We start from the raw sequence: 115,343 nt of genomic DNA, 5'->3' as shown, positions 1-115,343 counted from the left end.
AAGCCGGTCGGGATTGAAGCCTTCGATCGTGGCGACGCGAACATCGAGGTCTGGCCGCGATTGCGCCTGCGCCTCGATGTGCCGGTGCAGCATCTTGATGAAGGAATTGGTGCCGGCGGGCAGGGCGAAGTCGAGCCGTATCACAGCACCGGACAGCGCGTGGCGCGTGGTCGGGCTGTTCGAATTCTCAGCGATGTAGCCCAGCCGCTGCGCCGTTTCCAGCACGACCTCGCGGGTGCGCGCCCTGACCCCGGCGCGGTTGTTGAGCACACGATCGACCGTCGCGGCTGAAACGCCGGCTTCCCGGGCTATGTCTGTCAGGGTGGACCGCACAGTCGATCACCTCACTGCTTGCGCGCTATCGCGCATCAAAATCGCGCGTTCAACGGTTCGAATGCCGGACGACCGCTTCATGCCATCCGCGATTCTGATGGGAAATGATGTATCCGGCCTTAGCCGATGCGCAAGCCCGGCGCGCTACACCAAATCGTCGAGCCGGGCCGAAAAGGATCGGCGCGGCGCTCGGTCCCTCAAATTCAAGCACTAGGTGCCGTTGGCTGACCTCGCTGGACTGCATCCTTTCCCCTCAATTGCGATGTTATGATGTGTTTTGATTATTTATGATGTTGACAGCCCTCCCATACTGCCGTCAATATCCATCATGAGGGCCGTGGAGGAACAAGGCCCTCGAGGGAGGACTTCCAATGTCTGATATGATCCGCATGTCGCGGCGCCGTCTGCTGGCGTCCGGTGGAAAGGCGGCCGTGCTTGCTGCCGCCGCAGGTATCGCACCGAAATTCATCCGCCCCAGCCGCGCCTACGCGGCCGATGCGCTGGCGCCGGGCATGATCGGCGGCCCGACCGGCTTCGACGGCTCGGAGCGCTATCAATATGGGCCCGACACGCCGGAAGGCCGCGCCATCGAGGCGGCCAAGGCGATGAAGGGGGCCGGCAAGGCCCCGGCCAAGATCGTGCTTGGCCTGTCCGACGGCTCGATCGGCCAACTGACGCAGCAATTTCCCGCCGGCGCGCCCTCGATCAAGGATCTGTGGGAGAAGGAAACCGGCATTCCGATCGAGATCGTCGGCGTGCCGAACGGCCAGGAATTCACCAAGACGATGCAGGACATCTCCACCAAGGGTGGGGCCTATGACATCTACGCGGTGGAATGGAACCGTCTCGGCGACCTCGCCGAAACCGGCGGCATCCTGAAGCTCGACGACTTCGTCGCCCAGTACAAGCCGGAATGGGACGACCCCGAGCGCGGCTATGTCGACGGCGCCAAGGGCGTTTCGCTGCTCAACCAGTATCGCGGCTCGACCTATGGCGTGTCGCTGGACGGCGATTTCCAGACCTGGGTCTATCGCACCGATCTGTTCGGCGACGCGGCCGAGAAGAAAGCCTTCTCCGACAAGCATGGCTACGAGCTGGCGCCGCCGAAGACCTGGAAGCAGCATGACGAGATCGCCGCCTTCTTCCAGCGGCCGGACAAGGGCCTGTTCGGATCGACCGATCTGCGCAACCAGGGCTGGGGCTACACCAACTGGTATCAGCGTTATGTCTCAATGGCTTCGCCCAATCAGTTCCTGTTCGACGATACCGGCAAGCCGCTGATCAATTCCGAGCAAGGCATTGCTGCTACCAACGAGTACATCGCATCGCTTGTCCATCATTCGCCGGATGCGATCTCTTGGGGCTGGCCTGAGCAGTATGGCAATTTCGCCAAGGGCGGCGGCGCCATGACCTGCGCCTTCTCCAACCTGCCAAAATTCCTCGACAATGCCGGCAACAAGGATTCAGCTGTCACCGGCAAGATCGGCTCGATGCTGCCGCCAGGCCGCGAGATCGACGGCAAGCTGATCAGCCGCTCGGTGCTGTGGCTCAATCTGTCGGCCTCGGTCTCGTCGCAGGCCAAGAATCCCGAGGCCTGCTACCTGTTCCTGCAGTGGCTGGGATCGAGCCGCATCTATGCCTGGATGACCGCCAATCCGGGCGGCTATTTCGATCCGTTCCGGCTGTCGGATTTCTCCGACCCGCTGGTCCGCCAGACCTATCACGCCTACCACATGGATGTGGTGCGCGAGACGGTTGCCCGCACCGTCCCGACCATCAACTATCCCGGCGCCACCGCCTTCCACAACGCGCTGGACGAGAACCTCGTCGCCGCGCTGACCAAGGCCAAGACCGCCGAGCAGGCGATGGCCGACACCGAGGTCGAATGGAAGAAGATCGCCCGCCGCACCGGCGAGGAGAAGCTTCTCGAAGCCATCAAGACCAACAAGGAGGCCTGGCCCACCGTTCTCGATCCGGTCAGCTGATCCTCCTCCCCGGATCCAAATGGAGGCGAGAAGTTTGCGCTTCGCCTCCGCAAACGATGGTACCAGCAAAGCGGCAAGATGAAGCGTTCCGTTCCCTTCGAAATATTCCGCTATGCAGCGATCCTTGCCGCCATCGCGGTGACGCTGGTGCCGATCCTGTGGATGGTGTCGATGGCCTTCAAGCCGATCGCCGAATGGTCGGCGACCGGCGCCGAGCTGACCTGGTGGCCGAAGGATCCGACGCTCAGCAATTTCCGCTTCGTCTTCGGTGAATCGACCAACAACCTCATCGTCGCGCTCGATCGCACCGCCCTGAAGCCGATCCTGTCGTCGCTGCTGTCGGCCACCTTCGGAACGGCGATCGCCATGTCGGCGGGCACCGCGGCGGCCTACGGGCTGTCGCGCTTTGGCTCGGGCCAGAACCTGCCACTGGCGCTGATCCAGCTCCGCCTGTTTCCGCCAATGGCGGTGATGACCCCGGTGATGATCATGTGGGCCTTCCTCAACTTCACCGACAGCTGGTGGGGGCTGTCGCTGATCTACGGCATCGTCACGCTGCCCTTTGCGTTTTGGCTGATGAAGACCTTCTTCGACGACATGCCGCGCGAGATCGAGGAAGCGGCACTGGTCGAGGGCTGCTCGCGGCTGCGCGTCTTCACCCGCATCACGCTGCCGATGATGCGCGCGCCACTGGCCAGTGCAGCGCTGTTCGTCTTCATCCTCAACTGGTCGGACTATCTGATCGCGCTGCTTCTGACGACGCGCGAATGGGTGACGGTACCCGTCTACATGGCCTCGCTGTCCTCCTCGATGACCGGGCAGCTCTATGGCGCCAAGGCAGCTCTCGGCCTGATCGCGGCGGTGCCGCCTGTCATCATGGGTATCGCCATCCAGCGCCATCTGGTGCGCGGGCTGACCTTCGGGGCGCTCAAGCAATGACCGCCGCGACTGCCGCAATTCCGGAGGACGTGATGAAAACCGTCCAGGCAAAGCCGACCCTTCGGGACGAAGGGGTAAAGCTCGGTTTCCGGCTGACACTGCCGGCGCAGATCCTGGTGCTGTTCATCGCGGTGTTTCCGCTGTTGATGCAGCTCTATATCAGCCTGACCGACTGGTCGCCGCTGTCCGGCCTCGGCTGGTGGAGCGCCTGGTCGCTGTGGAACAACTTCGCCAACTACACCGACCTTGCCGCCGACGCGCGCTTCTGGAGCGCGCTCAAGAGAACGGCCATCGTCATGATCGTCTGCGTGCCGGCGGAATTCCTGCTCGGCTTAGCACTCGCCACGCTGTTTGCCGACGAGTTCCCGGGCAAGCGGATCTTCTATTCGATCCTGCTGATGCCGATGATGGTGGTGCCGGCGGTGGCCGGCTACATGTTCTTCATGCTGTTCCAGTCAGGCGGACCGGTCAACGACGTCCTGTCGGCGCTATCAGGCTTTCCCGTCACCATCGCCTGGCTGTCGGACCCGACGCTGGCGCTCATCGCCGTCATGCTCGCCGACATCTGGCAGTGGACGCCGCTGATGTTCCTCATCCTGCTTGCCGGCCTGGTTGGCGTGCCCGAGGACCAGATCAAGGCGGCGACGCTGCTTGGCGCCAATCCCTGGCAGCGCTTCGTCACCATCGTGCTGCCGAAGATGAAGACGATCATCATCATCGCACTGGCAATCAGGGTCATCGAGAACTTCAAGATCTTCGACACGCTCTACATCATGACGGGCGGCGGTCCCGGCGTCGCCACCGAGACCATTTCCGTCTACATCTACAAGCTCACCACCCAGGACCTGATCTGGGGCTATGTCGCGGCGATCGCGCTGGCCATCCTGATCGTGCTGTCCATCGCCGCGGTGTTTGCCATGAAGCGCATGGCCCGGGCACGCGAGGTGACGGCATGAGCGCCATCCACCTGCAGAACCTGGTCAAGAAGTTCGGCGACTTTACCGCCTTGAAGACGGTGGATCTTGCCATCGCCGACGGCGAGTTCATGGCGCTGCTTGGGCCGTCGGGCTGCGGCAAGTCGACGACGATGAACATGATCGCCGGCATGGAAGTGCCGACCAGCGGCAAGATCGTGTTCCGCGAGCGCGACATGGCCGGCGTGCCGATGGGGCGGCGCGGCGTCGGCTTCGTCTTCCAGAACTATGCGATCTTCACCCATATGAGCGTGCGGCAGAACCTCGCCTACGGCCCAAAAATGCGCGGCGCGCCGAGGGCAGAGATCGACCGCCGCGTGGGCGCGATCGCCGAGATGCTGCAACTGACGCCGCTGCTCGACCGCAAGGCCGACAGGCTGTCGGTCAACATATTGCAGCGCGTGGCGATCGGCCGTTCGGCGATCATGGAGCCGGCGATTTTCCTGCTGGACGAGCCGCTGTCCAATGTCGACGCCGCCTTCCGGGCTGTCATGCGGACCGAATTGAAACAGCTGCAGCGTCAGTTCCGGCAGACCATGGTCTATGTCACCCACGACCAGCTCGAAGCGATGACCATGGCTGATCGCATCGCGGTGATGGACCATGGCGTGCTGCAGCAGGTCGGCACGCCGCTCGAGGTCTACAACGATCCGGCCAATGTCTTTGTCGCCCGCTTCATCGGTGCGCCGGGCATGAACCTGCTCAAGGGCAGGCCGGCGGAAAGCGACCGTGGCCTGGTCATCGATCTCGGGCCGATCGGTGTCACGCCGCCGCTGCCGGACAATCTCGCCCCGGCGGTGAGGGCCGCGCGCGAAGATGTGCTCTACGGCTTTCGGCCTGAGCAGGTGATTCTCTCAGACCGCGGCCTGTCGATGCCGGTAACGTTCGTCGAGCGCATCGGCGCGCGCACCATCGTCCATTTCGGCCAGGGCGAGAGCACGGTGAAGGCGGTGTTCGACAATGACGTCGGGCTGGCGATCGGGCAGACAGCGGTTGTCGCGCCGGCCCAGGCGTCCGTGCGTGTGTTCGACGCCGCCACCGGCCTTGCCATGAAGGCGGGCTGAGACCATGGCCGATATCGTCTTCCGCAATGTGACGAAACGCTATGGCGACACGCTCGCCGTCGACGACGCCTCGTTCACTGTCAACGACAATGAGTTCTTCTGCTTCTTCGGCCCGCCGCTATCGGGCAAGTCGACGGTGCTGCGTCTGGTGCTCGGGCTGGAGACGCCGGACGCCGGCGAAATCCTGATCGGCGGCAGGCCGGTCAACACGGTGTCGCCGGCCGAACGCAATGTCGCCATGGTGTTCCAGAACCTGGCGCTGTTTCCGCATATGAGCGCGCGCGACAATGTCCGCTTTCCCCTGGTCGAACGCCGGGTCGCCGAGGCCGAAATCGAAAAGCGTGTCGCAGACGTCGCGGCCAAGCTGCATATCGGCCACATCCTGCATAAGCCGCCGGCGCAGCTTTCGGGCGGCGAGCGGCAGCGCGTGGCGATCGCTCGGGCGCTGGTGCGCGACCCCAATGCCTATCTGATGGACGATCCGATCTCGGCGCTCGACGCCAGGCTTCGCGAGGAGACTCGCGTCGAGCTGAAGCGCATCCAGCGCGAGCTCGGCAAGACGCTGATTTATGTCACGCACGACCAAGAAGAGGCGATGTCTGTCGCCGACCGCATCGCCATTCTGGAAAACGGCAGGATCAGGCAGACCGGCGCGCCGGCCGAGATCTATGATCGGCCGGCCAGCACCTATGTCGCGCGGCTGCTCGGTTCGCCGATGATGAACATCTTGAAGTCGGTGCGCGGCGCGGAAGGCATGGAGGCGGCCGAAGGCACGATCCGCATCGCGGACAAGGCCGCGCCGGCCGATGCCGTCGAGATTGGGCTCAGGCCGGAAGACATCAAGGTCCGGCCCTGGCAGGATGGGGAAATATCGGATGATGGAATGTCGGTTGGGCGCGCGGGCCGCCCGGCGCGAGTGTTCGAGGTCGAGCCGCTCGGCGGCTACACCGTGGTGACACTCGCCGCCGGGCAGGCGCGTCTGCGGGCACTGCTGCGCGGCCAGCCCGATATCAGGCCGGACGCGATGGTGGCGATATCCTGCGAGCCGGGCAGGGTGCATTATTTTGGGCAAAGCGGGGCAGCGCTGGCGCGATGACAGCGGTTCTAAGAAACGAGCTTCGGGAGGATCAGATGGCTGGCGAAGGAATAGCGGGCAAGGACTTCGAGCCGGACGTTAAAGTCCGCACCAGGGAATACAGGATCGGCTGCGTCGGCGCCGGCATGATCATGGCCGAATGTCACCTTGCGGCCTACCAGGAAGCTGGTTTTCCCGTGGTGTCAATCGCCTCCAGGACCAAGGCCAGCGCCGAGAAGGTCGCCAGGCGCTGGGAGATACCGACCGTCCACGACACGCCGGAACAATTGATCGAGGACAAAAATGTCGAGATCATCGACCTTGCGTTTCCGCCGGACCAGCAGCCGGCACTGATCCGCCATGCGCTGAAGCAGCAGCATATCAAGGCGATCCTGGCGCAAAAGCCGCTGGCGCTGTCGCTCAATGAAGCGGTCAAACTGCGTGACGAGGCGGCCAGGGCCGGCAAGATCCTCTCGGTCAACCAGAACATGCGCTACGACCAGTCGATGCGGGTGCTGAAGCAGATCATCGACAGCGGCGCGCTCGGCGATATCGTCTTCGCGCAGATCGACATGCATGCGATCCCGCACTGGCAGACATTTCTCGAGGACTATGACCGGCTGACGCTCGCCAACATGAGCGTCCATCATCTCGACGTGCTGCGTTTCCTGTTCGGCGATCCCGACGAGATCACCACGCTGACCCGCAAGGATCCGCGCACGCGTTTCGACCATTCCGACGGCATCACCGTCTCGACGATGCGATTTCCGTCCGGCGTGCTCGCCGTATCGCTGGAGGATGTCTGGTCCGGCCCGCGCCAGGACGGCTACAGGGACGACCAGCACATCAACTGGCGCGTCGACGGCACCAAGGGCGTCGCCAAGGGCACGATCGGCTGGCCGACGGGTTCGCCCTCAACGCTGACCTATGCCTCGACCGAGACCACCGGCGGCGAATGGGTGACACCCAGCTGGGAGACGATGTGGTTCCCGCATGCCTTCATCGGCGTGATGGAGCAACTCCAGCATGCGGTCAAGACGGGTGAGCCGCCGGCACTTTCCGTCGCCGACAACACCAAGACCATGGCGCTGATCGAAGCCGGCTATCGCTCGATCGACGAGCGCCGCACGGTCAAGCTGTCCGAAATCTCGATAAACCCAATCAACTGAATCGCTTACAGGGAGGATTTCATATCATGATGCAGGCAGGTATCTTCACGGGCTATTTCCCGTACGGCCTTAAGGAAACCGCGCAGAAGATCCGCGCGCTCGATCTCAACACGGTGCAGCTCGACCTGCATTTCAGGGATATCGACCTGTCGGTCGGGCAGATCACCAAGGAAAAGGCCAGGACAGTTCGCGACACGTTTCGCGACCATAACCTGCCGGTGTGCTGCGTGTCGGGCTACACCAACATCATTCATCCGGACATGGGCGAGCGCGAGAGGCGCGTCGGCTATCTCAAGGAGATCATCCGCAATGCGCGCGAATTCGGCACGCCTTACGTGATCTCGGAAACCGGCACCTACAACACCGAATCCGACTGGGTGCACCATCCCAAGAACAAGACCGAGGAAGGTTTTGAGGAATGCCGCAAGGTCATCGCCGACCTTGCCCAGACCGCCTACGACCACGGCGCGGTGTTCCTGCTCGAAACCTATGTCAACAATGTCGTCGGCTCGGTCGAGGAGACGGTGAAGATGTTCGCGCAGGTCGACCATCCCGGCCTCGGCCTGTTGATGGATCCGACCAACTATTTCGAGACCCATAACATCGACAGGATGGACCAGATCCTGAACCAGGTATTCGACACCCTGACCGACAAGATCAAAATAGCCCACGCCAAGGACGTCAAGCGCTCGGGCGGCGACAAGTCGGAGAAGCACGCCGATATCGGCGACGAGGACGCGCTGGAAAGCCACACTTTTCGCGGTGTCGGCGAGATCGAGCTGCCGGCGCCCGGCCTCGGTTCGCTGAACTACGACCTCTATCTCAAGCGTTTGGCCGAAAAGCACCCGAACATCCCGGTCATCATCGAGCACCTTTCGGAGGACGACGTGCCGCGCGCCAAGAAATTCCTCGACGAGAAATTCCGCGCCAACGGACTGTGACGGCCACAAAAAAGGGAGGAAGAGAATGTTGAGATTCGTATCGAAAATCGCGGCTGCGGCGACCGTGTTCGCCGGTGTTGCACTGGCTGCACCGGCGCTGGCGCAGGATGCTCAGAAGACGTTCTACCTGCTGTCGCATGGCGGCCCGTCGGACGCCTTCTGGATCGACTGGAATGCAGGCGCGACCAAGGCCTGCGACCAGCTCAAGGTGACCTGCAAGATCTCGTTCAGCGGCGGCGACATGGCGGCGCGGAAGGAGGCCTTCAACTCCGCACTTGCCGCCAAGCCGGACGGCATCGCCACCACCTCGGCGCAGCCCGGCCTATGGACCGAGAAGGTCAAGGCAGCCAAGGCGGCTGGCGTCCCGATCGTGTTCTTCAACACCGACGATCCAGCGACCGGTCGGCAGGCCTATGTCGGCTCCGACCTCAGGCAAGCCGGCGTCATCTGGGCGAAATATCTGGTCGACCACAAGATGGTGAAGCAAGGCGACAAGGTGTTCCTGCCGGTGGAAGTGCCGGGCGCCAGCTATCAGCAGCTCGAGACCGAAGGCATCGCCAGCGTCTTCGATCCGCTCGGCATCAAATACGACGTGGTCGATTGCGGCACCGATCCGGCCGGCATCATCGCCAAGATGACCGACTACATGGTCGCCAACAATCCGCCGGCGATCATCGCGCTCGGCGATTCCGTGGCGGCCAGCATCAAGCGGGTGTTCGACGGCGCCGGCGTGCCGGCCGGCACGATCCCGGTCGTAGGTTGGGGCAATTCCCGGGAGACCGCCGAAGCCGTCAAGGCCGGCTTCGTCAACGCGGCTGCCTGGCAGTTTCCGTCGGCGCAGGGCTTCATGCCGGTGGCGCTGCTCGGGCTTGCTGCCGCGGGCGAACCGATCGGCTACGATATCCACACTTTCAGCCTCTACGACGCATCGAGCGTCGAACCGATCCTGAAACTCTACGACAAGTGATTGAAACTGACGCCCGCTGCGCAGGCGGCGGGCGCCGTCCTGAGATATGGTCCAAGCAGTCATGACTATCGCCGCAGAACAGGAAATGCCGCGCTCCAAACGCAGGTCGAGCCTGATCCGCTCGCCGCAATTCTCTTCGCTCGTCATCCTGATTGTCCTGCTGGCGGTGTTCGCGATTGCCGATGCGAACTTCCTGTCGCCGCTCAACATCTCCAACATGATGGCGTTCCTGCCCGAACTCGGCATCATAGCGCTCGGCATGACGCTGCTTCTCACGGCGGGCGAGTTCGACCTTTCGGTCGGCGCCGTGTTCGGCCTAGCGCCGGTCGTCGTCATGCTGCTGGTGCAGAACGGCGGGTTTGATATCGGCATCGCGCTGCTTGCCGGCCTGCTGCTCTGCATAGCGATCGGTGCGGTCAACGGGCTGATCGTCACCAAGATCGGCATCTCCTCGTTCCTGGTGACGCTGTCGATGCTGCTCGTCGTGCGAGGTGCTGCGCACTACATCACGCAAGGCTTTCCGCTGAAATCTTGGGACCAGCCTGGCTTTTTCGTGATACTGCTGGCCGGCAGCTTCAATATCGGAACGTTCCGTTTCTATACCTCGCTGTGGTGGTTCATCGGCCTGTCGCTGCTGGCGATCTACGTGCTGCACTACGCCAAGCTCGGCAACTGGATCAGCGCCGTCGGTTCGAACCGCAACGCAGCGGTGGCGCGCGGCGTGCCGGCCGCTGCGGTCAAGGTCTGGCTGTTCATCCTGACCTCAGTGCTGGCGGGCCTGGCCGGCATGATCAGTGCGTTCCGCATCTCGGCCGCCTCGCCGGTAGCCGGTACCGGATACGAGCTCGAAGTGATCGCCATGGTGGTGGTCGGCGGCACGGCGCTGACCGGCGGGCGCGGCACCATCCTGGGCACCATCGTCGGCGCGCTGATGCTGCGCAGCATCCGCAACGGCATCGTGCTGATCGGCGTGCCCGGCCTCGCCTACAATATCTTCGTCGGCGTCATCATCCTTGCCATGCTCATCCTGCACGCTTTGCTGCAGAAGAACGCCGCCAGGAGCTGACCATGGAAGTGCTTCGGCTGCACAATCTGCAAAAATCCTTCGGCAGCGTCCGCGCGCTGAAGAGCGCCTCCTTCACCCTCAACGAGGGCGAAGTGGTGGCCTTGCTCGGCGACAATGGCGCCGGCAAATCGACGCTGATCAAGGCGATCTCCGGCGTCTTTCCCGTCGACCGCGGCGACATCTATGTGCGCGGCCAAAAAGTCTCGATCCGCTCGACGCGCGACGCCATGGATCTCGGCATCGAGACGATCCACCAGGATACCTCGCTGGCGCCGGACCTGAGCATCGCGCGCAATCTCTTTCTCGGTCGCGAGCCGGTCAATCTGAAATGGCTGGGCGTGTTCGCGCCGCTCGACCTCGCCAAATTGCGCGATGCCGCCGCGGCGCTTTTGAAGCGCGTCGGCATCTCGAAAAAACTCGACGCCGATGCGCCGGTCAGCACGCTATCGGGCGGTGAGCGCCAGTCGATCGCCATTTCGCGGGCCATGCAGTTTGCCGCCAAGGTCATCATCCTCGACGAGCCGACCAACAATCTCGGCGTCGAGGAAACGCACGGCGTGCTGCGCTTCGTCAAGGAGGTGCGCGACGCCGGCCATTCGGTGCTTTTGATCACCCACAACATCCACCACGTCTTCCAGGTCGCCGACCGTGTCATCGTCATGCGCCGCGGCGAGATCGTCGCCGAGCAGACAGTCGCCGATACCGACCTGCTGACGGTGGAGAGCATCATCACCGGCGCCGACATGTCGGCCCTGCTCAAGGAGACGAGAGCGAAGTGAAGGAACTGGCCGTCACATGGTAGAGCTTTACGGCAAGACGCTTTCGCGCCGGCAGGTCTCGGAGCGGTCCGGCATGCTGTCGCAATTCGCCGGCGTGCGGCTGATGACGCTCGGCGACGGCGTGGAGCGCGGCATCCGCATGCTCGAATTCCGCACCGGCTCCGGCCTGCGCTTCACCGCGCTGGTCGACCGGGCGCTCGACATCGCCGATTGCGATTTTAGGGGCCAGGCGATCGGCTGGCATTCGCCGAGCGGCTTTCGCCATCCCGGCCTGCACGAATATGAAGGCGAGGAGGGGCTGGCCTGGGCGCGGTCGTTTTCCGGCCTGCTGCTGACCTGCGGCCTTGACCACATATTGTTCATGAACGAGGTACCCGCCGACAGCTATAATTATCCGCCGAAGAAGACGGTGCGCCATTCGCTGCATGGCCGCGTCAGCACCATCCCGGCGCGATTGACCGGCTATGGCGAGACATGGGACGGCGACCGCTGCGTGCTGTGGGCCGAAGGCATCGTTCAGCAGTCGACGGTGTTCGGTGAGGATCTGCATCTGCTGCGGCGGATCGAGGCCGATGTCGGCGGCAACGAGATCCGGCTTTCGGACCGCGTCGTCAATCACGGTTTTAGCCGCACGCCGCATATGTACTTTTATCACATCAATGTCAGCCATCCGGTGCTCGACGAGGGCTCGCGCTACCTGGCGCCGATCCGCGACGTCGTCTGGGCGGGCCATGCCGGCGAGCGCTATGAAGCGCAGAAGGTCGGCTACCGCACGGCGCCGGCACCGCAACTGGGCTTCACGGAACAGGTCTGGCAGCACGAACTCGGCGCCGACGCCAACGGCGGCGTGCCGGTGGCGGTGGTCAACGACCGTCTCGGCCTCGGTCTCGAAGTCGTCACCCGCAAGCACCAGATGCCTTGCGCCTATGAGTGGCAGAATTTCCAGGCTGGGCATTATGCGCTCGGCATCGAGCCGTCGACGCATCATGTGCTGGGCAATCTGGCAGCGCGCGAGCGCGGCGAGATGATCTGGCTGGAGCACGGCGAAAGCCGCTCCTACAATGCGGTGTTCCGGGTTCTCGACGGCGCCGGCGAGATCGCCGCCGCCGAGAGCCGGATCGCAGCGATTGCCAGGCAGCCGCGGGAGGATTATCCGCGGCCATCGGGTCATTTTCCTGTTCTCGGAGGCAGGTCGTGACAATGGCGAAGGCGATGCGAAACACCAGTTGGAAGGCTGGCCTCGGCCGGAGTGGAGAGGGCTCGCGGCCGTTCGGAAATTGGAGGTCACAATGGCTGGCAAGGTGAAGCGCGATTACAGCCTGGTCGGCGAAAGCACGCGGATTGCGATCGAGACCGGGCTAGCCTCGGCGGAGTGGTACCATACCGATGTGCCGCGCAAGACGATGAAGGAACTGATGCAACGTTCCGACAGTCCGGCAATCCGCGACACGGCCATCTGGCTGGGCGCCATCCTGGTCTCCGCCGCCGGCGGCGTTTACTTTTGGGGCACCTGGTGGTGCGTGCCATTCTTCTTCGTCTATGGCGTGCTCTATGCCTCGGCCAGCGACTCGCGCTGGCACGAATGCGGCCACGGCACGGCTTTCCGCACGCGCTGGATGAATGATGTCGTCTACCAGATTGCCAGCTTCATGCTGATGCGCAACCCGGTGACCTGGCGCTGGAGCCATGCCAGGCATCACACCGACACCATCATCGTCGGACGCGATGCCGAGATCGCCGTGATGCGCCCGCCGGACCTGCTGCGCACCGCACTCGCCTTCACCGGTATCCTCGACTTTCGCTATTCGCTCCCAGCACTGGCACGCCAGGCGTTCGGCAAGCTGACGCCGGACGAGAAAAGCTACGTGCCCGAGATGGAACAGCACAACGCCGTCACTGCCGCGCGCTGGCATATCGCCATCTACATCGCCACAATCGCGCTCGCGGTTTTCATGCAGTCGTGGGTGCCGCTGGTGCTCATCGGCGTGCCGCGCCTCTACGGCACCTGGCACATGGTGCTGACCGGCCTGCTGCAGCACATCGGCCTGGCCGACAATGTCGTCGATCACCGGCTCAACAGCAGGACCGTGTATATGAACCCGATCAGCCGGTTCATCTACTGGAACATGAACTACCACGTCGAGCATCACATGTTTCCGATGGTGCCCTATCACGCGCTGCCCAGGCTGCACGAATTGATCAAGCACGATCTGCCGGAGCCGAACCCATCGATGTGGCATGCCTATCGCGAGGTTTGGCCGGTCCTGCTCAGGCAGCTCAAATACGAGGACTATTTCCTCAAGCGCGAACTGCCGCCGAGGGCACGGCCCTATCGTGGCGAGTTCCACGAAGTGAACATGTCGGCAGCAGCGGAATAGGCGCTACGCCGCACAGCAAAGCGAAATTTCGGGAGAAAACAGAGATGGCCGATTGGGTCGAGGCATGCGCTGTGGACGATGTCGACGAAGAGGATGTCATCCGCTTCGATCGTGGCGGGCGCAGCTTCGCAATCTACCGTTCGCCGGATGACGAATTCTTCGCCACCGACGGCTTTTGCACACATGAAAAGGCACATCTGGCCGATGGGCTTGTCATGGACGACATCATCGAATGCCCCAAGCACAATGGCCGCTTCAATTACAAGACCGGCCAGGCCAAGGGCGCGCCGGTCTGCGTCAATCTGCAGACCTATCCGGTGAAGGTCGAAGCTGGCAAGGTGATGATCAAGATCGCCTGACCGGCCTTCCATTCACGTAACATAGGGGACCAGAATCGATGAGCCGGAAAAGACCGACGGTGGCAGACCTGCGCGCCATGAAGGGCAAGCGGCAATTGACCATGCTGCGGGTGCTGACGATGGACGAGGCCGAGGCCGCCGAACGAGCCGGGGTCGACATTGTCTCGGTGCCGCCGGAACTGGTGCTCGATCCGCAATACCGCGATGCCGCACCCAGCCTGTTCACCATGCCGGGCGACAATTTCTACGAGATCGGCACAGCCGACGATTTCGTCCGCTGGGCGTTCCGGCTCTACAAGGCGAGCGCCGACGCGGTTTATTGCAGCGCCGGTTTTGCCACCGTCAAACGGCTGGCCGATGACAATATCCCGGTGATCGGCCATGTCGGCCTGATCCCGTCGCGCGCCACCTGGACCGGCGGCTTCAAGGCTGTCGGCAAGACCGCCGACAGCGCCATGCAGATTTTCGAGGCCGTCAAGCAATACGAAGCGGCCGGCGCGATCGGCGCCGAGATCGAAGTCGTGCCGGTCGAGGTAGCCAAGGCGATTTCGGAACGCACCTCGCTGATCATGCTGTCGATGGGCGCCGGCACCGGCTGCGACGCGCAATATCTGTTCGCCGACGACATCCTTGGCCAGAACCGTGGCCACATGCCGCGCCATTCCAAGGTCTATCGCAATTTCGCCGCCGAATATGACCGCCTGCAGGCGCAACGCATCGCCGCTTTTTCCGAATATGTCGCCGACGTCAACAGCCTGGCCTATCCCGAAGACAAGCATGTGGTGCATATGGACCCGGACCAGCTCGGCCAGTTCATGGAGAAGATCGACGCGGAATGAGACGCACCGGCCAGGACCTGCTGTGACCTTCTCCCCTTGTGGGAGAAGGTGGATCGGTGCGTAGCGCCGAGACGGATGAGGGGTGCTGGGAGAAACGCGGCGAGGAAAATATCGTGGAATTTGAAGTGCTTATGGCTTCGATGTAGCGATCCTCCCAGCGCCTCTCATCCGACCGACAGGTCGCGATACGACACGAAAGTTTGTTGGGCCATGTCTGGACGTCGCCGCCCAAATGCTGTTCAAACCGGTGCGTCATCGATTTGCCGGACAATCGCCTGGTTCCCAGTGGCGCGGGAAAAACTTTCGTACAGTTCTGCGCATGACCGCCATTCCCGAAAACAAAGCCTTGCCCGAAACCGCGACGGCGGCGCGGCAGGCGCGGCGCGTGGCATTGATCGTCGCCGTCGCCTTCTTCATGCAGCTTCTGGATTCGACGATCATCTCGACATCGCTGCCGCAGATGGGAGAATCCTTCGGCGTGCCGGCAGTGGCGATGAGCATCGGCATCACCGTCTACATGCTGACCATGGCGGTGTTCGTGCCGCTGTCCGGCTGGCTCGCCGACCGCTTCGGCGCGCGCAACATCTTCCTTGTGGCGATCGCCCTGTTCACGCTGGCCTCGATCGCCTGCGGCATCTCGCAGAACCTGACCCAGTTCGTCGCCGCGCGTGCCGTGCAGGGCCTGGGCAGTGCGCTGATGACACCGGTCGGCCGCATCCTGGTGCTGCGCAACGCCTCGAAGTCCGAGCTTCTCAACGCCACCGCGCTGATCACATGGCCGGCGCTATTTGCGCCGGTGATCGGGCCGGTGCTTGGCGGCTTCATCACCACCTATCTGTCCTGGCACTGGAATTTCTTCATCAACATTCCGCTCGGCGCGGTCGGCCTGGCGCTGGTCGCCCGCTTCATTCCCGGCGACCGCGCTTCCGAAACCAGGCCGCTCGACTGGCCGGGCTTCCTTGTGACCTCGGTCGGGCTCGCCTCGATGCTCTACGGCCTCGAGCGCATCGCCCATCCGCAAGACGGCGCATTGCCGACCGTGGCGCTGCTTGGCGCGGGCGTCCTGATCGGCTGGCTGGCCGTGCGGCACCTGGCGCGCGCCAAAAATCCGCTGCTCGACCTTGCTGCATTCAAAGTGCAGACTTTCGCCATATCGACACTGTCGGCCGGCACCATTTTCCGGGTCTCCATCAACGCCACGCCGTTCCTGCTGCCGCTGCTGTTCCAGGTCGGATTCGGCCTGAGACCCGTCGATGCCGGCATGCTGATACTGGCTTATTTCCTCGGCAATCTCGGCATGAAGACGGTGACGACGCCGACGCTGAAGCGCTTCGGTTTCCGTTCGGTGCTGGTCGTCAACGGCGTGATCGCATCGCTATCGATCATGGCCTGCGCCGCGATATCGCCGCAGACCCCGCAAGCGCTGGTGGTGGCGCTGATGCTGATTGCCGGACTGACCCGTTCGATGCAGTTCACCGCGCTCAACACGCTGGCCTTCGCCGATATCGCTTCGGCGCAGCGCAGCTCGGCGGCGACGCTGTCTAGCATGCTGCAGCAGGTGGCGATGCTGTTCGGCGTGGCGGTCGCCGCGGCGCTGCTCAACCTGTCGCAGATCGCCAGGGCCGGGGCGGTGCCCGACCTGGTCGACTTCCGCCTCGCCTTCCTGGCGATCGGCGCCATCGGGCTCGTGGCCTCGTTCCGCTTCCTGGCGCTGCCGCGGGCCGCCGGCGCCGAGGTTTCGGGCCATCGGGCGTGACCTTCTCCCCTTGCGGGAGAAGGTGGATCGGCGCGTAGCGCCGAGACGGATGAGGGGTGCTGGAAGAAACGCGGCGAGAAAAAAATTTAGGAATTTCAGGTGCTTACGTCTTGGAGGTAGAGATCCTTCCAGCACCCCTCATCGGACCGAGCTTCGCTCGGCCACCTTCTCCACAAGCAAGGGGAGAAGGAAAGGGCGCCGGCTACACCGGCCGATATACCTTCTCCGCTGTGTTCCAAAAAATGTCCGCCTCTGCCGCCGCACCATGCTTGGCCACCGCCTCCCGGTGCTTCTTGATCAGTTCGGCGTGGCTGGTCCACAGCTTTTCGATCGGAAAGTTGGAGCCGAACATCAGACGGTCGCTGCCAAGGATGTCGATTGCGTTGTCGACGATGTAGGCGATCAGCGCCGGGTCGTTGCGGTGGACGAAGGTGCCGAGGCCGGACAGCTTGGCGTAGAGGTTTGGCGCCGCTGAAAGCGTGCGCAGGCCGGCCTTCCAGGCTTGCGTGGTTTGCTCCGACATGTCTGTCAGCATGCCGGCATGGGTGAGGATGAAATTGGTCTCAGGATTTTCGCCGACAAGCGTCAGCCCGTCCTTCATCTGAGCCGGGAAAAGCTGCAGGTCGAAGGTCAGACCATAGTCCTTCAGCCGCGCCACATTGGCCCGCACCTTCGGGTCGACGACCTGGTCGGCGGAGGCGGCAAAGCGGAAGGCCGGCGTTTCGTGCCAGTGCAGTTGCATGCGCACGCCGCGCAGCAGGGGGTACCTGATCAGTCGGTCGATCTGATGGCGCACGTCGTCCACCGTCATGTCGGCATAGCCGACGATGGCGTGCGGCCAACCGGTTTCGTCAGCCGTCGTCTGCAGGAAGGCGACTTCTTTCTCGAAATCCTCCTTGGCCCAGTTGGTCTGGACATAGACCGCCTTCTCGATATCAGAACCTTGCTGGTCGGCGAGGAATTCCTCGATCGGGTAGTCGCGTCGGATCGGCTCGTAGGGACCGAAGATGCGCGGCACCATCGGCCCGCGCAGCCAGGGCTGGTCCTCCTGGCGCCAGATGTGGAAATGCGCGTCGATCGCCTTTTTCATCATGAAACCCTTTTCCAGATTGCTGCCGCCGCCGGAGCGGGGCGGGCGAGCGACAGGATGAAATCTCTGAGACCCGAGATCGATGAGCCGTCGACGACATCGTCGAGCACCGGCAGGATGGCGCGAAGTGCTGCCGTGGCCGGCTGAAAGCGCGGGTCGCCGGCCAGCGGCGTCGCCAGCGACAGCCGGAAGGCGCGTGCGCTCAGCCGGCGCATCGCCATTTCAAGCTCGGCATGGTCGCCGCGCTCCAGCGCATCCGACAGGATGACGACCGCCGCGCCGCGTGCAAATGAGGAAAAGCGCGGCACCGACAGGAAGGCGAGCAGCGTCGGTCCCATGCGGGTGCCGCCATCCCAGTCGTCGACCAATGCTGCCACGCGGGTGAGCGCCTGGTCGCGGTCGCGAATGCGCAGCGCCGTGGTGATGCGGGTCAGCCGCGTGCCGAAGGTGAAAATTTCAGCCCGGTCCGCGCCTTGCACCGCTGCATGCGCCAGCTTGAGATAGTCCGATGTGTAGAGCTTCATCGAGCCGGACACGTCGATCAGCAGCAAGAGCTTGCGCGGCACGGTCTGCCGGCGGCGCAGCAGCGGCGACGGTATATCGCCATCGGCACTGACGATTTCGCGCAGCGAGCGGCGCAGATCGAGCTTGCCGCGCGCGTGCGTGCGCACGGTGCGGAAGGAGCGGCGGGCGGGCAGGGCGCTAGCGAGCTTGCGGCGGAAAGCGGCAAGCCCGTCGCCGACGCGCTGGAAGTCGCGGGCGCTCAGCTGTTCTGCGCCGGACGACAGCGCGCCGCCTTCCTCCTGACGCGCCACCTCGTTGTCCTCGTCGCTGGCGCCGCCGTCATCCTTGATGCGGGTTTCCTCGTCAGCCTCGCCCTCGACGAGGGCAGCCGTGTTGCCGTAGAAATAGCTCCGGAAATGCGCCTCGAATTCGTCGCGGCGGTCGGGCGGCGGCGCCAGCGTGGCAAGCGCCGCCTCGTGGATGTCGGCCATCGAGCGGGGCCCAAGCAGCGTCACCGCCTGCATGAAGCCTGACACCTGCTCGGGCGCAACCGGAAAGCCGTAGCGGCGCAGCAGCCGGCCAAAGCCGAGCAAGGGTGCAGCCGCCCGGGGTAGGGCCGCGGGGCTCACGCCAATGCCTCCTCGACGATCCGGCCAAGCTCGGGGGCGATGTAGGACAGGTCCTCCTCATCCTTGATCAGCACGCCGATGGCGCGGCGGAACGCTTCCGGCCACGGGCTGCCGCCCTTTTCGAGGATCGTCGCGGCGTTGGCCCATTCGACCGCTTCGGCGATGCCCGGCGGCTTGGCCAGCGGGCGGGCGCGGATGTCGCGCACGGCAGCAGCCACGGCGCGCGCCGTGGCGTTGGCGACGTCGCCGGCGCGCAGCATGATGATTTCGGCCTCGCGCTCGGCGTCGGGATAGGTGATCCAGTGGTAGACGCAGCGCCGCCGCAACGCCTCCGCCAGTTCGCGGGTGCGGTTCGAGGTCAGGATGACGATCGGCTGCGTTTTGGCGCGGATGGTGCCGCGCTCGGGAATGCTGATCTGGAAGTCGGACAGGAACTCCAGCAGCAGCGCTTCGAATTCATGGTCGGAACGGTCGATCTCGTCGACCAGCAGCACGCGCTTTTCCGGCGCCTTCAGCACCTGCAGCAGGGGCCGTGCGATCAAAAAACGGTCGTCATAGATGTCAACCTCATGCTCGCCGGCGTGGCGGATGGCGAGCAACTGGCGCTGGTAGTTCCATTCGTAGAGCGCGTGTGCTGCGTCGATGCCTTCGTAGCATTGCAGCCGCACCAGGTCGCGCCCGAGCAGTTCGGCTATCGCCTTGGCCGCCTCGGTCTTGCCGACGCCCGGCGCGCCTTCGAGCAGCAGCGGCTTGCCCAGCCGGATCGCCAGGAAAATGGCGGTGGCCAGGCTTTCATCGGCCAGATAGCGCGAGGCGGCGAGGCGCGATGCCACCGCCTCCGGCGAGATCACGACAGTGTCGGCGCTTCTAGCCCGGGCGCTTCTTTTGGGCATTTCCAGCACTCAGTTCGAGGCTTGCGCCTTCAGCGCCCGCAGGATGCGTTCCGGCGTGATCGGCAGCGTGTCAATGCGCACGCCGACGGCGTCGAAGACCGCGTTGGCGACCGCCGGGATTTGCGGGTTGGCGCACATTTCGCCCGGCCCCTTGGCGCCAAAGGGTCCGTCGGCCGAGGGCCTCTCCAGCACGATGATCTCGGTTTGCGCAAGATCGCCTGGTCCCGGCATCGGATACTGGTTGAAGTCGGTGCCGCCATGATCGCGGTCGGGGTAATAGGGTTCCGTCGTCTCGTAGAGCGCGTGGCTGATGCCCATCCACGAGCCGCCGACGAGCTGCTGCTCGACCATTTTCGGATTCAGCGCGCGGCCGATCTCGAAGACGTTCTTGACCGTCAGCACGGTGACCTCGCCGGTTTCGTCGTCTACCTCGACCTCGGCCACGGTGCAGGCGTGCGCATAGCAGGTCGACGGTTTCATCGCGCCGGTTTCTTTCTCGGGATAGGAGCGCGGGATCAAGAACATGCCGCGGCCGGAAATCGAGCGGCCGCGCTTGAAATGCGCCGACAGCGCGACATCGAAGATCGAGATCGATCTTTGCGGCGCGCCCTTGACCAGGATGTTGCCCTGGCCGTCGGTCTCGAGGTCCGAGGCGTTCACTTCCAGCTCCTCGGCCGCCACTTCCAGCATCACCTGGCGGGCTTCCCTGGCCGCCTGGATGACGGCGTTGCCGGCGCGGTGCGTGCCACGCGAGGCGAAGGTGCCCATGCAGTGCGGGCCGGTGTCGGTGTCGGCGGTGTCGACGACGACGCGGTCGGTTGGCACGCCGATCGTCTCGGCACAGATCTGCGCCATGATCTGCTTCATCCCCTGGCCGAGATCGACGCTCGACAGCGTTACCATGAAATTGCCGGTCGGCGTCGAATGGACCAGCGCCTGGGTTGGATCGCCGCCGAGGTTCATGCCTGTCGGATAGTTGATCGCGGCGACGCCGCGCCCGCGCCTGATCGCCATTTCAAGCTCCCTTCGCGTAGGACGACATCGCCATGAATTTTTCCGCCACCGGCCAGTTGGCGGCGCGCGAGGCTTCCTGCATGCACTCGATCAGAGCCGCGCCCTCGGTCGGCTGGCGGTGCGCCTTCATGTCGCCGTCGCGGTAGGCGTTGATGAAGCGGAATTCGAGCGGGTCCATGCCGATCAGCCGGGCGAGCTTGTCCATCTGCACTTCAAGCGCGAAATCGCCGATGGTGACGCCGAAGCCGCGCATGGCGGAGGAGGGAGTGCGGTTGGTGTAGACGCAGTAGGTGTCGATCCAGACATTCGGGATGGTGTAAGGGCCGGGATAGTGGCCGGCGCCCTTCTGCGCGCCATAGGGCGAATGGCGCGAATAGGCCCCGGCATCGGTGTAGCCGGTGACTTTTCTGGCGACGATGCGGCCATCCTTCATGACGCCGTCCTTGATGACGACCTTTTCGGCGGCGCGCGGCGAGGAAATCTGCATCTCCTCCTCGCGGCTGTAGATGAAGGAGACCGGCCGCCCGGTCAGCTTGGCGCCGAGGATGGCGATCGGCTCGACGATGACGTCGACCTTGCCGCCAAAGCCGCCGCCGACGGTGCCGCCGACGAAATGCAGTCTGTTGCCGGGCATCTGCAGGATGATCGAGGCGTTGTCGAGGGTGAAGAACATCGCCTGCGTGTTGGTGTAGCAGGTGAAGCGGTCGTTGCCCTCCGGCGCGACGATGCAGCCGGTCGTCTCGGTCGGCGCGTGCTCGATCGGCGACGATTGATAGGTCTGCTCGAGCACGTGATCGGCGCCGGCGAAACCGGCCTCGACATCGCCGAAGCGCACCTTGCGGCATTCGCCGCTGTCGTAGAGGTAATAATTCCGGCCATGATATTCGTTGACGACAGGCGCGCCGGGCTTCAGCGCTTCTTCCATGTCGAAGACGGCCGGCAGCACCTCGTAGTCGACCTTGACCTTGGCCGCCGCTTCCTGGGCGGCACGCTCGGTCTCGGCCAGCACCGCCACCACGGCTTCGCCCTTCCAGCGCACCTTGCCGTCGGCCAGCACCGTCTCGTCCTCCGGGCCGATCTGGATCAGGATCAGGATGGTGTAGACATTGTGCGGCACGTCCTTGGCGGTCAGGATTTTCACCACGCCCGGATGCTTTTCCGCCTCTGAAGTGTCGATGCTGCGGATGCGGGCGTGATGATGCGGGCTGCGCACCATCTTCAGATGCAGCATGCCTGGAAAATTGCGGTCGGCGAAATAGGCGGTCCTGCCAGTGACATGACCGGGCGAATCGGAGCGCGGCCGTGGCTGGCCGATCTCGTGCAGATCGTCCGTGCGCTGGTCGGCGAAATAGCTCTTGCGGAGTTCCATTTTTTCGACTCCCCTCAAGCTGCGTTCTGCGAATTGGACCGCGCGGCGGTCAGCACCGCCTGGATGATCGGCTCGTAGCCGGTGCAGCGGCAGATATTGCCCGACAGCGCCTCGACCACCTCGTCGCGGCTGGGGTCCGGCGTGTGGTCGAGCAGAACCTTGGCGGCCATGATCATGCCCGGCGTGCAGAAGCCGCATTGCGTGGCGAAGGCGTCGAGGAAGGCGCGCTGCAAAGGATGCAGCACGCCGCCTTGCGAAAGCCCCGATGTCGTGGTGATCGCCGCACCGTTGCAGGTTTCGGCGAGCGTCAGGCAGGACAGCCGAAGCTCGCCGTCGATGATGACCGAGCAGGCGCCGCATGTGCCCTGATGGCAGCCGCCCTTTGGCGAGGTGTCGCCAATCTTGTCGCGCAGCGCATGAAGCAGCGTCGTGCCGCTGTCGATGAATTCGGCCTTCTCGGCGCCGTTGAGCGTGAACTGAACCGGGATCTTTGCCATCTTTTACTCCTTGCGCCGCAGCCAGGCGGAGATGCGCGCCATCGGCTTTCAGGCGAGCAAAAGCCGGCCGAGATGGACCGGCAGGACTTCGTTGCGATACCAGGCACTGGCGATCGGATCGGTAATGGGCGAGGTGCCGTCGCTCGCGACGGCCAGCGCTGGCGCGATGCCATCGCTGGTGAGTTTCCTGCCGAGCAGCGCCTTCTCCGCCGCCTTGGCGCGCATCGGCCGGTCGGCCATGCAGCCCAGCGCGATGTGCGCCGATGACACGGTTCCGTCCGGCGCTCGTTCCAGCACGGCGGCGATGCTTAGCACCGAGACGCCCTTCGGCTTGACCCTCGATATTTTCAGGAAGCGAAAGCCACCTTCCAGTGGCAAGCTGAAGCCGACCGAAGTGACGATGGCGTGATTGTCTTCGCGTCTTGCCAGGAAGGTTTCGATCGGCACCTCGCCGTCATCGGTGCCGACGGTTGCGCCCAATGCCAGCAGCGCGACGGTGAAATCGCCATAGGGCGCCGGGGCGAAGAGATTGCCGCCGACGGTCGCCATGTTGCGGATCGCCGGGCCGCCGACGGCGCGCGCCGCGTGGACAAGGGAAGACAGATCCGGGTGACGGGCGATCGCCGCCATGGTCACCGAAGCGCCGATGCGTACCTCGCCGCCGGAAACGTTGATGGCCGACAGCGCCGGTTCAGTCGACCTGATGAGGCTGGAGACCAAAACGTCGCCTTCATTGGCGGCGCGCACGACCAGCGTGCCGCCACCGAGATAGCGGGTGCCAGAGGCTTTCAGCGCCATATTCGCGTCATTGACCGTCGAGAAAGTCTGCAGTGCAAGCGCCATGGAACGCTCCTTTTGTGAGCCCTCAGCTCAACCCTGGCCGGCGAAATGGGTCTTAAGGGCGTTAAAACCGCCCTGAAAGACGTTGGCGCCCATGCCCTCGGCCAGCTTGTCAGCTTCCTCGGGAGCCGCGTCGAAGCTTGCGGTCCATTCGGCATAGGTGCGGTCGCCATCGGTCACCCGGCGCAGCTGCAGCGTCGCCTTGTGGTTGGTCAGCGGCTGCGGCGTCTCCAGGATGGAGTAGCTGACGAGGAAATTGTCGTCGGAGAAGTCGAGCAGCTTCTCGCGGATGCGAGCGCCGCTGGCGAGCTGGAAATTGCGCACGCAGCCGATTGCGCTGGTGTCCTTGCCGTCCTCGATATGGCTCTCGACCATGCGAGGGTGCCAGCTCGGCAGCCCATTGAAATCGCGTATGCGCGCCCAGACCTTTTCGACCGGTGCGTTGATGACGCTGGAGACGGTGACTTTCGCCATATGATCATTCCCTTGCAATAGCTGTGTCGCGAGGGTAGGGCGGCGAGCCCGGCAGCACTTATCAATGCGTCTTGAGCGCCTATCAATAAGTCTGAAAAAAACTGGCAATCTGAAAAAGACGGCAGCCTGAAAAAAAACGAGCAATCTGAAAGAAACGGGCAGTCTGAAAATGGCTCAGGAGATGGCTCGCGCTGCCTCGCGATAGAGTGTCGGCGGAACGCCGACATGGTCGCGGAAGAATCGCGAGAAATTGCCCTGCGTGGTGAAGCCGAGATTGCAGGCGACCGAGATCAACGGTTCCTGCGACCACTGCAACTGCCGCACCGCTTCCTCCATGCGCAGCGTGTTCCAGTAGACATTGGGCGTCAGATTGGTCTGCTCCTTGAACAGCGCGAAGAAATGCGGCCGCGACAGGCCGACGCTGCGCGCCACCTCGTCGAAGCAGATGCGTTCGCAGACATTGGCCTTCATCAGCTGGATCGCCTTGCGGACACGGAAATCCTGCACGCTGTGGACGCGGGCGCGCGCCACTTGTGGCGCCGAGGCATCGGCGGCGTCTAGCACGCTGTCGATGAAGCGCTCGATCTCGTAATTGGCGATGTCGTCGATGCTCTCATTGTCGCTGAGATGGTCGAGAAGATTGGCTGCCGCCTTGTGCAGCCACGGCTCCAGCGTGATCGCGGGTGCCGAAAACAGCGGCGCGGTCGACGGCAGGTCGCGGCGCCGGCGCGCCCAGTCCGGATCGATGTAGAAGGCGAGGAACAGGCCGGGCCGGCCGTCGCGGGACAAAGCGTGGCTGTGCGGCTGGAAGGAATTGATGCCGGCGGCGGTGCCGGGCCCAAGCCGCACCGTCTCGCGGCCGATGGTCATCTCGCCGGCCGTGCCTTCCAGCCAGATGATGATATGCGCCTCGACATGGGCATGGGTGACGAAGTCGCTGGCGACGTTCAGGACAGAAACATGTCCGAACCGGCCCCAGTAGAGCCTGATCGCTTCCGTCATGGGTATATCCTCCCGCAGGCGCTGGCCTCCCTTCGCCTGCAATCGGGATAGTGCGGCTCAGCCCGGGCCTGCGTCAAGGCGCATGTGCGCGCCTACCGCCCGCCACGCGGCGTGCCGGCCGATTTTCAGACTGAGCGATAGCAACAACAACGAATTGCGCGCGTGACCTTCGGCCTATTCGTTGCGCCGGAAATTGCGGAGCCTGTCGAACAGGACCGCCATCAGAATGGCGCCGCCGATGAACACCCCCTGCCAGAAGGCATTGATGCCGAGCAGGCCGAGGCTGTTGCGGATCACTTCGATCAGGGCTGCGCCGACGACGGCGCCAAAGGCCGTGCCCATGCCGCCCGCCAGGTTGGCGCCGCCGATGACGGTGGCGGCGATGACCTGAAGCTCCATGCCGTTGCCGAGATTGGTGGTGACGGCGCCCAGCCAGCCGGTCTGGATGATGCCGGCAAGGCCCGCTGCCAGCGCCGAGATCATGTAGACCGCGACCTTGATCTGGCGCACCGGAACGCCGGTCAGCGTCGCCGCATGCTCGTTGCCGCCGATGGCGAAGATGTGCCGGCCGAATTTCGTCCAGCGCAGGACGAAGCCGGTGATCAGCGCCAGAACGATCATGTAGAGCACCGGATTGGCGATGCCGAACACAAAGGCGCCGCCGCCCAGCGCCAGAAGCTTGTCGTGGTCGGGCCCGAACTGGAAGACGACGGTGTTGTTGGAGGCGACCATGGCGAGGCTGCGCGCGATCGACAGCATGCCGAGCGTCACCACGAAGGGCGGAAACCCGAGATAGGCGATCAGGATGCCGTTGAAGGCGCCGATGATCAGCGCCGTCGCGATCGCAGCGGCAATGCCGATCTCGATGCCGTAGCCGGCATGCATGGTCACCGCCAGCACCATCGAACACAGGCAAAGTACCGAGCCGACCGACAGGTCGATGCCGCCGGTGATGATGACGAAGGTCATTCCGAGCGCGACGATGGCGACGAAGGTGATGTTGCGGGTGATGTTGTAGAGGTTCTTCGTCGTGGCGAAGGAATCGGTGGCGACGGACAGGAACAGGCAGGCGAGGATGACCGCGATCACCACCCAGAAGGTCTGGCTGGCAAACACCCTGGTCAGCAAAGTGTGCTGTTTCTGCGCGATCGTCTGGTCAAGAGTTACTGCCATCGTCGACCTTTATCTGCTTGCGTGGTGAAACCGGCTGGCATCAAACCTGTTCGATGGCGCCGGTGATGAGCCCGGTGACTTCCTCGGGCGAACTCGACGCGATCGTCTTGTCGGCGACCTTGCGGCCGCGCCGCATGACGATGACGCGGTCGGCAACGTCAAAGACGTCGGGCATGCGGTGGCTGATCAGCACGACGGCAATGCCCTGGTCGCGCAAATGGCGGATCAGGTTCAGCACCTCGGCGACCTGCCGGACCGAGATCGCCGCCGTCGGCTCGTCCATCAGCACGATCTTGGCCTGCGAAAGCATGGTGCGGGCGATCGCCACCGCCTGGCGCTGGCCGCCCGACATCTGCTTGACCAGATCGCGCGGGCGGGTTTCGGATTTCAGCACGGCAAAGATCTGGCCGGCGCGCTTGTACATGGCGGCGTAGTCGAGGATGCGAAACGGCCCGACGCCGCGGCGCAGCTCGCGGCCGAGATAGACATTGGCGGCGGCCGTCAGATTGTTGCACAACGCCAGATCCTGATGGACGATCTCGATGCCGTGCTGGCGCGCCTCCACCGGCTTGTGCAGGATCAGCTCCTTGCCGTCCATCTGCATCGTGCCATGGCTTGGGCGGAAGTTGCCGGCGATCATCTTGACCAGCGTCGACTTGCCGGCGCCGTTGTCGCCCATCAGCCCGACCACCTGTCCGGCCTCGATCGACAGCGAAACGTCGTTGACGGCCTGGATGGCGCCGAAATGTTTTGAGATGTTGGCGAGTTCGAGAACCGGCACCAGTCTGCTTCCTCCGTGCTTTCGGCCTGCGGTCCTGCCGCGGCCTCGCTCTTCCCAGCTCCTCCCGGGAACCGCGCTTTCGCCCATTTACGCATATGCCCCCTTGCCGTCAACAGCGGCTTCTTTCGAAAAATCCGTTTTGTAGGACAAATAGCAATTGACGTCCGTCGCAAGCCGATATTAGCTAGGCGTCGGAGGAGATTATGCCGATCTCCTGCCCCGGCTCGCCGGGGCTGAGCAGGCGGAGGTTTATCGGTCGAGGATCTGGCAGCGTCCCTATCGCGCTGGTCTGCAACCGCATCTGGAAATTCTTATCGGCCCGGCTTGACGACACGAGCGCTCGCGAAACGAACCTCTGTCATCGCGCATCCGGGCTGGTCTGTGTGGCGGGCACGCCGTGTCCGTCTGTTTCAAGGGAGGACTGAAATGAGGAAGTCACTATTGCTCGCTGCCGTCGCCATGCTGGCGCTGGGCGCCGGGCCGGCTTTGGCCAAGAAACAGCTCGTCATCGTGGTCAAGGGGCTCGACAATCCGTTCTTCGAGGCCATCAACCAGGGTTGCCAGAAATGGAACAAGGAAAACGCCGACTCGGAGTATGAGTGCTTCTACACCGGTCCGGCATCGACCTCGGACGAAGCCGGCGAAGCCCAGATCGTCCAGGACATGCTGAGCAAGCCGGACACGGTGGCGATGGCGATTTCGCCGTCCAACGCACCGCTGATCGCCCAGACGATCAAGAGCGCCAATCCGTCGATCCCGATCATGACGCTCGACGCCGACCTCAGCAAGGAAGATGCGGGGCTGCGCAAGACCTATCTCGGCACCGACAACTACCTGATGGGCTACAAGATCGGCGAGTACATCAAGAAGGGCAAGCCGGATGGCGGCAAGATCTGCACCATTGAAGGCAATCCGGCGGCTGACAACATCCTGCGCCGCGCCCAGGGCATGCGCGACGCGCTTTCAGGCCAGAAGGATCTCCCGGCGCTCAAGGGCGAGGGCGGCTGGACCGAGGTCGCCGGCTGCCCGGTGTTCACCAATGACGACGGCGCCAAGGGCGTGCAGGCGATGACCGATATCCTCGCCGCCAATCCCGACCTCGATGCCTTCGGCATCATGGGCGGCTGGCCGCTGTTCGGCGCGCCGCAGCCCTATCGCGACCTGTTCAAGCCGATGGCCGACAAGATCGCCAAGAACGAGTTCGTCATCGGCGCTGCCGATACGATCGGCGACGAAGTGGCCATTGCCAAGGAGGGTCTGGTGACCGCGCTGGTCGGCCAGCGGCCGTTCGAGATGGGCTACAAGGCGCCCTCGGTGATGATCGACCTGGTCGAAGGCAAGCCCGTCGCCGATCCGGTCTTCACCGGTCTCGACGAGTGCACCAAGGATACGGTCGATACCTGCATCCAGAAGTAGGTTCGCAGTTTCGGGGCGTCCGCTCGACGGGCGCCCCGTCACACCGGTTCACGAAAACCTGCGAGGCGACAGTGCTGGGGCGAACCGCTCCTGCTTTGCTGCGCCTTGAGTTCAGCCTGTGCCGGGGAACATGGATGTCGGACGCCAGATCGAAAAAGCGACTTACCACTGTCAAGGCACGGGCTACGGTCAAGGCACGGGCCAAGGTCAAGGCACGGGCCAAGGTCAAGCCGCCGGTCGCCCGCCCGGCCGGCGCCCGCCGGACCGATGCGGCGCTGATCCCCGGATCGAGCGTGCATGCGTCGCTGGCCAACGAGATCGGCCTCAGGATCGTGCGCGGCGACTATCCGCCGGGAACCATCCTGCCCAACGAGGCCAAATGGTCCGAGACTTTCGACGTCAGCCGCTCGGCGGTGCGCGAAGCGATAAAAATGCTGATGGCCAAGAGCCTGCTGGCCTCACGCCCCAAGATCGGCAGCTGGGTCGAGCCGAAAGAGCGCTGGAACCTGCTCGATCGCGACGTGCTCGCCTGGTATGCGACAGCGCCCGATCGCGAAATGTTCCTGCGCACTGTCCAGGAATTCCGTCACATCATCGAGCCGGAAGCCAGCGCCTTTGCGGCGATCCGGCGCAGCGACGAGCAGATGGCCGAGATCAGCCAGGCCTGCCGGGAGATGGGCGAGGCGGCGACATTGCCGGAGCGCACCCGCGCCGACACGCGTTTTCACCTGGCTATCCTGCGCGCCTCGGGCAATGACCTCCTGGTCCCGCTCGGCGTGCTGATCGAATCGGCGCTCGATCATCTCTTCGTTTTCGTCACGCGCGAAACCAGCGACCAGCCTCGGGCGCAGGCGCTGCATGAGGCGATCGAGAAGAACATCCGCCTCCGGCGGCCGGCGGCAGCCCGCACCGCGGTGCACCGACTGCTCGCCAACACCGACGAGGTTATCGGGCGGTCGCGGCGGTAAGGTCAAACGCAATCGCTCTGAACGGCCAGGGAGCGGCGACTTGGAAGACTCACGTCGGGCCTGAAACCCCATATGCTTCGTTGACCTCGTCAGAGCGAGGAACGAACCCATTTGCCAGCACTCTTGCTGAGGAGTATCCTTTTGCGCAAAGCTGGCGGTGAGTGTCGGTTGAGAGGGGGAGCATGGCCAGACTTGTCGCACTCTACAAGACTCCGAAAGACGTGGCCGCCTTCGACCGTTACTATGTTTCGACCCACATTCCTCTGGCCAAAGCCATTCCCGGCTTGAGGAAATACGAAATCAGTGATGGCGGCGTCCATTCACCGGGTGGGGCCTCAGGCTATCATCTTGTTGCTACGCTCTACTTCGATTCCGTTGCGGATATTCAAGCGGCCTTAGCGTCCCCCGAGGGTCGGGCCACGGCGGCTGATCTTGGCAATTTTGCAGATGGCGGAGTGGAGCTAATGCTCTTTGAGACTAGGGAAGTCTGAACCTCGCACAATCCGACCCATCGGCCATGTCGTGAAGGAGGGCGATGGCTTTCGCTGGCTGCCGGCGGACTGGGTCTGGGATAGAGAAACCTGACCTGTCTGCGTTTCCTGGGCGATCTGCTGTCGGCGGATGTCACGCCTAAACGCCGACTGACACGGATCGCGGTTCTCAACGACGTCCCGTGGAAAAGCCACTGTCACCAACCGATCCGCCATCAAGTGGCCGTCAAGGCGGGACTGGAAATCCGCTGGGGCGCGTGAGCCATCGTAGAGGGCTTCTGAAGCATTGATGGCGTTTTCCGCGCGCCCACTTGGTGCATTAGATGTCGGATGTCATCTGCAGTATGACCGTAGATTGCCATGACCGTCAGGATGATCGGCTCGCTCAGGAGATCGTCAAGCGTAGGTTCACGCTCTTGCGTCATGGGTCGCCTCAAAGTTCTTGTTTATTCCCGCACCTTCTGCTCGAACGATGACAGTGAGACGGCGTTCGGGAAACTCCTCAAAAAGAGGTAGTCTGCATCGTCATCGTCGACGACCGATATGGGTGCAGGTTGCCGCCATCAACTTGACGCTGCCGGAGCGTACCCGCGCCGATACGCGTTTTCACCTGGCTATCCTGCGCGCCTCGGGCAACGACCTGCTGGTGCCGCTCGGCGTGCCGATCGAATCGGCGCTCGATCATCTCTTCGTTTTCGTCACGCGCGAAACCAGCGACCAGCCTCGGGCGCAGGCGCTGCATGAGGCGATCGAGAAGAACATCCGCCTCAGGCGGCCGGCGGCAGCAAGGAGTGCCGTGCACAGGCTGCTCGCCAACACCGACGAGGTTATCGGGCGGTCGCGGCGGTGATTTCATGCACCTTTCCTTCTCCCCTTGTGGGAGAAGGTGGATTGGCGCGTAGCGCCAAGACGGTTGAGGGGTGTTGGAAGAAATGAGGCGTTAGCGTTCCCTGGAACACCCCTCATCCGTCCTCGCTTCGCGAGGCCACCTTCTCCCACAAGGGGAGAAGGGACGGCGGAAGCCTCAAATCGTCTGCTTCTCCCCATCCTTCGTCGGCGTCAAATCGATGCCGTTGACCTTGCCGATATGTGTCGCCAGCATCGGCACATATTGATCGACCGGCCCGGCGGCGAATGCGCCGGCGAAGGCGTTCTTGGTGGCGTTGCCGAGCGGGTTGGCGATGCCGGCGGCACCGGCCATCGATTCGAGATAGGTGAGGTCCTTGAAGGCGTTGGCGATGGTGAATTTGTGCGCGTCACGGTCGCCTTCAAGCGTCCAGCGCATAAAAGTCTGGTAGAAGCCGCAATCCATGCGGCCGTTGCGGATGACGCTGTCGAAGCGCGGCGGCGAGATGCCGACCTTTTCGGCCAGCGCCAGCGCCTCGGAATAGATCGCCGCATAGCCCAGCGAGATGAAATTGTTGAGCAGCTTCATACGGTGGCCGTCGCCGGTGTCACCGATATGGACGATACGTCCGGCCCAGGTGTCGAGCACTGGCTTCAGCCGGGCAAAGACCGCGTCGGATGCACCGACCATGGCGTCCAGCGTGCCTTCCCAGGCCTCCTTCGGCGTGCGGCTGAGCGGGGCATCGACATAGTCGACGCCGATCGCCTTGAGTTCGGCGGCAAGCGCCACCGTCGAGGTCGGGTCGGAGGTCGAGCAATCGACGATCACCGAACCCTTGTTCAGGCCCTCCTTGAGGCCGCCCGGCCCGCGGATGATGGCCTCGACCTCGCGTGAGCCGGTGACGCAGATGAAGACGATATCGGATGCCGCTGCCACGTCGCGCGAGGTTGCGGCTTCCTTCGCACCGCGGTCGAGCATGTCTTGCGCCGGTGCGCGGTTCTTGCGGCCGAGAAACGTCAGGGAATAGCCCTTGTCGACGATGTTCTTGGCGATCCCGTGTCCCATCAGGCCAAGGCCGATGAAGCCGATCTTTTCGCTCGCGGCGGTGGTGTTCATGTCGTGTAATCCCTGTTGCGGTCTCGATGACGGCGCCGCACTTCGGCAGGCGAATTGTTGAAGCGGGTTTTACCAAAAGCGGTTGGCGGACGATTGCAGAGTTCGATATTGTCTGACAATACACCTGAATTCCAGGGAATGTGGAGAGCAAAATGACGAAGCGGATCATGTTCACCGGCGGCAGCGGCAAGGCTGGGCGTCATGTCGTGCAGTATCTGGTCGAGCAGGGCTGCCAGGTGCTCAACATCGACACCAAGCCGCTCGACAATCCCAAGGTGCGCACCTTGATCACCGACATCACCGACAGCGGGCAGGTGTTCAATGCGCTGTCGAGCTATATGGGCCTGCATGAATTCGACCCGTCGCTGCGCGCGCAGCCCGTCGATGCCGTGGTGCACTTCGCTGCGATCCCGCGCATCATGATCACGCCCGACAACGAGGTGTTCCGCATCAACGCGCTCGGCACCTACAATGTCATCGAGGCGGCGGTGAAGCTCGGAATCCGCAAGGTGGTGATCGCCTCCAGCGAGACGACCTATGGGCTGGTTTTCGCCAACGAGCCGCGCGACCCGACACATTTCCCGCTCGACGAGGACTATGACGTCGATCCAATGGACAGTTATGCGCTGTCGAAGATCGTCAACGAGAAGACGGCGCGCGCCTTCGCGCTGCGCGGCGGCATCGACATCTACGCCTTGCGCATCGGCAACGTCGTCGAGCCGCATGAATATTCGCTGTTCCCGAAATGGTTCGCCGATCCAGGTTTCCGCAAGCGGATCGCCTGGAGCTATATCGACGCGCGCGACCTCGGCCAGATCACCCTGCGCGCCATCGAGAAGGACGGGCTCGGCTATCAGGTGTTCAACGCCGCCAATGACGACACCTCCTCCGACCTGCCGACGGCCGAACTGTTGAAACGGTTTTATCCCGGCGTGCCGGTTAAGGTTGAGCTCGGCGAATACGAGACGCTGCTCTCCAACCGCAAGGCGCGGGATATGCTCGGCTTTCGCCCGGAACACAGCTGGCGGAAATACGTCAGGACGGCATGACCGGCCGATGCATCCCGGCTGATCTGCGCACAGAAGCAGGCTTTGCCGCCCGAGGCTGTTCCGGTGCTTGACAGCTTTCGGAATCCGGACTTTGTGAACGCATGCGGGACGGCAAGCCGAATAAGCGAAAAACACCGGCCAGGGCGGCGTCGGCCGAACGCCCGGCTGTCGTTCGCCGTGCCGATACGGCGCGCATGCCTGGGGCGAGCGTGCACGCGTCGCTGGCCAACGAGATCGGTCTCAGGATCGTGCGCGGCGACTATCCGCCGGGAACCATCCTGCCTAATGAAGCCAAATGGTCGGAGACTTTCGACGTCAGCCGCTCGGCGGTGCGCGAAGCGATAAAAATGCTGATGGCCAAGAGCCTTTTGGCGTCGCGTCCAAAGATCGGCAGCTGGGTCGAGCCGAAAGAGCGCTGGAACCTGCTCGACCGCGACGTGCTGGCCTGGTACGCGACCTCGCCCGACCGCGAGGTGTTCCTGAAGACGGTGCAGGAGTTCCGCCACATCATCGAGCCGGAAGCGACCGCCTTTGCCGCGATGCGGCGCACAGACGAGCAGATGGCCGAGATCAGCCGGGCCTGCCGGGAGATGGGCGCGGCGGCGACGCTGCAGGAGCGCACGCGCGCCGATACGCGTTTTCATCTGGCGATCCTGCGCGCCTCCGGTAACGACCTCCTGGTGCCGCTCGGCGTGCTGATCGAATCGGCGTTCGATCATCTGTTCGCCTATACGACGCGGGAACTGGACGATCTGCAGCACGCGCAGAAGCTGCACGAGGCGATCGAAAGGAACATCCGCCTGCAGCGACCGGATGCGGCACGCAACGCGGTGCGCAAGCTGTTGGCCAACACCGACGGCGTCATCAAATCGCGCTGATAAGGCGCGGCGGACCACTGCAGCGCTTCATCTTCTTTCTCCACCGCCCGCAATTTCGCCGTTCGCAATCTCCCCGTTCGCGATCGCCGCCGGGCCACAGCCGCCAATCTCCAAGATTTGAGATTAGCCGCAGGGTCCCATGCCTTCGTCATCCTGGGGCGAAGCAAGGAGCGAAGCGACGCCGCGCAGACCCCAGATCCATGCCGTTACCTTGGAGCACTGCTGCGGTGCAGGACCTTTGATCGCGGAGGGACAGCGCCCCCCTCTGTCCTGCCGGACATCTCCCCCACAAGGAGGGAGATTGGCTTCATCACTGATTTCGCCAATCACCAACCTTGCGGACGCTGTCCGCGAAGCTGCCGATCTGCCCCAAGTGGGGGAGATGTCGAGTCTTGGCAAAGAGGGCAGGACAGAGGGGGGCGCGAAGGATCACTACAGAGCGCTTTTATTCTGAGCCGTTGCATTCTTCGGCGGCTGTCACGGAATGGCTCCCAGGGTCTGCGCCGCGTCGCTTCGCTCCTTGCTCAGTGTTCTCTCGGGCGGCCAAACGCGGCGCGCAGTTCGTCCTTGGCGTCCTCCAGCACTTTCTTCTGCTTGGCCGGCAGGTTCGTGCCGGCGCGGTTGATGTAGAAATTCAGCATCGACATGGCGGACTGGAACGGCTCGGCCTTGCGCCGGTCGCTGTGCTCGGCCGATCGCTTCAGCGAGGCTGCGATCTTCTTGGGGTCGTGGGATTCGAAGATATGGTCCTCGAGGTCCAGCGCATCGCTGTGCTCGGTGACCTCGGCCGACCATTTCCTTTTCGCGGTCATGACAAGCTCCTTCTCCCTTCTATTGGCCTATTGGCAAGTTTGATGAAAAACTCCGGGACGGCGGCCACCGTTCCACTGCAGCTCAAAATCCCTGGAGCCACGCAATTGCGCGATGTGGCGCTGCACGGCGCCGCCAATGTGCCGATAGTGGTGTCGAACCCGTCGACTTGCGCAAAACCGCGGACAGGAAACGCCTTGACCACAACCGCCTCCAGCCGGCCGAGCAGCCCCGGCATAGACAGCGCCTATGCCTGGCTGCGGCTCGGCATCTCGATGCTGCTGGCGACGATCGGCGGTGTCGGCATGTGGGCGGTGGTCGTGGTGCTGCCCGCCATGCAGGCCGAATTCGGCGTCGATCGCGCCGCCGCTTCGATGCCCTATACCGCGACCATGGCCGGTTTCGCCGTCGGCAATGTGCTGGTCGGCCGCGCCATCGACCGCATCGGCTACTGGATACCGGCGCTCATTGCCTCGGTGACGCTCGGTACCGGGTTCCTGCTGGCGTCGCTGACCACTTCGATCCTGCAGTTCACCCTTGTCCAGGGACTTTTGATCGGCGTCGGCACGTCGGCGATTTTCGGGCCGCTGATCGCCGACATCTCGCACTGGTTCAACCGCCGCCGTGGCGTCGCGGTGACGGCTGCCGCCGCCGGCAGCTATCTCGCCGGGGTAATCTGGCCGTTGGCAATGCCCTACGTCATACAGAGCGAGGGCTGGCGCTTCACCTATGCCGCAATCGGTGTCGTCTGCCTCGCCACCATGCTGCCGCTGATCATGCTGCTCAGGCGCGGCGCACCACATGCCGCCGCTCCCGGTTCACCCGGCAGCCGGCCAGTCCAGCCGATCTCGCTGTCACCGGCAGCGCTGCAGGTGCTGCTCGTCGTCGCCGGCCTTGGCTGCTGCGTGGCGATGTCGATGCCGCAGGTCCATATCGTCGCCTATTGCATGGATCTCGGCTACGGCGTGGCGCGAGGCGCCGACATGCTGTCGATCATGATGGCGGCGGGCGTCGTCAGCCGGCTGGCGTCCGGCTTCCTCGCCGATCGCATCGGCGGCGTGAAAACCCTGCTGATCGGCTCGGTGCTGCAAGCCCTGTCGCTGTTGTTCTACATCCCCTTCGACGGGCTCGCGTCGCTTTACGTCGTCTCGCTGGTCTTCGGCCTGTCGCAGGGCGGCATCGTGCCTTGCTATGCCATCATCGTGCGCGAATACATGCCCGCCAAAGAGGCCGGCCAGCGCGTCGGCATCGTAATCATGGCAACGATCTTCGGAATGGCAGTCGGCGGCTGGATGTCGGGCTGGATCTACGATCTGACCGGCTCCTACGCCGCCGCGTTCCTCAATGGCATCGCCTGGAACCTGCTGAACATAGCGGCCATGGTGCTGGTGCTGTGGAAGGCACGGCGCAGCGCCGCGGCGATGGCCTGAGCACTGACCCCGCTGGCCAGAGCGATGGCAGCGACATGGGGTAGGCCCCCGTGACGCGGAGCCCGGTCCAGGTTCCTGCTTGACGGACACATATCTCGGCGGTTATTGGTTTCCAATAGCCAGAGAGTTATCGATCGCCATGTCACAGCCCCACGAGATCCTCTTCAAAACGCTTGCCGATCCGACGCGACGGGCCATCTTCGAGCGGCTGTGTCGCGACGGAGACCAGACCGTCGCGGCCCTGACCGCTCGGGCCGGGGTCTCACAACCGGCCGTGTCAAAGCATCTTGGGGTGCTGAAGCAGGCCGGATTGGTGCGCGACCGCCACGAAGGCCGCAACACGCACTACAGCGCGGAGTTCGGCGCCCTGGCGCCGCTGATCGACTGGACAAACCAAATGGCTGGGTTCTGGCAAAGCCGGTTCGACAACCTCGAAGATCTGCTCAAAAGGATGGACCAATGACCAATACCGAGACCGAAACGCGCGCCGTCATTGTTGAACGGGAGGTCGCTTTTCCGCCGGAAAAGATCTGGCGCGCGCTCACCCAATCACACCTGATCGAGGAGTGGCTGATGAAGAACGATTTCAAGCCAGACGAGGGGCACCGTTTCAATCTGAGCGCGGACTGGGGGACGGTCGACTGTCAGGTCCAGGCAGTCGAGCCCAACAAGACGCTGTCTTACACGTGGGATACCAAGGATCTCAGAAGTGTCGTCACGTGGACGCTCACCCCTACGAGCACAGGGACCCATCTGCGCATGGAGCAGTTGGGCTTCCGGCCGGACCAGCAGCAGTACTACCAGGGCGCCCAACACGGGTGGCAGCGGTTCTTTGCGAAGCTGGAGCAGGTCCTGGCGCGGATAGAATAGCCGTGCCGGCGCCATAGGCATCTGCGGGCGAAACGCCATGCCCAACAAGACGTCTGTCAACGAAACAAGGTAGCAAAAAAAGGCCGTCAAGCGGGTCGCGCGATCCGCTTCAACTCGTCTTCAGAGGAGGTGCTCATGAACTGCAACACGTGGATTCGGCAATTCCACCGCTGGCTGTCGATCATTTTTACGGCGGTCGTCGCTGCCATCTTCATCACCCTGGGGGTAGGTGTCGAGCCCGCCTACTGGGTATATCTCATGCCGCTGATCCCGCTCGGCTTGCTCATGCTCAGCGGTCTCTATCTGTTCGCGTTGCCCTATGCCACGAACTGGCGCAGCGGACGACGCACGGCGTAGAAGCATGAGCACGGTGGACGACAAGACGCACGCGAACCCACCCACAGCCGAAATTCAAATGCCCGAGTTCGGGTAGCTGTCTTGCCCGGTTCGCTTGACAATGGGGTAAGGCTGCGCGACGCCAGACGGGTGTGGCAAGTCGGGTGCGGCAAGTCGGGTTGGCATGGCGACAGTGGCAAAGACGCTGAACAGCATTTCGCGGCCGCGCTTCGGCGAGGGCGCCGCGTTCGGGACCAGGCTATGACCAAACCGCGCTCGCGCCGCGGCGGCGGCCGTCCGACGATCGCCGATGTCGCGCGCAAGGCCGGCGTCGGCGCCATCACCGTCTCCCGCGCCTTGCGCGAGCCGGGGCGCGTTTCGGAGGATCTGCGCCGCCAGATCCTGGCGGCTGTCGATGAGCTCGGCTATCTGCCCGATCCGAATGCGCGAGCATTGGCTTCGGCGCGCGCCGAGGTCTTTGGCGTGCTGGTGCCGTCGCTCACCAACAGCGTCTTTGCCGAAGTGCTGCGCGGCATCTATGACAGCCTGTCCGACAGCTCCTACCGCATCCAGTTCGGCAACACCCATTATTCCGGCCTCGAGGAGGAACGGCTGCTGCAGGTGTTCGGCCCGCAGCGCCCGGCGGCGCTGATCGTGGCGGGCATCGACCAGACGCCAGTTTCGCGAAGACTGCTCGAGACGGCCGGCTGCCCGGTGGTGCAGGTCATGGAGACCGGCCCCGATCCGGTCGACATGATGGTCGGCTTCTCGCATTTCGATGGCGGCAGGGCGGCGACTGAGCACATGATCGAAATGGGCTATCGCTGCATCGGCTTCATCGGCGCGCGCATGGACCCGCGCTCGCAGCGGCGTCTGGCCGGCTATCGCGCGGCGATGGAGGCGGCCGGCCTGTTCAACTCGCGGCTTGTCACCACCACGCCGGTGCCGTCCAGCGTGACGCTCGGGCGCGAATTGTTTCGCGACGCGCTGGCCAAGATGCCGACGCTGGACGGGATTTTCTGCAACAATGACGACATCGCGCTCGGCGCGCTGTTCGAGTGCCACCGCGCCTCGATCGCCGTGCCGAAGACGATCGGCATCACAGGCTTCAACGATCTCGACATGATGGAAGTGGCTTTCCCCTCGGTCACCAGCGTCCGGACGCCTCGCTACGAGATCGGCCGGCTGTCGGTCGCCATGGCGCTCGCGGCGATTGCAGGCAAGCGGCCGCAACAACCGGTCGTAGACCTTGGCTTCGAACTCAAGCGCCGTGAGAGCACTGCCCGCTGAAAGCGCTTGCAGGCATCGCCAAATGCCGCTTTACTCCACGTCATGGTAGCGCTACCAGTTATACCCAGGCGAAAGCTCGCGAAACAGCGAAAGTCTGTTTATTATATATAAGCGACAGCTGATGCTTGTTTATTATGTATAATATGATAGTTTTTATTCCGGTTTACTGAGCCACGAGGGAGGAGATCGGGCTGGCATTCGGCCACCCTGAAAGCGCGACGGCAAGGCAGGAGGTGCCGAGCCAGGCACGCGAGACGCGTAAGAACAATCAGAAACTGCAACTGGGAGGAATATCGATGATCAAGTCACTCGTAGGTGGCGTCGTCGCCGCCACTGCATTCGTCATGCTGAGTTCGTCGGCGCTCGCCGAACCGGAAATCGTCGCAGGCCCATCCGCCGAGCCGGAATGCTTCGCGCCATGGGCCGCCGACACGCAGTTCTTCAAGTTCCCCAAGAAGGAAGGCCCGTACCGCATCGCGCTCGCCAATGGCTACATCGCCAACACCTGGCGCATCCAGATGGTGCAGACGGCAAAAGCCTATGCGGCGCAGCCGGAAGTCGCGGCCAAGCTCAAGGAATTCAAGGTCGTCTCGACCGGCGAAGACGTGCCGGCGCAGATTTCGGCGATTAATAATTTCATCGATTCCGGCTATGACGCGATCGTTGTCAACGCGCAGAATCCGACGGCGTTCGGTCCGGTCATCAAGCGCGCCAAGCAAGCCGGCGTGGTGCTGGTCGCCTTCGACAACATCCTCGACACCAAGGACGCCATCAACGTCAACGTCGACCAGAAAGGCCTTGGCGAATTGTGGGCCAACTGGCTGATCAAGCATATCCCCAATGGCGGCAAGCTCCTCGAGGTGCGCGGCGTTGCCGGCACGTCGGTCGACACCGACCGCCACAACGGCATCCATGAGGCCCTCGACGCTTCAGGCAAGAAGTGGGAGGTCACCGAAGTCGTCGGCAAATGGGACGACGGCGTGGCGCAAAAGGCTACGGCCGACGCGATCGCCACCAACGGTCCCTTCGACGGCGTCACCGGGCAGGGCGGCGACACCGGCATCGTCCAGGCGATGATCGACGCCAAGCATCCGTTCGTGCCGTTCGGCGGCGAAACGGAGAATGGCTTTCGCAAATTCTGCGCCAAGTTTGCCTCAGAAGGGCTGAAATGCTCGTCGGCCGGAACCGGACCCGCCCAGGTGGCGGTCGCCATCAAGACGGCGATCGCCGCGCTCGAAGGCCAGGTCGTCCCGCAGGCGGTGAAGCTGCCGCTGGCGATCGTCGAGGATCCGAACTTCAAGGAGGGCGAGGACTATTTCCCCGACCAGTCCGACAATTTCTTCGTCGGCAATTCCTTCCCGACCTGCGGCATCAATTTCACCGCGCAGGAAATCATGGGCCAGAGCAAGGAGAACCAGTAGGCTGGTCGCTCGGCGCCGCGGGTATTCCGCGGCGCCGGTCCCGAAGAACAAGCGCCTTGGGAGGGGCCGATGGACGGTGCGGTTCCGCTCTTCCGCATGGAGGGCATATCCAAGCGCTATGGCGGTGTGCGGGCGCTGGAAAAGGCCGAGCTTTCGGTCACGCCAGGCAGCATCCACGCCATCCTCGGCGAAAACGGCGCCGGCAAATCGACGCTGATCAAGGTCATGGCCGGCGTCGTCGCGCCTGACGAAGGCCGCATGATGCTGGACGGAAGCGAGGTGAGCTTCGCGTCGCCGGCCGCGGCCAACCAGGCCGGCATCGTCTGCATCTTCCAGGAATTGTCGCTCGTCCCCGAACTCAGCGTCGCCGACAACATCGTCATTTCCGATCCGCCGAAACGGTTCGGCATGATCGACCGCAAGGCGCAGCGGCGCATCGCGGAAGAAGCCCTGGCTCGTGCAGGCGCCGCCGACATCCACCCGCTGGCGCTGGTCAAGGACCTTCCGCTTTCAAGACGGCAGATGGTCGAGATCGCAAAAGCACTTGCCAGGAAGCCGCGCATCTTGATCCTCGACGAGGCGACCTCGGCGCTGACCGCGGCCGACGTCGCCAAGATTTTTGGCGTCTTGAAGCGGCTGCGCTCGGAAGGGTTGGCGCTGCTCTACATCTCGCATCGGATGAACGAGATCGCCGAACTGGCCGACCAGTGCACGGTGTACCGCAACGGCCGCAACGTCGCCAGCTATGCTGCGGGCTCGAAGAGCGACAATGAAGTCGTCGAGCTGATGATCGGCCGCGAATACAGCCATATTTTTCCACCGAAGCCGGTGCGCGCCCCGGCTATAACCGCTCCGGTGCTTGAGGCGCGAAAACTGTCGTGGACCGACCGGCTGGACAATATCTCGCTCACGGTCGGGGCAGGAGAGGTCGTCGGCCTCGGCGGTCTCGACGGCCAGGGCCAGCGCGAATTGCTGCTCGCCTTCTTCGGCGTGCTGCGCGGCCTCAGCGGCCAGATACTGATCGACGGCAAACCGGTGGCGATCGCCAGCCCGGCCAAGGCCCGCGGTGACCGGATCGGCATGGCGCTGATCCCGGAGGACCGCAAGACCGAAGGCCTGATGCTGCCGATGACGGTGCGCGAAAACCTCTCCTTTGCCGCACTCGACCGGTTATCCAGGGCCGGCATCATCGACCGTGCCGCCGAGCAGCGGCTGATCGACGAAATGGTCGCCCTGCTGGCGATCAAGACGGCCGGCCTCGACATCCCGGTTGGCGCGCTGTCCGGCGGCAACCAACAGAAGGTGGTCATCGCCAAATGGCTGATGCGGCAGCCGCGCATCATCCTGCTCAACGACCCGACGCGCGGCATCGACGTCGGCACCAAGCAGGAACTGTATCAGCTGATGCGCAAGCTTGCCGACCAGGGCGCGGCGATCCTGTTTTACTCGACCGACTATGACGAGCTGATCGGCTGCTGCGACCGGGTGCTGGTGCTCTATGACGGAGCGGTCAAGCGCGAGCTGGTCGGCGCCGAAATCACCGAGCGGGCGCTGATCGCCAGCGCGCTCAACATCCATGGCGAAGAGATGCCCGTCAGCCAAGGAGCAGACGCGTGAAGGATTGGCGCTACTGGCTTGCCGAACAACGCGGAACGCTGCTGGCGTTCGGTATCTTCATCGTGATGTTCACGATCTACACCTCGAACCATCCGGCCGGCTTTACCGCCAATGTCGTGCAGACGGCTTCCAACAAAGGCGTGCTGCTTGCCTTCGTCGCCATGGCGCAGACGCTGGTGGTGATCACCGCCGGCATCGACCTTTCCGTCGGCATGATCTTTCTGCTGACCAATTGCCTGGCCTCATGGCTGGTCATCGGCACCGGCATCGAGACCGCCTTCGGCGTCGTCGCGGTGCTCGGCACCGGACTGCTGTGCGGGGCGATCAACGGCGCCATCGTCATCTACGGACGGCTGCAGCCGATCGTCACCACCATTGCCACCGGCGCGGTCTATTTCGGCATCGCGCTGCTGCTGCGACCGTTCCCGGGCGGTTCGGTCAACGAGGATCTTGCCGACGCGCTGACCGGGCGGCTGTTCGGCGTGGTGCCGGCGAGCCTGGTGGCGCTGCTGGCCATCGTGCTCGTCGTCTGGGTGCCGTTCAGCCGGTCGGTGCTCGGCCGCGCCGCTTACGCGGCCGGATCGTCGGAGATGGCAGCCTACATGTCCGGCGTGCCGATCCGCCGGGGAAAATTCGCCGCCTATGCGCTGGCCGGCCTGCTCGCCGCGATCGGCGGGCTGTTCCTGACCTTCTTCACCTATACAGGCGAGGCGGCCTATGCCAGCGGCAATGCCTATACGCTGTTCTCGATCGCCGCCGTGGTGCTCGGCGGCGTCTCATTGTTCGGCGGCAAGGGCAGCGCCATCGGCGCGATTTTCGGCGCGCTCGCCTTCCGCACCATCGGCGACCTGCTCTTCGTCTTCGATTTCGATCCGCTCTGGCAGCCGCTGTTCCAGGGCGTCATCCTGCTGATCGCCGTCAGCCTCGGCGCCTTCGCCCTGTTCAGGGTCCGCAACCGGCTGGAGTGGTTCCTGTGAGCGAAACGACCATCGCCGGCATCGCCGGCCGCATGCCGAAATTCATCCGCCGCGCCGACCCTGCGGTGCTGACCGCCTTTGCCTGCATCGTGCTGCTGCTGTTTGTCGGCAGCCTTTATTCGCGCAGCTTCCTGTCGCCGGAATATCTGCTGCAGCAGCTCAAGGTGGCGTCGTTTCTCGGCGTCATCGCCACCGGAATGATGCTGGTCATCCTGCTTGGCCAGATCGACCTGTCGGTGCCGTGGTCGGTGGCGACGGGCGCGATGATGGCCTGTGCGGCCGCCGCCTACGGCCCGCTCGGCGTGGCGCTGGCGATCCCGTTCGGCATTTTCTGCGGCGTCGCGATCGGCATCGTCAACGGCATCGGCGTCGCTTATCTGCGCATTCCCTCGATGATCATCACGCTCGCCACCAATGCCGTCGCGCAAGGGCTGATGGTGGTCTATACCGGCGGCTTCTCGCCACAGGATTCGGCGACCCGGGCGATGCGCTATCTGGCGACCGGCTTTGCCATTCCGGGCGTGCCCAACGCCGTCGTCATCTGGGCGCTGATCGGTGCTGCGATGGTTTTCGTGCTGACCCGCACCGGCTTCGGCCGCACGGTCTACGGCATCGGCAACCGCGAGCGCGCCGCCTACCTCTCCGGCATCGACACGCGGCGCGTGGTGCTGATCGCCTTCGCCGTATCCGGCGGGCTCTCCGCCTTCGGCGGCGTGCTTCTGGCCGGCTATGCCTCCAAGGCGGCGCAGTCGATGGGCGACGCCTATCTCCTGCCGTCGATCGCTGCGGTGGTGCTTGGCGGCACCTCGATCCTCGGCGGCCGTGGCTCCTATCTCGGCACGGTCGCGGGCGTCATCCTGATCACGCTTTTGCAATCCATTCTTTCCGTCATGCAGATGCCGGAGGCGGGGCGGCAGATCATCTATGGCGTCGTCATCGTCGCCATGCTCCTGCTTTACGGCCGCGCGCCGGCCAGCCGCTGACCCGCATCGTGGACCAAAAGACAGCACAAATGCAGAGCGATCGCATTCGGCCCGCACCGGCCGTCGTGGTGATGGGCGTCGCCGGCTGTGGCAAGTCGGCCGTCGGCGAAGCGCTGGCGGCCGCATTGGGCGCTGTCTTCGTCGAGGGCGACAGGCTGCATCCACCGGAAAACGTCGCACGCATGGCAAGCGGCGAGCCGCTGACCGACGCACTGCGCGAAGGCTGGCTCGACGCGATCGGCCAGCGCATTGCCGGACCGGTCGGCGATGGGCAGAGCGTCGTCGCCGCCTGCTCGGCGCTCAAGCGCAGCTACCGCGAGCGTCTGCGCGGCTTTTGCCAGGACATTTTGTTCCTCTACCTGGAAATCGATCCGGCGACGGCAAAGCAGCGTGTCGGCTCCCGCCAAGGCCATTTCATGCCGGCAAGCCTGGTCGACAGCCAGTTCGCCACGCTCGAAGCGCCGGCAGCCGACGAGAATGCATTGACGCTCGATGCAACGCGCCCGATCGCCGACATTGTCGGCGACGTCATAAGCCTGTTCGAGGCGAATTCATGAGGGGTGGCCGGCGCCGATGTCGCTTCAGGACGCCAGATCAGATCTGCGAGGTCAGTTCGACTGGAAAATCGTCATTGTCGGCGTCGCGCATGGCGGCGAGGCTGCGATTGTCCAGCACCTCGGCGATCGCATGGCGCACCTCCAGCATCATGTTCCGGACCTGGCATGTCGCCTCGTCGCAATCATCGCAGCGCTGATATTGGGTGCGGCTGGCGCAAGGGATCGGCGCCAGCGGCCCGTCGAGGACACGCACGACATGGCCGATCTTTATCTCGGAGGCCGGCCGGGCGAGGCGATAGCCGCCTTCCTTGCCCTTGCGGCTCTGGACGAACCCGGCATTGCGCAATTCGCCCAGAATGGCATCGAGGAATTTCTTCGGGATGTTGTTGGCGACGGCAATGTCGTTGACGAACGCCAGCTGGCCGACCGGCAAGCCTGACAGATGCACGAGGGCCTTGAGGCCGTATTTGCCTTTTTTGGTAAGCATGCCCGATTCAGTTCATGAAAACCCCAACCGCCCGCATCTGGCGGTTGTTTGTGTGCAAATCATGACGTTTTGGCGCGCGATGCAGTTTCGCGAAACAAGCCGTCCGCGGGCACAGTAGGCACAAACACGTTGATTCTTCGTGACGTTTTGGACGGCGCGCTAGGAACGTGCGGGAAATCACCTGTCCGGAGCGCGAAAAACGAAGAAGGCCGGCAAAAGCCGGTTTTCTATCGATTTCGAAGATCGCTTGCTTCAGCGGCTGCCATAGGTCTGGTCGAGCAGTCCGCCGGCGGCGAAATGCTCGGCCTGGATCTTGGCCCAGCCGCCGAAGACATCTTCGACCGTCAGCAGCCGGACGTCGGGAAACTCGGCCTTGTATTTGGTGGCGACCGCCGCGTCGCGAGCCCGCAGGCCGTTGCGGGCGGCGATGTCCTGGCCCTGCGGCGTGTAGAGGAAGTCGAGATAGGTCTTGGCGAGGTCACGCGTGCCATGCTCGTCGGCGACCGTGTCGACGATCGCCACCGGAAACTCCGCCAGCAGGCTGACCGAGGGCGTCACCTGCTCGAACTTGTCATCGCCATACTCCCTGCGGACGCCGCGCGTTTCCGACTCGAAGGTGATCAGCACGTCGCCGATCTCACGCTGCACGAAGGTGGTGGTGGCGGCGCGCCCGCCAGAGTCGAAGATCGGCACGTTGTTGAACAGCTTGGTGACGAATTCCTTGACCTTGGCGTCGTCGCCCTTGAAGGCCTCCTTGGCGTAGGCGGTGGCCGCGAGATAGGTGTAGCGCGCATTGCCCGACGTTTTCGGGTTGGGGAAGATCACCTGGACGTCGTCGCGCACGAGATCGTTCCAATCCTTGATGTTCTTCGGGTTGCCGGCGCGCACCAAAAAGGACGGCAGCGAATAGAAAGGCGAGGCGTTGTCGGGGAAGTCCTTCTGCCAGTCGGCGGAGATAAGCCCCTTCGAGACCAGGAAGTCGATGTCGAGGACCTGGTTGAAGGTGACCACATCGGCGCCGAGGCCTTCGGCGATGGCACGCGCCTGCGCCGACGTCCCGGCATGCGACTGGTCGACGGTCACGCCGGGGTGCTCTGCGACGAAGGCCTTGTTGATCTGCGCAAACAGTTCGCGGCCGACATCATAGGACGCGTTCAGCAATTTGTCGGCCGACCAGGCTTGGGAGGATGCGAGGAACAGGCCGGCCAATGTGGCGACGCCAAGCAAAAATCGCTTCATGAAAACAGGACTCCGATGCAGTGCGCTTATTGCCGAACCATAGCGGCAAGGGATGGTGGGCGACGAGACACGAAGAGCGGCTTCACCACGCCATCGCGAGAAAAATGTTCCCATTCCAGGCCGTTGCTAGGATTTTCTTTCACCCGGAGTCTTGCGAAGCACCTGGGCAGCAGTCCCCATGCGTTGGCAAGACGATTGCATCGCGACACTGTCTGGCATTTTACAAATGGTAAAACAAAGGAGCCATCGCTATGCCCCAGCGCCGCCATTCCAAGACTCCGCCGAAAGAGGCGAAACTGTTTCGCAACAATCGCAGCCAGGCGGTGCGCATTCCTGTCGAGTTCGAGCTCTTCGGCGAAAAGGTCTTGATCAGCCGTGAAGGCGACCGCCTGGTCATCGAGCCGGTCCGCAAACCTGGCCTCTCGGCGCTGCTCGCGCAATGGGCGCAAGAGCCACCGCTCGGTCCCGAGGACGACTTCCCCGGAACCGACGATATGCCTGTCAAATCCGAAAGAAATGCGGCTCATGCTGGACACCAACTTGTCAGCGACATGATCCGAAACCCGGCGGGCAGAGCCACTATTGGCCAAAACGACCTTTTTATTGCTGCCCACGCCTACGCGCTGGACACCACCCTGGTAACCGCCAACATGGGAGAGTTCAACCGGATCAAGGGCCTGAAGGTCGAGAACTGGCTGAGTAGCGCCGGAAGGGGATCAAGCAGCCGGAAAAAGCTTCCAGCGCCGCGGCCTGAACGCCACCCGGCTCTTCTGCGCCGCCGGATGGTCGACCGGCAGCTCGATCTCGACCCGCTGGCGCTCGCCGCCGATTTCGAGCTCCACCCGTCTGGTGCCGGCGACGCGGCGGCTGGCGGCGACCGTGCCGGCGATGCAGCCATTGCATTCGTCCACCAGGTCGACATCGTGCGGGCGGAAGAACAGCGTTGCTTCGCCCCGCGGCGCCTGCGGCGCCGACAGCCCGATCGGGCGATCGGCGATCCAGACCTGGCCGTCCTCGACCTTGACCGGAAGCGCGCTCGATTCACCGATGAAGCCGTAGACAAAGGGCGAATTCGGCGTGTCGTAGATTTCGTCGGCGGTGCCGACCTGCTCTATGCTGCCCTGGCTCATCACCACGACGCGGTCGGCAAGCTCGAGCGCTTCTTCCTGGTCATGGGTGACAAAGACCGTGGTGTGGCCGGTGGCGTCGTGGATGTCGCGCAGCCAGCGGCGCAATTCGCGGCGGACCTGGGCGTCGAGCGCGCCGAACGGCTCGTCCAGCAAAAGCACGGCCGGTTCGATCGCCATCGCGCGGGCTAGCGCCACGCGCTGGCGCTGGCCGCCCGAAAGCTGAGCGGGATAGCGCTTTTCCAAGCCGGAAAGCTGGACGAGGTCGAGAAGCTCTGAGGCACGGCGGCGGATTTCCTGCGCCGACGGCCGTGACGGTCCGTGCCGAACTTTTAGGCCGAAGCCGATATTGTCGGCGACCGTCATATGGCGAAACAGCGCATAATGCTGGAAAACGAAGCCGACATTGCGCTGCTGGATCGACTTTTGCGACGCATCCTCCTCGCCAAAGAAGATCTTGCCTTTCGTCGGCCGCTCCAGCCCGGCGATCAGCCTGAGCAGCGTCGTCTTGCCGGAGCCGGATGGCCCGAGCAGCGCGATCAGTTCGCCGGACTTGATGTCGAGCGAAACGTCGTGGAGGGCCGGAAACCGCTCAAACTCCTTACGCACGTTGGCAACGCGAACTTCCATCAACCGTCCCTTTTTTCAGTGTCCGCGCGTCGCGGCGAGCTCGGCGCCGTAGCGCATCTCGAGAAGTGTTTTCAAGACCAGCGTGACCAGCGCCAGGCCGGCAAGCAGTGAAGCGACGGCGAAGGCGGCTGCGGCATTGTATTCGTTATAGAGGATTTCGACATGCAGCGGCATGGTGTTGGTCAGTCCGCGTATGTGGCCCGACACGACGGAGACCGCGCCGAACTCGCCCATGGCGCGGGCATTGCACAACAAGACCCCGTAGAGCAGCCCCCATTTGACGTTGGGCAGCGTTACGTACCAGAACGCCTGCCAGCCATTGGCGCCGAGCGACAGCGCCGCCTCCTCGTCGCCGTTGCCCTGTTCCTGCATCAAGGGGATCAGTTCGCGGGCGACGAACGGGAAGGTGACGAAGATGGTGGCCAGCACGATGCCCGGCACGGCAAACAGGATGACGATGCCATGCGCCTTCAGCCAGGCGCCGAACAGGCCTTGCGCGCCGAATAACAGCACATAGACCAGGCCGGAAATGACCGGCGATACCGAAAACGGCAGGTCGATCAGCGTGGTCAGGAAGGCCTTGCCCTTGAACTCGAACTTGGCGATCGCCCAGGCGGCGGAGACGCCGAAGACGATGTTGAGCGGCACCGAGATCGCCGCCACCAGCAGCGTCAGGTGGATCGCCGAACGCGTGTCGGGATTGGTCAGCGCCTCGGTATAGGCACCGATGCCCTTTGCGAAAGCCTCGTTGAAGACGACGATCAGCGGCAACAGCAGGAAAATGCCGAGGAAGGCAAAGGTCACGATCATCAGCACGGCTTTCGCCGGGCGGCTCTCGGTCACTGCCGCCGACTGGCTTTCGTGGTGCGGTGCGTAGGATTTGATCTCCGGATCAGCCATAGCGCTTGCGGCTCCACGTCTGCACCAGATTGATGACCAGCAGCATCACGAACGACAAAGCGAGCATGATCGCCGCGATCGCGGTCGCCGCCGCATAGTTGTATTCCTCCAGCCGGATGACGATCAGAAGCGGCGCGATCTCGGATTTGTAGGGCAGGTTGCCGGCGATGAAGATGACGGAGCCGTACTCGCCGACACCGCGCGCGAAAGCCAGCGCGAAACCGGTGACGATGGCCGGCGCCAGGCCCGGAAGCAGAACCCGGGCGATTGTCTGGAAGCGATTGGCGCCGAGCGTGGCAGCCACTTCCTCGACCTCCTTGTCGATCTCCTCCATGATCGGCTGGACGGTGCGCACGACAAAAGGCAGGCCGATGAAGATCAGCGCGATGACGATGCCGAGCGGCGTATAGGCGACCTTGACGCCGAGCGGCGCCAGCAGACTGCCGAGCCAGCCGTTCGGCGCGTAGAGCGTGGTCAGCGCGATGCCGGCGACCGCCGTCGGCAAGGCGAAGGGCAGGTCGACCATGGCATCGACGATGCGACGGCCAGGAAAGCTGTAGCGCACCAGCACCCAGGCAACGATCGTGCCGAAGACGACATTGACCATGGCGGCAATGAAGGCGGTGCCAAAGCTGATTTCAAGCGCGTTGATGGTGCGGCGGTCGGTGGCGATCGCCCAGAAATCGGCCCAGCCAAGCGCGGCCGATCGCCAGATCAGCCCTGACAAGGGAATGAGGATGATGAGCGTGAGGTAGGCAAGCGAGAAGCCGAGCGTCAATCCGAAACCCGGAATGACGCTCGGCTGTCTGAACCGCCACCCCGCCTTGGCGGGTGCTGTGGTCATGTCGTCCTGATCTAGAGTCTAGCTAACTGGGTCTACTGGGCCGGCTTGTAGATCTGGTCGAATATACCACCGTCGCCGAAATGGTAAGGCTGTGCTTTCTTCCAACCGCCAAAAAGCGGATCGTCGATGGTGATCAGCTTGATCTCAGGCAGTTTCGCGAGGTCCTCGGGCGGTACCAAATCCGGCTTCGACGGGCGATAGTGGTTCTTGGCGATCAGCGTCTGGCCTTCCTTGGAGTAGAGGTAGCTCAGATAGGCTTCGGCGACTTTTCGCGTGCCCTTGGCATCGACATTGGCGTCGACCACGGCGACCGGCGGCTCGGCCAGGATCGAGGTCGGCGGGTAGACGATATCGAAATTGTCGGCGCCGAATTCGTCGAGCGCCAGATAGGCCTCGTTTTCCCAGGCCAGCAGCACGTCGCCGAGGCCTTTTTGCGCGAAGGTCACGGTTGCGCCGCGCGCACCGGTGTCGAGTACCGGAACATGCGCGTAGAGATTGCCGACGAATTCCTTGGTCTTGGCCTCGTCACCGCCATCCTTGGCGTTGGCATAGGCCCAGGCGGCGAGATAGTTCCAGCGTGCGCCGCCCGAAGTCTTGGGGTTCGGCGTGATCACCTGGACGTCGTCCTTGACCAGATCGCCCCAGTCGTTGATGCCTTTCGGATTGCCCTTGCGGACAAGGAAGATGATGGTCGAGGTGTAGGGCGCCGAATTGTTCTCGAACTTGGTCCGCCAGTCGGGATTGATCTTCTTCGATTTCTCGACGATGGCGTTGATGTCGCCTTCTAGCGCCAGCGTCACCACGTCGGCGTCGAGGCCGTCGATCACCGCGCGGGCCTGCGCGCCCGAGCCGCCATGCGACTGCTGGACGGTTACCGTCTCGCCGGTCTCGGCCTGCCAGTGGGCGGCGAAGGCCTCGTCGAATTGCTTGTAAAGCTCACGCGTCGGGTCATACGACACGTTGAGGATGGTGGTATCGGCGAACGCGAAACCGAGCGTGCCGAACTGGACAGATGTGGCGACCAGTGCGCCGAGCAGTTTCCTGAAATGAGGATTGGTCATTTCCGCCTCCGTTGAGATCACCTCAATCTACTGAATTGGTAGAAATTAGATGCATTCAATGTTGCTTTTTTTGGCCTTATGAAGCAATTTTTCGCCGGCTTTCGGCATCACGAAGAAATTCTTTCCACGCAACGCTGCAGTGCCGAATCCGGGCACATGAAGCAATCTATCTAGAGACAGGTCGCGCCTCGGCAATGGCCTGAGGAGTCGAGCGTGTCCTGCTTACTCGCCGACCTAATGGAAAGCCAATTCCCTGAATCGCTTGGCGCATTCTATTCAACGAACACTTTCACGCTGGCCGCGCGCCCGGCCGCGTCGATCACGGTCAGGGTCGAATAGCCGGCGCCGTCCGGCTGCCAGGTCGCGGTGCGCCGCCGGTCGAGGCCGACCAGGGGCTTACCGTTGGCCAGCCAGCGAAACGGGGCGCGGCCGCCTTGCAGCTTCAGCACCAGCGGCGTGGCGTCGGCGGCGGTGGCGCCGAGATCGACGTAGGCGCCGTCGGGCGGAAAGATGATCGTCGGCGCGGGCTCGGTCGGCGTCGCCTGGACCAGGCCGTCGGCGCCAGAACCGAAGCGCGCCAATGTCACCGGCAGATCGTCGCGCCTGGGCCTGGTGACGCCGGCCGGCTGGCCCGGCAGCGGCACGGCAGCCAGGCCGGAGCGGACAAAGCCCTCGAACAGGATCGGTGCGGCCGAGGCATAGCCGGACAGGCCGGGCACCGCGCCGGCGTCGGGGCGGCCGACCCAGACGCCCAGCACGTAGCGCCCGTCGAAGCCGACCGACCAGGCATCGCGGTAGCCGTAGGAGGTGCCGGTCTTGTAGGCAATGCCGCGCTGGGCGGCGCCCTCGGGCGGCTTGACGCCCGACAATATGTCGGTGATCTGCCAGTTCGCCTGGTCGTCGAGGACGGTAGCGGTCGAGCGCTTGGCATTCGCCGGCTCGGTGCCGTCATGCAGCGTGTGTGCCTTGCCGACATTGGCGAGCCCGGCATAGAGCTGGACGAGGTCGCGCAACGTCACGCCGACGCCGCCAAGGCCGATGGCGAGACCCGGCGCCTTGTTGACGGGCAGGATCGGCGTGACGCCGGCCTGCCGGAAGCGCGCGAGCAGCCGCGCCGGCCCGACCGCGTCGAGCACACTGATCGCCGGCACGTTGAGCGACAGCTGCAGCGCCTGCCTGATGCTAACGTCGCCCTGATAGCCCATGTCGAAATTCTTCGGCCGATAGCCGGAGAAATCCGTCGGCCTGTCATCGATCAGCGTTTCCTGCGCCACCAATCCCTGCTCGAAGGCGAGCCCGTAGATGAACGGTTTCAGCGTTGAACCGGGCGAGCGGACGATCCTGGTCATATCGATCCAACCAGAGCGGCTGGCGTCGAAATAGTCGGCAGAGCCGACTTCGCCGAGGATGTCGCCGGTGCGGGCGTCAGCCAGCACCATGGCGACGGACAGGCGAGGGCCGAGCCTGGCGGCGGCAGCCCTGGCCACCTGTTCCAGCCCTTTCTGGACACTCTTGCGGATCGTCAGCCGCAGCTTGTGGCCGGGGACGGCCCGGGGCAGCACTGCATAAGCGGCATGGGCGGCGAGTGCCGGCAGCGGGCGGCGGCTGGCGGGAACATCGTCGAGCGCGGCACGTGCGGCCTCGCGCTCGCCGAGCAGGCCTGATGCGACCATGCGCGTCAGCACCCGGTCGCGGGCGGCGTGAGCGATTGCCAGGTTGCGGTCGGGCCGGCGCTTTTCCGGCAGTTGCGGCAGCGCGACGAGCAGCGCCGCCTCCGAGACGTCCAGCCGCTTCGGCTCCTTGCCGAAATAGGCCAGCGAGGCGGCGCGCACGCCTTCGAGATTGCCGCCATAGGGCGCCAGCGTCAGATAGCGTTCGAGGATCTCGCCCTTGCTGAGCCGCCGCTCGATCTGCAGGGCGCGCAGCAGCTGCTTGAGCTTGGAGCCGAGGCTGCGGCTGTCGCGCGGTTCGGTCAGCCGGGCGAGCTGCATCGACAGCGTCGAGCCGCCGGAGACGATACGGCCATTGGTCGCGAACTGGCCGGCGGCGCGGGCCAGCGCCAGCACGTCGACGCCTTCATGATCCCAGAAGCGCTTGTCCTCGTAAGTCACCAGCATGTCGACGAACTGTCTGTCGACCTGGTCGAGGCGGGTGGCGAGCCGCCAATAGCCGTCCGGCGTGGCGAAGGCCCGCAACAGTTGGCCGTCGCGGTCTTGGACTTCGGTCGATACCGTCAGCGCCGCCGGCAGCGGCGGCGGAAAGGCGCGGTCGAGCTGCCAAAGGGTGGCGGCGGCGATTGCTGCGAAGCCGGAGAGGGAGGCGGCGGCGATGGCTGAACGGCGCAGGAATTTTTTGGAGAGCACGGCGCTGCCCCTCATCCGCCTGCCGGCACCTTCTCCCCGTATAGCGACGGGGAGAAGGGGGCTGTCACGGCCCACGGCGGCTTTTCTGCAGCGTTCGAATTTGGCGAAAACTTCGGCGCAGGCGTCTTTCTCCCCGTCACTATACGGGGAGAAATGCCCGGCAGGGCAATGAGGGGCAGCGCCATCGCCATGTTCCTGTTCGCCGCCTTACGGCGCCCTAACCTCCATCATGCCGGTCGCGGTGCGGGCCGAATATTGCGGCCGGTACATGTCCTCGACGGTTGCCGCCGGGTGGGCATAGGTGCCCGGCGTCACCGCACGCACGACATAGGCGAGCGTGATGTTGCGGTCGCCTTCGCCGTCGTTCGGATTGAAAGCGGCGACGAAACGGTCGTCGCGGAATTCGAGATGGGCGGCGTCGGTCTGGGCCAGCCAGGAGAAATTCGACAATTGGGCGCTGGAAACCAGGCCCGGATTGTCGATCTCGAAGCCGGCCGGCAGCAGATCGGTGATCACCAGCCGCGACGGCCATTTGTTCTGCTCATAGACATTTAGCACGACGACATAGCGTTCGTTCTGGGTCGCCTGCGTGACATTGGCTTCGGTGCCGTCGAGCTTGTAGTAGGTGCGGCCGATGGTGAAGCCGTCGCCGCTGGCCGGCAGCGGCTGGATCGGCGAGGCCACCGTGGTGACGACCGCCTGCAACGGGTTGCTGCCGGTGTTGGCGACGGTCAGCGGACTGTCGGCAATGTCGCTGCCGGCGATCTGGTCCGAATAGGCGCCGGCATGCGGCGCGCCATTGATGGTCAGCGCGATCGCATCATTGCCGGCCTTTAGGGCACGCGCCGCCAGCAGCATCCAGGACTCGTCCTGCGTGCTGGTCCATCTGACGGCGGCGCGTTCCTGCGTCACCCGCTTGATCAGCACCGGCACGATCGTCGGCACCGGCTTGGATTCGGCGGCAAGCACCAGCATCGCCGCGCCGTCACGCAGCGGCGAGCCATAATCGGACCTGTAGTAGTCGTATGCCGAGGTCGAATTGGCCAGTTGCAGGGCGGCCTGGAAGGTGGCTTCCGAGCGCTGCGTATCGCCATAGAGCGCCAGGCCCGCCGCCAATTGGGCGACGGCCATCGGGCTGGTAAAGGCTTCGAGCTGGGTGTCGGCATAGTAGCGCAGATCGCCGATCGAGGCCTTCTTGTTGCGGGCCAGCACATAGAGCGCATAGGCGATCTCGCTGCCGCGATCCTTGACGTCCTGGTCATAGCCGATCGCGTTTTGCAGATTGCTCAACGCCTGGTTCATCGCCAGCGCCGGCACGTCGTATTTCTGCTCGCGCGCCCGGGTCAGGAAGTCGGTGACATAGGCGTCGAGCCACAAATCGCCGGAGCCCGGAGCCCACAGGCCGAAGCTGCCGGCCGAGGCCTGGTAGCTCAGCACCTTGTAGATGGCGTCCTGGATGCGGCCGTGCAGATCGGCGTCGCTGGCCATGCCGACGCCCGACGCCATCTCGTTGACATAGAGCAGCGGCATGGCCCGGCTGGTGGTCTGCTCGGCGCAGCCATAGGGGTAGCGGTCGAGCGTCATCAGCAGCGAGGGCACGTCGAAGGCCGCCGCCTGTGAAACGCCGACGCTGACCGAAGCACCGTCGAGCAGGCTTGCCGCCAAGAGCTCCTTGTCAACGCGCAGCGAGCCGCCTTTGCCCTTGAGGTCGACCACCATACGGGTGGTCACCGGCAATTGCGCCGGCCGCACCGGAACATAGAGCGTCTGCTCGACAGCGGTGCCGTCGGCATGGGCGAGCTTGATGGTGATCGAGGCGTTGCCCGGCGTTTCAGCGATCAGCGGCACGGTCAGCGTCTGCCGCTTGCCCTTGGCCAGCGTCAGCTTTTCGGGCAGGGCGGCATCGCCGGTCGAAAGATCGCCTGACGTGCTTATAGACAGCGCATAGTCGCCCTCCGGACCGTCGGCGTCGGTGACATCGAGCCGCATGACGGCCGAATCGCCGGGCGCCAGGAAGCGCGGCAGGCCGGCGGTGATCACCACCGGATCGCGCACGATCACGTCGGATTGGGCATGGCCGACCCCGTCCTCGGTCCAGGCGACGGCCATGACGCGCACGGTGCCGTTGAACTGCGGGATGTCGAAGTCGACCCGCGCCTTGCCGTCGGCGTCGAGCTGGACCGGACCGGAGAAGAAGGCGACCAGCTTTTCGGTCGGCGGGCTGCCTTGCGACTGGATGTTGGCGCCGTCGCCGCCGCTGCGCAGCTTGCCGGTCGTGCCCAGCGAGCCGTCGATCAGGCGGCCGTAGAGGTCGCGTACTTCAAGGCCGAGCATGCGCTGGCCGAAGAACCAGGTCTCCGGATCCGGCACCTTGTAGTTGGTCAGGTTGAGGATGCCGACGTCGACGGCCGCGACCATGACATAGGCGTTGGCGCCCGGCTGCACGCCGGCCACCGAAACCGGGATCGACAGCTGCTGGCGCGGCATGGTCTTGTCCGGCGGCGTCAGGCTGACGGCGAGTTTTTTCGAGCCCGGATCGACCTTCAGCCATTTGACGCCGATGGCGCGCGCCGGCATGCGGGTTTCCTGCGCATCACCCGGCCTGAACAGCGTTGCCGTGACATAGGCGCCGGCGCCCCAGTCGTCGCCGACCGGGATGTCGATGGTGCTGCCGCCGGCCGGCACGCTGGCGGTGACGGTCTTCAAGAGCTTGTCGGCGCCGATGGTGACGAGCAGCTCGCCGGCAAAATGCGGCGACACTTTGAGCTTGGCCACTTCGCCCGCCGCATAGCTGTCCTTGTCGAGGGCGATCTCGAGGCCATCGGGCGTTTCGGTGGTGGTGGAGCTGACATACCAGCCGGCGTCGAACTCGTAGCTGGTCGCCGGGCCCTCCGGGTCAGACGTCTCGATCTCGAGTCGGTAGCGGCCCCAGTCGACCGGCAGCGAGACCGTGGCTTCGCCGTCGGCGGTCAGGTCGACCCGGCCGCTGGCCACCGACTTGGTGAAGGTGACCGGCTCATAGTTCCAGGAATTGCTCGAGCGGTACCATTGGTAGTTGCGTTCGACCTTGACCAGCGACCATTGCGCGCCCTGCAGCGCCACGCGCTTGCCGTCGGGGTCGACGGCAACCAGGCTGAACTTCGCCGTGCCGCCTTGCGGCACCTCGTCGCCGTCGAAATCCGGGCGGATGCCGATCATCTGGCCCTGCGGCCGGATGGCGATGTTGAGCGAGCGTTCGACGGCGCGGCCGCCGGTCTCGCGCATCCTGACCGTAACCTTGGCGTCGACCAGCCTGGTGGTCGAGGGCAACTGGTCGACGGAAACCGGGAAGGTCGCCTCGCCGTCGTCGCCGACCACCGGCAGGCCGGTGAACGGGGTGACTGACGGTTCCGCCGACTGCTCGTCGGCGAGGCCGAAGGAATAGCCCTTGAAGCGGTCCCAGTCGCGGGTGGTCGACAGCGTCAGTTCGCCTTCGAGCGCGAGCCCGGCGGCCGGCGCGCCATAAAGGAAGCGGCCGTCGACGGTAACGTTGGCGGTTTCGCCCTGCGCGATCTCCTGCTTGTCGGAGGACAGGTCGAACTCGATGCGATCCGGCACGAAATCCTCGACCAAAAACATCTGGCTGACGACCGCCGCCTGCTTGGGGTCGGTGTGGATCGCCACCGTCCAGGTGCCGCGCATGGCGTTGGCTTCGAGCGGCAGGTCGACGGCGTGGCCGCCGGCCGATGCGCCGTCGCTGACGATGCGGCGGTTCTCGACGCCGTCGGGACGGGTGAAGATGAAGGTCAGCGGCAGGTTCTCGACCGCCTTGGCGGCGCTGTCGCGGGCAAGTGCTGCGACATGGACGTCCTCGCCGGCGCGGTAGATGCCGCGTTCGGTCCAGGCATAGACGTCGAGCGCGCCCGGCGCCGGACGCCCGGTGACGCCGCGATCGGAAAGATCGAAGCCGGCGCGGCCCATGTCGAGGAAGACGAAGTCGCTGTCACCCTGCCTGGCTGTCAGCACGGCCGGCACCATGCCGCCGTCGCCGCGCGTCAGTCCGGGGTTGAAGACGGCGCGGCCTTCACCATCCGTGGTCGCGGTGCCGAGGATCTCGTTGTTCCTGGCCAGCAGCGTCAGTTCAGCACCTGATATCGGCTTGGCGGTTGCGAGCGAACGGGCAAAGACGTTCAGCCCGTCCTGCCCGGTATAGGTCGACAGGCCGATATCGGAGACGACGAACCATTGCGTGGCGCGCGAATCATAGTCGTCGTCGTTCTCGTCGACCGGTTGCGCGGTCAGCACATAGACGCCGGGCTTGCGCTGCGGCAGCGCCTCGTCGACCGGGAAGGAGGTGGTGACTTCCTTGTTCAGGTCGTTGGCGATGTCGAGCTGGCCCTGCCAAACCGGCTCGCCCATCTGATCGGAAATGTTGGAGATGTCGTAGCCGTCAAGCTGGCGCAGGAACTGGTAGCCGGACAGAAGCTGGGTCAGCGAGCGATCGCCGATGCGAAAAAGCTTCATTTCGGCGGCGCTCATGTTGACGGTGACGACCGGGATGCCTCGGCGGGCGCCGGCCGGCAGCACGAAGCTGTCGCCGGTGAAACGGGCGGACGGGGCGCGGTCCTGCACATAGATCGACAGCACCACAGGGGTGGAGATCACCTCGCCGATGGCGGCCGGCAGGCCGGGACGGAAGGTCACGTCGTAATGCTGGCCGTGCTCGAGCCCCTCGACGCAGATCTGCTTGTCCTTGGCCTCGACGCCCTTGGGGGCGGCGTTGTCGACAGTGACGAATTGCGCGTAGTCGACGCCGGTCTTGACCAGGTCTTCTGAAAATTGCGCGCAGATGCGTGGCGCGCTGGTGTCGGCGTCGACCGTGTGATCGACGACGCGGAAGCCCTTGCGCGCCTTGAGGTCGTGGTAGGCGGCCGTGACCCAGGGCGAACTGACCAGCGCGAGGCTCGCTTCGTAGGCCTGCAGGGCCGGCCGAGCGAGGTCGCGGCGATCGAGCCCGTCGCCAAGCAGTGCCAGCGCTTCGGCACGGGTTTTTGTGGTGCGCAGCAATTTGTAGGCGTTGAAGCCGGCGGAGGTGGCGTTCGCCGGCAGGGTCGACGCCTCGGCGCTGTTGGCGGTCGGCTGCACGGCAAGTGTTTCCCGCGCCAGTTCAAGCCAGAGTTGGCCATCGTCGGGCAATACCGAAACCAAAGCCTCGTATTTTTGAACGGCCAAGCGGTGGTCGCCGGTCTGCGACGCTTGCCTTGCCGCCTCCCGCAGCGCCGTCAGTCCTTCGGTGGGCTTGGTGTAGGCCGGGCCGGTGAGCCTGTTGCGGTATTGCTGGGCCTGGTCGGCCATCCAGGCGGGGAAGAAGGCGAGCGCCGGCGGCGCGCCGATGTCGGGGTCGCCTTCGACGTTGACGACCTTGCCGGCGACGGCGCCCTTGAAGGGCTTCAGCGTGTTATAATCGGATTTGAGAAAACACCATTTGGCCTTGGGGTTGTAGGTGAAGGCGCGGCAGGCGGGATCGCCGAGACATGTCGTCGTGCACTGATCGAGGCTGACGTTCTGGTCGGATCTGAGATCGAAGCCGAAATAATCGGAATTGTCCGATGTCACCACCCGGCGCGCTTCGGCCGCTTGCGCGACACTGCCCCAAGCGAAAAAGAGAAGAAAAAGAATCGACAGACCACGAGCCGCGCGCATTGCCATGACACCCCTCCGGACACTGCTTACGTTACGTCCACGTTACGCCCAGACATGTTCAAGCTTCGGTCCAGCTTGTCAACACAAGGACGCGGCAGGTTCCCGCCTGCCAACGGTTTCCTTTCCGGCCGATGACCGGTAGTACCTCCACAGGACAGGGATCACGCTTTCTTGCGGCGACGCAGAAGGTGTGAATTCCAAGCCCTGTCCATTTCAGACAGTTGGATTGTGGCATTTGGATTGTGGCCCGTTTACGAGCAATTCAGAACTTCATTCCAATTTTAGCTTTGGCCGCTAGTGTAGAGTTGTAATGTCGGCGTATGAAAGGCAGATGTCGGGAGGAACCGCGCCACGGCGCGTGTTTTCGCTCGCCTTGCTTTCCGCCTTGCTATGCTCGACTGCACTGATTGGCGCGAGCGGAAATGCGGCCGCTTTCGAGATCTTCGGCATCAAGCTGTGGGGATCGTCGGAGGATGAAGATGCCGACATCGTCGATCCGCTGCGCTATGCGGTGACCATCGAGGCGCCCGACGCCGACGAGGATCTCGCCGAAAAGCTCGAAAACGCCTCGGCGCTGAAGGACGACGAAGAACGTCCGGTCTCCGGTTCGCTCGGCCTGCTGGCCAAGGCGCGTGCCGACCGCGATCAGCTTGTCGCCGCCCTTTATGCGGACGCCCGCTACGAGGGCGTCGTCACCATTACCATCGAAGGCAAGCCGCTCGACGATTTGCCGCCCGACGCCGAATTCTCGGGTCCGCAGCCGATTCCGGTGGTGATCAACATTGCGGCCGGGCCGAAGTTCACGCTTGGCGACATCAGGCTGGAGGGCGATGCGGCGGGGCTGTCGGGCGCCGATTTCGGCCTGATCGCCGGCGGCGATGCCGGTTCCGGTGCCGTGCTCAAGGCCGAGGCGTCGATCGTGCGGGCGCTCAAGGAGGACGGCAGGCCGCTGGCCAAGGTGACCGCCCGCGAGATCGTTGCCGATCACGCCACCTCGACGCTCGACGTGGCGCTGACCGTGGCCGCCGGGCCGGTTGCCGGCTATGGCGACACCACGGTCGAAGGCACCGAAAAGGTCGACCGCGATTTCACCGAATACATGACCGGCCTGAAGCGCGGCCGCCAATATTCGCCGGAAGAGGTCGACGAGGCGCGCGACCGGCTGCTCGGGCTGGAAGTCTTCAACAGCGTGACGCTGAAGGAGGCCGACGGTCTCGACGCCGATGGCAACATCCCGATCGGCGTCGAAGTGAGCGAGCGCAAGCCGCGCTATTTCGGCCTTGGCGGCACCTTCTCCAACACCGAGGGGCTCGGCCTCGAAGGCTATTGGGGTCACCGCAATCTGTTCGGCCGTGCCGAAAAACTGCGCATCGAGGGTGAAATCAGCGGCATCGGCAGCAACGAACTGACCGAGCTCAACTACAATGCCGGCATCATGTTCGAAAAGCCGGGCGTGGTCGGGCCGGCGTCTAAATTCTTCGCCGGCGCCAACACCGTGCTGGAGCATCCCGACGCCTACGACCGTTTCTCGGTCAAGGGCAACACCGGCCTGTCGTATGACCTCGACCGGCAGCAGACGGTTTCGGCGGAAGTCGCGCTCGACTATTCGAAGATCACCGATTCCTTCGGCAAGCACACTTTTCTGATCGCCAGCATTCCGCTGCGCTATGTCTACGACAACCGCGACAACCGGCTCAACCCGACGACCGGATTCAGGGCGCTGGCCTATGCCGAGCCGAGCTACGACATTTTGAACGGTGCCGCCTTCGTCAAGCTTAGGGGCGAAGGATCGGCCTATCAGTCGCTCGACGCGGCCTCGAAGTTCGTCCTGGCCGAACGCGTCGTCATCGGCTCGATCATCGGCGCCGGCCTTCAGGATGTTCCGGCCGACCGGCGCTTCTATTCCGGCGGCGGCGGCTCGGTCCGCGGTTATGCCTATCAGGGCATCGGTCCGAAGGACGCCGACGGAGAGCCGATCGGCGGGCTGTCCTTCTTCGAGACCTCGTTCGAGATGCGCATCGCCATCAACGACACGATCGGCGTCGTGCCGTTCGTCGATGCCGGCACCGTCTCGACCGATCAATTCCCGGATTTTTCCGGCATGAAGGTCGGCGCCGGCGTCGGCTTGCGCTATATTACGCCGTTCGGACCGTTGCGCATCGATGCGGCGGTGCCGCTCAACCCGGATCCCGACGACCCGGATTTCGGCATCTATGCCGGTATCGGCCAGGCGTTTTGATGACAATGTTCAAGCGCATCCTTCGCATTGCCCTTTACACGCTGCTCGTCCTGGTGGCGGCGGTGGTCGGTGCGCTCGTCGTGCTGACCAAGACCGAGCGCGGCCGCGCCAATCTCGCCGGCATCATCTCGACCGTGGCGTCGACCGATGACCAGAAGGTCACGGTCAGCGGCATCGACGGCATCTGGTCCGGCGCGCTGACGGTCGACCATGTGGTCCTGGAGGATCGCCAGGGCGCCTGGCTGGTGGCGCGCAAGGTGGCCGTCGACTGGTCGCCGCTGGCGCTTCTGTCGAAAAACTTCAGCGCCGGCCGCATCGGCGCCGATCGCATCGAACTGGCGCGGCTGCCGGCGGCCGGCACGCAGCCGAGCCAAGGTGGCGCCACCACGCTGCCGGTGTCGCTCGACATCAAGCAGATCGACCTGCCGGAAATCGCGCTCGGGCAGGCGCTGGTCGGCAGCGGTATCGCCGAGCTCGCCGCCAAGGGATCGTTCAAGGCCGATGCGGCGCCATTGGCGCTCGCAACCAGCCTCAACATCACCCGCCGCGACGGCAAGCAAGGCAAGCTCGACGCCAACATCCATTTCGCGCCCGCCGACAACAAGCTGGACCTCGATCTGAAGGCGTCGGAGCCGGCCGGCGGCATCATCGCCAATCTGCTCAAATTGCCGGATGCGCCGCCGGTCAACATCGTCGTCACCGGCACCGGGCCGGTCGCCAATTGGAGCGGCATCGGTACCTTCGTCGTCGACGGCCAGATCGTCACCCAGCTCACAGGTCGCCACCAGCTCACCGACAAGGGCAACTATGTCGAGGCCAAGGGCGACGGCGACTTCCAGCGCTTCTTGCCCGACAATCTGAAATCCTTGTTTGCCGGCAAGACCAGCTTCGACCTCGCCGGAACCGCGATTGTGACGGGCGGCGTCGAGGTCGAGCGCGCCAGCATCGACAGCGATGCCGTGCATGGCACCGCCGCGGGCATCATCGACCCCAACGGCGCCAGCGACCTTTCGGTGGAACTCGCCGCCAAGGGTCCACCAGTCGTGCTCAGCCTCGGCGCCGCGGCGCAGCCGGTGACGGTCGCGATCACCGGCGCCACGGCTCGCGCGTTCGGCGGTGGCAAGGCGCCGATAATCGACATCGGCGCGTCCCTGGTCTCGGTGGTGGCGGGCGGCACGCGGGTGGACGATCTGGTGGCCGAAATCCATTCCGACGGCTTTGACATCCAGGACCGCAGCGGACCGGTCACCATCAAGCTTATCGCCGGCGGCCTGAACACCGACGTGGCGACGCTGGCGCCGCTGGTGACCGGCAGGGTCACCGCCGACCTCGCCGGGTCGGTCAGCAAGGACGAGATCGTCGTCGATCAAGGCACGCTGCGCAGCGATGCGCTCAATGCCTCGGTGACATCCAAGGTGACGCTGGCCGATCTGGCGATGACGCTCAAGATGAATGCCGATGCCGTCTCGACTGCGCTGCCGCCGCAGATCCGCCCGGTTCTCGGCGAGCGTGTGACATTCTCGGCGACCGCGACCCGCGACCCGCAAGGCTTGTTTGCCGCCAATGCGCTGCAACTCAATTCGGGCTCGCTCAGCGCCAGCGGCACCGCCAGCGCGACGGGCACCGACATCCAGGCCGACATCAGGGGCACGCTCGGCGATGTCTCGGTGCTGTCGCCGATCGTTGGCGTACCGGTCGGCGGGGCCGTCAATTTCGCGCTGACGGCGAGCGGCGCGCGCTCGGCGCCGGATTTCTCGGTCTCGGCCGACAGCGACAGCCTGACCGCGTCGGGCCGGACGGTCAAGACGATCAAGCTGACAGCGACGGGCAAGGCCGACATCGTCAATCCCGCTGCCGATGTCGCACTGACAGGGTCCGTCGACGACCAGCCGCTCGATCTCAGGGCATCTTTGGTGACGCGTGACGGAACGCGTTCCCTCAACGGGCTTAGCCTGTCGCTGGCCGACAACAAGGTCTCGGGCGATCTCGTGCTCGACGACAGCTTGCTGCCGCTCGGCACGCTGACCCTCGAAGCGCCCGATATCGGCCCGCTGGCCGCGCTCGCCGGGCAGACGGCGGCCGGCGACGTGCAGGGCAGCATCCGCCTCTCGAATGATGGTGGCGCGCCGACGGTAGTCATCGATATGACGAGCGGGTCTATTTCCCGCGGCGATCTGGCCGCGAAGACCATCGCCGTCAACGCGCTGGTCGCCAACTTTCTCAAGGCGCCGGCGATCTCCGGCACGATCAAGGCCGATACGGTCACATCAGGCGCCACCGTGATCAGCGGCATCGGTGTCGATTTGAAGCGCGACGGCGACTGGACCGGGTTTTCCGGCGGCGCCACCGTCGCCGGCATTCCGGCCAGGGCCGAAGGCAGGGTGAAGATCGCCGACGGCACGACAAGCGTCGAGATCGCTTCCGGCGAAGCGACCATTCGCGGCATCAAGGCGGCGATCGCGCAGCCGTCAACCCTGAGCATCGCCAATGGCAACGCCAGCATCGAGAAGCTGATGCTCGATGTCGGCGGCGGATCGGTGACAGTGTCCGGCACCGCCGGCCAGAGGCTCGATCTCGCGGCAGAGTTTTCCGGGCTGCCGGCCGCCCTGGCCAATGATTTTTCACCCGGCCTCGACGCCGCGGGCACACTCGGTGGAACGGCGCAAGTGACGGGACCGTCGGCAGCCCCTGACATTCGTTTCAATGCGCAGCTCAACGGCGCCGAGACCAGCCAGACCCGCCAGGCGGGGCTTGGGCAGCTCAACCTCGATGCCGCAGGCAGCTTCTCCTCCGCCGGCGGCGTCGCCATCGACAACGCGACGCTTGCCGGGGACAAGATTTCCGGCAAGGCTGCCGGCACCATCAATCCGAACGGCGCCAGCGATTTTTCGCTCGACCTGGCCTCGACCGGCCCGAGCCTGCCGCTGGCGCTTGGCAGCACCGAGAGCCCGATCAAGCTCGAGTTGCAGGCGCTGTCGGTGGAGGTCGCGGGGCAGGGCACGCAATCGACGCTGAATATCTCCGCGAGACTGCCGTCGGTCGCCACCAACCTCGCCAAGGCCGAAGGCATCGCGCTTGCGCTCCATTCCGACGCCTTCGATCTGAAGGGCCGAACAGGGCCGATCTCCGGTACGGTGACGGCGGGCAAAATCGGCCTGGACAATCCGACCATCGCGCCGCTGCTCGCCGGAAAGATTACTGCCAAGGTCGCCGGCGATCTCGCTACCGATACCATCGTCATCGACAGCGGCTCGGTAACGAGCGAGGTACTGGACAGCGGCTTTAATGGAAGGGTCTCCCTGGCCGATGGCGCCATCGATCTCAACCTCAGGGCGGTTGCGGCTTCCGCGGCACTGCCGGCGGCAGTGCGCGGCGTGCTCGCCGAGCGGACGCAGCTCAGCGCGGCACTGAAGCGCGACGCCAACGGCAATGTTATCGCCGATGCGATCAGGCTGGTATCCGGCGCGCTGACCGCCGACGGGCAGGCCAGCCTCGCCGACAACAAGGTCACCGTCGACATCAAAGGCGCGCTGGCCGACATCTCGCTTCTGTCCGGGGATGCCAAGGGCGCCATCACCTTCGCGCTGAACGCGCAAGGCGCCAGCACCGCGCCCGACCTGTCGCTGACGGTCAACAGCGACCGGCTTTCGGTGGCGGCGCGAGAAATCACCGGGCTAAAGCTCACCGCGACGGGGAAGGGCGACATCGCCAGCCCGGCGGCCGATATCTCGCTCACCGGATCCGTCAATGACGAGCCACTCGATTTCAAGGCGTCGCTGGTAACGCGCCAGGGAAAGCGGTCCATAAACGGACTAAGCCTGTCACTGGGCGACAACAAAGTTTCGGGCGACCTTGCTCTCGACGATCGATTCCTGCCGCTCGGCACGGTTGCGCTGGATCTACCCGATATCAGTCCGCTCGCAGCCCTGGCGCTGGAAAAAGCTGACGGCGACGTGCGTGGCACGATCGTGTTCTCGAAGACCGGCAATGCGCCTCAAGTCGCCATCAAGGCGACCACAGATTCAATTTCGCGCGGCGATCTTTCGGCAAAGACGGTCACCATCGATGCGCTGATTGCCAACTATGTCGCCGCGCCGGCGATCTCCGGCACGATCAAGGCCGATACGGTCACATCAGGCGCCACCGTGATCAGCGGCATCGGTGTCGATTTGAAGCGCGACGGCGACTGGACCGGGTTTTCCGGCGGCGCCACCGTCGCCGGCATTCCGGCCAGGGCCGAAGGCAGGGTGAAGATCGCCGACGGCACGACAAGCGTCGAGATCGCTTCCGGCGAAGCGACCATTCGCGGCATCAAGGCGGCGATCGCGCAGCCGTCAACCCTGAGCATCGCCAATGGCAACGCCAGCATCGAGAAGCTGATGCTCGATGTCGGCGGCGGATCGGTGACAGTGTCCGGCACCGCCGGCCAGAGGCTCGATCTCGCGGCAGAGTTTTCCGGGCTGCCGGCCGCCCTGGCCAATGATTTTTCACCCGGCCTCGACGCCGCGGGCACACTCGGTGGAACGGCGCAAGTGACGGGACCGTCGGCAGCCCCTGACATTCGTTTCAATGCGCAGCTCAACGGCGCCGAGACCAGCCAGACCCGCCAGGCGGGGCTTGGGCAGCTCAACCTCGATGCCGCAGGCAGCTTCTCCTCCGCCGGCGGCGTCGCCATCGACAACGCGACGCTTGCCGGGGACAAGATTTCCGGCAAGGCTGCCGGCACCATCAATCCGAACGGCGCCAGCGATTTTTCGCTCGACCTGGCCTCGACCGGCCCGAGCCTGCCGCTGGCGCTTGGCAGCACCGAGAGCCCGATCAAGCTCGAGTTGCAGGCGCTGTCGGTGGAGGTCGCGGGGCAGGGCACGCAATCGACGCTGAATATCTCCGCGAGACTGCCGTCGGTCGCCACCAACCTCGCCAAGGCCGAAGGCATCGCGCTTGCGCTCCATTCCGACGCCTTCGATCTGAAGGGCCGAACAGGGCCGATCTCCGGTACGGTGACGGCGGGCAAAATCGGCCTGGACAATCCGACCATCGCGCCGCTGCTCGCCGGAAAGATTACTGCCAAGGTCGCCGGCGATCTCGCTACCGATACCATCGTCATCGACAGCGGCTCGGTAACGAGCGAGGTACTGGACAGCGGCTTTAATGGAAGGATCTCGCTGGCCGACGGCGCCATCGACCTCAACCTCAAGACCGACGCCGTTTCCGCGGCGCTGCCGGCGGCAGCGCGCGGCGTGCTCGCGCAGCGGACGGAACTCAGTGCCGCGCTGAAGCGCGACGCCAATGGCAATGTCACCGCCGATGCGATCAGGCTGGTATCCGGCGCGCTGACCGCCGACGGGCAGGCCAGCCTTGCCGACAACAAGCTCACCGTCGACATCAAAGGCGCGCTGGCCGACATCTCGCTTCTGTCAGGGGACGCCAACGGCGCCATCACCTTTGCGCTGAACGCGCAAGGCGCCAGCACCGCGCCCGACCTGTCGCTGACGGTCAACAGCGAGCGGCTTTCGGTTGCCGAACGCGAGATCACCGGGTTGAGCCTCACCGCCACCGGCAAGGCCGATGCCGCCAACCCGGCGGCCAATGTCCAACTGACCGGAAACGTCGCGGGCCAGCCCCTGCGAGGCAGCGCCGTGCTGGCCACGTCAGACGGCAAGCGCGCCATCGACGGGCTTTTGCTGTCGCTCGGCAAGAACCGGATATCAGGCGACCTGGCGCTTGACGAGGCGTTCGTGCCTGAAGGCACCGTGGCGCTCGACCTACCTGACATCGGACCGCTGGCAGCGCTTGCGCTGGAAAAGGCGGAAGGCGACGTGCGCGGCACGATCGTGTTCTCGAAGACCGGCAATGCGCCTGGCGTCACCGTCAAGGCTTCGACGGCGTCGATTACACGCGGTGATGTTTCGGCGAAGACGGTGACCATCGATGCATCGATCGGCAACTATCTCGCGGCACCGGTGATCTCCGGAAAAATCCGGGCCGACAGCGTCACCTCCGGCGACACCGTCATTCGCGGCATCGATGTCGATCTTACCCGTGACGGCGACTGGACCGGCTTTTCCGGCGGCGCCACCGTCAAGGACATTCCGGCCATGGCGGCCGGCCGCGTCAGGGTCGCCAATGGCACGACGACGGTTGAGCTCGCCTCCGGCCAGGCGACGATGCGCGGCATCAAGGCGGCGATCGCCCAGACCTCGACCATCACCATCGCCAACGGCACCACTAGCCTGGACAGGCTCGCACTCAACCTCGGCGGCGGCACGGCGACGGTTTCGGGCAAGGTCGGGGAGGCGCTCAATCTCAACGCGACGCTGGCGCGGGTGCCGATGTCGCTCGCAAACAGTTTCTCGCCCGGTCTCGATGCCGCCGGCACGATCTCGGGCACGGTGAAGGTGACGGGCGCGCCGGCCAATCCGGCCGTCGCCTTCAAGGTCGACGCCGCAGGCGTCCAGACGTCGCAGACCCGCGGCGCCGGTTTCGGCGGCATGGGCGTTTCGTCCTCCGGCACGTTTTCCGGCAACCGACTGACCTTCGAGGCCAACATGAGCGATGCCGCCGGTCTCGGCCTCAAGGGCGGCGGCACGATGACGACATCAGGCACGCCGACGCTTGATCTCGACTTTTCCGGCAAGGTGCCGTTCGCCTTCCTGACCCGGACACTGGCCGCACAAGGCTTGTCGTTGAGCGGCACGGCCGACGTCAATCTGAAGGTGCGCGGCCCCGCGACGGCGCCGGTGATCACAGGCACGGTCCGCACGTCAGGTGCCCGCCTGATCGATGCACGCTCGGGACTTGCAATCAACGACATCACCGCCGATGTGGCGATCGGCGATGGCGTCGCCAGGATCAACCGCCTGACCGGCAATTTGTCGACGCGCGGCAGCCTGTCGGCCAGCGGCACGGTCGGCATCAATCCGGCGCAAGGCTTTCCGGCCGACCTGTCGGTCAAGCTCGTCGACGGTCGCTACACCGACGGCAGGGTGGTCACCGCCAATCTCGGCGGCGACCTGACCATCAAGGGGCCACTCGCATCGGCGCCGTTGATCTCGGGTACGATCAACCTGGCCAAGACCGTCATCACCGTTCCCGAAAAGTTGCCGGGCTCGCTGGCGGCGCTCAACATCAGGCACAAGAACGCACCGGCCGCCGTGCGCGCGCAAGACAAGGCGTTGCGTCCGGCGACGGCGAGCAGCAGCAGCGGTGGTGGCGGCCTCAACCTCGATGTCACGGTCAACGCGCCCAGCCAGATCTTCATCCAGGGCAGGGGCGTCGATGCCGAGCTTGGCGGTTCGCTGCGGCTGACCGGCCCGGCATCGTCGCCGCAAGCGGTCGGCACCTTTGACTTGCAGCGCGGTCGGCTGTCGATCCTGGCCAAGCGGCTGACCTTCACCGAAGGCACGGTCGGCTTTTCGGGGTCGCTGGTGCCCTATCTCAATCTCACGGCGACATCGACGACGAGCAGCACCACCGTCACCATCGTGGTGTCGGGCGAGGCGACCAATCCGAAATTCAACTTCTCGTCGGTGCCGGCATTGCCAGAGGACGAGGTCCTGGCGCAACTGATTTTCGGCCGCTCGATGTCGAACCTGTCGCCGCTGCAGATCGCCCAGCTTGCCGAAGCCGCCGCGCAACTGGCCGGCATCGGCGGCTCGACCTCGCTGCTCCAGAACCTGCGCAGCGCCATCGGCGTCGACGATCTCGACGTCGTCACCGACGAGGAGGGCGGCACCGCGGTCTCGGCCGGCAAATATCTCAACGACCGCACCTATGTGACGATCCAGAAGGGCGACAAGCCGGGTTCGGGCAAGGCGGCGATCGATCTCGACGTCGGCCGCGGCGTCAAATTGCGCGGCGAAGCCACCGATGCCGGCGAAGCCAAGGGTGGCATTTTCTACGAACGCGAGTACTGAAGCCGGCCGGCGAGATAGGGTCCGGCAGTCCGACAGCCCTCGTCGCCGTATCGGCACTCATCCGAGATCGGCCGGCGCGGTGCAAAGCTTCGCGCATGACCGCGAGAATCGAAATCGATTTCGGCGCAAAATGAAACCGCTACAGCGTCCGTTGCGCGCCCGACGGGACGTGCGGCGCGGTAGTGAATGTCTCAGTTTGATCGATGCCGGAGATTCGAACGAAATCTGCCGGGCAATAGCAATTTTGCGCCAAGACTGTCGTTATCACGCGAACTGCTTCCCTTCCAAAGTTGCACATTCCTTGGCATGTTCCCAATCCGGTGCCGTTTTTGACATCACGGCCCGGATGCGGAATGGTAAAAGGCAGAAAGCCAACAATGGGAGTTCTCGATGACAATCTACAAGAGTAATGGCGACCGCGTTCCGGATCACATCCATGCGATGGCCCAGGAAGCCAGGGCCGGACGTGTCGATCGCCGCGAGTTTCTCGCTTTGGCCAGCGTCTTCGGCGCGTCCACGGCGATGGCCTATGGCATGCTCGGCCTCGCCGACCCGACGCCGGCGAGAGCGCAGGACGCGCAGGGCAAGAAAGGCGGCATACTGAAGGTCGCTATGTGGATCAAGGATCCGAAGGATCCGCGCAAGGCCGACTGGTCGGAGATCGCCAATGCCGAGCGCCAGGCGCTCGAGCCGCTGGTCAAGTACACGAACGAATACACGTTCCGCCCCTACCTGCTCGAGAGCTGGGACGTCAACGACGACGCCACCGAATACACGCTGCATGTGCGCAAGGGCGTCACCTGGAACAACGGCGATCCGTTCACCGCCGACGATGTCATCTTCAACTTCAAGCGTTGGGCCGACAAGAAGGCCGAAGGCAATTCCATGCCCGGTCGTCTCGGCTCGCTGGTCAAGGACGACAAGCTGGATGAGAGCGCCGTCACCAAGGTCGACGAACACACGGTCAAGTTGACGCTCAGCTCGCCGGATATCGCGCTCATCCCCAACGTGTGCGACTATCCCGGTCTCGTCGTCCACAAGACCTTCGACGAAAAGGGCGGCGATTTCAAAGCCTGCCCGATCGGCACCGGCCCATTTGAACTGGTCTCCTACGATGTCGGCCAGAAGGTCGTCTACAAACGCCGCGAAGACAACAAGTGGTGGGACGGTGAGGTGTTTCTCGACGGCGTCGAGTTCATCGACTATGGCACCGATCCGGCGGCGATGGTCAGCGCTTTCGAAGCCGGCGAAGTTCATACCAATTTCGAGACGTCGGCCGACTATGTGTCGATCCTCGACGGTGTCGACCTGGTCAAGTCCGAGGTGGTCACCGCTTCGACGATCGTCTGCCGCACCAATGTGACCAACAAGCCGTATGACGATCAGAAGGTTCGCAACGCGCTGCAGCTTGCGGTCGACAACGCTGTCGTCCTGCAGCTCGGCTACGGCAATGCCGGCACAGTTGCCGAAAACCACCATGTCTCGCCGATCCACCCGGAATACTTCGAGCTGGCGAAGATTGCCCGCGATCCGGCCAAGGCTAAGGCGCTGATGGCTGAAGCCGGCCAGGCCGACTTCGAGCACGAGCTGATCACGGTCGACGAAGACTGGCACAAGAACACCGGCGATGCGATCGCCGCGCAGATGCGCGACGCCGGCATCAAGGTCAAGCGTACGGTGCTGCCGGGCTCGACCTTCTGGAACGACTGGACCAAATACCCGCTGTCGATGACCAACTGGAACATGCGGCCGCTCGGCGTCCAGGTTCTGGCGATCGGCTATCGCACCGGTGAAGCCTGGAACGAGACGGGCTGGGCGAATGCGGAGTGGGATGCCAAGCTCAACGCGGCGCTCGCCGTTGCCGACCCCGCCAAGCGCAAGGAAATGATGAAGGACATCGAGCAGATCCTGCAAGATGCCGGCATCATCATCCAGCCCTACTGGCGCAAGCTCTACAGCCATTCGGTCGCTTCCGTTAAGAACTACGGCATGCACCCGACCTTCGAGCGCGACTACGGCAAGGTCTGGCTCGACGAGGAGGCCTGATCGGATCGATCGTGGAAGGGCGGTTCGCCCCTTCCACCCACGCCATGCATGATCCCACAACCGCAGATCGGCGCAGAAAAAAAGCGCAGACTCTTCGGAAAGGGGCGTGCAATAAGACAGGGTTGATCGCATTCTGAGGGTCCGTTTGACAGCCAGCTCTGCCGATTGCGGCCGAGCTGGCTCCGAGCCGGCCTCAACCCCAACCAGCCGGCAGGGGACCGCCATGCTTTCTTTCATCCTTCGACGCCTCGGCACCATGGCATTGACGATGCTGTGCCTGACGATGGTCGTGTTCTTCCTGATCAATCTCGATCCCAATCTGAAAAAGCTGGCGATCAGCCAGACCGAAATGCACACCTCGGCCGAGCAGCTCGAAAACTGGCTGGTCAACCATGGCTATCGCCAGAATTTCTTCTCCCGCTATGGCCAATGGCTGGGTATCGTGCCCAAACAGCCGGTCACAGATCCGGCGACGGGCAAACCCACGCGACGTTTTGCCTTCTGCAACGATCCTGTCGAGCCGACCTTCTCCGGCGTGCTGCAGGGTGACTTCGGCTGCTCGACCAAGTTCAAGACGACGGTGGCGTCAAAACTTTTCCCGGCGCTCAGCGCCACCGGAATCCTGATGTTCTGGGTGCTTGTGGTGATGGTGCCGATCTCGCTGCTGATCGGCATACTCGCCGGCATGCGCGAAGGCTCGCGAACCGACCGGACATTGTCGGTCGCCTCGATCGCCTCGACGGCGACGCCCGAATATGTGTCCGGCGTCATTTTCACCGTTATCTTCGCCTCATGGCTCGGCCTGCTGAACGGTTCGGCGGCTTCCGCCAGCCGGGGCATCACCTTCTACAACTTCACCTTGCCTGTGATGACGCTGGCGATCTATGGCATCGGCTATATCGCCCGCATGACCCGCGCCTCGATGGTCGAGGTGATGACGCAGCAATATATCCGCACCGCCCGGTTGAAGGGCCTCTCCTTCGGCAGCGTCGTGGTCAAGCACGCGCTGCGCAACGCGCTGATCGCGCCATTCACCGTCATCATGCTGCAATTTCCCTGGCTGCTCACCGGCGTCGTCATTGTCGAGGTGATGTTCCGCTACCAGGGGTTTGGCTACACGCTGGTCGAGGCGGCGGGCAACAACGATATCGATCTTTTGCTCGGCTGCTCCCTGGTCTCGGTGTTCATCGTCCTGATCACGCAGCTCATTTCCGATGTCGGCTACGCGTTTCTCAATCCGCGTATCAGAGTTCAATAGGGGATCGAGCGGATGCAGCTTGAATATATCGGCGCCTTCAATGTGGTGCTTGGCGTGCTTGCGCGTTTCTGGCCGGTCTGGATCGCTCTCGTCGTGGTGATGGGGGCGAGCTTCGCCTACAAGAAGAGGCTTGGCCTCTACGGTCAGCTCTTCGACAGCAGCGTCGGCATCGTCGGCGTCGGCATCTGCCTGTTCTGGCTGTTCACGGCGATCTTCGCGTCGACCGTCTCGCCGTTCAATCCGCTTGTCCAGATCCCGATCATGAAGGACGCGCTGCCGGGCGCGGTCGAGCCGCAATCGGGACTTGTCTACCTGTTCGGCGGCGACAAGCTTGCCCGCGACGTGTTCAGCCGCATGGTCTACGGCAGCCAGATCGTGCTGATCATCGCGCCGGCGGCGACCGGTTTTGCGCTGATGGTCGGCATCACGCTCGGTCTGCCGGCCGGCTATTATGGCGGCAGGATCGATACGGTGCTGTCATTCCTCGCCAATCTGGTGCTCGCCTTCCCGGTGATCCTGCTGTTCTACCTCCTGGTGACGCCGGGCATCATGGAGACACCGATCCCCTATGCGATGGCCGGCCTGTTCTTCATGTTCCCGATCATCTTCTTCAGCGTGCTGTTCTGGACGCGCTACAAGAAACGGCCCGACCGCCTTTACATCCTGCTGGGGCTGACGCTGATCATTGGCGGCTGGGTCTATGCCGGCCTGGTCTTCGATGCCGATCCGTTCAGGATCATCCATATCGATCCCAACCAGCTCAACATCTTCGTGGCGGTGGTGTTCGCCTCCAGCCCCGGCGTGTTCCGCATCGTGCGCGGCCTGGTCATGGACATCAAAACGCGCGACTATGTGGCGGCGGCGCAGACGCGCGGTGAATCGCCCTGGTACATCATGCTGTGGGAGATACTTCCCAATGCGCGCGGGCCGCTGATCGTCGATGCTTGCCTGCGTATCGGCTACACCACGATCCTGCTCGGCACGCTCGGCTATTTCGGCCTGGGGCTGGCGCCCGAGAGCCCGGACTGGGGCACCGCGATCAAGGATGCCAGCCGGCTGCTGCGCTCCTTCATCCATCCGGCGCTGCCGCCGACGATCGCGCTGATGTCGTTCGTGCTGGGCCTTAATCTGCTGGCCGACTCGCTGCGTGAGCAATCGATGAAAGATTGATGGACGGGTTCTCGACCCGATATGCTGAAAGAACAGGATTGGAGCGACCCATGAATGAGGCAGTTCGAAATCCCCCCAAGCCGACCAATGGGCCGATCATCGAGATCGAGAACCTGTCGATCTCCTTCTTCACCCGCAAGGGCGAGATACCGGCCGTCATGGACTTCTCCTGCACGGTCATGCCTGGCGAAGCGATGGGCATCGTCGGCGAATCCGGCTGCGGCAAGTCGACCGTGTCGCTCGGCATCATGCGCGACCTCTCCAACATCGGAAAGATCGTCGGCGGCCGGATAAAGTTCCAGGGCAAGGACATGGGCGAGCTGTCCGACGAGGAACTGCGCGCCATCCGCGGCAACAAGATCGCGATGATCTACCAGGAGCCGATGGCCAGCCTGAACCCGGCGATGAAAGTCGGCCAGCAACTGATGGAAGTGCCGCTGATCCACGACAAGGTGTCGAAGGAAGAGGCTTATCAACGCGCGCTGGAAATGGTGCGCTCGGTCAGGCTGCCCGATCCGGAGCGGATGATGCGCTCCTTTCCGCACCAGCTTTCCGGTGGCCAGCAACAGCGCATCGTCATCGCCATGGCGCTGCTGTCGAAGCCGGCGCTGCTGCTGCTCGACGAGCCGACGACGGCGCTCGACGTGACGGTCGAAGCCGGCATCGTCGACCTGGTCAAGGGACTTGGCGAGAAGTTCGGCACCTCGATGATCTTCGTGTCGCACAATCTCGGCCTGATCCTGGAAACCTGCGACCGCATCACGGTGATGTATTCGGGCGAAGCGGTGGAGACCGGCAAGATCAAGGATGTCTTCGACCGGATGCGCCATCCCTACACGCAAGGCCTGTTCCGCTCGATCCCGCTGCCTGGCGCCGACAAGAATTCGCGGCCTCTGATCTCAATCCCGGGGCAATTGCCGCTGCCGCACGAGCGGCCGAAGGGCTGCAATTTCGGCCCCCGCTGCCACCATTTCGTCGAGGGCGTCTGCAACGCCGCAGAAATCCCGATGATCGCGGTCGACGGCCATGAAGGCCATTTTTCGCGCTGCGTGCGCTTCAACGAGATCGACTGGGAAGCGCTGCCGCCCGGCGCCAAGAAGGTCAACGAGCGCGTCGAGCCCGGCGCGCCGGTGCTCAAGATCGAGGATCTCAAAAAGTACTACAAGGTCGGCGGCAGCGAGGTGTTCGGCTCGAGCGAGGGCCGCGTCGTCAAGGCCAATGAGACGATCTCCTTCATGGCGCGCGAATCCGAGACCGTCGCCATTGTCGGCGAGTCCGGCTGCGGAAAGTCGACGCTGGCCAAGGTGCTGCTCGGGCTGGAGACGGCAAGCTCCGGCAGCGTGACGCTCGGCAACCAGCAGATCCAGTCGATCGGGGTCGAGAACCGCAGCGTCGAGACGGTGTCGTCGATCCAGATGGTGTTCCAGAATCCGTTCGACACGCTCAACCCCAGCCACACGGTCGGCTCGCAGATCATCCGCACGCTGGAAAAGTTCAATGTCGGCAACACCGTTGCCGATCGCCGCAAGCGCATGCTGGAACTGCTCGACCTGGTGAAGCTGCCGCGGGCGTTCGAGACCCGCAAGCCGCGCCAGCTTTCAGGCGGCCAGAAGCAGCGCATCGGCGTGGCTCGGGCTTTTGCCGGCGATGCCAAGGTGGTGGTGGCCGACGAGCCAGTCTCGGCGCTCGACGTGTCGGTGCAGGCGGCGGTGACCGAACTGTTGATGGACATCCAGCGCAAGAACAAGACGACGATGCTGTTCATCAGCCACGACCTGTCGGTGGTGCGCTACATCGCCGACCGCGTCGTCGTCATGTATCTCGGCTATATCGTCGAGCAGGGCACGACCGACCAGATCTTTTCGCCGCCCTATCATCCCTATACCGAGGCGCTGCTGTCGGCGATCCCGATCGCCGATACCAGCGTGATCAAGAAGCACATCGTGCTGGAGGGCGACATCCCGTCGGCGATGAACCCGCCAACCGGCTGCCCGTTCCAGACCCGCTGCGGCTACAAGAAGCTGGTGCCGGACAATCTTTGCGAGACGCAGGTGCCGCCGGTCAAGCATCTCGGCGACGGTCATATGAGCCTGTGCTGGCTTGCCGACGACGTGCTGGCGAAAATGGAGCCGGTGATCAAGTTCGACAAGGAGCATGCCGCCAATGAAGGCGTGCCCGACGACGCGCCGCAAGGCATCGGTCCGGGCTTTGCCGGCGCTCCGCCGCAGCGTCCGCACGGCAAGAGGCCGAAGCTGACGGACGATTAGATCCGTGGCGCCATCAACGCGCGCATTGGCGTAGCTGCGCGGCGTAGTCCCGAGCCATCTGCTCGGTGGCCCGCGCATAGCGCTGCACGCCGGCATCGCCGCGGTTGCCGCGGCCATAGGCCGTCCAGCCGAGATAATAGGCCAGATAGAGATTGTAGGTGTCGTTGCGGGCGACGCCGAGCGTGTCTGATGTCTTGGAATGATACCAGCCGACGAAATCGACGGCATCGGCGAAGCTGGTGCGGCGCGCCGCCCAACTGCCGGTCTCGCTCTGATATTGCGCCCAGGTGCCGTCAAGCGCCTGCGAGAAGCCGGTGGCGCTGGAGGCACGTTTCCAGGGAATGAAGCCGAGCAGCTTCTTGCGCGGCGGCCTGGCGTTACTCTTGAAGCCGGATTCCTTGCGCACCGTCGCCATCAGCACGGGAACCGGCACGCCGTGCTTCCGTTCGGCGCGTTCGGCCGCCGCCTGCCAGTTGTCGAACCAGCCGTCATTCTGGTCGAAGACGGCGCAGACATTGTTGATATGGCTCGGCGGCGTCGCGCAGGCCGACAGCGCCAGCAGCACGGTAACGGCTACAATTTTGCTAAAACTCGACCTACCCATTGGAAGAGGATTAGGCTGGAATCATAAAAGGAATCTTGCAGCGTTCCTTAACGGCTGATCGGCCGCTTTGGCCGGGACACAGCGAGGATAGATATTCCGACGTTTTCCGTCGCTTTTGTCGGCACCGAAAATCCCAAAATGCCGCCTTGGCTAAAATCGCGCCCGCAGGTGGCGGATTTCTGACAGCCCGATCGTCGTGCCGGCGCTTTGATGCGCCGCATGACCGAACCGAGACGCAAGCGCGGCGCCGAGCGAACCAGCAACAGGGGACCGGCCGCCATCCCGCAACTGCCGTTGCGCCGCGTGACAAATCCCTATCCGCCGATGGCGATGCTCTCGGCCGATCAGATCGAGGCGATCCACCAGGCGTCGATGCACATTCTGGAGAATTTCGGCATCGAGGTGATGAGCCCGCGGGCGCTTTCGCTGTTCGAGAAGGCCGGCGCCAAGGTCAATCATGCGTCGATGACTGTCCGCATCGACCGCGGCATGGTCGACGAGGCACTGAAGACGACGCGGTCCAGCTATACGCTGACGCCGCGCAACCCGGCCCACACAGTCCATCTCGGCGGCAACACGATCAATTTTACGCTCGTCGCCGGACCGCCGAACGTGCATGACATGGAACGCGGCCGGCGCGCCGGCAATTTGCGCGACTATTGCGACCTCACCCGGCTGGCGCAGCATTTCAACTGCATCCACATGCTCGGCAATCAGGTCTGCGCACCGGTGGAACTGCCGGCCAATTCACGCCACCTCGACACCTATTTCGCCAATCTGACGCTGACCGACAAGAGTTTTCACGTCTCGGCGATCGGCCGCGGCAGGGCGCTGGACGGCGTCGAAATGATGGCGATTTCGCGGGGCTTGAGCCTCGACCAAATGCGCGACGATCCCGGCGTCACCACCATCATCTCGGTCAACTCGCCGCGCCGCTTCGACGAAATGATGGCCGAAGGCCTGATGACCATGGCCGAGTTCGGTCAGTCGGTTGCGGTGACGCCGTTCACGCTGATGGGGGCGATGAGCCCGGTGACGCTTGCCGGCGCGCTGGCGCAACAGAACGCCGAGGCGCTGTTCGGCGTGGTCTTGACGCAGCTTGTCCGCCCCGGCGCCCCGGTCATGTATGGCGCCTTCACCTCCAATGTCGACATGAAGTCCGGTGCGCCGGCCTTTGGCACGCCGGAGAACACCAAGGCCAACATCGCCTCCGGGCAATTGGCGCGGCGCTATGGACTGCCCTACCGGACGACGCCGGGCTCGGCCTCCAACGCCGCCGACGCGCAAGGCGCCTATGAGACGCTGATGGCGCTGTGGGGCGCGGTGCTCGGCCACGGCAATCTCGTCTACCACGCAGCCGGCTGGCAGGAGGGCGGGCTGACCGCGTCGTTCGAAAAGTTCATCATCGACGTCGAGATGATCCAGCACATGATGGAGTTTTTGCGCCCGATCGAAGTCAACGAGGCGGAACTCGCCGTCGAGGCGCTGGGTGCCGTGCCGACCGGCGGCCATTTCTTCGGCGAGCCGCACACGCTGGAGCGCTATGCAACCGCCTTCTACCAGCCGATGCTCTCCAATTGGCAGAACTACGAGGCCTGGCAGGAGGCCGGCGGGCTAGACGCCACGGCGCGGGCGACGCGGCTGTGGAAGAAGGCGCTGGAGGATCATGTCGAACCGACGATTGATATTGCCGTGCGCGAGGCGCTGGAGGCGTATGTGGCCAGGCGCAAGGAAGCGATCGGGCAGGGCGAGCCGTGATGGTCGAAGGCTTGCGCTCGTGTACCCCCCCCTCTGTCCTGCCGGACATCTCCCCCTCAAGGGGGCAGATTGGCTGTCACGTTCTCCTTCGCCAATCACCACCGTTGAAAAGAGCGCGGCGGCGTTGAAACTGCCAATCTCCCCCCTTGAGGGGGAGATGGCCGGTAGGCCAGAGGGGGGTGGCTTGGCTCCTCCCGCACCGATTCATCCCACCCCTCCAACTCCCTGAAATAACGAGAAAAACCCATGAAATCGCATGCGAAGGTCGTGGTCATTGGCGGAGGCGTCGTCGGCTGTTCGGTGCTGTTCCATCTCGCCCGTCACGGCTGGACCGACATTGTGCTTCTGGAGCGCGACGAGCTGACTTCCGGCTCGACCTGGCACGCGGCCGGCGGCATGCACACGATCAATGGCGATCCCAACGTCGCCAAGCTGCAGAAATACACGATCTCGCTCTACAAGGAGATCGAGGAGCTGTCCGGCCAGGCGACCGGCGTGCATCTGACCGGTGGCGTGCTTTTGGCGGCGACCGAGGCGCGGCTCGACTGGCTGCGCGGCGTTGTCGCCAAGGGCCGCTATCTCGGCATCGACCTCGAGGAGATCTCGCCTGATGAGGCGGCCGAGTTGATGCCGCTGCTCGACCCGAAACAGTTCGTCGGCGCGGTGCGCAACAAGGAGGACGGTCATCTCGACCCGTCCGGCGTCACCCACGCCTATGCCAAGGCGGCCAGAAAACTTGGCGCCGAGGTCGAGCGCTTCACCAAGGTCGAGGATATCGTGCGCCGCGCCGACGGGTTGTGGCGGATCATCACCAACAAGGGCGAGGTGGTGGCCGAGCATGTCGTCAACGCCGGCGGCCTGTGGGCGCGCGAGGTCGGCCGCATGGTGGGCCGCGAACTGCCGGTGCTGGCCATGGAGCACATGTACCTGATCACCGAGGACATGCCGGAGGTCGCCGCCTGGAACCAGAAGACCGGCACGGAGATCATCCACGCGGTCGATTTCGACGGCGAGCTCTATCTGCGCCAGGAGCGCGGCGGCATGCTGATGGGCACCTATGAGAAGGCCAACAAGCCATGGTCCGAGCTCCAGACACCGTGGAATTTCGGCCACGAGCTGCTGGAGCCCGACATCGACCGCATCGCGCCGTCATTGGAAGTCGGGTTTCGGCATTTCCCGGCCTTCCAGAACACCGGAATCAAGCAGATCATCAACGGCCCCTTCACCTTCGCGCCCGACGGCAACCCGTTGGTCGGGCCGGTGCGCGGCCTGCCTGGCTTCTGGGTCGCCTGCGGCGTCATGGCCGGCTTTTCGCAGGGCGGCGGTGTTGGCCTGGCGCTGTCGAACTGGATGATCGAGGGCGATCCCGGCGCCGACATCTGGGCGATGGACGTCTCGCGCTACGGCGACTGGGCAACGATGGCCTACACCAACGCCAAGGTGCGCGAGAATTATTCGCGGCGTTTTTCCATCCGCTTTCCCAATGAGGAACTGCCTGCCGGGCGGCCGCTCAAGACCACGCCGGTCTACGACCTTTTGTCGGCGAAGGGCGCGCAGTGGGGCGTGGCCTATGGGCTGGAAGTGTCGTTGTGGTATGCGCCCGAAGGCGTCAGGGACGAGTTCTCGTGGCGGCGCTCGAGCGATTTCGAGCATGTCGCAAAAGAGGTGAGGACGGTGCGGACAAGTGTCGGCCTGTCGGATATCTCGTCCTTCGCCAAATACAGGGTGACGGGCGCGGGCGCGGCGGCCTGGCTCGACCGCCTGCTTGCCTGCAAGCTGCCAAAGCCCGGCCGCATGACGCTGGCGCCGATGCTGAAGCAAGACGGCAGGCTGATCGGCGACTTTTCGCTGGCCAATCTCGGCAGCGGCAATTCCAGCGGGGAGGGCTGGTTCCTCGCCGGTTCCGGCATTGCCGAGCAGTATCACATGCGCTGGTTCGAGGCGCATCTGCCGCAAGATGGCTCGGTCCATATCGAGGCGCTGGGGGCGAGACTGACGGGCCTGTCGATTGCCGGTCCGAGGGCGCGGGACGTGCTGGCAAAAGCCACGCGGGCGGATGTGTCGAATGCGGCGTTTCCGTTCATGGCGACGGCCAGGATGGATATCGGCATGGCGCCGTGCCTGGTCGGCCGCGTCAGCTACACCGGCGATCTCGGCTACGAGATCTGGGTGGCGCCGGAATATCAGCGTGCCGCGTACCAGACCCTGATGGCGGCCGGCGAAGACTTCGGCATCGGCCTGTTCGGCGCGCGCGCGCTCAACGCGCTGCGGCTGGAGAAGAATTACGGCTCGTGGGCGCGCGAATACCGGCCGATCTACGGACCGCTGGAGGCCGGGCTCGACCGTTTCGTCGCCTACGGGAAAGAAACCGATTTCATCGGCAAGCAGGCGGCACTCGCCGAGCGCCAGCAAGGCGGCAAGCTGCGACTGCGCGCCTTTGTCGTCGATGCGGCAGACGCCGACGTCATCGGCGACGAGCCGATCTGGTTCGACGGCGCGGTGCGCGGCTGGGTCACGTCAGGCGGCTACGCACATCATTCGAAGACGTCCGTGGCCCTGGGCTATGTGCCGAAGGAGATCGCCGACGAGGCCGATGGTTTCGAGATCGAGCTCCTGGGCAAGCGCTACACCGCCCGGGTGCAGCCGACGCCGCTGTTCGACGCGAATCTCGTGCGGATGCGCGGGTGAGGGCGCTGCCATTGCGCGGGGCCGGCGGGACAGCGCCCCCTCTGTCCGGCAGGACAGAGGGGGCGCGAAGGATCGCCCACTTCGACAAGCATGACGCCGGCCCAGCTACCGCACCGGCGCCGTCAGCGCGAAATGAGCACCCTGTGGGTCCGTGCACATCACGATCCAGCCGCCGCCGGGAACCTCCATCGGTCCCATCAGGATCGTGCCGCCATTATCGGTAACACGCTTGGCCGCCGCGTCGATTGCGGGGACATTGAAATAGAACTGCCAGACCGGCACCGGAACCTGCTCGGGCTTGTTCATCATGCCGCCGACAGGTTCGCCGCCGGCGGCAAACAGCTGGTAGGTGCCCATCGGCCCCATATCCATGGCGTCGCCCTTGGTCCAGCCGAATTGCCCGGCATAGAAATCGAACGCGGCGTGCCAGTCGGTCGTGTAGAGTTCATGCCAGCCGATATTGCCGGGAGTAGTAGCCGGCAACGGCGGCTGGTCAGGGCCAATCGGCTGCAGGAAGTTGAACACCGCGCCTTGCGGATCGGCGACGACGGCAAAGCGGCCGACGCCCGGAATGTCATCGGGTTCGCGGTGAACCGCACCGCCGGCCCCCTTCAGCGATTTCGTGGAAGCATCGACATCCCCGGTATGGATGTAACCGACCCAGGCTGGCGGCATGCCCGTCTTGCGCACTTCGTCCGGCTGCGTCATCAGCCCGCCGACGCCGCGCTGGCCGACATTCATCACGATATAGCGCGGCATGCCGGGCGCGCCGTCGAAGGGCTGCGCCTTCCAGCCCACCACATCGGTGTAGAACGCTTCGGCAGCGTCGAGATCGGTGGTCATCAGCTCGTACCAGAAGAAGGACATCGGGGAGTTTGGCATTGTCGTGCTCCTTGGGTTTCCAGTCAGCGATCATGCGTGATCCATCTAGGACGATCTTCGCGACGGAATTCCGACAGCCAAGGCCAATATAGAAAACATGAGTATTGATATCATGTTTTCTCGTGGCTTTTCAGCGGCTTGCGTCGAAAATTGACCAATTGATAAAAAAACAAAACGTGCTAGCCTTCCGCAAAACAACAAGGAATGGGGAAGCGGAATGGCGACTGGTCATTTCAAGCAGGGCATTGCCGGCGGGCGGCTTTCGCCCGAGCAATATGCCGATAATTTTTCCGACCTGCATCCGCCGCTCGATCATCACGAGGCGCTGGTCGAGTCCGATCGCTGCTATTTCTGCTACGATGCGCCGTGCATGAACGCATGCCCGACCTCGATCGACATCCCGCTGTTCATCCGCCAGATCTCGACCGGCAATCCGATCGGCTCGGCCAGGACGATTTTCGACCAGAACATTTTGGGCGGCATGTGCGCCCGCGTCTGCCCGACCGAGACGCTGTGCGAAGAGGTCTGCGTGCGCGAAGTGGCTGAAGGCAAGCCGGTGCAGATCGGCCGCCTGCAGCGTTATGCCACCGATGTCGCGATGGCTGAGAACAAGCAGTTCTATGCGCGCGCCGCTCCGACCGGCAAGACGGTCGCCGTGGTCGGCGCCGGACCGGCCGGGCTTGCCGCCGCCCATCGGCTCGCCCGCCACGGTCACGACGTGACCATCCTCGAGGCCCGCCCGAAAGCCGGCGGTCTCAATGAATACGGCATCGCCGCTTACAAGAGCATCGACAATTTTGCCCAGGCCGAGGTCGACTATGTCATTTCGATCGGCGGCATCGACATCCAGAACGGCAAGGCGCTTGGCCGCGATTACCAGCTGTCGGACCTGACCAGGAATTACGATGCAGTGTTCCTCGGCATGGGACTTGGCGGCGTCAACGCGCTGCGCGCCGACGGCGAGGACGCGCAAGGCGTCACCAATGCGGTGGAGTTCATTGCCGAGCTTCGCCAGGCCAGCGATCTTGCCAGCCTGCCGGTCGGCCGGCGCGTCGTCGTCATCGGCGGCGGCATGACGGCGATCGACGCGGCGGTGCAATCAAAGCTGCTCGGCGCCGAAGAGGTGACGATCTGCTACCGGCGCGGTCAGGAGCACATGAACGCTTCCGAATTCGAGCAGGACCTGGCCGCCGCCAACGGCGTCATCATCCGTCACTGGCTGCAGCCGAAGCGGGTCATTGCCGAAGGCGGCAAGGTCTCGGGCATCGAGCTCGAATATACGGCGATGGATGGCGAGAAACTCGTCGGCACCGGCGAGCGGCTGACGCTCACTGCCGACCAGGTGTTCAAGGCGATCGGCCAGAGCTTTGTCCCGGCTGCGCTCAACGGCAGCGGCGCCTTGCTGGCGCTGGAAGCCGGCCGCATCAAGGTCGACGCCGAAGGCCGCACCTCGCTGCCAAACGTCTGGGCCGGCGGCGACTGCATCTATGGCGGCGACGACCTCACCGTCTCGGCAGTCGCGCAGGGGCGCGACGCGGCCGAATCGATCCACCGGGCACTGACCTCGAACGGGAGGGCATGAGCATGGCAGATATCAGAAACAATTTCGTCGGCATCAAATCGCCGAATCCGTTCTGGCTGGCCTCGGCGCCGCCGACCGACAAGGCCTACAATGTCATCCGCGCCTTTAGGGCGGGCTGGGGCGGCGTTGTCTGGAAGACGCTCGGCGAAGAGGGGCCGCCGGTGGTCAATGTCAACGGCCCGCGCTATGGCGCGATCTGGGGCGCCGATCGCCGCCTGCTCGGCTTGAACAACATCGAGCTGATCACCGACCGCGACTTGCAGACCAATCTGCGCGAGATCAAGCAGGTCAAGATGGACTGGCCCGAGCGCGCCATCGTCGTCTCGCTGATGGTGCCTTGCGAGGAGCATGCGTGGAAGGCGATCCTGCCGGTGGTCGAGGAGACCGGGGCCGACGGCATCGAGCTCAATTTCGGCTGCCCGCACGGCATGTCGGAACGCGGCATGGGCGCCGCCGTCGGCCAGGTGCCGGAATACATCGAAATGGTGGTGCGCTGGTGCAAGGCCAACACCCGCATGCCTGTCATCACCAAGCTGACGCCGAACATCACCGATATACGCAAGCCGGCGCGTGCCGCCCTTGCCGGCGGCACCGACGCGGTGTCGCTGATCAACACCATCAATTCGATCACCGGCGTCAATCTCGACAGTTTCGCACCGGAGCCGACCATCGACGGCAAGGGTTCGCATGGCGGCTATTGCGGCCCGGCGGTGAAGCCGATCGCCATGAACATGGTCGCCGAGATCGCCCGCGATCCGGAAACGCACGGCTTGCCGATCTCCGGTATCGGCGGCATCACCACCTGGCGCGACGCTGCCGAATTCATGGCGCTCGGTGCCGGCAATGTGCAGGTGTGCACGGCGGCGATGACCTATGGCTTCAAGATCGTGCAGGAGATGATCGCCGGCCTCGAAAACTGGATGGACGAGAAGGGCCATGCCTCGCTCGACGACATCGTCGGCCGCGCCACGCCCAACGTCACCGACTGGCAATATCTCAACCTCAATTACGTCGCCAAGGCGCATATCGACCAGGAGGCGTGCATCAAATGCGGCCGCTGCCACATCGCCTGCGAGGACACTTCGCACCAGGCGATCACCAGCATGGTTGACGGCAAGCGGCATTTCGAGGTGATCGAGGCCGAATGCGTCGGCTGCAACCTCTGCGTCAATGTCTGCCCTGTCGAGAACTGCATCACCATGGAGCCGTTGGCGGCCGGCGTCATCGACCAGCGCACCGGCAGACCGGTGTCGCCGGTCTACGCCAACTGGACGACGCATCCAAACAACCCGATGGCCAAGGTGGCCGCGGAGTAAGTTTGGTCGAAGCGCCAGATCGGTTTCGTCCGGTTGAATTGTCGAGGTTGGCGCTGCCCCTCATCCGCCTGCCGGCACCTTCTCCCCGTATCGTGACGGGGAGAAGGGGGATTGCCGCAACCTCGCCGCCCTTTTTGCACCGCCGACAATTGGCGAAATCATCGGTGATAGCGTCTTTCTCCCCGTCACTATACGGGGAGAAATGCCCGGCAGGGCAATGAGGGGCAGCGCAACCCTTTGAAAAGGAACCGTAGGCCCGGATATTCCTATTGCGGATAAAAATTATCCACGATAAAATATATCCATGAATTGGAATTCAGAAAAATGAAGCTGGGCGAGGGCGTTGAAGCGGCCATCCACTGCGCCGCCATGCTTGCCGGCGTGGAAGGCGCGTCGACCATGCCGGGTGCTGCCATGGCGGAAGCGTTCGGCCTGTCGCCAAGCTATCTGCTCAAGCATCTCAACGCGCTCACGGCGTCGGGCATCCTGGAATCGGTGCCCGGGCCATCGGGCGGTTTCCGGCTGGCGCGGCAGGCGGAGCGCATAACGCTGCTCGACATCGTGCTCGCCGTCGAAGGACGCGAACCGGCCTTCCGTTGCGGCGAAATCCGTCAGCGCGGGCCGGCCAGGCTCGATGCCTCGGCCTATGTCAAACCCTGCGGCATCAGCGTCGCGATGCTGAAGGCCGAGCGCGCCTATCACGCCGCTCTTGCCGAGTCCCGGCTGTCCGACATCGTTGCGGAATACGTGAGCGATGCCGATCCCCGTTCAGTCGCCGCCAACTGCGCCTTTGTCGAGCGTCATCAACGACCGCAGAAATCCAGTTCAACCAAGCAAGCGTGAAGGGAAAGAGAATGAAGCAGAGGCTGCAATTCTTCGGCGCGGCGCCGGAAATCATGAAAGCGGTATCGGCGCTCAACAAGGCGGTCGACGAGTGCGGGCTCGAGGAAGGCCTGCTGCATCTGATCAAGCTGCGGGCGTCGCAGATCAATGGCTGTTCGTACTGCGTCGAGATGCACAGCCGCGAGGCGCGCCGAGATGGCGAGACCGAGCAGCGGCTCTATCTCGTCTCCGCCTGGAAGGAATCGCCGCTGTTTTCCGAGCGCGAACGTGCTGCCTTCGCCTGGACCGACGTGGTGACGAAGATCGCCGACAGCGGCGTGCCGGACGATCTCTATGCTCGCACGCTTGAACACTTCTCGGAAGAGGAATTGGTCAAGCTGTCCGTCGCGATCGGCATGATCAACACCTGGAACCGGCTCTGCGTTCCCTTCCACGCCATTCATCCGGTAGCGGCGGCCAAGGCCGCCTGAGCAGACGAAACTGGATGCGCGGCCTTAACGCCCCGCGCGTCTCTTTTTGCTTTGGGATCAAGACCATGTTGTCGAATTTTGAGAATGAGATTCTGGTTGCCGCACGCCTGCTGCTTGGCGGCGCCTTTGTCTTTGCCAGCCTGCGCAACATCCAGAATGCAGGCTTCCTGACCCAGCTGATGACGACGCGAGGCGTGCCGCAGGCGCGGCTGATGCTGTGGTTGGGGATCGTCCTGCAAATCGTTTCCGGAGCGCTGGTGATATCAGGTGTCTGGACCGCTGCCGCGGCTCTGTGCCTGGTGCTGTTCCTGATGGTGGCCACGCCGATGTTCCACAATTTCTGGGATCATCAGGGCCCCGAGCGCGCGTCGCGCATCAACGGCTTTGTCGGCAACGTGGCGCTTACTGGAGGTTTCCTGGCGCTGGCGGCGCAGCCGCTTTGAAGGTTCGGTGGCCGCCTCGCGGAGGCAGCCGCCGCAGCCTCTGGCAAACGGTCTCAATCTGTCAAACCAATTGCTGAAGCTTCAGCTCTTCGGCTTCAGCCCGTCGATGAACAATTGTTCGAGAAACCTTGCAGCATCCTCGAAGCGGCCGTCGCCGCCGCGGTCGGGGCCGAGCACGGCGCGGACCTGAACGTCGAAATCGGCATAGTGCTGCGTCGTCGCCCAGATCGAGAAGATCAGGTGCCAGGGGTCGGTGGGCGCGATCTTGCCGGCGCGCATCCAGCCCTTGATGACGGCGGCCTTCTCGTCGACCAGCGTCTTCAGCTCGCCTTCCAGCATCGGCATGATGCGCGGCGCGCCCTGCAGGATCTCGTTGGCGAACAGGCGGCTTTCCCTGGGGAAATCGCGCGCCATTTCGAGCTTGCGCCTGATATAGCTGCGCAATTCGGTCAAGGGATCGCCGATGTCGTCGAGTTCGCGCAGCGGCGCCAGCCAGGTGTCGAGAAGCCGCTGCATCAGCGTCTCGTGGATGTCCTCCTTGCGGCGGAAATAGTAGAGCAGGTTCGGCTTCGACATGCCGGCGGCTTCGGCGATCTGGTCGATGGTCGAGCCGCGAAAGCCGCTGGTCGAGAACACCTCGAGCGCCGCCTCCAGGATCAGCTCGCGCTTTTCCTGCTGGATGCGGGTACGGCGAGGGGCCGGAATTTCCATGTCGGCCGTCACCGCGGCATACCATGGCTTGGAGAGCCATCTGGACCAATTCTCTGGACCAGTTTTTCTCCGGCCTGTGGAGCGCGCCTCAGCTGCCGCATTTCCGCTAGTAATCCCTTGACCGCCGACAGGGCGGTGCTAACGTTTGTCCAATCGGTCAAAATTTGCGTAGCACGAAAACGCAGCAGAGACCAAGTGTCGGGAAGACCAAGCGTTAGCCGCACCGAAACAGGTTACAAGGGGAAGTCTTGGTCATGTCCAACCGGCTGAAAGTCACGCCGAACGATCTCAGCGCATTCTGGATGCCGTTCACGGCAAACCGGCAGTTCAAGCAGGCGCCGCGCATGATGGTGTCCGCCAAGGACATGCATTACACGACGAGCGACGGCCGCACGGTTTTAGACGGCACCGCCGGCCTGTGGTGCGTCAATGCCGGCCACTGCCGGCCGAAGATCACCGAGGCGATCCAGAGCCAGGCCGCAGAGCTCGACTATGCGCCGGCGTTCCAGATGGGTCACCCGATCGTCTTCGAACTGGCGAACCGTTTGGTCGACCTGGCGCCGGAGGGCATGGACCACGTGTTCTTCACCAATTCCGGATCGGAATCGGTCGAGACCGCGCTGAAGATGGCGATCGCCTATCACCGCGCCAGAGGCGAGGGCTCGCGCACCCGCCTGATCGGCCGCGAGCGCGGCTATCACGGCGTCAATTTCGGCGGCATCTCGGTCGGCGGCATCGTCACCAACCGCAAGATGTTCGGCACGCTGCTCGGCGGCGTCGACCACATGCCGCACACCCACCTGCCGGAGAAGAATTCGTTCACCAAGGGCGTGCCCGAGCATGGCGCGGAACTGGCCAACGAGTTGGAGCGCATCGTCGCGCTGCACGACGCCTCGACCATCGCGGCCGTCATCGTCGAGCCGGTGGCGGGTTCCACCGGCGTCATCCTGCCGCCGAAGGGCTATCTCGAGAGGCTGCGCGAGATTTGCACCAAGCACGGAATCCTTTTGATCTTCGACGAGGTCATCACCGGCTTCGGCCGTCTCGGCACGCCGTTTGCCGCCGACTATTTCGGCGTCACGCCCGACATCATGACCACCGCCAAGGGCGTCTCCAACGGCGTCATCCCGATGGGCGCGGTGTTCGTCAAGAAGGAAATCCACGACGCCTTCATGACCGGCCCCGAGCATATGATCGAGTTCTTCCACGGCTACACCTATTCGGGCAATCCGATCGCCTGTGCGGCGGCGCTGGGCACGCTCGATACCTATAAGGAAGAGGGCCTGCTCACCCGCGGCCAGGAACTGGCGCCGTATTGGGAAGACGCGCTGCATTCGCTGAAGGGCGAGCCGAACGTCATCGACATCAGAAACATCGGCCTGATCGGTGCGATCGAGCTGGCGCCGATTCCCGGCAGTCCGACCAAGCGTGCCTTCTCGGCTTTTGTGAAAGCGTTCGAGCGCGGCGCGCTGATCCGCACCACCGGCGACATCATCGCGCTGTCGCCGCCGCTGATCATCACCAAGGGCCAGATCAACGAATTGATCGACCATGTGCGTGAAGTGCTGAGGGCGGTGGATTGAGAAACGCGGCGCAGCTTTCCCTGGGGGACGCTGCGCAATCGATGAGGTTTTAGAAATGGCCGCTCCGGGCGAGAATCTGCGAATCAATTCAGACCGTTTGTGGGATTCGATAATGGAGATGGCGAAGATCGGCCCCGGCGTTGCCGGCGGCAACAATCGCCAGACGTTGACCGACGCGGACGGCGAGGGGCGGCAGCTGTTCAAGCGCTGGTGCGAGGCGGCTGGACTTGAAATGGGCCTCGACGAGATGGGCACGATGTTTGCCCGCCGCGAGGGCACCGACCCCGATCTGCCGCCGGTCTATGTCGGCAGCCATCTCGACACCCAGCCGACCGGCGGCAAGTATGACGGCGTGCTCGGCGTTCTTGGCGGTCTTGAGACCGTACGCTCGCTCAACGAGCTCGGCATCAAGACAAAACATCCGATCGTCGTCACCAACTGGACCAACGAGGAAGGCGCGCGCTTTGCGCCGGCGATGATGGCATCCGGCGTGTTCGCCGGCGTCCTCGACCAAGCCGACGTCTACGAACATGTCGACAAGGACGGCAAAAAATTCGGCGAGGAGCTCGAACGCATCGGCTGGAAAGGCAGCGAGAAAGTCGGTGAGCGCAAGATCCACGCCTTCTTCGAGCTGCATATCGAGCAGGGCCCGATCCTCGAGGACGAGGGCATCGACATCGGCGTCGTCACCCATGGCCAGGGATTGAAATGGCTGCAGGTGACGCTGACCGGCAAGGAGGCGCATACCGGCTCGACGCCGATGCCGAAGCGCCGCAATGCCGGGCTCGGCATGGCGCGGGTGATCGAACTGGTGCACGAGATCGCCATGGACTACCAGCCCGACGCCGTCGGTGCGGTCGGCCACATGGAGGTCTATCCGAACTCGCGCAACATCATCGCCGGCCGCACTATGTTCACCATCGACATCCGCTCGCCGGAAAAGGAAGTGCTCGACGCCATGGACGGGCGCATCCGCGAAGGCATCGACACGATCTGCGAAGCGCTCGACATCCAATATCAAATCGACCAGGTCGGCCATTTCGATCCGGTGACTTTCGATCCGGGCTGCGTCAAGGCCGTGCGGGATGCGGCCGAGCGCCTGGGTTACACGCATCGCAACATCGTCTCCGGCGCCGGCCACGACGCCTGCTGGATCAACCGCGTCGCGCCGACGGCAATGGTGATGTGCCCCTGCGTCGACGGGCTCAGCCACAACGAGGCCGAGGAAATCACCAAGGAATGGGCGGCGGCCGGCGCCGATGTGCTGTTCCACGCGGTAGTGGAGACAGCTGTCATCGTGGGGTGAGCTAGAAACCAAGATTCCGAACGTCGCTCACCAAGAAGCGCGAAGAGAACAAGGGAACAAAAAAATGTCCAAAGTCATCAAGAACGGCACCATCGTCACCGCCGATCGAAGCTGGAAGGCCGACGTGCTGTTCAAGCACGGCAAGATCATCGCCATCGGGCCGGATCTGCATGGCGACCACGAGTTCGACGCTAGCGGCTGCTATGTGATGCCGGGCGGCATCGATCCGCACACCCATCTCGAAATGCCGTTCATGGGCACCTATTCGGCCGACGATTTCGAGAGCGGCACCCGCGCCGCGCTTGCCGGCGGCACCACCATGGTTGTCGATTTCTGTCTGCCGGCGCCGCAGCAGTCGCTGCTCGAGGCCTTGCAGATGTGGGACAACAAGACCTCGAAAGCCTCCTGCGACTATTCCTTCCACATGGCGATCACCTGGTGGGGCAAGCAGGTGTTCGACGAGATGGCCACCGTCGTCGACAAGGGCATCACCTCGTTCAAGCACTTCATGGCCTACAAGGGCGCGCTGATGGTCGACGACGACGAGATGTATTCGTCGTTCCGGCGCTGCGCCGACCTTGGCGCGCTGCCGCTGGTCCATGCCGAGAATGGCGACGTGGTGGCGGCGCTGTCGCAGAAGCTGCTGGCCGCCGGCAATAACGGCCCCGAAGGGCACGCTTATTCGCGGCCGCCGGAAGTGGAAGGTGAGGCGACCAACCGCGCCATCATGATCGCCGACATGGCCGGCGTGCCGCTCTATGTCGTGCATGTCTCCTGCGAGCAGGCGCACGAAGCCATTCGCCGGGCGCGGCAGAAGGGCATGCGGGTGTTCGGCGAGCCGCTGATCCAGCATCTGACGCTCGACGAGAGCGAATATTTCAACAAGGACTGGGACCATGCGGCGCGCCGCGTCATGAGCCCGCCGTTCCGCAACAAACTGCACCAGGATTCGCTGTGGGCCGGCCTGCAGGCCGGATCGCTGCAAGTGGTGGCGACCGACCATTGCGCCTTCACCACCAGCCAGAAGCGCAACGGTGTCGGCGATTTCACCAAGATCCCGAACGGCACCGGCGGGCTTGAGGACCGCTTGCCGGTGCTGTGGACGACGGGCGTCAACACCGGCCGGCTCACGATGAACGAATTCGTCGCGGTGACCTCGACCAACATCGCCAAAATCCTCAACATGTATCCGAAGAAGGGCGCCATCGTCGAAGGCGCCGACGCCGACATCCTCGTCTGGGACCCGAAGCGCAAGAAGACGATCACCTCCAAGAAGCAGCAGTCGGTGATCGACTACAACGTCTTCGAAGGTTTCGAGGTGACCGGCCTGCCGCGCTTCGTCTTTTCGCGCGGCGAATTGTCGATCCAGGAGAACGAGGTCAAGGCGAAGCCCGGCCATGGCGAGTTCGTCGCTCGCGAGCCGAATGCCGCGGTCAACCGGGCGCTGTCGACCTGGAAGGAAATTTCCGCGCCGCGCAAGGTGGAACGATCAGGCATTCCGGCGACCGGGGTGTGAGCTTGCGCGGGTTTGTCGAAGTCGGCGCCGCCCCTCAGGGGCAGCGCAAACCTGAAGCGATTGCACTGAAGCCGGCCTCAGGCGACCAGCCCATCCAGTTGCGGCAGCAGCACGACGCTTTCCTGTTCGTTGGGATCGGTGCGGGCGATGACCGCCGAGGCCGGGCTGTCGCTCAGATTGGCCGGCAGATGCGGCACGCCGGCGGGAATGTAGAAGAGGTCGCCGGCCTTGGCCACGGTCTGCTGCTCGAGCCGATCGCCATACCAGGTATGGACCTCGCCGGAGAGCACATAGATCGCCGTCTCATGGCTTTCGTGCATATGCGCCTTGGCGCGGGCACCGGGCGGCATGGTGAGCAGGTGCATGCAGATGCCGGTAGAGCCGACCGTCTCGGCGGCGATGCCGGTGAAATAACTCAATCCCTGCTTGCCTTCATAAGAGCCTTTGGGGCGGATAAGATGGCAGGTGGGTTTGGACGACATCGGGCAAACTCTCGATCGAGTGGGACAAGATAAGTGGAAAGCAGCATTTTGGCAAAAGCAACGGGAGTGCGGCCGGCGCGGCGGCGGTGCGAAAAGCCAGGCTGCGGCCTATGACCGGACAGTCGCCAGCCGTCGTTTCGGCAAGCAAGCTCGGCCTGACCTTCCAGACCAGCGACGGTCCGGTGCAGGCGCTGTCGGATGTCGACCTGACCATCGGCAAGGGCGAATTCGTCTCCTTCATCGGGCCGTCCGGTTGCGGCAAGACGACCTTGCTGCGGGTCATCGCCGATCTCGAGAAACCGACATCGGGAAGCATCTCCGTCAATGGCGTGACGCCGGAGCAGGCGCGCGAAAACCGCGCCTATGGCTATGTCTTCCAGGCGGCCGCACTTTATCCGTGGCGCACGATCGAGCGCAATGTGGCGCTGCCGCTGGAGATCATGGGCCTGTCGAAGGCAGAGCAGGCGGCGCGCATCAAGCGCACGCTCGATCTCGTCAACCTGGCCGGCTTCGAGCAGAAATACCCGTGGCAGCTTTCCGGCGGCATGCAGCAGCGTGCCTCGATCGCGCGGGCGCTGGCGTTCGATGCCGATCTTCTGTTGATGGACGAGCCGTTCGGCGCGCTGGACGAGATCGTGCGCGACCACCTCAACGAACAGCTGCTGGAGCTTTGGGATCGGACCAACAAGACCATTTGCTTCGTCACCCATTCCATTCCCGAGGCGGTCTACCTGTCGACGCGGATCATAGTCATGTCGCCGCGCCCGGGCCGCGTCAGCGATGTCATCGAATCGACGCTGCCGAAAAAGCGGCCGCTCGACATTCGCGAGACGCCGGAGTTTTTGGCGATCGCGGCGCGGGTGCGTGACGGGCTCAGGGCAGGGCACAGCTATGAGGATTGAGCGGGATGGGCTCTCTCCTCTCCCCGACGGTGCCAGCGGGCCCACCCATGGTTTCGTCGTCCTAGGGCGGAGCCGCCGCGAAGCGGCGTTCATCGAGAGCACGGCCAACCACGCCTTCGTCATCCTAGGGCGAAGCAAGGAGCGAAGCGACGCGGCGCAGACCCTAGGATCCATGCCGTTACCTCCCCGCTCCGCAACGGTGCGGAACATCGCTCCCTGTCTTGAGGGAACGTCGGCTGCGGTGGCTTGGTTGGCGGATATTCTGGACCGCTTGGGCCATTCGGCCGAAGTCACGGAATGGATCCTAGGGTCTACGCCCGCCGCTTCGCGGCGGCTTCGCCCTAGGATGACGAAAGCGCGTCACGCAGAGCGTGTGCCGTCTGGCGAGGGCCGCTAGATGGACTCCTTTCGCGACAAGATCGTTCCGGTGACCTCGATCCTCGCAGGCGTGGTGGTCGTCTGGTATGTTTTCGCCGTCATCCTCAACGCGCCGTTCCAGCGCGATCTCGACCGCCGTGCCGGCGAGACGCCGGGGATCGTGGAGTTCATCGGCAAGACGATGGCGCAGCCGAAGCCGACACTGCCGGCGCCGCATCAGGTGGCGGTGAATTTCTTCGAGAACACGTTTCTGCGCAAGGTCACCAGCAATCGCAGCCTTGTCTACAATGCCTGGGTGACGCTGTCCTCGACGCTGCTCGGCTTCGCTTTCGGCACGGCGCTCGGCATCCTGATTGCCGTCGGCATCGTCCATGTGGCGACGCTCGACCGCAGCCTGATGCCGTGGATCATCGCCTCGCAGACCATTCCGATCCTGGCGGTGGCGCCGATGATCATCGTCGTGCTGGCGGCGATCGGCGTTACCGGCCTGATCCCGAAGGCGCTGATCTCGACCTATCTGTCGTTCTTCCCGGTGGCGGTCGGCATGGTCAAGGGCCTGCGTTCGCCCGAACTCACCCATCTCGACCTGATGCACACCTACAATGCCAGCCCCTCGCAGACCTTCTGGAAGTTGCGGGTGCCGGCATCGGTGCCGTTCCTGTTCACCTCGATGAAGGTGGCGGTGGCCGCCAGCCTGGTCGGCGCCATCGTCGGTGAACTGCCGACCGGTGCCGTCGCCGGCATCGGCGCCAAGCTGCTCGCCGGCGCCTATTACAGCCAGACCATCGATATCTGGTCGGCGCTGGTGGCGGGCTCGGTGGTGGCGGCCCTTTTGGTGATGGTGGTCGGCATAGCCGGGCGCCTCGTCGACCGCGCCATGGGCGGGAGGCCGGCATGAGCGATCTCCTGAGCCTTTCGTCGATCACCCCCCGCTCGTGGCAAGGGTATGCCTCGCTTGTCCTTCTTGCCGGCGCGCTGCTTCTTTGGCCGCTTGTCGATGCGGCGCCCGGCTACGGTGTCGGTACTGCGGCTTTGATTTTCTTGTTGCTGCTCCTGGCAATTGGGGCCGATAATTTCCCGCCGGCAATTGGGGTGGTGTTGCTCTTCCTTGGCGCGCATGGCGCAGCGTGGCTGCTGCTCGCCGGCATAACCGGCAATGAGGGCACCGCCCGCGCGTCGTTCTATCTGCTGCTTGCCGCGGCATGGCTCCTGGCCTGGCGCTGCGTGACGGTGCTGTCCGCGCTTCGCCCGGCCTCGCGCTGGGCGGCGACCGCTTTGAGGCTGATCATTCCGGCGATCTTCGGCGCCTGGATCCTGATCATCTGGGAGGCGGTGACGCGCGGCGCCGGCATTCCCTTCATCCTGCTGCCGCCGCCAAGCGCCATCGGCGTGCGCATCGCCAATTCGCTGCCGGTGCTGGCGGCCGACGTGCGGCAGACCATCTTCAAGGCGGTGATCTTCGGCTACATCGTTGGCAGCGGTGCCGGCTTCCTTGCCGCCATCGCGGCCGACCGCGTGCCGTTCCTGCGCCGCGGGCTTTTGCCGATCGGCAATATGGTGTCGGCGCTGCCGATCATCGGCGTAGCGCCGATCATGGTCATGTGGTTCGGCTTCGACTGGCAGTCGAAGGCCGCCGTCGTCATCATCATGACCTTCTTCCCGATGCTGGTGAACACGGTCGCCGGGCTTGCTGCCTCCGGCCATATGGAACGCGACCTGATGCGCACCTATGCGTCGAGCTACTGGCAGACGCTGTTCAAGCTGCGGTTGCCGGCGGCAGCGCCCTTCATCTTCAACGCGCTGAAGATCAATTCGACGCTGGCGCTGATCGGCGCCATCGTCGCGGAGTTCTTCGGCACGCCGGTGGTCGGCATGGGATTCCGGATTTCGACCGAAGTCGGACGGATGAATATCGACATGGTCTGGGCCGAAATCGCAGTTGCAGCACTTGCGGGTTCAGTCTTTTATGGCGTGGTCGCTCTTTTCGAGAGAGCAGTCACGTTTTGGCATCCCTCCGTCCGTGGTGGATAGGGCGGTGGCGGGTTTGGAATCAGGGTTGGATTGAAGGTCCTGGTCCTAAAAGGGTGAACACTTAACTCCAGAGGGTAAAAGCATGAAAAGACTTGTTGTTTCGATGCTGGCCGGCGCGATGTCGCTTGCCGCGTTCCAGGCGATGGCCGCAGACAAGGTGACGCTGCAGCTGAAATGGGTCACACAGGCCCAGTTCGCCGGCTACTACGTCGCCAAGGACAAGGGTTTTTATGAGGCCGAGGGCCTCGACGTCGAGATCAAGCCGGGCGGTCCCGATATCGCGCCCGAGCAGGTGATCGCCGGTGGCGGCGCCGACGTCATCGTCGACTGGATGGGCGGCGCGCTGGCCGCACGCGAAAAGGGCGTGCCGCTGGTCAATATCGCCCAGCCGTTCAAGAAGGCCGGCATGCAGCTGGTCTGCCCGAAGGACGGCCCGGTCAAGACCGAGGCCGACTTCAAGGGCCATACGCTCGGCGTCTGGTTCTTCGGCAACGAGTATCCGTTCTACGCCTGGATGAACAAGCTCGGCCTGAAGACCGACGGCGGCCCGGATGGCGTCACCGTGCTGAAGCAGAGTTTCGACGTGCAGCCGCTGATCCAGAAGCAGGCGGATTGCATTTCGGTCATGACCTACAACGAATACTGGCAGCTCATCGATGCCGGCTACAAGCCGGAAGAGCTGATCGTGTTCAACTACTCGGCCATGGGCAACGACCTGCTTGAGGACGGTCTCTATGCCTTGGAGGACAAGCTCAAGGATCCGGCCTTCGAGGACAAGATGGTGCGTTTCGTGCGCGCCTCGATGAAGGGCTGGAAATACGCCGTCGACAATTCCGACGAGGCGGCCGGCATCGTCATGGACAATGGCGGCCAAGACGAGAACCACCAGAAGCGCATGATGGGCGAAGTCGCCAAGCTGATCGACAATGCCGACGGCAAGCTCGACCCGGCGACCTACGCGCGCACCGCCAAGGCGCTGCTCGACCAGAAGATCATCACCAAGGAGCCAACCGGCGCCTACACGACCGCCATCACCGACAAGGCCATCAAGTAAAGGGCCATCAACCGGGGCCTCTGGGGTCCGCAATTCGAAAAAAGGGGACGGGCGACCGCCCCTTTTTTGGCATGTAAAATAGCCGTTACCGGTGGAAACATCCGCTCGCCACAACCGTTGTTCCAGTGCATCCTGCTTCAGCGGATGTCATCGCCACAACGGAGAATTCCATGCGCATGCAATCCTTCTCGCCGATGCTTTCGGCGCTCGCCGTTTCGGCTTCCTTCCTGTGCGGTTCACCGGCCTTGGCCGACATGATGAAGATGAAGGCGACGCTCGATGGCGCTCAGCAGAATCCAGCCGTCACCACGGAGGGCAAAGGCGAGGCCACTCTCGGCTTCAACACCGACACGAAACAGCTCACCTGGAACGTGATGTATTCAGGTCTCAGTGGACCGGCGACGGCCGGACATATTCACGGTCCGGCAGCAAAGGGTGAAAATGCCGACGTCGTCGTCCCGTTCAAGGGCGCTCCGAAAAGCCCGTTCAAGGGGGGGCGATCCTGACCGACGCGCAGGCTGCCGACCTGATGGCCGGCAAATACTACATCAACATCCATACGGCGGCCCACAAGGACGGCGAGATCCGCGGGCAGATCGAGAAGGCGGCGACGATGTAGCGCAGGCCGCCCGCGGCGGCGATTATAGCACTGCATTAACCTGTTGAAGTCTGCGGGACAGCACCCCCCTCTGTCCTGCCGGACATCTCCCCCTCAAGGGGGAGATCGGATGTCACAACTGCTTTCGCCAATTTACAACGTTGAACAACAGGCGCCAAAGCCAAAGCTGCCGATCTCCCCCCTTGAGGGGGAGATGCCCGGCAGGGCAGAGGGGGGTGGGAGGGAACTCGGCCTGACTAACTATGCCCCTGCGCTCACGACCTGTCCCGTATCTGGGTCATCGTCCGGGTCGGCGTGATCGCCTCGGGGTCGAGCCTGATCTCGACGATCGACGGCTTGCCGCTGGCGCGGGCGCGTTCGAAGGCCGGCGCGAAGTCGGCCGTCTTCTCGACGGTTTCGCCATGGCCGCCATAGGCGCGGGCGAGCGCCGCGAAGTCGGGATTCTTCAGGTCGGTGGCGACGACGCGGCCGGGATATTCGCGTTCCTGGTGCATGCGGATGGTGCCGTAGATGCCATTGTTGACGACGACGACGATGATCGGCAGATCGTACTGCACGGCGGTGGCGAATTCCTGGCCGTTCATCAGGAAGCAGCCGTCGCCGGCGAAGGCGATCACGTCGCGCTCGGGAAACAATTCCTTGGCGGCGACCGCTGCCGGCGTGCCGTAGCCCATCGAGCCGGAGGTCGGTGCTGCCTGCGTGGCAAAGCGGCGGGAACGGTGGAAGCGGTGCACCCAGGTGGCGTAGTTGCCGGCGCCGTTGGTGAGGATGGCGTCGTCGGGCAGCATTTTTTCGAGATAGTTCATGATCGGCCCCATCTGGACGGCGCCGGGGCCGCTTTCGGGCGGTGTCGACCAGTCGAGATAGGCGGCGTGCAGCTTCGGTGTTTCATCCGCCCAGACTGGTGTGGCGGCCGGCTTGCGCCCAGCAAAGGCTTCGACGAAGGCGGACGGCGAGGCGTTGATCGCCAGCGTCGGCCGGTAGACACGGCCGAGCTCGCCGGCGTCGGCATGGACATGGACCAGCAACTGGTCGGGATAGGGGCTCTTGAGCAGCGTGTAGTCGGAGGACGGCATCTCGCCCATGCGGCCGCCGATCAGCAGCACGATGTCGGCCTGGTTGATGGCGGTCGCCAGCTTCGGGTTGATGCCGATGCCGACATCGCCGGCATAGTTCGGGTGGAGATGATCGAACAGCATCTGGCGGCGGAAGGAACAGCCGACCGGCAGGGACCAGGCTTCGGCGATCGTCCGCATCCGCGCGACGGCCTCCGCATCCCAGCGCGTGCCGCCGAGGATGACGAAGGGGCGCTTTGCCTTGTTGAGAAGCTTTTCCAGAGCATCGAGCTCGGCCTCGCCCGGCCGCGTTTCGACAGGCGTGTGGGGCAGGGCGGCCGGCGCTTCGGCCAGGCTGGTCAGCATGTCTTCCGGCAGCGAGATGACGACCGGGCCGGGACGGCCGGATGTCGCCACCGCGAAGGCGCGGGTGACGAATTCGGGAATGCGCGCGGCGTCGTCGATCTCGACGACCCATTTGGCGATGTCGCCGAAGAACCTGACGTAGTCGACCTCTTGAAAAGCCTCGCGCTGCTTGGCGTGGCTGGCGACCTGTCCGATGAACAGGATGACGGGCACCGAATCCTGCATGGCGATGTGGATGCCGGCCGAGGCGTTGGTGGCGCCGGGGCCGCGGGTGACGAAGCAGATGCCTGGCTTGCCGGTCAGGCGGCCATGGCAGTCGGCCATCATCGCAGCACCGCCCTCCTGGCGGCAGACGATGGTGCGGATCGGCGAGTCGTGCAGCGCGTCGAGCACCGCAAGGTAGGATTCGCCGGGCACGCAATAGATACGGTCCGTTCCGTTGGCTTCGAGCGCATCGACAATCAGTTGTCCGCCGGTCTTCATTTTCCTGACCTCTCCAGTTCGGCAAGGATTTCTTCGGTGTGTTCGCCGAGACGCGGCGAGGGCCGTTCATAGAACAGCGGCGTGCCCGACATGACCATCGGCGCGCGCACCGAGGGCAACAGATTGCCATGGCCGTCGTCGAGGTCGAGCCGCATGCCGCGCGCGATGGTCTGCGGGTCGGCGAACATCTCGCCGATCGTGTTGATCGGGCTGGCAGGCACGCCTGCCGCCTCCAGCCTGGCCAGCAGCGGATCGCGATCGAAGGTTTTCAGCGCCTCGATTATATGCCCGCGCAGCTTGGCCCGGCTGGCGACGCGGGCGGGATTGGTGGCGAAATCGGGGTTCGATGGCAGCTCGTCCAACCCGACGGCCGCGCAGAACTTGGCGAACTGGCCGTCATTGCCGATGGCAAGGATGATGTGGCCGTCCTTCACCGGCACCACTTCGTAGGGCGCGATGTTCATATGCGCGTTGCCCATCTGCACCGGCGATTTTCCCGAAACCAGATAGTTGAGGTTCTGGTTGCCGAGCGCCGAGATCTGGCTGTCGTAGAGCGCCATGTCGATATGCTGGCCCTCGCCGGTCTTCTCGGCATGGCGAAGTGCGGCCTGGATGGCGATCACCGAATAGAGGCCGGTGAAAATGTCCGAAATGGCGACACCGGCCTTTTGCGGCTCGCGGCCAGCCTCGCCGGTGATCGACATCATGCCGGCCATGCCCTGGATGATGAAGTCATAGCCGGCGCGTGGCGCATAGGGCCCGTCCTGGCCGAAGCCGGTGATGGAGCAATAGATCAGCCGCGGGTTGATATTGCGCAAGCTGTCATGGTCGAGCCCGTATTTCTTCAGCCCGCCGAGCTTGAAGTTCTCGATCAGCACGTCCGATGTCGCGGCCAGTCGGCGCACTGTCTCGGCGCCCTCGGGCGTCGAGAAATCGATGGCGATGGAGCGCTTGCCGCGATTGCAGGAATGGTAGTAGGCGGCCGAAAGGTTTTCGCCGTCATGGCTCATGACGAAGGGCGGACCCCATTTCCGGGTATCGTCGCCGCCATCAGGGCTCTCGACCTTGATCACGTCGGCGCCTAGATCGGCAAGCAATTGCCCCGCCCACGGCCCGGCCAGGATGCGGGCGAGTTCGATTACGCGGATGCCTTTCAGCGGAGGCTCGGTCATGGATCACCGTGATTGATCGAAAGCGCAGGCTCTGGTTTTCTTTTTATGCATGTCCTTATCCCAAAACCGCTGCGCACTTTTGGGCAACATGCACTATCAATCCCGCGTGCCGAAGTCACGGCTCTTGCAATGGGCCAACCGGACCTCTCGATCAGGCTTGTTTCAGCACGCTGTCGGCCCATGCGGCGAAATCGTCCATGATGATATTTCGATTCACCTCGTTCAGGCTTTCGTGGCGGGCCTCGGCGTAAACCTTTGAAACGAGATTCGAAAAGCCCATCCTGTGCAGGCGCCCAGCGAGATGGCTGACCGCCTTGCCACGATCGGTAGCAGGATCCTTTTCGCCGCCGACCAGGCAGATCGGCAGGGTCTTGCGGATGCCGGAAAAATTAGCGTCGTCGGCGCCGTCGAAGACAAAGCCGAACAGGTCGCGCCACATCGACACCGACGCATCCCAGCCGCACAGCGGATCGGCGATGTATTTGTCGACTTCCGCCGCGTCGCGCGACAGCCAGTCGAACGGAGTGCGGTGACCGGGGACGGCCTTGCCCCAGGCCTGGAAGGTCAGTCTCGGCAGCATGCGCGACGGCATGTCGGAGCCGAGCCGGAATTTTTCCCAGGCCAGGATGACTTGCGCTGCACGGCTGGCGAGCCCGGCGGAAAAATTGGCGTTCCAGATGGCGGCGGCGTGCAGCCGGTTGGAATGGTGAAGCATGAAATTCACCGCGACGAGGCCGCCCATGGAATGGCCGAAGACGATGACCGGCAGGCCGGGATGGTCGCCGGCGATCAGATCATGCACGGCGGCGACATCGGCGATGACCTTGGCGCCGCCATCCACATTAGCGAATCTGCCGAGCGGAGCGTCTGGCGCCTTGGTTGCGCCATGGCCGCGATGGTCATGGGCATAGACGTGGAAGCCGCACTCGCCCAGAAAGGTAGCGAAGCGGACATAGCGCGCGGCATGTTCGGCCAGTCCGTGATTGATCTGGACGACCGCACGCGGGCGGCCCTCGGCGCGTTTCACGTAAAGGTTGAGCTCGGCGCCGGTCGGCGATCGCAGCACGCGCTGCTGGCTGAATGACATTGTCGCTTCGTCTCCAACGCGTCTTTAGCGCCTGCGAACGTTTGTGTGCGCCGACGCCGGTTTTGCGTCAATCCGTTCGCGGTGTTTTGCAGCGCTGTTCTTGCGTCGCAACGCGGGTATCGCAATTCTGACATGGAGAACTTGCTACCGAGAGAGGGCGGCAGTCTGTTGCCCAGCATTATTCAACCGGAGAGTACCCATGCGTACGCTGACAGGTCTTGTTTTTGGATCGGCGCTTGCCGCCGCGTCGCTGACGGGTGCTGCGCGGGCCGAGGTCAAGATGAGCGGCTCTTTCGTCGCCGACGCCACCTGTCCAGCCACCCAGGCCATCAGGAGCGGCAGGAACCCCGGCAATATCGCGACCGATGCGGGACAGAGCTACGAGCTGCTGGCTGGCAACAAGGATGCTCCCACCCACTATCTGATCCGCGTGCCCGGGGCCGATCCGGAGCGCCGCTGGGTGAAGGTCAATTGCGGCCATGTTTCGGGCGGCAGCGCGTCCACGGAACCGGCAGCACCTGTGCCGGCCGACCGGGAGAAGCCTGCTGAGCCGGCTTCGCGAAAGCCCGAATATGTCCTCGCGCTGAGCTGGCAGCCGGCGTTTTGCGAGACCAGGCCCGGCAAGACCGAATGCAGGGCGCAGACCGCGGCCGGTTTTGAGGCGACGCATTTCACCTTGCACGGGCTGTGGCCGCAGCCGAACGGAAATTTCTATTGCCAAGTGGCAGCGGCCGACAAGGCGAACGACAATCCGGCGCACTGGCAGGACCTGCCGACGGTCAAGCTCGAGCCGAACACCCGGTCGGAGCTCGATCAGGTCATGCCAGGCACCGCATCCGCTCTCGACAGGCATGAGTGGATCAAGCATGGCACCTGTTACGGCAAGAGCCAGCAGGCGTATTTTTCCGATGCGCTGAACTTGACGCGCGCGGTGAATGCGTCATCGGTGCGTGATCTTTTCACGCAGAAAATTGGCCGGGATCTGACCTCCGACCAGATCCGCGCCGCCTTCGACGGTGCCTTTGGTCCCGGTGCCGGCGATCGGGTTCGCGTCTTCTGCGTGAACGATCCTTCGAGCGGCAGGCGGCTGATCGGCGAACTGACGCTCGGCCTGACCGGCCCAATCGGTCCGAACTCTTCGCTCAGTGAGCTGCTGCTGGCCTCAGTGCCGACGAACAATGCCGGCTGTCCGAAAGGCATCGTCGATCCGATCGAGTTCCAGTGACACGCCGAGCCCGTCTTGGCCCGAAGGCCGATCCGAAATGCCAAAACAGTTTGCCGTTCGGCGCGGCATCGCCTACATAGCGCGCAACTTCCATTCAATCCGACATTCCAGTCGACTTTTCAGGGAAAGCGCGCGTGGCACGCCAGTTCATCTATCACATGGCCGGCCTCAACAAGGCCTACGGCACCAAGAAGGTGCTCGAGAATATCCACCTCTCCTTCTACCCGGACGCCAAGATCGGCATCCTCGGGCCGAACGGCGCCGGCAAGTCGACCATCCTCAAGATCATGGCCGGCATCGACAAGGAGTGGAGCGGCGAGGCGTGGCTGGCCGAAGGCGCCACCGTCGGTTACCTGGCGCAGGAGCCGGCGCTCGATGCGAGCAAGACCGTGTTCGAGAACGTCATGGAAGGCGTCGCCGCCAAGACCGCGATCATCGAACGCTACAACGAATTGATGATGAACTATTCCGACGAGACGGCCGACGAGTCGGCCAAGCTCCAGGACGAGATGGACCGGCTCAACCTGTGGGATCTCGAACAGCAGGTCGAGATGGCGATGGAAGCGCTGGGCTGCCCGCCCAAGGAAGCCGACGTCACCAAGCTGTCGGGCGGCGAGCGCCGCCGCGTGGCACTGTGCCAACTGCTGCTGCGTCAGCCCGACCTTCTGCTGCTCGACGAGCCGACCAACCATCTCGACGCCGAGACGACGGCGTGGCTGGAAAAGCATCTGCGCGCCTACCCGGGCGCGGTGATGATCATCACCCACGATCGCTACTTCCTCGACAATGTCACCGGCTGGATCCTCGAGCTCGACCGCGGCCGCGGCATTCCCTATGAGGGCAACTACACCAAATATCTCGAAGCCAAGGCCAAGCGGCTCAAGCAGGAGGGCCGCGAGGACGATGCGCGCCAGCGGGCGATCGGCCGCGAGCGCGAGTGGATCCAGTCCAGCCCGAAGGCACGGCAGACCAAGTCGAAAGCGCGCATCCAGGCGTTCCAGGATCTGCTGGATGCGGCCGACAAGCGGCGTCCGAGCGACACCCAGATCGTCATTCCGCATGGCGAGCGGCTCGGCAATGTGGTGATCGAGGTCGAGGACCTGTCGAAGGGCTTTGGCGACACGCTGCTGATCGACGACCTCGAATTCAAGTTGCCGCCCGGCGGCATCGTCGGCGTCATCGGCCCGAACGGCGCCGGCAAGACGACGCTGTTCCGCATGATCACCGGCCAGGAAAAGCCGGATGCCGGCACGATCCGCGTCGGCGAGACGGTCAAGCTCGGTTACGTCGACCAGAGCCGCGATGCGCTCGACCCGACCAAGACCGTCTGGGAAGAAATCTCGGGCGGCGCCGAAGTGGTCAAGCTCGGCAAGTTCGAGGCCAACACCCGCGCCTATTGCGCGTCGTTCAATTTCCGCGGCGGCGATCAGCAGCAGAAGGTCGGCAATCTGTCCGGCGGCCAGCGCAACCGTGTCCACCTGGCCAAGATGCTGAAGACCGGCGGCAATGTGCTGCTGCTCGACGAACCGACCAACGATCTCGATACCGAAACGCTGGCGGCGCTCGAAGACGCGCTGGAAAACTTCGCCGGCTGCGCCGTCATCATCTCGCACGACCGCATGTTCCTCGACCGGCTGGCGACGCACATCCTTGCGTTCGAAGGCGACAGCCATGTCGAGTGGTTCGAGGGCAATTTCGAGGATTACGAGCAGGACAAGATCCGCCGGCTCGGCCCCGATGCCGTCAACCCGCACCGCATGACGTACAAGAGGTTGACGCGCTAGGGGTTTTTAGGGCGGCGAATTCTCAAATGATCTGAGGAACTGAAATGGCAGACTGGTCCGCCGCCCAATATCTCAAATTTGAGGACGAGCGCACGCGTCCGGCGCGCGATCTCGTCGCGCAGGTGCCGGTGCCGGCGCCACGCCGGGTGGTCGATATCGGCTGCGGGCCGGGCAACTCGACCGAATTGCTGGTTGAGCGCTGGCCGGGCGCGCAGGTCAGCGGTTTGGACACCTCGGCTGACATGATCGAGAAGGCGAGGGCGCGTCTGCCGGATGTGGCCTTCGAACTGGCGGATGCGGCAGCGTGGCAGCCCGAAGAGCCGGTCGACGTGATCTTCGCCAATGCGGTGTTCCAGTGGCTGCCCGAGCATCCGGCGATCTTCCAGCGGCTGATGGGATTTTTGGCGCCCGGCGGCGCGCTTGCCGTGCAGATGCCCGACAATATGGGCGAGCCCTCGCACCGGCTGATGCGCGAGACGGCGGCCGAAATGCCGTTTGCCGAAAAGCTCGAGTGTGCTGCGCGCGGGCCGCTGCCGCTAGTGTCGTTCTACTACGATCTTTTGTCGCCGTTCTCCGACCGGCTCGACATCTGGCACACCGCCTACAATCATCCGCTGGCCGATGCCGGGGCAATCGTCGAGTGGCTGAAGTCGACGGGGCTGAAGCCGTTCCTCGATCCGCTCGACGAGAACGAGCGACGGTTTTTTCTCACGCGCTACACCGCTGGGATAACCGAAGCCTATCCGAAGACGGCGAACGGCAAGGTGCTGCTGCGTTTCCCGCGCCTTTTCATCGTCGCGCGGCGCGCTGCCTAGAAACGATTGGCGACACCGAGACGCACTGCCTGGCTGCGCTTGATTCGCCACAACGCGTATTTCAGCCACGCAAGGTTGTGGTCTTGTGCCTCAGGCCCTTGATTTAAGCCGGCTTAAACTAGCTTGATGCGAATAATGTTGCGCCGAACTCTCGCGGCGCCCACATCAAGCCGTAGCGCCTGCGCATGGGGACGAACTGAAAATGCATCGCGTCATCATCAGCGGCATCGGCGTTGAAATCCCCGAGCCTTCGATCACCAATGAGGAATTGGTCGACAGCTTCAATGCCTGGGTCGAGATGGAGAATGTCCGCCGCCAGGCTTCGTGCGAGACGCTGCTGCAGAAGTCGGACAGCGCCTTCATCGTCCATGCTTCGGGCGTGCAGACGCGCCATGTGATCGAGCGGGAAGGCATTCTCGACCCGACCCGCATGGCGCCGCGCATTCCGGCGCGGCCGGACGACGCACTGTCGCTGGAAGCCGAGTTCGGCATCGCATCGGCCAGGAAAGCGCTCGACCATGCCGGCCTGGAGCCACCTGATATCGACCTGGTGATCTGCTCGGCCTCGCATCACCAGCGGCCCTATCCGGCGATCGCCATCGAGATGCAGCAGGCGATGGGCACGAGGGGCGCCGGCTTCGACATGGGCCTTGGCTGTTCGTCGGCGGCGGCGGCGTTGCATATCGCGGTCAATCTGGTGCGGGCGGGCGCACACAGGCGCGTGCTGGTGACGACGCCCGAAATCATCACCGGCCATCTCAACTTCCGCGACCGGCAGACGCATTTCATCTTCGGCGATGCTTCGGTCTCGATGGTCGTCGAGGGGCTTGCCCAGGGCGACAAGCGGCCGGGACGTTTCGAGGTGCTCGACACCCGGACCTGGACGCAGATGTCCAACAACATCCGCACCAATCTCGGCTATTACACGCGCACCGCCCAGGACGATCCGTATATGATCAACCTGGAAGGCAACCTGATCAATCAGGTCGGCAACAAGGTGTTCAAGGAAGTCACCGTCGCCGGGCACAAATTCATCGTCGAGTTCCTGGCCGAGCATGGGCTGACGCCGCAAGCGATCCGGCGCTTCTGGCTGCATCAGGCCAATGCACGTATGAACGCCATGATCCTGAAGCTGTCGTTCGGCCACGAGGTCGACCATGACCGCGCGCCGATGGTGCTGGAGCGCCTCGGCAACACCGCCGGCGCCGGTGCCGTCGTCGCCTTGTCGGAAAACCACGCCGACATGAACGCCGGCGACTATGGCCTGCTCTGCGCCTTCGGCGCCGGCTATTCGATCGGCGGGGCGCTGTTGCGCATGCTCTGATTGGCGCGAACGGCACCGGCATTGGAAGGCGCCGGTGTAATCGCATCAGCCTGCTTGACTGGAGCATCAGTGTTTTAGGCTGGACCTGATGAACTCACTGCGGCTAATTGCTTGGCATCACGCACGGAGCGAAGCCTATGCTGGACCTCTTCCCCGAGACGGTAAACCCGGTCGAAATCATCCCGGCGCGGAAACTTGTCGCGCGGGTGGCCGCGCTTTACGTCGCGCCATCGGATCATTTCGAGACACGCGCGGTGGATGAATTGCGGCTTGGCTTCGACGGCATCGACGGCGATTTCCACGCCGGCGCGACGCGGCGCTCCGGCGGGCGCGAGCCCTGGTATCCACGCGGCACCGAGATGCGCAACGAGCGGCAGCTGTCGATCGTGGCCGCGGACGAGCTGGCGATCGTGGCAGGGCGGATGGCCATCGCCGAGATCAAGCCGGAGTGGATCGGCGCCAATCTGTTGATCGAAGGCCTGCCGCATCTCTCGATGCTGCCGTCCGGCACGCTGCTGTTCTTCAAAGGCGGCGTCACCGTCAAGGTCGATGCGCAGAACGGACCTTGCCGCATCGCCGGGCGATCGGTTGCGGAAAATGCCGGAATGGCCGACCGTGAAGCCGGCGCGCTGTTGTTCCCGAAAGCGGCAAAACGGTTGCGCGGCCTTGTCGCCTGGGTGGAAAAACCAGGACGCATCACGGCCGGCGAGGAGATTTCGGTGCGTGTGCCCGAGCAGTGGATTTACCGGGCCTGAGGCCAGGGATGGTCAGGAATAGTGCACCGGGCTGCACCAGGTCGGATCTCGGTGCTTTTGCCAATAGATCGCCATGAGGCGCCTGGTAATCGCACCGACCTTGCGGTCCGCGACCGGAACACCGTCGATCACCGTTACCGGCATGATGCCGCCGGCGGTCGAGGTGATGAAGACCTCATCGGACTGACGCAGCGCAGCGACGCTGACATCGGCCGCGGCAACGGCAAGCCCTGCCTCCGCGCAGAGATCGAAGACGGTGCGGCGGGTGATGCCTGGCAGCACGCCGACAGCCGGCGTCGATAGTTTGCCGTCGTCCACGCAAAAGACGTTGGAGCCGGGGCCTTCCGCGACATTGCCGTTGAAATCGAGGAGCAGTGCGGTCTCGGCGCCGCGGTCATAGGCGTCGTAGAGGCCTCGCACAAGGTCGAGCCAGTGGTAGTTCTTGATTGTCGGGTCGATCGAGGCTGGTGGGATACGCACTTTGTCGCTGATCGCCACATGCAGGCCGCGCTGCAATTGCTCGGCATTGGCGACCGAGCCGAAGGGAACGGCGAACGCCATGAAGCGGTTGATCGCGTCGCGCGGGTCGCGGCTGAAGGTCGGCGAGGCGCCGCGCGTGCACAGCATCTCGACATAAGCGTCGCGATGACCCGACGGCGCCACGCAATTGTGGAGGATTTCGGCGACTCCATCGCGGTCGAACGGGATCGTCATGCGCAGCTTTTCCAGCCCGCCGAAGAAGCGATCGAGATGCAGGTCGAGGCGGAAGAAACGACCGTCCCAGACATGCACCGTGTCGTAGGTGGCGTCGGAATGCAGGAAGCCCCAATCCAGCACCGAGATCTTGGCTTGCGACATCGGCAGATACTGCCCGTCCAGGAAGGCAACACCATCGGGGTAGGAGTGCGGGTCTATATGATGGGCGGAGAGCGAGGGCAGTGGTTTGGCGTGCGGATCGATCAAGTTGCTCATCACGTCCTCCGTCAGGTCGTCTTCGTCGAACGCGATAGAGCGCTGCGGCGGTTGGCACAAGACACAGGCCGGGGTTGCGGATGAGCCATTGGGGGATCTGGTTATTCCTCGTCCTCATCCTGGAGCAGACGGGTGGCGCGCCAACGGGTCAGCACCCTGTTGGTCTGTTCCATGACGAAGAAACGCGCCGAGTCGCGATCGTAGCCTTCGGCCAGCAGTTTCTCGTAGTCGGTGTGCACATGACGGATATGGGCTATTGTCGCCAGCCATACGGCAATGCTCGGCGGCAAGCTCTTCATATGCACCGCGCCAGCGTCGGCGCGGATCTTCTCCATGTCGGCATAGGGCGCCAGCGGCAAAAGCGCTGTCAGCGCCTTAGCGATGGCGCGGCGGCGACCGGTCGGCGCGTTCATCGCCCGACCTGTCCGGGCCCGACCTGTCCGCGCTCGTCCCGTCCGGCAATTGTCGCGTCGGCAAAGGCATCGGTCGAAGCGAAATAAGGCTTGATGTCGATCACCGGCGTGCCGTCGAGCAGGTCGATGGCATCGAGATCGATACGGCCCGTTTCGATGTCGAGGGCGACGAGCCTGGCGATATGCAACCCGACCGGGTTCGGCCGGGCCGGGGAGCGCAGCGAAAAAACGCCCTTCGGTTCAGCCGCATGGCGGGGTTTCTGAACAATCAGGGTCCGCGGTGCGTGGTGCAGCCAGGACAGGATGATGACGTGGCTGGCGCGTTCAAGCCCGAGCAGGCCCTCGCGATAGGGCAGGTCGATGGTGAGAACTGCCGGCTTGCCCGTTTCCCGCGCGGCTTTCATGTTCTTGGGGCAAGTTTCCCGCGAGGTCCAGGGCGAGGCGATGCGACCGATGAAGACGACATGGCCATCCGGCGGCATATCGGCGGGATCAGTTTCCAGAAGCTTTTCGCCGCTGCGCGTTTCGAACATGGTTTTTGCCCCGATCCTGCTTCCGGCTGTGCGCGATCCGCCACGCATGCGCCATTTTCTTGTCCGGGAGCGACATAGCGCTTGCAAGCCTGTCAAAATCGACATAAACATATGTTTATATCTTTTCAAAGAGAATGCTCGCATGCATGTCGCGCTCGACACCATGGTAGATACATTGAAGGCGGCGGCCGAATCCAGCCGATTGCGCATCCTGGCGTTGCTGTCGCGCGGCGACCTCACCGTTTCCGATCTCACCGAAATCCTCGGCCAGTCGCAGCCGCGCGTCTCGCGCCACCTGAAGCTTTTACTGGAGGCGGGGCTGATCGGCCGCTATCAGGAGGGCTCCTGGGCCTTCTTCCGGCTGTCGGATTCGGATGCGGCGCGGGACTTCGTGCTCAGGCTGGTCTCCGGTATCCGGGGTGCCGATCCGCAGGTCGAGCGTGACCTCGAGCGGTTGGCGGCGGTCAAGCGCAAGCGGCAGGATCGCGCCGCCGAATATTTCTCCGCAAATGCCGCAAGCTGGGATCACATCCGCTCGCTGCATGTGCCGGACCGCGCCGTGGAGGCAGCGCTGGTCAAGCTCGTCGGCAAGCGGCCGTTCCAGTCGATGCTCGACCTTGGCACTGGGACCGGGCGGCTGCTCGAGATCTTTTCGCCGCTCTACCGGCGCGGCATCGGCATCGACATGTCGCGCGAGATGCTGACGGTGGCGCGCGCCAATCTCGACAAGGCCGGCATTTCGAATGCGCAGGTGCGCCAGGGCGACATTTTTGCGCCGCCGGTCGAGCGCGACGCCTTCGATCTCGTCACCATCCACCAGGTGCTGCACTATCTCGACGATCCCGCCCGCGCCATCCGCGAGGCAGCAAGGCTGCTGCGTCCGGCAGGCCGGCTGGTGATCGTGGATTTCGCTCCGCATTCGCTGGAATTCCTGCGCGACGCCCACGCGCATGTGCGGCTCGGCTTTGCCGACCGGCAGATCACCGAGTGGTTTTCCGAGGCCGGGCTCGACCTCGAAGAGAGCCAGGAATTCGAGCCGCGCGCCGGCAATGAACCCCGGCTCACCGTAAAACTGTGGCTCGGCCGTGACCAGCGCATGCTGATCGCCGATCCTTCCAACCATGCACAACCGGCCAATGCCTTTCCGATAGGGGAAACCGCCTGATGAACCAGTTCCGCCTTTCCCGCCGCCCCGACATTGGCGACAAGATTAGGGTTTCGTTCGAGTTCTTCCCGCCGAAGAGCGACGAGATGGAAGCAAGGCTGTGGGACACAGTTACCCGGCTGCAGCCGCTCAAGCCGAAATTCGTCTCCGTCACCTATGGCGCCGGCGGCTCGACCCGCGAGCGCACGGCGCGCACGGTCAAGCGCATCCTCAACGAAACGACGCTGACGCCGGCGGCGCACATGACGTGCGTCGATGCGGCGCGTCACGAGGTCGATGAAGTCATCCAGGAATTCGCCGACATGGGTGTCACCCGCTTCGTCGCCCTGCGCGGCGATCCGGCCGAGGGCGTCGGCGCCGCCTATCGTCCGCATCCGGACGGCTATGCCAATGGCGCCGAACTGGTGGGGGCGCTGAAAGGTGTCGGCGATTTCGACATCTCGGTCTCGGCCTATCCGGAAAAGCATCCGGAGAGCCCGGATTTCGCCACTGACATCGATATGCTGAAGCGCAAGGTCGACAATGGCGCGACGCGAGCGATCACCCAGTTCTTCTTCGACAACGACCTCTACGAGCGCTATGTCGAGCGGGCGCGGCGGGCCGGCATCTACATACCGATCGTGCCGGGCATATTGCCAGTCCACAATTTTACCCAGGTCGCCAATTTCTCGGCGCGCTGCGGCGCGCTGGTGCCGGCGTGGATGGCCGAGCGCTTCGACGGGCTGCAGACGGACCCGCAGACACATGCGCTGGTGGCGGCCGCGGTGGCGGCCGAGCAGGTGCTGGACCTTGTCGAGCGCGGCGTCGGCGATTTTCATTTCTACACCATGAACCGCGCCGATCTGGTCTTCGCCATCTGCCACATGATCGGCATCCGCTCGCACGAGGCTGAAGCCGCAGGGTCCGCCGCGGCGTAACTCCCCGTCAAATCCGGGATGCAAAAAGGCCGGGTAAAAAACCCGGCCTTTTCAATGACTTGGACTATTTTGTGCTGCTTCCGTTGCTTGGCGGGTCTACGGAAGAAAGCCCATAATCAGCGCCCCGATGAATGCAAATGCAGCACAAATCATCAATGCGTTGATTGGCCTGGTAAGCCCCATGTCATAGCCTCCTCTTAAAGAGCTATGGCCAGAGTCTAGGGGCATTTCTGCCACAGGCAAGCGGAAACTATGCTGCAATGCGACGACAATGTGGAATTTGCGACAGGCCATTTGCCGTTAGGCATTGAAACTCTTCGGCAAAATCCCGCTTCGGCCCTGTGTACAAAATGTGACGGAGCTGGGGCAAGAATGGGTATGGCAGCGCTACCGCCGCTGAAAGTCGGAATCGATTTTCGCGTCGGTACGAAGATTCGACAAGTTGAGTTGGAGCGTCGTTTGGGCGTCCGATTGGACCCTCAATCGTGTCAGGCCTGGGAAGCGACCCGCTTCAGCTTGTTGGTCATGCATGTCGTTATCGCAAACCGCTACGCACCCTCGGTTCAAGCCCGAGGGCGTGCTTTTGGGCGACATGCATCAGCGTCGGCCGAACAGGCGGCCGTCGATGGTGACGAGGCCGATCGCGATCAGCGCCATGCCGCCGAGCTCGAACAATTCGAGCCGTTCGCCCAGGAACAGAAAGCCGAGCAGGATCGCGCTGGCCGGCACGATGAGCGTGACCAGCGAGGCGTTGGTGGCGCCGGCCGAGGCGACGAGGTTGAAATAGAGGATGTAGGCGAAGGCGGTGGACAGCAGGGCCAGCGCCAACACCGCCGCCCAGACCGGCGGCGAGGCCGAAAACAGGTTGGCAGTGCCGTGGCCAAGCAGCACGATCGGGATCATGATGATGGTCGAAGCGGTCAATTGTCCAGTGGCGATGACCGGTGACGGCACACCCTTGAAGCGGCGGGCGATCATCAGGGCCACCGCATAGGACAGCGAGGCGCCGACCAGCGCAAATTTCGCCCAGACCGGACCGCCCAGCCCGGCAAGCAGGCCGGGACCGATCATCACCGCAGTGCCGACGATGCCGAGCGCGATCCCGGCAAGCTTGTTCCAGGAGAGCTTTTCGTCTGATGTCAGCGCGTTGGCGAGGATCAACGTCCAGAACGGCGTCGTCGAATTGAGCACCGAGGCGACACCGGCGCCAAGCTCGGTCTGGCCGGCGAAGATCAGCGAGAACGGTATGACGTTGTTGACGAGCGCCAGCAGAAAGAACAGGCCGGCATGCGGCAAGGCGATGCGGAAGGACGGACCGCGCAGGCCGAGATAGAGATGCAGCGCCAGCGCCGCGATGGCGACGCGAAACAGCACCAGCACCAGCGGCGGAATCTCGGCAACCGCAATGCGGGCAAAGAAGAACGAGCCACCCCAGATCGCACCGAGCAGCAGAAGCTGCGCCCAGTCTTTCAAGACCATGGGGCCGCGCATTGCCGTCGTGGTTGTGATCGCCATGGAGAATCCTCCCGGATGGTTCTGAATGCCAAGTCAATCAGGCGTCTGTTCAGGCCATATTCTGTTCGATGGCAAGGGCCACCCGAAACCAGATCAGTGGACTAGCATTGCATCATCTGCCGTAGCGCCGCAGCGTCAGGGGTGCGAGACACAGAATTGTTTTCATTCCCGCATAGGTTGGATTAATTGTGCGCAGTCTAACCCAAGGGATTCGTCCATGCAGCAATTCGAAAATGCGCGCGAAGCGGCGCTGGCGCTTCGCCCGGACGATCCGATCTATTGCTTCCGCCCGCAGGTGCTGAAGGCGGACGCCAGGCAGTTCATGGGCATGTTTCCCGGCAAGACCGCCTATGCGGTCAAGACCAACGGCGAGCAGATCGTGCTGAAGGCGCTGGTCGAGGCCGGCGTCGGCGCTTTCGACGTGGCCTCGCCCGGCGAATTCGCCGCCGTGCGCGCGGTCTCGCCGGACGCCGAGATGCTCTACATGCATCCGGTCAAGGCACAGTCGGACATCAAGCTGGCGCTGGAGAAATATGGCATCCGGGTCATCTCGCTCGACCACGAGGACGAGATCACCAAGCTGACCCGCGTGGTGCGGGCGCTCGACATCGATCCGGGTGCGATCACCGTGTTCGTGCGCATCCAGACGAAAGGATCGGCCGCCTACGAACTGTCGAAGAAGTTCGGCGCCGGACCGGCCAATGCGGTCGAACTGGCCGAACGGCTGAACAGGACGGGCTACAAGGTCGGCTTGTGCTTTCATGTCGGCAGCCAGATCGAGGATCCCGACACCTATGAGCGCGCGCTGGCCTCGGCCGACTGGGTGCGCAACCGCGTCAGCTTCGACATCGCCGGCCTCGACGTCGGTGGCGGTTTTCCCGCCGAATACGGCCATGATCCCAACCGCAAGCAGATCGAGATGCCGTCGCTCGGCCAGATCATGTCGCGGCTGTCGGGCGATCTCAAGGAATACCAGTTCGACCAGATGCCGCTGGTGGCGGAGCCGGGCCGGGTGATCGTGGCGCGCTGCCTGTCGCTGATCGTGCGCGTGCTGCTGCGCAAGGGCAAGCGGCTCTACATCAATGACGGCATCTGGGCGTCGCTGTCGGATTCATGGACCGGCAAGATCACGCTGCCGGCGCGCTTCATTCCAGACCCGGCGATCCGCTCGCGCAATGGCGAGGAGAAGACCATCGTGCCGTTCAAGGTCTGCGGGGCGACCTGCGATTCCGTCGACATCCTGTCGCGGCCGTTCTGGCTGCCGGAAACGGTCGATACCGGCGATTGGATCGAGATCGGCCATATCGGCGCCTATTCGCTGTCGCTGAGGACACGGTTCAACGGCTTCTATCCCGACACGTTTGTCGAGGTGACGACGCCGTTCGATGAGGGCGATGCGCCACAGGGGTTTGCTAGCCTGGAGACGATGGCGGATTAGTGAATGGTGAATGGTGAATGGTGAATGGTGAATGGTGAATGGTGAATGGTGAATGGTGCGTAGTCAGTAGTCAATAGTCATTAATCAGCGGTGACTGCCTAATTCCACTGCCACTACCATTCACTATTCACTACCCACTAAGCAACGCCGCCGCCGGCCTGGATGTTCTCGCCGGTCAGGCAACGGGCCTCGTCGGAGGCGAGGAAAACCGCGACATCGGCAACATCGCGCGGCGCTCCGATCCTGCCGAAGGGCGACATCCCGGCGGCGATCGCGCGATCCCGCTGCGGGAGCAGGTCGGTGTCGGTAAAGCCTGGCGAAAGCGCATTCACGGTGACGGAGCGCGGTCCGAGTTCGCGCGAGAGGACGCGGACGAACTGCTCGACGGCTCCTTTGCTGCCGAGATAAAGGGCGGTCTGGGTGAAGAACATCTTGGTTCCACCGGTGGAAACCGCGATGATACGGCCACCGTCGCGCACGCGCCGCGCCGCTTCCTGAAGCGTGAAGAAGGTGCCTTTGGCATTGGCGCCGAAGACGTGGTCGAAGTCGGCTTCGGTGGCCTCGACCAACGGCTTTATGACGGCGACGCCGACATTGGCGACGACGATATCAATCGCGCCCATCTGCTTCTCGGTTTCATCGAACAGCCGGCGAATGTCGGAAACAATGGAGATATCGGCCCGAATGGCGACGGCCTTGCCGCCATTCTCGCGGATGGCGGCAACGGCTTCCTGGACGGCTTTCTCGTTGCCGACATAATTGACGACCACGGCCGCGCCGTTTGCCGCGAGCCCCTCGGCGATGGCGCGGCCGATGCCGCGCGAACTGCCGGTCACGAGCGCGATTTTGCCTTCAAGCGAATGATACATAGCTGTCCCTTTCTCGTCTGGCTACGGCCGTTCCAAATCGAGCGGCGGCGTTCCATGTGGACGTTAGGGGCATGCTATTGATCAGATAATAGCCTATGATCGAACAGGCTTGTTAAGTCTGGGGTACATAATGCGAGGGACCGAGTTTTCCGAGCTGAGGGCGTTCGCGACGATCGTCGAGGAAGGCAGCTTTGTCCGCGCCGCGGCCAGGCTCAGAATTTCGCCGCCGGCGCTTAGCCAGACGATACGCGGGCTGGAGGAGCGTGTCGGTGTCCGGCTGCTCAACCGCACGACCCGCAGCGTGTCGCCGACCGCTGCAGGCGAAACGCTGTTTGCCCGCCTCGCTCCGGCATTCAGCGAACTCGAAGGGGCTGTCGCCGACGCGCATGCATCACGCGATCGACCGGCAGGCTCGCTGCGTATCAATGTTCCACGCATCGCCGCCATGCGTTTCATCGTGCCCATCCTCGGCGATTTCCGCCACGCCTATCCCGATATTGCCCTCACCATCATCGTCGACGACATGCTGACCGATATTGTCGAGGGACGATTCGATGCCGGAATCAGGCTTGGTGAGCGGCTGCATAAGGACATGGTGGCGGTGAAACTCAGCGGGGAGCTGGAGATGGCCGCAGTGGCGGCGCCCAGCTATCTCGAGGATCACCCCATGCCCCGTCATCCCGCCGACCTGCACCATCACCAATGCATCAATTTCCAGTGGCCCGGTGGCGGCAACGTCTATCGATGGGAGTTCGCGCGAGGCCAACACGCTTTGGAAATAGCCGTGAACGGCGGTCTGACGGTCAACGACACGGAACTGATGATCAGGGCGGCCCTGGATGGGATCGGCGTGGCTTACATGCTGGATTACCAGGTTCGGCCGTGGATCGAAACCGGCAAGCTCATCCGTTTTCTCGAAGCCTGGTCGCCGAGATTTCCGGGCTTTTACCTATATCATACAAGCTCCCGGCAGGTTCCGCCGGCCTTGCGTGTGTTTATCGACTTCCTGCTTGCCAGGCGATGACGGATTAGTGAATAGTGAATAGTGAATAGTGAATAGTGAATAGTGAATAGTGAATAGTGAATAGTGAATAGTGAATAGTGAATAAGTC

At 63.7% G+C, this 115,343-nt stretch carries 93 protein-coding genes and 4 pseudogenes (1 of these 97 running past the window's edge); 63 read left to right on the top strand and 34 right to left on the bottom strand.

Annotated elements, in window-relative coordinates; all coding sequences use genetic code 11:
- Positions 1–333: the beginning of a LacI family DNA-binding transcriptional regulator gene (locus AC0L2K_RS10180; protein WP_287249989.1), read on the bottom strand. It extends 699 nt beyond the left edge of the window; 333 of the gene's 1,032 nt are visible here — the first part of the coding sequence; it begins with the start codon at positions 331–333; its stop codon lies beyond the left edge, outside the window.
- Between the two features lie 371 nt (positions 334–704).
- Between AC0L2K_RS10180 and AC0L2K_RS10175 the strand changes: the two genes are divergently transcribed.
- The 15 genes from AC0L2K_RS10175 (at position 705) to AC0L2K_RS10105 (ending at position 16,624) form a co-directional block, all read left to right on the top strand.
- A complete protein-coding gene (locus AC0L2K_RS10175; RefSeq protein WP_473531252.1) occupies positions 705–2,318 on the top strand; it encodes an extracellular solute-binding protein in 1,614 nt (537 codons plus the stop codon).
- Positions 2,319–2,396: 78 nt separating this feature from the next.
- Positions 2,397–3,257 carry a carbohydrate ABC transporter permease gene (locus AC0L2K_RS10170; protein WP_287052730.1) on the top strand — a complete coding sequence of 287 codons (861 nt, stop codon included), beginning with the start codon at positions 2,397–2,399 and terminating at the stop codon, positions 3,255–3,257.
- Complete coding sequence (locus AC0L2K_RS10165) at positions 3,254–4,213, top strand: carbohydrate ABC transporter permease (RefSeq protein ID WP_473531251.1); 960 nt, start codon at positions 3,254–3,256, stop codon at positions 4,211–4,213. Before AC0L2K_RS10170 ends, AC0L2K_RS10165 begins: the two co-directional genes overlap by 4 nt.
- Positions 4,210–5,295, top strand: a complete 1,086-nt coding sequence (locus tag AC0L2K_RS10160) for an ABC transporter ATP-binding protein (protein ID WP_473531250.1) — start codon at positions 4,210–4,212, stop codon at positions 5,293–5,295. The genes AC0L2K_RS10165 and AC0L2K_RS10160 overlap by 4 nt, the downstream gene beginning before the upstream one ends.
- 4 nt (positions 5,296–5,299) lie before the next feature.
- Positions 5,300–6,391: an ABC transporter ATP-binding protein gene (locus AC0L2K_RS10155; protein ID WP_128247700.1), complete on the top strand. Its 1,092-nt coding sequence runs from the start codon at positions 5,300–5,302 to the stop codon at positions 6,389–6,391.
- A 35-nt stretch (positions 6,392–6,426) separates the two neighbouring features.
- The gene (locus AC0L2K_RS10150) at positions 6,427–7,539 is read left to right on the top strand and encodes a Gfo/Idh/MocA family protein (RefSeq protein ID WP_287065544.1); all 1,113 of its coding nucleotides are present in this window, start codon (positions 6,427–6,429) and stop codon (positions 7,537–7,539) included.
- 26 nt (positions 7,540–7,565) lie between these two features.
- Entirely contained in the window at positions 7,566–8,480 is a 915-nt protein-coding gene (locus AC0L2K_RS10145) for a sugar phosphate isomerase/epimerase family protein (RefSeq protein WP_473531249.1), read from the top strand.
- Positions 8,481–8,505: 25 nt separating this feature from the next.
- Positions 8,506–9,447, top strand: a complete 942-nt coding sequence (locus AC0L2K_RS10140; RefSeq protein ID WP_473531248.1) for a sugar ABC transporter substrate-binding protein — start codon at positions 8,506–8,508, stop codon at positions 9,445–9,447.
- A gap of 61 nt (positions 9,448–9,508) precedes the next feature.
- Complete coding sequence (locus AC0L2K_RS10135) at positions 9,509–10,513, top strand: ABC transporter permease (RefSeq protein WP_473531247.1); 1,005 nt, start codon at positions 9,509–9,511, stop codon at positions 10,511–10,513.
- Positions 10,510–11,292 (top strand): ATP-binding cassette domain-containing protein, encoded by a 783-nt coding sequence (locus AC0L2K_RS10130; RefSeq protein ID WP_473531287.1) that lies wholly within the window; start codon positions 10,510–10,512, stop codon positions 11,290–11,292. Before AC0L2K_RS10135 ends, AC0L2K_RS10130 begins: the two co-directional genes overlap by 4 nt.
- 16 nt (positions 11,293–11,308) lie before the next feature.
- Complete coding sequence (locus AC0L2K_RS10125) at positions 11,309–12,490, top strand: aldose 1-epimerase family protein (RefSeq protein WP_473531246.1); 1,182 nt, start codon at positions 11,309–11,311, stop codon at positions 12,488–12,490.
- A gap of 91 nt (positions 12,491–12,581) precedes the next feature.
- A complete protein-coding gene (locus AC0L2K_RS10120) occupies positions 12,582–13,670 on the top strand; it encodes a fatty acid desaturase family protein (RefSeq protein ID WP_473531245.1) in 1,089 nt (362 codons plus the stop codon).
- Positions 13,671–13,714: 44 nt separating this feature from the next.
- The gene (locus AC0L2K_RS10115; protein WP_419693839.1) at positions 13,715–14,029 is read left to right on the top strand and encodes a MocE family 2Fe-2S type ferredoxin; all 315 of its coding nucleotides are present in this window, start codon (positions 13,715–13,717) and stop codon (positions 14,027–14,029) included.
- 38 nt (positions 14,030–14,067) lie between these two features.
- Positions 14,068–14,868 carry a 3-methyl-2-oxobutanoate hydroxymethyltransferase gene (locus tag AC0L2K_RS10110; RefSeq protein WP_287240994.1) on the top strand — a complete coding sequence of 267 codons (801 nt, stop codon included), beginning with the start codon at positions 14,068–14,070 and terminating at the stop codon, positions 14,866–14,868.
- A 319-nt stretch (positions 14,869–15,187) separates the two neighbouring features.
- Entirely contained in the window at positions 15,188–16,624 is a 1,437-nt protein-coding gene (locus AC0L2K_RS10105; protein ID WP_473531244.1) for a DHA2 family efflux MFS transporter permease subunit, read from the top strand.
- A gap of 202 nt (positions 16,625–16,826) precedes the next feature.
- Here AC0L2K_RS10105 and AC0L2K_RS10100 read toward each other — a convergent pair whose 3' ends face one another.
- From AC0L2K_RS10100 to AC0L2K_RS10050, 11 genes are all read right to left on the bottom strand, one after another.
- Positions 16,827–17,714 (bottom strand): amidohydrolase family protein, encoded by an 888-nt coding sequence (locus tag AC0L2K_RS10100; RefSeq protein ID WP_473531286.1) that lies wholly within the window; start codon positions 17,712–17,714, stop codon positions 16,827–16,829.
- Complete coding sequence (locus AC0L2K_RS10095) at positions 17,714–18,790, bottom strand: vWA domain-containing protein (RefSeq protein ID WP_473531285.1); 1,077 nt, start codon at positions 18,788–18,790, stop codon at positions 17,714–17,716. The genes AC0L2K_RS10100 and AC0L2K_RS10095 overlap by 1 nt, the downstream gene beginning before the upstream one ends.
- A 53-nt stretch (positions 18,791–18,843) precedes the next feature.
- Positions 18,844–19,740 carry an AAA family ATPase gene (locus AC0L2K_RS10090; RefSeq protein WP_473531243.1) on the bottom strand — a complete coding sequence of 299 codons (897 nt, stop codon included), beginning with the start codon at positions 19,738–19,740 and terminating at the stop codon, positions 18,844–18,846.
- A 9-nt stretch (positions 19,741–19,749) separates the two neighbouring features.
- Positions 19,750–20,754, bottom strand: coding sequence for a xanthine dehydrogenase family protein molybdopterin-binding subunit (locus AC0L2K_RS10085; protein ID WP_473531242.1), 1,005 nt, complete (start codon positions 20,752–20,754; stop codon positions 19,750–19,752).
- Position 20,755: 1 nt separating this feature from the next.
- Entirely contained in the window at positions 20,756–22,123 is a 1,368-nt protein-coding gene (locus AC0L2K_RS10080; RefSeq protein ID WP_473531241.1) for a xanthine dehydrogenase family protein molybdopterin-binding subunit, read from the bottom strand.
- A 14-nt stretch (positions 22,124–22,137) separates the two neighbouring features.
- Complete coding sequence (locus AC0L2K_RS10075; protein ID WP_254021665.1) at positions 22,138–22,620, bottom strand: (2Fe-2S)-binding protein; 483 nt, start codon at positions 22,618–22,620, stop codon at positions 22,138–22,140.
- Between the two features lie 48 nt (positions 22,621–22,668).
- Positions 22,669–23,463: an FAD binding domain-containing protein gene (locus AC0L2K_RS10070; RefSeq protein ID WP_473531240.1), complete on the bottom strand. Its 795-nt coding sequence runs from the start codon at positions 23,461–23,463 to the stop codon at positions 22,669–22,671.
- A 27-nt stretch (positions 23,464–23,490) separates the two neighbouring features.
- Positions 23,491–23,934 (bottom strand): SRPBCC family protein, encoded by a 444-nt coding sequence (locus AC0L2K_RS10065; protein ID WP_473531239.1) that lies wholly within the window; start codon positions 23,932–23,934, stop codon positions 23,491–23,493.
- Positions 23,935–24,108: 174 nt separating this feature from the next.
- On the bottom strand, positions 24,109–24,936 hold the full coding sequence (locus tag AC0L2K_RS10060) for an AraC family transcriptional regulator (protein ID WP_287121277.1): 828 nt from the start codon (positions 24,934–24,936) through the stop codon (positions 24,109–24,111).
- A gap of 174 nt (positions 24,937–25,110) precedes the next feature.
- Positions 25,111–26,109 carry an ABC transporter permease gene (locus tag AC0L2K_RS10055; RefSeq protein ID WP_077382937.1) on the bottom strand — a complete coding sequence of 333 codons (999 nt, stop codon included), beginning with the start codon at positions 26,107–26,109 and terminating at the stop codon, positions 25,111–25,113.
- A 40-nt stretch (positions 26,110–26,149) separates the two neighbouring features.
- Positions 26,150–26,890, bottom strand: coding sequence for an ATP-binding cassette domain-containing protein (locus tag AC0L2K_RS10050; protein ID WP_027154335.1), 741 nt, complete (start codon positions 26,888–26,890; stop codon positions 26,150–26,152).
- A gap of 426 nt (positions 26,891–27,316) precedes the next feature.
- On the opposite strand from AC0L2K_RS10050, the gene AC0L2K_RS10045 reads away from it, so the two are divergent.
- From AC0L2K_RS10045 to AC0L2K_RS10030, 4 genes and pseudogenes are all read left to right on the top strand, one after another.
- Entirely contained in the window at positions 27,317–28,306 is a 990-nt protein-coding gene (locus AC0L2K_RS10045) for a sugar-binding protein (protein WP_091599170.1), read from the top strand.
- Between the two features lie 134 nt (positions 28,307–28,440).
- Complete coding sequence (locus AC0L2K_RS10040; RefSeq protein WP_091599173.1) at positions 28,441–29,274, top strand: FadR/GntR family transcriptional regulator; 834 nt, start codon at positions 28,441–28,443, stop codon at positions 29,272–29,274.
- A gap of 182 nt (positions 29,275–29,456) precedes the next feature.
- Positions 29,457–29,765 (top strand): EthD family reductase, encoded by a 309-nt coding sequence (locus tag AC0L2K_RS10035; RefSeq protein ID WP_023798648.1) that lies wholly within the window; start codon positions 29,457–29,459, stop codon positions 29,763–29,765.
- A gap of 571 nt (positions 29,766–30,336) precedes the next feature.
- Positions 30,337–30,615: pseudogene (locus AC0L2K_RS10030) on the top strand (FCD domain-containing protein); the annotation flags it as partial.
- Between the two features lie 174 nt (positions 30,616–30,789).
- Here the strand turns inward: AC0L2K_RS10030 and AC0L2K_RS10025 are convergent.
- Positions 30,790–31,728 (bottom strand): NAD(P)-dependent oxidoreductase, encoded by a 939-nt coding sequence (locus tag AC0L2K_RS10025; protein ID WP_473531238.1) that lies wholly within the window; start codon positions 31,726–31,728, stop codon positions 30,790–30,792.
- Between the two features lie 152 nt (positions 31,729–31,880).
- On the opposite strand from AC0L2K_RS10025, the gene AC0L2K_RS10020 reads away from it, so the two are divergent.
- Positions 31,881–32,777, top strand: a complete 897-nt coding sequence (locus AC0L2K_RS10020; protein WP_473531237.1) for an NAD-dependent epimerase/dehydratase family protein — start codon at positions 31,881–31,883, stop codon at positions 32,775–32,777.
- A 101-nt stretch (positions 32,778–32,878) separates the two neighbouring features.
- Positions 32,879–33,655 (top strand): FadR/GntR family transcriptional regulator, encoded by a 777-nt coding sequence (locus AC0L2K_RS10015; protein ID WP_128175110.1) that lies wholly within the window; start codon positions 32,879–32,881, stop codon positions 33,653–33,655.
- 524 nt (positions 33,656–34,179) lie between these two features.
- Here AC0L2K_RS10015 and AC0L2K_RS10010 read toward each other — a convergent pair.
- The gene (locus AC0L2K_RS10010) at positions 34,180–34,467 is read right to left on the bottom strand and encodes a DUF3175 domain-containing protein (protein ID WP_023798654.1); all 288 of its coding nucleotides are present in this window, start codon (positions 34,465–34,467) and stop codon (positions 34,180–34,182) included.
- A 195-nt stretch (positions 34,468–34,662) separates the two neighbouring features.
- Between AC0L2K_RS10010 and AC0L2K_RS10005 the strand changes: the two genes are divergently transcribed.
- From AC0L2K_RS10005 to AC0L2K_RS09960, 10 genes are all read left to right on the top strand, one after another.
- The gene (locus AC0L2K_RS10005; RefSeq protein ID WP_128175150.1) at positions 34,663–35,895 is read left to right on the top strand and encodes an MFS transporter; all 1,233 of its coding nucleotides are present in this window, start codon (positions 34,663–34,665) and stop codon (positions 35,893–35,895) included.
- Positions 35,896–36,034: 139 nt separating this feature from the next.
- Positions 36,035–36,358, top strand: a complete 324-nt coding sequence (locus AC0L2K_RS10000) for an ArsR/SmtB family transcription factor (RefSeq protein WP_128175152.1) — start codon at positions 36,035–36,037, stop codon at positions 36,356–36,358.
- Entirely contained in the window at positions 36,355–36,765 is a 411-nt protein-coding gene (locus AC0L2K_RS09995) for an SRPBCC family protein (RefSeq protein WP_023798657.1), read from the top strand. Before AC0L2K_RS10000 ends, AC0L2K_RS09995 begins: the two co-directional genes overlap by 4 nt.
- Before the next feature lie 135 nt (positions 36,766–36,900).
- Positions 36,901–37,122, top strand: coding sequence for a hypothetical protein (locus AC0L2K_RS09990; RefSeq protein ID WP_473531236.1), 222 nt, complete (start codon positions 36,901–36,903; stop codon positions 37,120–37,122).
- A 240-nt stretch (positions 37,123–37,362) separates the two neighbouring features.
- Positions 37,363–38,391: an HTH-type transcriptional regulator GntR gene (gene gntR / locus AC0L2K_RS09985; protein WP_473531235.1), complete on the top strand. Its 1,029-nt coding sequence runs from the start codon at positions 37,363–37,365 to the stop codon at positions 38,389–38,391.
- Positions 38,392–38,687: 296 nt separating this feature from the next.
- Complete coding sequence (locus tag AC0L2K_RS09980) at positions 38,688–39,812, top strand: sugar ABC transporter substrate-binding protein (protein WP_027154324.1); 1,125 nt, start codon at positions 38,688–38,690, stop codon at positions 39,810–39,812.
- A gap of 69 nt (positions 39,813–39,881) precedes the next feature.
- Entirely contained in the window at positions 39,882–41,429 is a 1,548-nt protein-coding gene (locus AC0L2K_RS09975) for a sugar ABC transporter ATP-binding protein (RefSeq protein WP_128175115.1), read from the top strand.
- A complete protein-coding gene (locus tag AC0L2K_RS09970; protein WP_023798662.1) occupies positions 41,426–42,406 on the top strand; it encodes an ABC transporter permease in 981 nt (326 codons plus the stop codon). The genes AC0L2K_RS09975 and AC0L2K_RS09970 overlap by 4 nt, the downstream gene beginning before the upstream one ends.
- A complete protein-coding gene (locus AC0L2K_RS09965; protein ID WP_023798663.1) occupies positions 42,403–43,389 on the top strand; it encodes an ABC transporter permease in 987 nt (328 codons plus the stop codon). The genes AC0L2K_RS09970 and AC0L2K_RS09965 overlap by 4 nt, the downstream gene beginning before the upstream one ends.
- Positions 43,390–43,418: 29 nt before the next feature.
- The gene (locus tag AC0L2K_RS09960) at positions 43,419–43,946 is read left to right on the top strand and encodes a gluconokinase (protein WP_128175119.1); all 528 of its coding nucleotides are present in this window, start codon (positions 43,419–43,421) and stop codon (positions 43,944–43,946) included.
- Between the two features lie 37 nt (positions 43,947–43,983).
- On the opposite strand, the gene AC0L2K_RS09955 is transcribed toward AC0L2K_RS09960, so the two are convergent.
- Both AC0L2K_RS09955 and AC0L2K_RS09950 read right to left on the bottom strand, forming a co-directional pair.
- Positions 43,984–44,433: an RrF2 family transcriptional regulator gene (locus AC0L2K_RS09955; protein WP_027154320.1), complete on the bottom strand. Its 450-nt coding sequence runs from the start codon at positions 44,431–44,433 to the stop codon at positions 43,984–43,986.
- A 252-nt stretch (positions 44,434–44,685) separates the two neighbouring features.
- Positions 44,686–45,672 carry a sulfate ABC transporter substrate-binding protein gene (locus AC0L2K_RS09950; RefSeq protein WP_091600295.1) on the bottom strand — a complete coding sequence of 329 codons (987 nt, stop codon included), beginning with the start codon at positions 45,670–45,672 and terminating at the stop codon, positions 44,686–44,688.
- Between the two features lie 251 nt (positions 45,673–45,923).
- On the opposite strand from AC0L2K_RS09950, the pseudogene AC0L2K_RS09945 reads away from it, so the two are divergent.
- A pseudogene (locus tag AC0L2K_RS09945) lies at positions 45,924–46,184 on the top strand (antitoxin); the annotation flags it as partial.
- A 66-nt stretch (positions 46,185–46,250) separates the two neighbouring features.
- Positions 46,251–46,370: pseudogene (locus AC0L2K_RS09940) on the top strand (type II toxin-antitoxin system VapC family toxin); the annotation flags it as partial.
- An 18-nt stretch (positions 46,371–46,388) separates the two neighbouring features.
- On the opposite strand, the gene AC0L2K_RS09935 reads toward AC0L2K_RS09940, so the two are convergent.
- The 6 genes from AC0L2K_RS09935 to AC0L2K_RS09910 all read right to left on the bottom strand — a co-directional run bounded on the left by AC0L2K_RS09935 (position 46,389) and on the right by AC0L2K_RS09910 (position 58,285).
- Positions 46,389–47,429, bottom strand: coding sequence for a sulfate/molybdate ABC transporter ATP-binding protein (locus tag AC0L2K_RS09935; protein ID WP_128175126.1), 1,041 nt, complete (start codon positions 47,427–47,429; stop codon positions 46,389–46,391).
- A 15-nt stretch (positions 47,430–47,444) separates the two neighbouring features.
- Entirely contained in the window at positions 47,445–48,329 is an 885-nt protein-coding gene (gene cysW, locus AC0L2K_RS09930; protein ID WP_023798668.1) for a sulfate ABC transporter permease subunit CysW, read from the bottom strand.
- The gene (gene cysT / locus AC0L2K_RS09925) at positions 48,322–49,173 is read right to left on the bottom strand and encodes a sulfate ABC transporter permease subunit CysT (RefSeq protein ID WP_027154317.1); all 852 of its coding nucleotides are present in this window, start codon (positions 49,171–49,173) and stop codon (positions 48,322–48,324) included. The genes cysW and cysT overlap by 8 nt, the downstream gene beginning before the upstream one ends.
- Before the next feature lie 32 nt (positions 49,174–49,205).
- Complete coding sequence (locus AC0L2K_RS09920) at positions 49,206–50,234, bottom strand: sulfate ABC transporter substrate-binding protein (RefSeq protein ID WP_473531234.1); 1,029 nt, start codon at positions 50,232–50,234, stop codon at positions 49,206–49,208.
- A gap of 272 nt (positions 50,235–50,506) precedes the next feature.
- A complete protein-coding gene (gene pbpC / locus AC0L2K_RS09915; RefSeq protein WP_473531233.1) occupies positions 50,507–52,612 on the bottom strand; it encodes a penicillin-binding protein 1C in 2,106 nt (701 codons plus the stop codon).
- Positions 52,613–52,804: 192 nt separating this feature from the next.
- Positions 52,805–58,285, bottom strand: coding sequence for an alpha-2-macroglobulin family protein (locus tag AC0L2K_RS09910; protein ID WP_473531232.1), 5,481 nt, complete (start codon positions 58,283–58,285; stop codon positions 52,805–52,807).
- Between the two features lie 304 nt (positions 58,286–58,589).
- On the opposite strand from AC0L2K_RS09910, the gene AC0L2K_RS09905 reads away from it, so the two are divergent.
- From AC0L2K_RS09905 to AC0L2K_RS09880, 6 genes are all read left to right on the top strand, one after another.
- Positions 58,590–60,518, top strand: coding sequence for an autotransporter assembly complex protein TamA (locus tag AC0L2K_RS09905; protein ID WP_287300786.1), 1,929 nt, complete (start codon positions 58,590–58,592; stop codon positions 60,516–60,518).
- Positions 60,518–68,434 carry a translocation/assembly module TamB domain-containing protein gene (locus AC0L2K_RS09900; RefSeq protein WP_473531231.1) on the top strand — a complete coding sequence of 2,639 codons (7,917 nt, stop codon included), beginning with the start codon at positions 60,518–60,520 and terminating at the stop codon, positions 68,432–68,434. The genes AC0L2K_RS09905 and AC0L2K_RS09900 overlap by 1 nt, the downstream gene beginning before the upstream one ends.
- A gap of 390 nt (positions 68,435–68,824) precedes the next feature.
- Positions 68,825–70,480 (top strand): ABC transporter substrate-binding protein, encoded by a 1,656-nt coding sequence (locus tag AC0L2K_RS09895; RefSeq protein ID WP_023798676.1) that lies wholly within the window; start codon positions 68,825–68,827, stop codon positions 70,478–70,480.
- A 223-nt stretch (positions 70,481–70,703) separates the two neighbouring features.
- Positions 70,704–71,738, top strand: coding sequence for an ABC transporter permease (locus AC0L2K_RS09890; protein WP_287292385.1), 1,035 nt, complete (start codon positions 70,704–70,706; stop codon positions 71,736–71,738).
- 12 nt (positions 71,739–71,750) lie between these two features.
- Positions 71,751–72,908 carry an ABC transporter permease gene (locus AC0L2K_RS09885; protein ID WP_128174266.1) on the top strand — a complete coding sequence of 386 codons (1,158 nt, stop codon included), beginning with the start codon at positions 71,751–71,753 and terminating at the stop codon, positions 72,906–72,908.
- Between the two features lie 50 nt (positions 72,909–72,958).
- The gene (locus tag AC0L2K_RS09880; RefSeq protein WP_473531230.1) at positions 72,959–75,175 is read left to right on the top strand and encodes a dipeptide ABC transporter ATP-binding protein; all 2,217 of its coding nucleotides are present in this window, start codon (positions 72,959–72,961) and stop codon (positions 75,173–75,175) included.
- A gap of 13 nt (positions 75,176–75,188) precedes the next feature.
- Here AC0L2K_RS09880 and AC0L2K_RS09875 read toward each other — a convergent pair whose 3' ends face one another.
- Positions 75,189–75,779, bottom strand: a complete 591-nt coding sequence (locus tag AC0L2K_RS09875) for a transglycosylase SLT domain-containing protein (protein ID WP_128174262.1) — start codon at positions 75,777–75,779, stop codon at positions 75,189–75,191.
- A gap of 219 nt (positions 75,780–75,998) precedes the next feature.
- On the opposite strand from AC0L2K_RS09875, the gene AC0L2K_RS09870 reads away from it, so the two are divergent.
- Together AC0L2K_RS09870 and AC0L2K_RS09865 are read left to right on the top strand one after the other, a co-directional pair.
- Positions 75,999–77,537: a trimethylamine methyltransferase family protein gene (locus AC0L2K_RS09870; protein ID WP_473479962.1), complete on the top strand. Its 1,539-nt coding sequence runs from the start codon at positions 75,999–76,001 to the stop codon at positions 77,535–77,537.
- Between the two features lie 246 nt (positions 77,538–77,783).
- Entirely contained in the window at positions 77,784–80,225 is a 2,442-nt protein-coding gene (locus AC0L2K_RS09865) for a GcvT family protein (protein ID WP_473531229.1), read from the top strand.
- Between the two features lie 105 nt (positions 80,226–80,330).
- Here AC0L2K_RS09865 and AC0L2K_RS09860 read toward each other — a convergent pair whose 3' ends face one another.
- Positions 80,331–81,107, bottom strand: a complete 777-nt coding sequence (locus AC0L2K_RS09860; protein WP_287249478.1) for a VOC family protein — start codon at positions 81,105–81,107, stop codon at positions 80,331–80,333.
- A 217-nt stretch (positions 81,108–81,324) separates the two neighbouring features.
- On the opposite strand from AC0L2K_RS09860, the gene AC0L2K_RS09855 reads away from it, so the two are divergent.
- From AC0L2K_RS09855 to AC0L2K_RS09835, 5 genes are all read left to right on the top strand, one after another.
- Complete coding sequence (locus tag AC0L2K_RS09855; RefSeq protein ID WP_287249480.1) at positions 81,325–82,689, top strand: NAD(P)-dependent oxidoreductase; 1,365 nt, start codon at positions 81,325–81,327, stop codon at positions 82,687–82,689.
- A gap of 2 nt (positions 82,690–82,691) precedes the next feature.
- Positions 82,692–84,005, top strand: a complete 1,314-nt coding sequence (gene preA, locus AC0L2K_RS09850) for an NAD-dependent dihydropyrimidine dehydrogenase subunit PreA (RefSeq protein ID WP_128167225.1) — start codon at positions 82,692–82,694, stop codon at positions 84,003–84,005.
- Between the two features lie 324 nt (positions 84,006–84,329).
- Positions 84,330–84,848 (top strand): RrF2 family transcriptional regulator, encoded by a 519-nt coding sequence (locus AC0L2K_RS09845; RefSeq protein WP_473531228.1) that lies wholly within the window; start codon positions 84,330–84,332, stop codon positions 84,846–84,848.
- Positions 84,849–84,859: 11 nt separating this feature from the next.
- Positions 84,860–85,318 (top strand): carboxymuconolactone decarboxylase family protein, encoded by a 459-nt coding sequence (locus AC0L2K_RS09840; protein WP_091600277.1) that lies wholly within the window; start codon positions 84,860–84,862, stop codon positions 85,316–85,318.
- Positions 85,319–85,383: 65 nt separating this feature from the next.
- Positions 85,384–85,761 (top strand): DoxX family protein, encoded by a 378-nt coding sequence (locus AC0L2K_RS09835; RefSeq protein WP_473531227.1) that lies wholly within the window; start codon positions 85,384–85,386, stop codon positions 85,759–85,761.
- A gap of 81 nt (positions 85,762–85,842) precedes the next feature.
- On the opposite strand, the gene AC0L2K_RS09830 is transcribed toward AC0L2K_RS09835, so the two are convergent.
- Entirely contained in the window at positions 85,843–86,472 is a 630-nt protein-coding gene (locus tag AC0L2K_RS09830) for a TetR family transcriptional regulator C-terminal domain-containing protein (RefSeq protein WP_128174246.1), read from the bottom strand.
- A gap of 254 nt (positions 86,473–86,726) precedes the next feature.
- On the opposite strand from AC0L2K_RS09830, the gene aptA reads away from it, so the two are divergent.
- From aptA to hydA, 3 genes are all read left to right on the top strand, one after another.
- A complete protein-coding gene (aptA, locus tag AC0L2K_RS09825) occupies positions 86,727–88,055 on the top strand; it encodes an omega-aminotransferase AptA (RefSeq protein ID WP_023798690.1) in 1,329 nt (442 codons plus the stop codon).
- Between the two features lie 55 nt (positions 88,056–88,110).
- On the top strand, positions 88,111–89,361 hold the full coding sequence (locus AC0L2K_RS09820) for a Zn-dependent hydrolase (protein ID WP_473531226.1): 1,251 nt from the start codon (positions 88,111–88,113) through the stop codon (positions 89,359–89,361).
- 64 nt (positions 89,362–89,425) lie between these two features.
- Entirely contained in the window at positions 89,426–90,877 is a 1,452-nt protein-coding gene (gene hydA / locus AC0L2K_RS09815) for a dihydropyrimidinase (protein WP_473531225.1), read from the top strand.
- A gap of 77 nt (positions 90,878–90,954) precedes the next feature.
- Here hydA and AC0L2K_RS09810 read toward each other — a convergent pair whose 3' ends face one another.
- Complete coding sequence (locus tag AC0L2K_RS09810) at positions 90,955–91,359, bottom strand: cupin domain-containing protein (protein WP_473531224.1); 405 nt, start codon at positions 91,357–91,359, stop codon at positions 90,955–90,957.
- Positions 91,360–91,469: 110 nt separating this feature from the next.
- Between AC0L2K_RS09810 and AC0L2K_RS09805 the strand changes: the two genes are divergently transcribed.
- The 5 genes and pseudogenes from AC0L2K_RS09805 to AC0L2K_RS09785 all read left to right on the top strand — a co-directional run bounded on the left by AC0L2K_RS09805 (position 91,470) and on the right by AC0L2K_RS09785 (position 96,343).
- Positions 91,470–92,261: an ABC transporter ATP-binding protein gene (locus AC0L2K_RS09805; RefSeq protein WP_287237206.1), complete on the top strand. Its 792-nt coding sequence runs from the start codon at positions 91,470–91,472 to the stop codon at positions 92,259–92,261.
- 397 nt (positions 92,262–92,658) lie between these two features.
- Entirely contained in the window at positions 92,659–93,537 is an 879-nt protein-coding gene (locus AC0L2K_RS09800; RefSeq protein ID WP_023798697.1) for an ABC transporter permease, read from the top strand.
- Positions 93,534–94,670, top strand: coding sequence for an ABC transporter permease (locus tag AC0L2K_RS09795; protein WP_473531223.1), 1,137 nt, complete (start codon positions 93,534–93,536; stop codon positions 94,668–94,670). Before AC0L2K_RS09800 ends, AC0L2K_RS09795 begins: the two co-directional genes overlap by 4 nt.
- An 82-nt stretch (positions 94,671–94,752) precedes the next feature.
- Positions 94,753–95,724, top strand: coding sequence for an ABC transporter substrate-binding protein (locus AC0L2K_RS09790; RefSeq protein ID WP_023798699.1), 972 nt, complete (start codon positions 94,753–94,755; stop codon positions 95,722–95,724).
- Positions 95,725–95,894: 170 nt separating this feature from the next.
- Positions 95,895–96,343: pseudogene (locus AC0L2K_RS09785) on the top strand (CHRD domain-containing protein).
- Between the two features lie 254 nt (positions 96,344–96,597).
- Here the strand turns inward: AC0L2K_RS09785 and AC0L2K_RS09780 are convergent.
- From AC0L2K_RS09780 to AC0L2K_RS09770, 3 genes are all read right to left on the bottom strand, one after another.
- Positions 96,598–98,247 carry a thiamine pyrophosphate-binding protein gene (locus tag AC0L2K_RS09780; RefSeq protein WP_473531222.1) on the bottom strand — a complete coding sequence of 550 codons (1,650 nt, stop codon included), beginning with the start codon at positions 98,245–98,247 and terminating at the stop codon, positions 96,598–96,600.
- The gene (locus AC0L2K_RS09775) at positions 98,244–99,419 is read right to left on the bottom strand and encodes a CaiB/BaiF CoA transferase family protein (protein WP_128246389.1); all 1,176 of its coding nucleotides are present in this window, start codon (positions 99,417–99,419) and stop codon (positions 98,244–98,246) included. Before AC0L2K_RS09775 ends, AC0L2K_RS09780 begins: the two co-directional genes overlap by 4 nt.
- Positions 99,420–99,570: 151 nt before the next feature.
- Entirely contained in the window at positions 99,571–100,506 is a 936-nt protein-coding gene (locus tag AC0L2K_RS09770) for an alpha/beta fold hydrolase (RefSeq protein WP_473479945.1), read from the bottom strand.
- A gap of 199 nt (positions 100,507–100,705) precedes the next feature.
- On the opposite strand from AC0L2K_RS09770, the gene AC0L2K_RS09765 reads away from it, so the two are divergent.
- From AC0L2K_RS09765 to AC0L2K_RS09745, 5 genes are all read left to right on the top strand, one after another.
- Complete coding sequence (locus AC0L2K_RS09765) at positions 100,706–101,731, top strand: ribonuclease T2 family protein (RefSeq protein WP_128167201.1); 1,026 nt, start codon at positions 100,706–100,708, stop codon at positions 101,729–101,731.
- Between the two features lie 134 nt (positions 101,732–101,865).
- Complete coding sequence (ettA, locus tag AC0L2K_RS09760) at positions 101,866–103,515, top strand: energy-dependent translational throttle protein EttA (RefSeq protein ID WP_027153822.1); 1,650 nt, start codon at positions 101,866–101,868, stop codon at positions 103,513–103,515.
- Between the two features lie 44 nt (positions 103,516–103,559).
- Positions 103,560–104,330: a trans-aconitate 2-methyltransferase gene (gene tam / locus AC0L2K_RS09755; protein WP_473531221.1), complete on the top strand. Its 771-nt coding sequence runs from the start codon at positions 103,560–103,562 to the stop codon at positions 104,328–104,330.
- Positions 104,331–104,532: 202 nt separating this feature from the next.
- Entirely contained in the window at positions 104,533–105,654 is a 1,122-nt protein-coding gene (locus AC0L2K_RS09750; protein WP_473531220.1) for a beta-ketoacyl-ACP synthase III, read from the top strand.
- 137 nt (positions 105,655–105,791) lie between these two features.
- Positions 105,792–106,409, top strand: a complete 618-nt coding sequence (locus tag AC0L2K_RS09745) for an MOSC domain-containing protein (protein ID WP_091594098.1) — start codon at positions 105,792–105,794, stop codon at positions 106,407–106,409.
- A gap of 12 nt (positions 106,410–106,421) precedes the next feature.
- Here AC0L2K_RS09745 and AC0L2K_RS09740 read toward each other — a convergent pair whose 3' ends face one another.
- From AC0L2K_RS09740 to tsaA, 3 genes are all read right to left on the bottom strand, one after another.
- Entirely contained in the window at positions 106,422–107,381 is a 960-nt protein-coding gene (locus AC0L2K_RS09740; protein WP_473531219.1) for an aminotransferase class IV, read from the bottom strand.
- Between the two features lie 101 nt (positions 107,382–107,482).
- On the bottom strand, positions 107,483–107,794 hold the full coding sequence (locus AC0L2K_RS09735) for a DUF2293 domain-containing protein (protein WP_128167195.1): 312 nt from the start codon (positions 107,792–107,794) through the stop codon (positions 107,483–107,485).
- Positions 107,791–108,327: a tRNA (N6-threonylcarbamoyladenosine(37)-N6)-methyltransferase TrmO gene (gene tsaA, locus AC0L2K_RS09730; RefSeq protein ID WP_287228206.1), complete on the bottom strand. Its 537-nt coding sequence runs from the start codon at positions 108,325–108,327 to the stop codon at positions 107,791–107,793. Before tsaA ends, AC0L2K_RS09735 begins: the two co-directional genes overlap by 4 nt.
- 142 nt (positions 108,328–108,469) lie before the next feature.
- On the opposite strand from tsaA, the gene AC0L2K_RS09725 reads away from it, so the two are divergent.
- Positions 108,470–109,492, top strand: coding sequence for an ArsR/SmtB family transcription factor (locus AC0L2K_RS09725; protein ID WP_128167193.1), 1,023 nt, complete (start codon positions 108,470–108,472; stop codon positions 109,490–109,492).
- On the top strand, positions 109,492–110,409 hold the full coding sequence (gene metF, locus AC0L2K_RS09720) for a methylenetetrahydrofolate reductase [NAD(P)H] (protein ID WP_128167192.1): 918 nt from the start codon (positions 109,492–109,494) through the stop codon (positions 110,407–110,409). The genes AC0L2K_RS09725 and metF overlap by 1 nt, the downstream gene beginning before the upstream one ends.
- A 597-nt stretch (positions 110,410–111,006) precedes the next feature.
- On the opposite strand, the gene AC0L2K_RS09715 is transcribed toward metF, so the two are convergent.
- Positions 111,007–111,924: a DMT family transporter gene (locus tag AC0L2K_RS09715; protein ID WP_128167191.1), complete on the bottom strand. Its 918-nt coding sequence runs from the start codon at positions 111,922–111,924 to the stop codon at positions 111,007–111,009.
- A gap of 217 nt (positions 111,925–112,141) precedes the next feature.
- On the opposite strand from AC0L2K_RS09715, the gene AC0L2K_RS09710 reads away from it, so the two are divergent.
- Entirely contained in the window at positions 112,142–113,362 is a 1,221-nt protein-coding gene (locus tag AC0L2K_RS09710) for an alanine racemase (protein WP_027153812.1), read from the top strand.
- A gap of 137 nt (positions 113,363–113,499) precedes the next feature.
- Here the strand turns inward: AC0L2K_RS09710 and AC0L2K_RS09705 are convergent, their stop codons facing one another.
- Positions 113,500–114,231 carry an SDR family oxidoreductase gene (locus tag AC0L2K_RS09705; protein ID WP_473531218.1) on the bottom strand — a complete coding sequence of 244 codons (732 nt, stop codon included), beginning with the start codon at positions 114,229–114,231 and terminating at the stop codon, positions 113,500–113,502.
- A 130-nt stretch (positions 114,232–114,361) separates the two neighbouring features.
- Here AC0L2K_RS09705 and AC0L2K_RS09700 point away from each other — a divergent pair, with 130 nt between their 5' ends.
- Positions 114,362–115,255: a LysR family transcriptional regulator gene (locus AC0L2K_RS09700; RefSeq protein ID WP_128174206.1), complete on the top strand. Its 894-nt coding sequence runs from the start codon at positions 114,362–114,364 to the stop codon at positions 115,253–115,255.
- The last annotated feature ends 88 nt before the right edge of the window (positions 115,256–115,343 follow it).

Source organism: Mesorhizobium sp. WSM4817 (assembly GCF_055811135.1).
Note: the sequence above shows the minus strand (reverse complement) of the source record. Positions and strands in the feature narration are given on the sequence as shown.

Coding starts and splice junctions, on each gene's coding strand:
- AC0L2K_RS09920 (WP_473531234.1), bottom strand. CDS start 50,234: ATGACCAATCCTCATTTCAGGAAACTGCTCGGCGCACTGGTCGCCACA.
- AC0L2K_RS10035 (WP_023798648.1), top strand. CDS start 29,457: ATGGCCAGACTTGTCGCACTCTACAAGACTCCGAAAGACGTGGCCGCC.
- AC0L2K_RS10000 (WP_128175152.1), top strand. CDS start 36,035: ATGTCACAGCCCCACGAGATCCTCTTCAAAACGCTTGCCGATCCGACG.
- AC0L2K_RS09725 (WP_128167193.1), top strand. CDS start 108,470: ATGCATGTCGCGCTCGACACCATGGTAGATACATTGAAGGCGGCGGCC.
- AC0L2K_RS10055 (WP_077382937.1), bottom strand. CDS start 26,109: ATGGCAGTAACTCTTGACCAGACGATCGCGCAGAAACAGCACACTTTG.
- AC0L2K_RS10165 (WP_473531251.1), top strand. CDS start 3,254: ATGACCGCCGCGACTGCCGCAATTCCGGAGGACGTGATGAAAACCGTC.
- AC0L2K_RS09875 (WP_128174262.1), bottom strand. CDS start 75,779: ATGGGTAGGTCGAGTTTTAGCAAAATTGTAGCCGTTACCGTGCTGCTG.
- AC0L2K_RS09960 (WP_128175119.1), top strand. CDS start 43,419: ATGCAGAGCGATCGCATTCGGCCCGCACCGGCCGTCGTGGTGATGGGC.
- AC0L2K_RS10105 (WP_473531244.1), top strand. CDS start 15,188: ATGACCGCCATTCCCGAAAACAAAGCCTTGCCCGAAACCGCGACGGCG.
- AC0L2K_RS09995 (WP_023798657.1), top strand. CDS start 36,355: ATGACCAATACCGAGACCGAAACGCGCGCCGTCATTGTTGAACGGGAG.
- metF (WP_128167192.1), top strand. CDS start 109,492: ATGAACCAGTTCCGCCTTTCCCGCCGCCCCGACATTGGCGACAAGATT.
- AC0L2K_RS09770 (WP_473479945.1), bottom strand. CDS start 100,506: ATGTCATTCAGCCAGCAGCGCGTGCTGCGATCGCCGACCGGCGCCGAG.
- AC0L2K_RS09865 (WP_473531229.1), top strand. CDS start 77,784: ATGAAATCGCATGCGAAGGTCGTGGTCATTGGCGGAGGCGTCGTCGGC.
- AC0L2K_RS10080 (WP_473531241.1), bottom strand. CDS start 22,123: ATGGAACTCCGCAAGAGCTATTTCGCCGACCAGCGCACGGACGATCTG.
- AC0L2K_RS09775 (WP_128246389.1), bottom strand. CDS start 99,419: ATGACCGAGCCTCCGCTGAAAGGCATCCGCGTAATCGAACTCGCCCGC.
- AC0L2K_RS10155 (WP_128247700.1), top strand. CDS start 5,300: ATGGCCGATATCGTCTTCCGCAATGTGACGAAACGCTATGGCGACACG.
- AC0L2K_RS10110 (WP_287240994.1), top strand. CDS start 14,068: ATGAGCCGGAAAAGACCGACGGTGGCAGACCTGCGCGCCATGAAGGGC.
- AC0L2K_RS10125 (WP_473531246.1), top strand. CDS start 11,309: ATGGTAGAGCTTTACGGCAAGACGCTTTCGCGCCGGCAGGTCTCGGAG.
- AC0L2K_RS09855 (WP_287249480.1), top strand. CDS start 81,325: ATGGCGACTGGTCATTTCAAGCAGGGCATTGCCGGCGGGCGGCTTTCG.
- AC0L2K_RS09880 (WP_473531230.1), top strand. CDS start 72,959: ATGAATGAGGCAGTTCGAAATCCCCCCAAGCCGACCAATGGGCCGATC.
- AC0L2K_RS10135 (WP_473531247.1), top strand. CDS start 9,509: ATGACTATCGCCGCAGAACAGGAAATGCCGCGCTCCAAACGCAGGTCG.
- AC0L2K_RS10070 (WP_473531240.1), bottom strand. CDS start 23,463: ATGGCGCTTGCACTGCAGACTTTCTCGACGGTCAATGACGCGAATATG.
- pbpC (WP_473531233.1), bottom strand. CDS start 52,612: ATGAGGGGCAGCGCCGTGCTCTCCAAAAAATTCCTGCGCCGTTCAGCC.
- AC0L2K_RS10075 (WP_254021665.1), bottom strand. CDS start 22,620: ATGGCAAAGATCCCGGTTCAGTTCACGCTCAACGGCGCCGAGAAGGCC.
- AC0L2K_RS09735 (WP_128167195.1), bottom strand. CDS start 107,794: ATGAACGCGCCGACCGGTCGCCGCCGCGCCATCGCTAAGGCGCTGACA.
- AC0L2K_RS10020 (WP_473531237.1), top strand. CDS start 31,881: ATGACGAAGCGGATCATGTTCACCGGCGGCAGCGGCAAGGCTGGGCGT.
- AC0L2K_RS10010 (WP_023798654.1), bottom strand. CDS start 34,467: ATGACCGCGAAAAGGAAATGGTCGGCCGAGGTCACCGAGCACAGCGAT.
- AC0L2K_RS10065 (WP_473531239.1), bottom strand. CDS start 23,934: ATGGCGAAAGTCACCGTCTCCAGCGTCATCAACGCACCGGTCGAAAAG.
- AC0L2K_RS09885 (WP_128174266.1), top strand. CDS start 71,751: ATGCAGCTTGAATATATCGGCGCCTTCAATGTGGTGCTTGGCGTGCTT.
- aptA (WP_023798690.1), top strand. CDS start 86,727: ATGTCCAACCGGCTGAAAGTCACGCCGAACGATCTCAGCGCATTCTGG.
- AC0L2K_RS09790 (WP_023798699.1), top strand. CDS start 94,753: ATGAAAAGACTTGTTGTTTCGATGCTGGCCGGCGCGATGTCGCTTGCC.
- AC0L2K_RS09910 (WP_473531232.1), bottom strand. CDS start 58,285: ATGGCAATGCGCGCGGCTCGTGGTCTGTCGATTCTTTTTCTTCTCTTT.
- AC0L2K_RS10115 (WP_419693839.1), top strand. CDS start 13,715: ATGGCCGATTGGGTCGAGGCATGCGCTGTGGACGATGTCGACGAAGAG.
- AC0L2K_RS10160 (WP_473531250.1), top strand. CDS start 4,210: ATGAGCGCCATCCACCTGCAGAACCTGGTCAAGAAGTTCGGCGACTTT.
- AC0L2K_RS09745 (WP_091594098.1), top strand. CDS start 105,792: ATGCTGGACCTCTTCCCCGAGACGGTAAACCCGGTCGAAATCATCCCG.
- AC0L2K_RS09740 (WP_473531219.1), bottom strand. CDS start 107,381: ATGAGCAACTTGATCGATCCGCACGCCAAACCACTGCCCTCGCTCTCC.
- AC0L2K_RS09860 (WP_287249478.1), bottom strand. CDS start 81,107: ATGCCAAACTCCCCGATGTCCTTCTTCTGGTACGAGCTGATGACCACC.
- AC0L2K_RS09950 (WP_091600295.1), bottom strand. CDS start 45,672: ATGAAGCGATTTTTGCTTGGCGTCGCCACATTGGCCGGCCTGTTCCTC.
- AC0L2K_RS10040 (WP_091599173.1), top strand. CDS start 28,441: ATGTCGGACGCCAGATCGAAAAAGCGACTTACCACTGTCAAGGCACGG.
- AC0L2K_RS09820 (WP_473531226.1), top strand. CDS start 88,111: ATGGCCGCTCCGGGCGAGAATCTGCGAATCAATTCAGACCGTTTGTGG.
- AC0L2K_RS09980 (WP_027154324.1), top strand. CDS start 38,688: ATGATCAAGTCACTCGTAGGTGGCGTCGTCGCCGCCACTGCATTCGTC.
- AC0L2K_RS10145 (WP_473531249.1), top strand. CDS start 7,566: ATGATGCAGGCAGGTATCTTCACGGGCTATTTCCCGTACGGCCTTAAG.
- AC0L2K_RS10140 (WP_473531248.1), top strand. CDS start 8,506: ATGTTGAGATTCGTATCGAAAATCGCGGCTGCGGCGACCGTGTTCGCC.
- AC0L2K_RS09835 (WP_473531227.1), top strand. CDS start 85,384: ATGTTGTCGAATTTTGAGAATGAGATTCTGGTTGCCGCACGCCTGCTG.
- AC0L2K_RS09990 (WP_473531236.1), top strand. CDS start 36,901: ATGAACTGCAACACGTGGATTCGGCAATTCCACCGCTGGCTGTCGATC.
- AC0L2K_RS09715 (WP_128167191.1), bottom strand. CDS start 111,924: ATGGCGATCACAACCACGACGGCAATGCGCGGCCCCATGGTCTTGAAA.
- AC0L2K_RS09700 (WP_128174206.1), top strand. CDS start 114,362: ATGCGAGGGACCGAGTTTTCCGAGCTGAGGGCGTTCGCGACGATCGTC.
- AC0L2K_RS09845 (WP_473531228.1), top strand. CDS start 84,330: ATGAAGCTGGGCGAGGGCGTTGAAGCGGCCATCCACTGCGCCGCCATG.
- AC0L2K_RS09975 (WP_128175115.1), top strand. CDS start 39,882: ATGGACGGTGCGGTTCCGCTCTTCCGCATGGAGGGCATATCCAAGCGC.
- tam (WP_473531221.1), top strand. CDS start 103,560: ATGGCAGACTGGTCCGCCGCCCAATATCTCAAATTTGAGGACGAGCGC.
- AC0L2K_RS09830 (WP_128174246.1), bottom strand. CDS start 86,472: ATGGAAATTCCGGCCCCTCGCCGTACCCGCATCCAGCAGGAAAAGCGC.
- AC0L2K_RS09905 (WP_287300786.1), top strand. CDS start 58,590: ATGTCGGCGTATGAAAGGCAGATGTCGGGAGGAACCGCGCCACGGCGC.
- preA (WP_128167225.1), top strand. CDS start 82,692: ATGGCAGATATCAGAAACAATTTCGTCGGCATCAAATCGCCGAATCCG.
- AC0L2K_RS09935 (WP_128175126.1), bottom strand. CDS start 47,429: ATGGAAGTTCGCGTTGCCAACGTGCGTAAGGAGTTTGAGCGGTTTCCG.
- AC0L2K_RS10100 (WP_473531286.1), bottom strand. CDS start 17,714: ATGAAAAAGGCGATCGACGCGCATTTCCACATCTGGCGCCAGGAGGAC.
- AC0L2K_RS09705 (WP_473531218.1), bottom strand. CDS start 114,231: ATGTATCATTCGCTTGAAGGCAAAATCGCGCTCGTGACCGGCAGTTCG.
- AC0L2K_RS09780 (WP_473531222.1), bottom strand. CDS start 98,247: ATGAAGACCGGCGGACAACTGATTGTCGATGCGCTCGAAGCCAACGGA.
- AC0L2K_RS09895 (WP_023798676.1), top strand. CDS start 68,825: ATGACAATCTACAAGAGTAATGGCGACCGCGTTCCGGATCACATCCAT.
- AC0L2K_RS10015 (WP_128175110.1), top strand. CDS start 32,879: ATGCGGGACGGCAAGCCGAATAAGCGAAAAACACCGGCCAGGGCGGCG.
- tsaA (WP_287228206.1), bottom strand. CDS start 108,327: ATGTTCGAAACGCGCAGCGGCGAAAAGCTTCTGGAAACTGATCCCGCC.
- cysW (WP_023798668.1), bottom strand. CDS start 48,329: ATGGCTGATCCGGAGATCAAATCCTACGCACCGCACCACGAAAGCCAG.
- AC0L2K_RS10170 (WP_287052730.1), top strand. CDS start 2,397: ATGAAGCGTTCCGTTCCCTTCGAAATATTCCGCTATGCAGCGATCCTT.
- AC0L2K_RS09955 (WP_027154320.1), bottom strand. CDS start 44,433: ATGCTTACCAAAAAAGGCAAATACGGCCTCAAGGCCCTCGTGCATCTG.
- cysT (WP_027154317.1), bottom strand. CDS start 49,173: ATGACCACAGCACCCGCCAAGGCGGGGTGGCGGTTCAGACAGCCGAGC.
- AC0L2K_RS10085 (WP_473531242.1), bottom strand. CDS start 20,754: ATGGCGATCAGGCGCGGGCGCGGCGTCGCCGCGATCAACTATCCGACA.
- AC0L2K_RS09800 (WP_023798697.1), top strand. CDS start 92,659: ATGGACTCCTTTCGCGACAAGATCGTTCCGGTGACCTCGATCCTCGCA.
- AC0L2K_RS09900 (WP_473531231.1), top strand. CDS start 60,518: ATGACAATGTTCAAGCGCATCCTTCGCATTGCCCTTTACACGCTGCTC.
- gntR (WP_473531235.1), top strand. CDS start 37,363: ATGACCAAACCGCGCTCGCGCCGCGGCGGCGGCCGTCCGACGATCGCC.
- AC0L2K_RS09710 (WP_027153812.1), top strand. CDS start 112,142: ATGCAGCAATTCGAAAATGCGCGCGAAGCGGCGCTGGCGCTTCGCCCG.
- AC0L2K_RS09810 (WP_473531224.1), bottom strand. CDS start 91,359: ATGTCGTCCAAACCCACCTGCCATCTTATCCGCCCCAAAGGCTCTTAT.
- AC0L2K_RS09750 (WP_473531220.1), top strand. CDS start 104,533: ATGCATCGCGTCATCATCAGCGGCATCGGCGTTGAAATCCCCGAGCCT.
- AC0L2K_RS10175 (WP_473531252.1), top strand. CDS start 705: ATGTCTGATATGATCCGCATGTCGCGGCGCCGTCTGCTGGCGTCCGGT.
- AC0L2K_RS10090 (WP_473531243.1), bottom strand. CDS start 19,740: ATGCCCAAAAGAAGCGCCCGGGCTAGAAGCGCCGACACTGTCGTGATC.
- AC0L2K_RS10025 (WP_473531238.1), bottom strand. CDS start 31,728: ATGAACACCACCGCCGCGAGCGAAAAGATCGGCTTCATCGGCCTTGGC.
- AC0L2K_RS09890 (WP_287292385.1), top strand. CDS start 70,704: ATGCTTTCTTTCATCCTTCGACGCCTCGGCACCATGGCATTGACGATG.
- AC0L2K_RS09870 (WP_473479962.1), top strand. CDS start 75,999: ATGACCGAACCGAGACGCAAGCGCGGCGCCGAGCGAACCAGCAACAGG.
- hydA (WP_473531225.1), top strand. CDS start 89,426: ATGTCCAAAGTCATCAAGAACGGCACCATCGTCACCGCCGATCGAAGC.
- AC0L2K_RS09840 (WP_091600277.1), top strand. CDS start 84,860: ATGAAGCAGAGGCTGCAATTCTTCGGCGCGGCGCCGGAAATCATGAAA.
- AC0L2K_RS10045 (WP_091599170.1), top strand. CDS start 27,317: ATGAGGAAGTCACTATTGCTCGCTGCCGTCGCCATGCTGGCGCTGGGC.
- AC0L2K_RS09765 (WP_128167201.1), top strand. CDS start 100,706: ATGCGTACGCTGACAGGTCTTGTTTTTGGATCGGCGCTTGCCGCCGCG.
- AC0L2K_RS10060 (WP_287121277.1), bottom strand. CDS start 24,936: ATGACGGAAGCGATCAGGCTCTACTGGGGCCGGTTCGGACATGTTTCT.
- AC0L2K_RS09795 (WP_473531223.1), top strand. CDS start 93,534: ATGAGCGATCTCCTGAGCCTTTCGTCGATCACCCCCCGCTCGTGGCAA.
- AC0L2K_RS10120 (WP_473531245.1), top strand. CDS start 12,582: ATGGCTGGCAAGGTGAAGCGCGATTACAGCCTGGTCGGCGAAAGCACG.
- AC0L2K_RS09805 (WP_287237206.1), top strand. CDS start 91,470: ATGACCGGACAGTCGCCAGCCGTCGTTTCGGCAAGCAAGCTCGGCCTG.
- AC0L2K_RS10150 (WP_287065544.1), top strand. CDS start 6,427: ATGGCTGGCGAAGGAATAGCGGGCAAGGACTTCGAGCCGGACGTTAAA.